The 115343-nt window shown below is 61.0% G+C and carries 94 protein-coding genes (2 of these 94 cut by a window edge); 40 read left to right on the forward strand and 54 right to left on the reverse strand.

Translation table 11 applies throughout. The features are described 5' to 3' along the window. Window positions 1-249, reverse strand: the 5' end (the start) of a protein-coding gene (locus tag EPZ47_RS25925; protein WP_135847309.1) for a DUF6515 family protein. 762 nt of this gene lie to the left of the window's left edge; 249 of the gene's 1011 nt are visible here — the first part of the coding sequence; its start codon is at window positions 247-249; its stop codon lies beyond the left edge, outside the window. Between the two features lie 335 nt (window positions 250-584). Between EPZ47_RS25925 and EPZ47_RS25930 the strand changes: the two genes are divergently transcribed. The 5 genes from EPZ47_RS25930 to EPZ47_RS25950 all read left to right on the forward strand — a co-directional run bounded on the left by EPZ47_RS25930 (window position 585) and on the right by EPZ47_RS25950 (window position 13996). Next, window positions 585-2276 (forward strand): ShlB/FhaC/HecB family hemolysin secretion/activation protein, encoded by a 1692-nt coding sequence (locus EPZ47_RS25930; protein ID WP_135847310.1) that lies wholly within the window; start codon window positions 585-587, stop codon window positions 2274-2276. Between the two features lie 35 nt (window positions 2277-2311). After that, on the forward strand, window positions 2312-11950 hold the full coding sequence (locus EPZ47_RS25935; RefSeq protein ID WP_135847311.1) for a hemagglutinin repeat-containing protein: 9639 nt from the start codon (window positions 2312-2314) through the stop codon (window positions 11948-11950). A 128-nt stretch (window positions 11951-12078) separates the two neighbouring features. Continuing rightward, entirely contained in the window at window positions 12079-12753 is a 675-nt protein-coding gene (locus EPZ47_RS25940) for a hypothetical protein (protein ID WP_238346682.1), read from the forward strand. 337 nt (window positions 12754-13090) lie between these two features. After that, the gene (locus tag EPZ47_RS25945) at window positions 13091-13570 is read left to right on the forward strand and encodes an Lrp/AsnC family transcriptional regulator (protein WP_135847313.1); all 480 of its coding nucleotides are present in this window, start codon (window positions 13091-13093) and stop codon (window positions 13568-13570) included. Between the two features lie 216 nt (window positions 13571-13786). Then, window positions 13787-13996, forward strand: coding sequence for a DUF2788 domain-containing protein (locus EPZ47_RS25950; RefSeq protein WP_046815823.1), 210 nt, complete (start codon window positions 13787-13789; stop codon window positions 13994-13996). Here the strand turns inward: EPZ47_RS25950 and EPZ47_RS25955 are convergent. The 4 genes from EPZ47_RS25955 to EPZ47_RS25975 all read right to left on the reverse strand — a co-directional run bounded on the left by EPZ47_RS25955 (window position 13991) and on the right by EPZ47_RS25975 (window position 20466). Further along, window positions 13991-14557, reverse strand: coding sequence for a pseudouridine synthase (locus EPZ47_RS25955; RefSeq protein ID WP_178084339.1), 567 nt, complete (start codon window positions 14555-14557; stop codon window positions 13991-13993). The genes EPZ47_RS25950 and EPZ47_RS25955 overlap by 6 nt on opposite strands. 139 nt (window positions 14558-14696) lie before the next feature. Next, window positions 14697-16196: an AMP nucleosidase gene (amn, locus tag EPZ47_RS25960; protein ID WP_178084283.1), complete on the reverse strand. Its 1500-nt coding sequence runs from the start codon at window positions 16194-16196 to the stop codon at window positions 14697-14699. Window positions 16197-16358: 162 nt separating this feature from the next. Continuing rightward, window positions 16359-18008 (reverse strand): acyl-CoA dehydrogenase family protein, encoded by a 1650-nt coding sequence (locus EPZ47_RS25970; RefSeq protein WP_135847316.1) that lies wholly within the window; start codon window positions 18006-18008, stop codon window positions 16359-16361. 73 nt (window positions 18009-18081) lie between these two features. Beyond that, entirely contained in the window at window positions 18082-20466 is a 2385-nt protein-coding gene (locus EPZ47_RS25975; RefSeq protein ID WP_135847317.1) for a hybrid sensor histidine kinase/response regulator, read from the reverse strand. A 348-nt stretch (window positions 20467-20814) separates the two neighbouring features. Here EPZ47_RS25975 and EPZ47_RS25980 point away from each other — a divergent pair, with 348 nt between their 5' ends. From EPZ47_RS25980 to EPZ47_RS25995, 4 genes are all read left to right on the forward strand, one after another. Beyond that, complete coding sequence (locus EPZ47_RS25980; RefSeq protein WP_135847318.1) at window positions 20815-21612, forward strand: hydroxymethylpyrimidine/phosphomethylpyrimidine kinase; 798 nt, start codon at window positions 20815-20817, stop codon at window positions 21610-21612. Between the two features lie 17 nt (window positions 21613-21629). Beyond that, on the forward strand, window positions 21630-22256 hold the full coding sequence (gene thiE / locus EPZ47_RS25985; RefSeq protein WP_135847319.1) for a thiamine phosphate synthase: 627 nt from the start codon (window positions 21630-21632) through the stop codon (window positions 22254-22256). A 23-nt stretch (window positions 22257-22279) separates the two neighbouring features. Continuing rightward, on the forward strand, window positions 22280-23563 hold the full coding sequence (gene hemL, locus EPZ47_RS25990; protein WP_135847320.1) for a glutamate-1-semialdehyde 2,1-aminomutase: 1284 nt from the start codon (window positions 22280-22282) through the stop codon (window positions 23561-23563). A gap of 217 nt (window positions 23564-23780) precedes the next feature. After that, window positions 23781-24335: a tetratricopeptide repeat protein gene (locus EPZ47_RS25995; RefSeq protein WP_135847321.1), complete on the forward strand. Its 555-nt coding sequence runs from the start codon at window positions 23781-23783 to the stop codon at window positions 24333-24335. Window positions 24336-24474: 139 nt separating this feature from the next. Here EPZ47_RS25995 and EPZ47_RS26000 read toward each other — a convergent pair whose 3' ends face one another. Beyond that, the gene (locus tag EPZ47_RS26000; protein WP_003185742.1) at window positions 24475-24804 is read right to left on the reverse strand and encodes a DUF1820 family protein; all 330 of its coding nucleotides are present in this window, start codon (window positions 24802-24804) and stop codon (window positions 24475-24477) included. A 133-nt stretch (window positions 24805-24937) separates the two neighbouring features. Between EPZ47_RS26000 and miaB the strand changes: the two genes are divergently transcribed. The 5 genes from miaB to lnt all read left to right on the forward strand — a co-directional run bounded on the left by miaB (window position 24938) and on the right by lnt (window position 30366). Continuing rightward, window positions 24938-26266 (forward strand): tRNA (N6-isopentenyl adenosine(37)-C2)-methylthiotransferase MiaB, encoded by a 1329-nt coding sequence (miaB, locus tag EPZ47_RS26005; protein WP_178084284.1) that lies wholly within the window; start codon window positions 24938-24940, stop codon window positions 26264-26266. Between the two features lie 207 nt (window positions 26267-26473). Next, window positions 26474-27484 (forward strand): PhoH family protein, encoded by a 1011-nt coding sequence (locus EPZ47_RS26015; protein ID WP_135847323.1) that lies wholly within the window; start codon window positions 26474-26476, stop codon window positions 27482-27484. Then, window positions 27477-27935 (forward strand): rRNA maturation RNase YbeY, encoded by a 459-nt coding sequence (gene ybeY, locus EPZ47_RS26020; protein WP_046065210.1) that lies wholly within the window; start codon window positions 27477-27479, stop codon window positions 27933-27935. Before EPZ47_RS26015 ends, ybeY begins: the two co-directional genes overlap by 8 nt. Window positions 27936-27975: 40 nt before the next feature. Beyond that, window positions 27976-28815 (forward strand): HlyC/CorC family transporter, encoded by an 840-nt coding sequence (locus tag EPZ47_RS26025; RefSeq protein ID WP_025215634.1) that lies wholly within the window; start codon window positions 27976-27978, stop codon window positions 28813-28815. A gap of 27 nt (window positions 28816-28842) precedes the next feature. Further along, entirely contained in the window at window positions 28843-30366 is a 1524-nt protein-coding gene (gene lnt, locus EPZ47_RS26030) for an apolipoprotein N-acyltransferase (protein WP_135847324.1), read from the forward strand. Between the two features lie 74 nt (window positions 30367-30440). On the opposite strand, the gene EPZ47_RS26035 is transcribed toward lnt, so the two are convergent. Continuing rightward, a complete protein-coding gene (locus tag EPZ47_RS26035; protein WP_135847325.1) occupies window positions 30441-31202 on the reverse strand; it encodes a YdcF family protein in 762 nt (253 codons plus the stop codon). A 103-nt stretch (window positions 31203-31305) separates the two neighbouring features. Further along, window positions 31306-31626: a hypothetical protein gene (locus EPZ47_RS26040; protein ID WP_135847326.1), complete on the reverse strand. Its 321-nt coding sequence runs from the start codon at window positions 31624-31626 to the stop codon at window positions 31306-31308. Window positions 31627-31929: 303 nt separating this feature from the next. Between EPZ47_RS26040 and leuS the strand changes: the two genes are divergently transcribed. The 5 genes from leuS to EPZ47_RS26065 all read left to right on the forward strand — a co-directional run bounded on the left by leuS (window position 31930) and on the right by EPZ47_RS26065 (window position 38059). Further along, window positions 31930-34536 carry a leucine--tRNA ligase gene (gene leuS / locus EPZ47_RS26045; RefSeq protein WP_135847327.1) on the forward strand — a complete coding sequence of 869 codons (2607 nt, stop codon included), beginning with the start codon at window positions 31930-31932 and terminating at the stop codon, window positions 34534-34536. 88 nt (window positions 34537-34624) lie between these two features. Further along, the gene (locus EPZ47_RS26050) at window positions 34625-35230 is read left to right on the forward strand and encodes an LPS-assembly lipoprotein LptE (protein ID WP_135847328.1); all 606 of its coding nucleotides are present in this window, start codon (window positions 34625-34627) and stop codon (window positions 35228-35230) included. Between the two features lie 53 nt (window positions 35231-35283). Beyond that, a complete protein-coding gene (gene holA / locus EPZ47_RS26055; RefSeq protein WP_135847329.1) occupies window positions 35284-36321 on the forward strand; it encodes a DNA polymerase III subunit delta in 1038 nt (345 codons plus the stop codon). A 178-nt stretch (window positions 36322-36499) separates the two neighbouring features. Next, on the forward strand, window positions 36500-36664 hold the full coding sequence (arfA, locus tag EPZ47_RS26060; protein WP_123343928.1) for an alternative ribosome rescue factor ArfA: 165 nt from the start codon (window positions 36500-36502) through the stop codon (window positions 36662-36664). 72 nt (window positions 36665-36736) lie between these two features. Continuing rightward, window positions 36737-38059 (forward strand): lytic murein transglycosylase, encoded by a 1323-nt coding sequence (locus EPZ47_RS26065; protein WP_135847330.1) that lies wholly within the window; start codon window positions 36737-36739, stop codon window positions 38057-38059. Between the two features lie 130 nt (window positions 38060-38189). On the opposite strand, the gene EPZ47_RS26070 is transcribed toward EPZ47_RS26065, so the two are convergent. The 13 genes from EPZ47_RS26070 to EPZ47_RS26135 form a co-directional block, all read right to left on the reverse strand. Next, window positions 38190-39131, reverse strand: a complete 942-nt coding sequence (locus tag EPZ47_RS26070) for a S66 peptidase family protein (protein WP_135847331.1) — start codon at window positions 39129-39131, stop codon at window positions 38190-38192. A gap of 792 nt (window positions 39132-39923) precedes the next feature. Beyond that, window positions 39924-40946: a lipoyl synthase gene (gene lipA / locus EPZ47_RS26080; protein WP_047229497.1), complete on the reverse strand. Its 1023-nt coding sequence runs from the start codon at window positions 40944-40946 to the stop codon at window positions 39924-39926. Between the two features lies 1 nt (window position 40947). Continuing rightward, window positions 40948-41595: a lipoyl(octanoyl) transferase LipB gene (gene lipB / locus EPZ47_RS26085; RefSeq protein ID WP_135847332.1), complete on the reverse strand. Its 648-nt coding sequence runs from the start codon at window positions 41593-41595 to the stop codon at window positions 40948-40950. Beyond that, window positions 41595-41870, reverse strand: a complete 276-nt coding sequence (locus tag EPZ47_RS26090) for a DUF493 domain-containing protein (protein WP_058543153.1) — start codon at window positions 41868-41870, stop codon at window positions 41595-41597. Before EPZ47_RS26090 ends, lipB begins: the two co-directional genes overlap by 1 nt. A gap of 81 nt (window positions 41871-41951) precedes the next feature. After that, window positions 41952-43109: a D-alanyl-D-alanine carboxypeptidase family protein gene (locus EPZ47_RS26095; RefSeq protein ID WP_135847333.1), complete on the reverse strand. Its 1158-nt coding sequence runs from the start codon at window positions 43107-43109 to the stop codon at window positions 41952-41954. A 169-nt stretch (window positions 43110-43278) separates the two neighbouring features. Beyond that, window positions 43279-44289: a septal ring lytic transglycosylase RlpA family protein gene (locus EPZ47_RS26100; RefSeq protein ID WP_135847334.1), complete on the reverse strand. Its 1011-nt coding sequence runs from the start codon at window positions 44287-44289 to the stop codon at window positions 43279-43281. Further along, window positions 44289-45299 (reverse strand): lytic murein transglycosylase B, encoded by a 1011-nt coding sequence (gene mltB, locus EPZ47_RS26105; RefSeq protein ID WP_135847335.1) that lies wholly within the window; start codon window positions 45297-45299, stop codon window positions 44289-44291. The genes EPZ47_RS26100 and mltB overlap by 1 nt, the downstream gene beginning before the upstream one ends. A gap of 17 nt (window positions 45300-45316) precedes the next feature. Further along, window positions 45317-46420, reverse strand: coding sequence for a rod shape-determining protein RodA (gene rodA, locus EPZ47_RS26110; protein ID WP_178084340.1), 1104 nt, complete (start codon window positions 46418-46420; stop codon window positions 45317-45319). A 31-nt stretch (window positions 46421-46451) separates the two neighbouring features. Beyond that, on the reverse strand, window positions 46452-48347 hold the full coding sequence (gene mrdA / locus EPZ47_RS26115; protein WP_135847337.1) for a penicillin-binding protein 2: 1896 nt from the start codon (window positions 48345-48347) through the stop codon (window positions 46452-46454). A gap of 10 nt (window positions 48348-48357) precedes the next feature. Next, complete coding sequence (gene rlmH / locus EPZ47_RS26120; protein ID WP_102679463.1) at window positions 48358-48825, reverse strand: 23S rRNA (pseudouridine(1915)-N(3))-methyltransferase RlmH; 468 nt, start codon at window positions 48823-48825, stop codon at window positions 48358-48360. A 9-nt stretch (window positions 48826-48834) separates the two neighbouring features. Next, window positions 48835-49329, reverse strand: coding sequence for a ribosome silencing factor (rsfS, locus tag EPZ47_RS26125; RefSeq protein WP_014340379.1), 495 nt, complete (start codon window positions 49327-49329; stop codon window positions 48835-48837). Between the two features lie 72 nt (window positions 49330-49401). Next, window positions 49402-50085: a nicotinate-nucleotide adenylyltransferase gene (gene nadD, locus EPZ47_RS26130; RefSeq protein ID WP_025215651.1), complete on the reverse strand. Its 684-nt coding sequence runs from the start codon at window positions 50083-50085 to the stop codon at window positions 49402-49404. Window position 50086: 1 nt separating this feature from the next. Continuing rightward, window positions 50087-51358, reverse strand: a complete 1272-nt coding sequence (locus EPZ47_RS26135; protein WP_135847338.1) for a glutamate-5-semialdehyde dehydrogenase — start codon at window positions 51356-51358, stop codon at window positions 50087-50089. 186 nt (window positions 51359-51544) lie between these two features. On the opposite strand from EPZ47_RS26135, the gene EPZ47_RS26140 reads away from it, so the two are divergent. Further along, complete coding sequence (locus EPZ47_RS26140; protein ID WP_135847339.1) at window positions 51545-52225, forward strand: DNA-3-methyladenine glycosylase; 681 nt, start codon at window positions 51545-51547, stop codon at window positions 52223-52225. 84 nt (window positions 52226-52309) lie between these two features. Further along, complete coding sequence (locus EPZ47_RS26145; RefSeq protein ID WP_135847340.1) at window positions 52310-53626, forward strand: bifunctional DedA family/phosphatase PAP2 family protein; 1317 nt, start codon at window positions 52310-52312, stop codon at window positions 53624-53626. Window positions 53627-53698: 72 nt separating this feature from the next. On the opposite strand, the gene EPZ47_RS26150 is transcribed toward EPZ47_RS26145, so the two are convergent. From EPZ47_RS26150 to EPZ47_RS26160, 3 genes are read right to left on the reverse strand one after another with little or no spacing between them, the layout of a single operon-like run. Further along, window positions 53699-54289, reverse strand: a complete 591-nt coding sequence (locus EPZ47_RS26150; protein WP_135847341.1) for an LON peptidase substrate-binding domain-containing protein — start codon at window positions 54287-54289, stop codon at window positions 53699-53701. 10 nt (window positions 54290-54299) lie between these two features. Continuing rightward, window positions 54300-55016 carry an LrgB family protein gene (locus tag EPZ47_RS26155; RefSeq protein ID WP_135847342.1) on the reverse strand — a complete coding sequence of 239 codons (717 nt, stop codon included), beginning with the start codon at window positions 55014-55016 and terminating at the stop codon, window positions 54300-54302. Then, window positions 55013-55378, reverse strand: coding sequence for a CidA/LrgA family protein (locus tag EPZ47_RS26160; protein WP_135847343.1), 366 nt, complete (start codon window positions 55376-55378; stop codon window positions 55013-55015). Before EPZ47_RS26160 ends, EPZ47_RS26155 begins: the two co-directional genes overlap by 4 nt. Window positions 55379-55568: 190 nt before the next feature. On the opposite strand from EPZ47_RS26160, the gene EPZ47_RS26165 reads away from it, so the two are divergent. From EPZ47_RS26165 to EPZ47_RS26175, 3 genes are all read left to right on the forward strand, one after another. Further along, window positions 55569-56024: a MaoC family dehydratase gene (locus EPZ47_RS26165; protein WP_135847344.1), complete on the forward strand. Its 456-nt coding sequence runs from the start codon at window positions 55569-55571 to the stop codon at window positions 56022-56024. A gap of 102 nt (window positions 56025-56126) precedes the next feature. Then, on the forward strand, window positions 56127-57845 hold the full coding sequence (locus EPZ47_RS26170; RefSeq protein ID WP_135847345.1) for a C13 family peptidase: 1719 nt from the start codon (window positions 56127-56129) through the stop codon (window positions 57843-57845). A 27-nt stretch (window positions 57846-57872) separates the two neighbouring features. Beyond that, on the forward strand, window positions 57873-58514 hold the full coding sequence (locus tag EPZ47_RS26175) for an oxidoreductase (protein WP_135847346.1): 642 nt from the start codon (window positions 57873-57875) through the stop codon (window positions 58512-58514). 156 nt (window positions 58515-58670) lie between these two features. On the opposite strand, the gene EPZ47_RS26185 is transcribed toward EPZ47_RS26175, so the two are convergent. The 4 genes from EPZ47_RS26185 to EPZ47_RS26200 form a co-directional block, all read right to left on the reverse strand. Then, window positions 58671-58955: a YceK/YidQ family lipoprotein gene (locus EPZ47_RS26185; RefSeq protein ID WP_135847348.1), complete on the reverse strand. Its 285-nt coding sequence runs from the start codon at window positions 58953-58955 to the stop codon at window positions 58671-58673. Then, a complete protein-coding gene (ubiX, locus tag EPZ47_RS26190) occupies window positions 58948-59580 on the reverse strand; it encodes a flavin prenyltransferase UbiX (protein WP_135847349.1) in 633 nt (210 codons plus the stop codon). The genes EPZ47_RS26185 and ubiX overlap by 8 nt, the downstream gene beginning before the upstream one ends. After that, window positions 59577-60926, reverse strand: coding sequence for a UDP-N-acetylmuramate:L-alanyl-gamma-D-glutamyl-meso-diaminopimelate ligase (mpl, locus tag EPZ47_RS26195; RefSeq protein ID WP_135847350.1), 1350 nt, complete (start codon window positions 60924-60926; stop codon window positions 59577-59579). Before mpl ends, ubiX begins: the two co-directional genes overlap by 4 nt. Window positions 60927-61044: 118 nt before the next feature. Then, complete coding sequence (locus tag EPZ47_RS26200; RefSeq protein WP_135847351.1) at window positions 61045-62949, reverse strand: sigma-54-dependent Fis family transcriptional regulator; 1905 nt, start codon at window positions 62947-62949, stop codon at window positions 61045-61047. A 290-nt stretch (window positions 62950-63239) separates the two neighbouring features. Between EPZ47_RS26200 and exaC the strand changes: the two genes are divergently transcribed. The 9 genes from exaC to EPZ47_RS26245 all read left to right on the forward strand — a co-directional run bounded on the left by exaC (window position 63240) and on the right by EPZ47_RS26245 (window position 72634). After that, window positions 63240-64760 carry an acetaldehyde dehydrogenase ExaC gene (gene exaC, locus EPZ47_RS26205; protein ID WP_135847352.1) on the forward strand — a complete coding sequence of 507 codons (1521 nt, stop codon included), beginning with the start codon at window positions 63240-63242 and terminating at the stop codon, window positions 64758-64760. Between the two features lie 238 nt (window positions 64761-64998). Further along, window positions 64999-66447: an ethanolamine permease gene (eat, locus tag EPZ47_RS26210; RefSeq protein ID WP_135847353.1), complete on the forward strand. Its 1449-nt coding sequence runs from the start codon at window positions 64999-65001 to the stop codon at window positions 66445-66447. 57 nt (window positions 66448-66504) lie between these two features. After that, the gene (locus EPZ47_RS26215; RefSeq protein WP_135847354.1) at window positions 66505-67899 is read left to right on the forward strand and encodes an ethanolamine ammonia-lyase subunit EutB; all 1395 of its coding nucleotides are present in this window, start codon (window positions 66505-66507) and stop codon (window positions 67897-67899) included. A gap of 11 nt (window positions 67900-67910) precedes the next feature. Then, window positions 67911-68735 carry an ethanolamine ammonia-lyase subunit EutC gene (gene eutC / locus EPZ47_RS26220; protein ID WP_135847355.1) on the forward strand — a complete coding sequence of 275 codons (825 nt, stop codon included), beginning with the start codon at window positions 67911-67913 and terminating at the stop codon, window positions 68733-68735. 105 nt (window positions 68736-68840) lie between these two features. Next, window positions 68841-69302, forward strand: a complete 462-nt coding sequence (locus EPZ47_RS26225) for a GNAT family N-acetyltransferase (RefSeq protein WP_025569618.1) — start codon at window positions 68841-68843, stop codon at window positions 69300-69302. Window positions 69303-69600: 298 nt separating this feature from the next. After that, window positions 69601-70248: a DedA family protein gene (locus EPZ47_RS26230; protein ID WP_135847356.1), complete on the forward strand. Its 648-nt coding sequence runs from the start codon at window positions 69601-69603 to the stop codon at window positions 70246-70248. 6 nt (window positions 70249-70254) lie between these two features. Continuing rightward, complete coding sequence (locus tag EPZ47_RS26235; RefSeq protein ID WP_135847357.1) at window positions 70255-71067, forward strand: M90 family metallopeptidase; 813 nt, start codon at window positions 70255-70257, stop codon at window positions 71065-71067. A gap of 111 nt (window positions 71068-71178) precedes the next feature. Further along, window positions 71179-71706: an inorganic diphosphatase gene (gene ppa / locus EPZ47_RS26240; RefSeq protein ID WP_003205933.1), complete on the forward strand. Its 528-nt coding sequence runs from the start codon at window positions 71179-71181 to the stop codon at window positions 71704-71706. A 196-nt stretch (window positions 71707-71902) separates the two neighbouring features. Then, the gene (locus EPZ47_RS26245; RefSeq protein WP_135847358.1) at window positions 71903-72634 is read left to right on the forward strand and encodes a LexA family transcriptional regulator; all 732 of its coding nucleotides are present in this window, start codon (window positions 71903-71905) and stop codon (window positions 72632-72634) included. A 436-nt stretch (window positions 72635-73070) separates the two neighbouring features. Here EPZ47_RS26245 and EPZ47_RS26250 read toward each other — a convergent pair whose 3' ends face one another. From EPZ47_RS26250 to EPZ47_RS26265, 4 genes are read right to left on the reverse strand one after another with little or no spacing between them, the layout of a single operon-like run. Further along, complete coding sequence (locus tag EPZ47_RS26250; RefSeq protein WP_135847359.1) at window positions 73071-74678, reverse strand: type I restriction-modification system subunit M; 1608 nt, start codon at window positions 74676-74678, stop codon at window positions 73071-73073. Between the two features lie 9 nt (window positions 74679-74687). Beyond that, window positions 74688-75878 carry an AAA family ATPase gene (locus tag EPZ47_RS26255; protein ID WP_135847360.1) on the reverse strand — a complete coding sequence of 397 codons (1191 nt, stop codon included), beginning with the start codon at window positions 75876-75878 and terminating at the stop codon, window positions 74688-74690. Further along, complete coding sequence (locus EPZ47_RS26260) at window positions 75875-77176, reverse strand: restriction endonuclease subunit S (RefSeq protein WP_135847361.1); 1302 nt, start codon at window positions 77174-77176, stop codon at window positions 75875-75877. Before EPZ47_RS26260 ends, EPZ47_RS26255 begins: the two co-directional genes overlap by 4 nt. Further along, window positions 77166-80174, reverse strand: coding sequence for a type I restriction endonuclease subunit R (locus tag EPZ47_RS26265; RefSeq protein ID WP_135847362.1), 3009 nt, complete (start codon window positions 80172-80174; stop codon window positions 77166-77168). Before EPZ47_RS26265 ends, EPZ47_RS26260 begins: the two co-directional genes overlap by 11 nt. A 642-nt stretch (window positions 80175-80816) precedes the next feature. Between EPZ47_RS26265 and EPZ47_RS26270 the strand changes: the two genes are divergently transcribed. Continuing rightward, window positions 80817-81728 carry a restriction endonuclease gene (locus EPZ47_RS26270; protein WP_135847363.1) on the forward strand — a complete coding sequence of 304 codons (912 nt, stop codon included), beginning with the start codon at window positions 80817-80819 and terminating at the stop codon, window positions 81726-81728. A 170-nt stretch (window positions 81729-81898) separates the two neighbouring features. Here the strand turns inward: EPZ47_RS26270 and EPZ47_RS26275 are convergent, their stop codons facing one another. The 10 genes from EPZ47_RS26275 to EPZ47_RS26320 all read right to left on the reverse strand — a co-directional run bounded on the left by EPZ47_RS26275 (window position 81899) and on the right by EPZ47_RS26320 (window position 93893). Continuing rightward, window positions 81899-82258, reverse strand: coding sequence for a DUF6124 family protein (locus tag EPZ47_RS26275; protein WP_135847364.1), 360 nt, complete (start codon window positions 82256-82258; stop codon window positions 81899-81901). Between the two features lie 592 nt (window positions 82259-82850). Continuing rightward, a complete protein-coding gene (locus EPZ47_RS26280) occupies window positions 82851-84125 on the reverse strand; it encodes a glycoside hydrolase family 68 protein (protein ID WP_135847365.1) in 1275 nt (424 codons plus the stop codon). Window positions 84126-84814: 689 nt separating this feature from the next. Then, entirely contained in the window at window positions 84815-86227 is a 1413-nt protein-coding gene (locus tag EPZ47_RS26285) for an aldehyde dehydrogenase family protein (RefSeq protein ID WP_135847366.1), read from the reverse strand. After that, window positions 86224-87282, reverse strand: coding sequence for a homoserine dehydrogenase (locus tag EPZ47_RS26290; RefSeq protein WP_135847367.1), 1059 nt, complete (start codon window positions 87280-87282; stop codon window positions 86224-86226). Before EPZ47_RS26290 ends, EPZ47_RS26285 begins: the two co-directional genes overlap by 4 nt. Window positions 87283-87568: 286 nt before the next feature. Continuing rightward, window positions 87569-88006 (reverse strand): Lrp/AsnC family transcriptional regulator, encoded by a 438-nt coding sequence (locus EPZ47_RS26295; RefSeq protein ID WP_109756321.1) that lies wholly within the window; start codon window positions 88004-88006, stop codon window positions 87569-87571. A gap of 12 nt (window positions 88007-88018) precedes the next feature. Then, entirely contained in the window at window positions 88019-89398 is a 1380-nt protein-coding gene (gene thrC / locus EPZ47_RS26300) for a threonine synthase (RefSeq protein ID WP_135847368.1), read from the reverse strand. 16 nt (window positions 89399-89414) lie between these two features. Beyond that, window positions 89415-90305: a LysR substrate-binding domain-containing protein gene (locus EPZ47_RS26305; RefSeq protein WP_135847369.1), complete on the reverse strand. Its 891-nt coding sequence runs from the start codon at window positions 90303-90305 to the stop codon at window positions 89415-89417. 57 nt (window positions 90306-90362) lie between these two features. Further along, a complete protein-coding gene (locus tag EPZ47_RS26310) occupies window positions 90363-91793 on the reverse strand; it encodes an amino acid permease (protein WP_135847370.1) in 1431 nt (476 codons plus the stop codon). 127 nt (window positions 91794-91920) lie between these two features. Next, window positions 91921-93180: a cystathionine gamma-synthase family protein gene (locus EPZ47_RS26315; RefSeq protein WP_135847371.1), complete on the reverse strand. Its 1260-nt coding sequence runs from the start codon at window positions 93178-93180 to the stop codon at window positions 91921-91923. Between the two features lie 254 nt (window positions 93181-93434). Beyond that, window positions 93435-93893, reverse strand: coding sequence for a GNAT family N-acetyltransferase (locus tag EPZ47_RS26320; protein WP_135847372.1), 459 nt, complete (start codon window positions 93891-93893; stop codon window positions 93435-93437). 417 nt (window positions 93894-94310) lie between these two features. On the opposite strand from EPZ47_RS26320, the gene EPZ47_RS26325 reads away from it, so the two are divergent. Genes EPZ47_RS26325 through EPZ47_RS26350 form a run of 6 tightly spaced genes read left to right on the forward strand, consistent with a single transcriptional unit; the run spans window position 94311 to window position 100055 of the window. Further along, entirely contained in the window at window positions 94311-94934 is a 624-nt protein-coding gene (locus EPZ47_RS26325) for a CDP-alcohol phosphatidyltransferase family protein (RefSeq protein WP_135847373.1), read from the forward strand. A gap of 11 nt (window positions 94935-94945) precedes the next feature. Next, window positions 94946-96703 carry a bifunctional alpha/beta hydrolase/class I SAM-dependent methyltransferase gene (locus EPZ47_RS26330; protein ID WP_135847374.1) on the forward strand — a complete coding sequence of 586 codons (1758 nt, stop codon included), beginning with the start codon at window positions 94946-94948 and terminating at the stop codon, window positions 96701-96703. Then, entirely contained in the window at window positions 96703-98046 is a 1344-nt protein-coding gene (locus tag EPZ47_RS26335) for a phosphatase PAP2/dual specificity phosphatase family protein (protein ID WP_135847375.1), read from the forward strand. Before EPZ47_RS26330 ends, EPZ47_RS26335 begins: the two co-directional genes overlap by 1 nt. Beyond that, window positions 98036-98491, forward strand: coding sequence for a hypothetical protein (locus EPZ47_RS26340; protein WP_135847376.1), 456 nt, complete (start codon window positions 98036-98038; stop codon window positions 98489-98491). The genes EPZ47_RS26335 and EPZ47_RS26340 overlap by 11 nt, the downstream gene beginning before the upstream one ends. Before the next feature lie 9 nt (window positions 98492-98500). Next, window positions 98501-99121, forward strand: coding sequence for a lysophospholipid acyltransferase family protein (locus tag EPZ47_RS26345; protein ID WP_135847377.1), 621 nt, complete (start codon window positions 98501-98503; stop codon window positions 99119-99121). 1 nt (window position 99122) lies between these two features. Beyond that, window positions 99123-100055 (forward strand): phosphatidate cytidylyltransferase, encoded by a 933-nt coding sequence (locus EPZ47_RS26350; RefSeq protein WP_135847378.1) that lies wholly within the window; start codon window positions 99123-99125, stop codon window positions 100053-100055. A gap of 87 nt (window positions 100056-100142) precedes the next feature. Here EPZ47_RS26350 and EPZ47_RS26355 read toward each other — a convergent pair whose 3' ends face one another. The 12 genes from EPZ47_RS26355 to EPZ47_RS26410 form a co-directional block, all read right to left on the reverse strand. After that, window positions 100143-101300 (reverse strand): glutathionylspermidine synthase family protein, encoded by a 1158-nt coding sequence (locus tag EPZ47_RS26355; protein ID WP_135847379.1) that lies wholly within the window; start codon window positions 101298-101300, stop codon window positions 100143-100145. Window positions 101301-101312: 12 nt separating this feature from the next. Continuing rightward, window positions 101313-102017 carry a DUF1190 domain-containing protein gene (locus EPZ47_RS26360; protein ID WP_135847380.1) on the reverse strand — a complete coding sequence of 235 codons (705 nt, stop codon included), beginning with the start codon at window positions 102015-102017 and terminating at the stop codon, window positions 101313-101315. A gap of 19 nt (window positions 102018-102036) precedes the next feature. After that, window positions 102037-102465 carry a DUF350 domain-containing protein gene (locus EPZ47_RS26365; protein ID WP_135847381.1) on the reverse strand — a complete coding sequence of 143 codons (429 nt, stop codon included), beginning with the start codon at window positions 102463-102465 and terminating at the stop codon, window positions 102037-102039. A gap of 15 nt (window positions 102466-102480) precedes the next feature. Further along, complete coding sequence (locus tag EPZ47_RS26370; protein ID WP_135847382.1) at window positions 102481-103149, reverse strand: DUF2491 family protein; 669 nt, start codon at window positions 103147-103149, stop codon at window positions 102481-102483. Further along, a complete protein-coding gene (locus tag EPZ47_RS26375; protein WP_135847383.1) occupies window positions 103136-104170 on the reverse strand; it encodes an ion channel in 1035 nt (344 codons plus the stop codon). Before EPZ47_RS26375 ends, EPZ47_RS26370 begins: the two co-directional genes overlap by 14 nt. 265 nt (window positions 104171-104435) lie before the next feature. Beyond that, complete coding sequence (locus tag EPZ47_RS26380) at window positions 104436-105134, reverse strand: PspA/IM30 family protein (RefSeq protein WP_003185899.1); 699 nt, start codon at window positions 105132-105134, stop codon at window positions 104436-104438. 22 nt (window positions 105135-105156) lie between these two features. Further along, entirely contained in the window at window positions 105157-105738 is a 582-nt protein-coding gene (locus tag EPZ47_RS26385; protein WP_092258175.1) for a YjfI family protein, read from the reverse strand. Between the two features lie 341 nt (window positions 105739-106079). Then, window positions 106080-106895 (reverse strand): YfaP family protein, encoded by an 816-nt coding sequence (locus tag EPZ47_RS26390; RefSeq protein WP_135847384.1) that lies wholly within the window; start codon window positions 106893-106895, stop codon window positions 106080-106082. 3 nt (window positions 106896-106898) lie between these two features. Then, window positions 106899-108518 carry a DUF2300 domain-containing protein gene (locus tag EPZ47_RS26395; RefSeq protein WP_135847385.1) on the reverse strand — a complete coding sequence of 540 codons (1620 nt, stop codon included), beginning with the start codon at window positions 108516-108518 and terminating at the stop codon, window positions 106899-106901. 1 nt (window position 108519) lies between these two features. Next, entirely contained in the window at window positions 108520-113088 is a 4569-nt protein-coding gene (locus EPZ47_RS26400; protein ID WP_135847386.1) for an alpha-2-macroglobulin family protein, read from the reverse strand. Further along, window positions 113085-113723, reverse strand: coding sequence for a DUF1175 domain-containing protein (locus tag EPZ47_RS26405; protein ID WP_420825054.1), 639 nt, complete (start codon window positions 113721-113723; stop codon window positions 113085-113087). Before EPZ47_RS26405 ends, EPZ47_RS26400 begins: the two co-directional genes overlap by 4 nt. A gap of 5 nt (window positions 113724-113728) precedes the next feature. Beyond that, window positions 113729-115343: the 3' portion of a DUF2138 domain-containing protein gene (locus EPZ47_RS26410; protein ID WP_135847388.1), read on the reverse strand. Its footprint extends 95 nt past the window's final position; the window shows 1615 of its 1710 coding nt (coding positions 96-1710); its start codon lies off the right edge, out of view; its stop codon occupies window positions 113729-113731.

Genomic DNA, 115343 nt, shown 5'->3' on the forward strand with positions numbered 1-115343 from the left:
ATACGACTGGCCGCCCTGATATTGCGGCAGTGGCTTGACCTCGAACTGACGACTGTTGTCGCCACGAATGATTTCGTTGTTCTGTGGCCGCGGCTGGCCCGAATAACCCTGGCCGTTGCCATCGCGCCCGTCCTGACCACGACCGCCGTCCGGTCCGCCACGGTTTTGCTGATCGTCGGCCATTCCCTGCGCACTGACACTTGCCCACAACAGACCAACACCTGCCAAACGCCAGATGCGCGACTTCATGAAATTCCTCACAACGGTTCAGGGCCTGATGATAAGACTGGAAAAGCCCAGGCCGGTTCTGCAACAGGTTATCAGTCACGGGGTTTATTTCGCAGGCATTTGCTGATCCCCCAACCAGGCCACCACCTTGCGCAGGGCCACGTCAGATAAAGCAAAGTGCCATCATCAAAAAATGACCTGACAACTACCGTTCGTCGGATTTACAAGTAATTCTTCAAGACAGGAAGCGTTACCACTTAAGATGCCCACCGTTTTCGCCAGGCGACAGGGACTTCTTATTCGCCTGAAACAACCGCCGGCATCCGCCGCAGTTAGCCATTCAAGGGAATGAAGGCATGTCACGTTTTGGCGTTACGCACGTTTTGGCTTGTTGTGCGGTGTTTACATCCCTGGTCCATGCCGCGCCCATCCAAACACCCGGTGACCGCGATCTGATTCGTGATCGTCAGCAGCAACTGCTGCAAGAACAACAAAAACGCCTCGACGAACTCCAACAACTGCCCGGCAAGACCTTGCCCGCGCCTGCCCCTGCCACCCCCGACGACAAACGTTGCTTCGACATCAAGACCATCGAGCTTGAGGGCGCGGCCCACCTTGACGCGGGCATGCGCGAGCAGTTGCTCAAGCCCTATCAGAACCAATGCCTGTCGGTCGGACAGATCAATACCCTGCTCAAGGCCTTGACCCATCACTATCTCGAGCGCGGTTTCGTCACAACGCGAGCCTACCTGCCGCAGCAGGATCTGTCGGGCGGCGTGTTGAAAATAGTGGTAGTCGAAGGGCGACTTGAAGGCTTCGACAGCTCCGCCCTGGCCACCCCTCGCGAATTGGCCATGACTTTTCCCGGTCAGACCGGCGAGCCACTGAACCTGCGGGAACTGGAACAATTGGTGGATCAGCTCAGTCGCTTGCCGTCCCGTCAGGCCCAGCTCGAACTGGCACCAGGCGAGCAGGTCGGTGGCAGCCGTATCGGCCTCAAGGGCGAGCGTGAAAAACCCTGGCGCGTATCGGCCACGCGTAACAACGACGGCGACCGCAGCACTGGCCAGCAGCAAATGGGTCTGGGCCTGGACTGGGACAGCCCATTGGGCCTGGCCGACCAATTGAGCCTGCGCGCCAATCAGGACGCGGTCAGCGATCACTGGCGTCACTCCGACAATCAGAGCCTGTATTACAGCGTGCCCTACGGCTGGTGGACCTTCAATTACGCCTACAGCCAGAGCTTCTACCGCGCCAGCGGCAACGCCCAAGGCTACACATTCGGTTATGACGGTACCAGCAAGAACCACGCATTGCGCGCCGAGCGCGTACTGCATCGCGACAACGTGAGCAAGACCGGCGTCAGTTTCGGCCTCAGCCAACTGCGCACACGCAACTACGTGGACGATAACTTCATCGACACCTCCAGCGTGACCATCACCGAGACCCAATTGAACCTCAACCATGGTCGGCGCGTCGGCTCGGCGTTCATCAACCTGGATGCCGGCTGGCAACAGGGGATTGGCATGCTGGATGCCCAACGGGACAGCTCCCACCATGGCCCCCAATCGCGCTACAACAAATACAGCCTGACCCTGAGCTACCTGCAGCCGTTCCGCTTATGGGGTGAAAACTTCAGCTTCGACAGCCTTGCAACGGGTCAGCGCAGCGAAGATGAACTCTACAGCCCGCAACGAATCAGCCTCGGTGGTGTCAGTTCGGTACGTGGCCTGCAAGACCAGACTTTGACCGGCGACAGCGGCGGTTACTGGCGTAACCAGTTGCGCTGGCGCCGAGCTGTGACCTGGCAGCCCCTGCAACCGCTGTTGCAGGAGTACGGCGTGGCGTTTGCCTACGATGTCGGGGTGATCGAGGGAAGATCCTCGAACCCCGACGAGCGCGGTCGCCTCACCGGTAACGCCCTGGAGTTCAACGCCAGGGGCAAGAACCTCGCAACTTCCGTGAGTTTTGCCCGCTCACTGGAACGCCCGGGGATTATCGAAAAACGTGAACGCCCGGTGTATTTCCGCGTCGATCTGTTTTTCTGACACCCGACTCGCTCTTGTAAATGGAAGACTTTCACATGGACGTTCGTAGCCCCCTGTCTCAGAGTATTGCCCTGTCTTTGGCCTCGATTGTGTTCCTCAATCCCATCGTCGCGGCGGCGGCAGGTCTTGCGGTCGACGCGGCAGCGGGGGGTAAGACGACCATTGGGGCGGCGGGTAACGGCGTGCCGGTGATCAACATCAACGGCACCAATGGCAGCGGGCTTTCCCACAACAAGTTCACCGACTACAACGTCGGCAAGAACGGCGTGATCCTCAACAACGCCACCGGCAAGACGCAGAGCACCCAACTGGGTGGCATCATCGTCGGCAACAGCAATCTCAAGGGCCAGGCCGCACAGGTCATCCTCAACGAAATCACCAGTGGCAATCGCAGCCACTTGGCCGGCTATACCGAAGTGGCCGGGCAAGCGGCACGCGTCATCGTCGCCAACCCCAACGGCATCACCTGCAGCGGTTGCGGCTTTATCAACACGCCACGCGCCACCCTGACCACCGGCAAGCCCATCATGGACGGCCAGCGCCTGGACAGCTTCCAGGTCGACGGTGGCGACATCAGCATCGAAGGTGCAGGCCTGGATGCCAGTGACGTCGACCAGTTCGACCTGATTACCCGCAGCGCCAAACTCAACGCCAATATCTATGCGAAGAACCTCAATGTGGTGACTGGCCGCAACGACGTCAGCGCCGACAATCTGAGCGCCACCGCCCGCGCCGAGGATGGTAGCAAAAAACCCGAGCTGGCCATCGATAGCTCGGCCCTGGGCGGCATGTACGCCGGTGCGATTCGTCTGGTGGGTACCGAAAAAGGTGTGGGCGTGCGCCTGGCGGGCGACATGGCGGCCAGCGTGGGCGACATCCAGATCGACGCCAGCGGCAAGGTCAGCATGAACAACGCCAGCGCCAACCAGGCCATCACCGTCAACGGACAAAGCCTGGACGTACAAGGCAAGGTCTACGCTGGCACCCAGGTCAGCGTAAACACCCGCGCCAATGTAACGGTGGGCAAGAGCATTGCCGCTCGCGACAAAGTCACCGTCACCAGCGCCGGCAAGGTCATCAACAACGGAATCGTCGAAGCCGGGGTGAACCCGGACAACACCCGCAACCAGGGCGGCGACGTCACCATCACCGCCAAACAACTGACCAACACCGGTAACGTCGTCGCCAGCCGCAACCTCGCAGTAGACGCCAGCGAGGTGATCGACAACCAGAACGGCATCATCCAGGGCGCCAACGTTGGCCTGACCAGTGCTCGCCTGGTCAACCAGGGCACCTCGGCGCGGGTGCTGGGTCTGAACACGCTGTCTCTGTTGACTCCGGCCATCGTCAACCTGGGCGCTCTGATCCGCTTCGGCGACGGCCAGTCCACCACCCTCAATCTCGACAGCCTGGACAACACCGACGGTCATCTCGAACTGGCCGGTGGCAACCTCGAACTCAACACTCGACAACTGACCAACCTGCGCGGTTCGGTGATCGCCGATCAACTACAACTGACCGCCGAGCGCCTGGACAACCAAGGTGGCCTGATCGCTTCCAGTGTCGGCCAGTCCAACCTCAAGGTCAGCGGCCAACTCGACAACACCGGCGGCGTGCTGCAAGCCCAGAGCCTGCTGGATGTCAGCGCCGCCAGGGTGCTGAATCAGGGCGGCAAAGTCGTCGCCGATCACCTGAAACTGACCGCCGAACGCCTGGACAACAGCGCCAATGGCCTGATCAGTGCCGAACTTGGCAACAACGCATTGACCGTGACTCAAGACCTGATCAACCAGGGCGGTCGGATCCAGGCGGCCTCCGTGCTGACCGTCAAGTCCGGGACTGTGGACAACCTGGGCGGCACACTGGTGGGCCAGCAGTTGACCCTGGTCAGCCAAGGTGCCCTGAACAACCAGCAAGGCAAGATCAGCGCCGATCAACTGGACCTTACCGCCCAGGACGTCAACAACACCGAAGGCCTGCTGCAGGGCACAAGTGTCGCCACTCTCTCTGCCCGGGATCTGAACAACCTCAAGGGCAACGTCAACGGCGGCCAGCTCAGCGTGGGTTTGGACAGTCTCAGCCAGAACACCCAAGGCGTGCTCAGCGCCGAGACCGGCAAGCTGACAATGGTCGTGGCCCAGCAACTGAACAACAGCGCCGGTCATCTTCAAGCCAAAGTCGGCGACCTCGACGTCAGCGCAGCCGCGTTGAACAACCAGCAAGGCGTGATCGTCGGCAAGCAACTGCTGTTGACTCAAAGCGGTTTGCTGGATAACCGCGGCGGCCGCGTGGTGGGCGATCAACTGACCGTTGGCGCAGGGCGCATCGACAACAGCGCCAACGGCTTGCTGCTGGCCGGGACCGGGGGTGCGCTGCTGACGCTCAAGGACCAGGGCATGACGCGGGGGCAATTGCTCAACAACCAGGGGCGTGTGCAGAGCGACGGCCATTTGCAGATCAATGGCAGCGACATCGACAACCACGGCGGCGTGCTGCTGGGCAGTAGTGTCGGGGCCAATGCCTCCAGCCTGGACAACAGCGCACAAGGTTCGGTGATTGCCTCCGGCGGTACGATTGAACTGGTGGTCTCAGGTGTATTGAACAACGCCCTGGGCCTGATCGACGGTGGCGAGTCGGCAGTTCGCGTGACCCAGGCCACACAGTTTGACAATCAGGGCGGTACCCTCGCTGGCAAACGCCTGGATGTGCAGGGTACGGTGGTGGATAACCGCAAGGGCCAACTGCTGTCCGGCACCGAGGGTTTGAAAATCACCGCCACCACCGTGAATAACAGCGAAGGCCTGGTGCTGGCGCGCGGCGGCCACGCCGATCTACAGCTTAATCAAGGCACACTGAACAACCAGGGCGGTGCTTTGCAAGGTGACAGCGCCGAAGTGGTGGCCGCCTCTGTGGACAACAGCGCACTGGCAGGCAAGGCCGGGCTCATCAACGCCCAGGTCGGCGACCTGAAACTGCTGGTCGACAACCTGACCAACCAGGCGGGCCGCCTCTATGCCCAAGGTCTTCTCAGCAGCCAGGGCCAGGTTCTGGACAACCGCGCGGGCGGTGAAATCAGCGCCAGGACCCTGAGCCTCAACGCTGTGAGCACCTACAACCAGACCGGCCTGATCGAATCGGGCGGCAACCTGTTGCTAACCGGCGACAACCTGAATAACAGTACTGGCCGCATCCGCGCCATTGGCGGCAACCTGAGTCAGATTCTGCTCACTGGCGACCTGAACAACCAGAGCGGCTCCATCGGCGTCACCAGCCAGGCCCTCAACCTCAAGGCTGGCGCACTGAACAACCTTGCCGGCAGCGTCGAACACACCGGAGCAGGCCTGCTCAAGATCGACCTCGCCAGCCTGAGCGGCAACCAGGGCAGCATCACGGGTCTGGGCCACGGCGATGTGGACATTAGCTCGATCAATGGCACCGGGCGCCTGCAGTTCAATGGCGCTCTGGATGTGGCCGTGGGCAACAACCTCAACCTGCTGGCCGGTGACCGCATCGCCAGTGCCAGCAACCTGATGTTAAGCGCCACAACCCTGAACAACAGCGGCGAAGTACTCAGCGACGGCGACCTGAGCCTGACGCTCACCGGCGACCTGAATAATGACGGCCTGCTGTCGGCGGCCAAGGCCGTCAGCCTCTCGGCGGGGAACCTGACCCAAAATGGCGGACGTATCGCCAGTGCCGGTGATACCACCCTCAACCTGCGCGGCAACCTGGACAACCTGGGGCGCCTGATCGCCAGCCAGAATCTCAAGATCCACGCGGCACAAGTCAGCAACCGCGGAACCCTCGGTGCCCTTGGCCAGGTGGACATCTTCGCGGGCAACGGCATCAGCACCTCAGCCGATACCCTGATCTACAGCGGCGCCGACATGAACCTGCGCGGTGCCAGCCTGAGCAACCTCTACGGCGACATCTACAGCAAGGGCAACCTGAGCTTCGCCGCCCTCGACGGTGGCCAGGCAAACAGCCTGAGCAACCGCTCGGCGAACATCGAAAGCGAAGGCGACATGAACCTCAATGTCGCCAACCTGGAAAACACCAAGGACACCTTCGAGATCGGCGAATCCCTTGTCAGCCGCCGCATCGACATCAACTGTACCGACTGCTCCGGCAAGCACCACACCGCGACTTTTATCGTCAACAGCACCTACCTGGGAAAAATCATCCAGGACTCTCCGGGCGCACGCCTGATTGCCGGACGTGACCTGCTGATCAATGCCGGTACGGTGGAAAACAAGCAAAGCCTGCTCGCCGCCAACCGCGACGCATTCGTCAACGCGACAAACTTCTACAACCGTGGGGCGACCCTCGACCAGCGTGTCGAAAGCACCACTTACTTCCTGCACGGGGTGAAACAGGGCGACTTCCGTTGGGCAGAGTCCAACGCCAATGCCTGGAACGCGGCCAACGCCGGCAGCGCCCCGGACCAGCAGCAACCGATTCCGACGGCGATCACCCAGTACCCGCTCATCGGCCAGAGCAGCGTCGTACACAACGGCACCCAGACGGGTTACGCCTCGACCTTGCAGTCCGGTCGCCAGTTGAACCTCACCGTCACCGGCAACCTGGAAAACGGCACCTTGACTCAGCAGGCCAGCGCCCAGTTGACCGGCCAGAGCCTGACTAACACCGTTGGCCTGGTCGGTGGCCAGACCATCACCGTCAATGCCCTGGGCAGTGGCGGCAGCACCCAGGTGGCGGCGGATGTACGGCGCGTCGAGCGTGTCGCTGCCGACGGCAGTACCCAGCTCAGCTTTGTACCGGTGGACTTTGCCGGCGTACCTTTCGCCGCCGTCGACCCCACAGCGCTCGCCACCTATCGACTGCCGGAAGGTGACTATGGCTTGTTCGTGCGTAGCCAGAACCCGGACAGCCGCTACCTGATCGAGACCAACCCCAACCTGACCAACCTCTCGCGCTTCATGAGCTCCGACTACATGCTGGGCCTGTTGGGCTACAACGACGACCGCAGCTGGCGTCGCCTGGGTGATGGCTTGTACGAAACCCGCCTGATCCGCGAAGCGGTGCTGGCTCAGACCGGGCAGCGCTTCCTCGCCGCCAGCCTGACCAGCGACTACGAGCAATACCAGTACCTGATGGATAACGCCATCGCCGCCAAGAACTCGTTGCAACTGAGCGTCGGCGTAGCCCTGAGCGCCCAGCAAGTGGCGGCGTTGACCCACGACATTGTCTGGATGGAGACCCGCCAGGTGCAGGGCCAGCAAGTCCTGGTGCCGGTGCTCTACCTGGCCCAGGCCGAGTCGCGCAACCTGCGCGGCGGCAGCCTGGTGCAGGCCCGGGATATTAACCTGATGGCCGGCAACGACCTGACCAACGTCGGCACCCTGCGGGCCAGCAGCAACCTGGTGGCAGAGGCGGGGAACAATCTCTATCAGGGCGGTCTGACGCAAGCCAGCGAGCGTGTGAGCCTGATGGCCCAGAACAGTATTCGCAACGCCCTGGGCGGCGAAGTACGTGGCAATCAGGTCGACCTCACCGCCGTCAAAGGCGACGTCGTCAACGAGCGCGCCGCCATGGAAGTGCTCTACGGTTCCGGCTCGCGGACCAACCTGGATCAGGGCAGCCTGATCAGTGCCCGCCAGCAATTGAATGTCAGCGCCGGACGCGACCTGACCAACAAAGGCCAGATCAACAGCGACGGCAATGCCACGCTCAATGCCGGCCGCGACGTGGAAATGCTCGCGGTGCAGGATCACACCTTCACCCAGAATGCGATCCGCCGTGGCCTGGTGACCAACAACACGGTTAAGACCCTCGGCTCCAGCGTGACCACTGGCGGCAACCTGGAAGTGAACGCCGGACGTGACATGGCGGTCGTGGCGAGCCAGGTCAAGGCCGGTCATGACCTGGCCCTCAATGCAGGCAATGACATAGCCATTGTCTCGGCCCAGGACGAACAGTCCTCGACCTTCTACCAGAAGAAAAAAGGTTCCTGGGGCAAAAGCAAAACCACCCAGAGCGCGGACTCGGCGACCAGCAACGTGGCTTCGCAGATCGAGGCCGGACACGACCTGACCGTCAACGTCACCCAGGACAAGGACGGACGCATCGGCCTCACGGGTGGCCGCGACGTAAGCGTGATCGGCAGCCAGCTCAAGGCCGGCAACGACTTGCTGGTGGGGGGTGCCGGCGACGTGAACCTGATGTCGGCGCAAGAGCAGACCGACAGCAGCTACAGCATGAAGAAAAAAGGCAGCTTCGGCCTGAGCAAAAGCGGCAATAGCCGCAGTTCCAGCAGCATCACCCAAGTGGGCAGCGAGCTGAGCGCCGGAAACGATGCCGTGGTGGTCGCTGGCGGTAACGTCAACCTGTCCGCCAGCCGTGTCGACGCCAAGCGCGATGCGCAATTGCGCGCCGGGATGGTCGACAAGAACGGCGACGTCAACCTGATGGACGCAGCCAACGAGTCCACCAGTCAAAGCGAGAAGTACAAAAGCAAGGTTGGCTTCAGCACCTCCGGCAACTTCATTTCCATCGCCTCGGCGAAGAAATCCGGGCAGGCAAACCTGCAGACCCAAAGTGTCGGCAGCCAAGTCACCGCTGGCCGCGATGTCACCGTACAGAGCATCCGTGACGTGAACATGATCGGCAGCACCGCCCAGGCCGGGCGTAACCTGCAAGTGGGCGCAGGGCGCGACGTCAACGTACTGGCCGGCAGCAACAGCCAGGACCAGAGCAACTGGAAATCCACGAAGCAGAGCGGCCTGTCCCTGGAAAGCGATCGCAACGGCTTCACTGCGTTTGCCGGGCGCGAAGCGACCAAGGAAAAATCCCGAGCCGCCCAGCAGACTGCCGCCGGCAGCCAACTGGTGGCCGGCCAGGACATGACCGTCCAGGCCGGGCGCGACCTGACCCTCGAAGGTGCGGGCCTGGACGCCGGGCGCGACATCAGCCTGCAGGCCACACGCGACATCAATGTCGATGCCGCCGATGAAACCTTCATCCAGGAGCGCAGCAAGACCCGCGACCGCAACGGCCTGACCGCCAACATCAGCCACAACTATGGCAACACCATGGACGCCATCAACGGCACCGGCAAAGGTGAAGACAACGTCAGCAAGGCCTCCAGCGTGCTCAGCACCGTGGATGCCATCAACTCCTTCACTTCCGGGCCGACCAGCGCCACTCACCTTGGCTCGGCCAGCCAGGGCACCAGCTCGCGTTCGGAAATTCGCGACAACGTCCCGTCCACTTTGAGCGCCGGGCGTGACATCAACGCCATGGCCGGTAACAACCTCAATGTGCGCGGCAGTCAGTTCGAGGCCGGGCGCGACATCACCCTGGTGGGCAAGAACGTCAACCTCGACGTGGCCCGTGGCGCAATCAACCAGGAGAGCCAGACCACCCGCAGCCAGGGCGGCATCAACGGCCAGAGCGGCGGCGGCAGTGCCCGCGCCGGGATCGGTGGCAGCAACGGCGTGGCCAGCGAAGAAATGACCCAGGGCACCAACAACCCGAGCGTACTGCTCTCCGGGCGTGATACCAACATCGAGGCCAGTGAGAACCTGACCATGATCGGTACCCAGGTAATTGCCGGCCACGATATCGATTTGCGTGCCGGCAAGGACCTGACCATCCGCGCCGCACAGAACGACTCCGACAGCGAATCCACCCGGCGCAGCGGTGGCGGAGAAGTCGGCATCGCCTTGGGTGGCAAGGACTTCATCGCTGTCTACGCCAGCGTCGACATGGGCAAGGGCAAGCTGGAGCGGGAAACCGAGAAACAACAGACCGCCTACCTGTACGCAGGCAACCAACTGCGCTTCAACAGCGGCAACGACACCACCATCGCCGGCGCCAACCTGCGCGCCGACGAAGTGGTTGGCCGCGTCGGCGGCGACCTGCTGGTGTCGTCGGTGCCAGACACCGGCAAAGTCAGCGGCAAGCAGTTCGATGCCAGCGTCACCGTCAGCATCGGCCTGGCCGGTGGCGGTGGCGTCAGCGGTTCAGTGGGGGCGGGCAAGACCACCGGCAAGACCAACTGGGTTGAACAGCAAACCAGCATCACCGGTAAAAACGGTGTGGATATCCGCACCGAGAAACACACCCAGATCGATGGCGCGCTGATCGCCGCCGACAACGGCAAGCTCAAGCTCGACACCAACACCCTGGGCTTCCGTGACATCAATGGCGTAGACAAGGAGCACAGCTACTACGTCAACGTTGGCGGTGCCTTTGGTTGGGGTGCGGAAGCAGGTAACGGCGCCAAGGCCACCGGCGGCAAGGACGTGGCCTTCACCGGCGACAAGAGCCTGAGCGGCGCGCCCAAGGAAGGCTTCAATGGCTGGAGCGTGAGCGGCTACGACTATCGCAAGGAGCGCGAGCAGGATGTGCGCGCCACCGTCGGCGCGGGCAACATCATCGTGCGCAACGACGCGATCACAGGCCAGCATTCAACCAGTGGCCTTAACCGTGATCCATCCAAGGCGTACGACATTACCCGGGACAAGGAAAAGCGCACCGACCTGTACATCAGCGAGTCGTCGCTCAACTCGGTGGGCAGCCCGATGCAGACCCTGGACAGGTGGAAAAAGGGCCTGCAGGACTATGGCAAGAACAGTTCCGATCTGTTCAAAATATACGGTGAGTTGACCGGGGCTACTGAGAAAGCACTGGTCGAAAATCCGAATCTGGCACCATTGGCGTGGGTTCCGGCCGTGCTGGAGCGCGCCATGGACACAACCAGCTTTTGGACGGGCGGTCTGATGCCGGGCGTAATCAGCCATGGTGGTGTGGCCACGCAATTGCCTGTGTTGCTCAGCGGCGACATGAGTTTCTACCGCACTACATTGGTCTACCAAATGGATACCAACAACAAAATCCTTATGGACCCAGAAACGGGTAAGCCGCTCCTCAAGAGCATCGACGCCCAAGTCATCCTGCGGCCCGACGGTTCGGGCCCGATAGCGACCAACGGCATTCAGAACGCATTTGGGGCCGCGATGGTCAACGGTGGCATGCAAACCGGCTCCGACAATTACATACAAGCCTACAATCCGGAGCACGGTTTCCTGGGCGATCTGCTGGAGTCGGCATGGGATGTGAACTTGGGTGACATCGTGCGCTCCGGTAACGCCCGGCAATTGAGCGACTTCTATCAAGCGGGGATCGATCAAGGCTACAAATTGGACTTGGTAGGCCACAGCCAGGGCGCGCTGCTGACCTATCGGGCAATTCAGGGCATGAACTTCGGCACAAGCGCCGGTAGCATTCAGCTTTCCGGGGCACCCGTCTACGCACAAAACTTCTACGACAGTGCCAAGGAAGCGGGTTTCAGTATTCGGAACGGGAATGCGGTATTCCAAGTGAACCGTCCCGACAGCCAAGTGTTCTTTGGCATGTTGCCCATGACCGACACGGTATCCGATCTGTTGGGGCGTAACTCCATGAACGCGAACGATACATTCACTCGCTTTCTCGGTGCCATCTTCACCGTGCCCTATCTAAAGGGTAATGCCAGTCCCCACTCAAATTACCTGTGCCAAGTGAAATCGATGTGCGCTACTGGGGCCAGTCAACTGCAGCAGGACTTTAAGAACGGCACGACCACCAACAAGGACGGGACCAAGAATCGGACCTACATCGTCCCGACCTTTATCGGCCCGGATGGCAGCTCCGGTAGCACTCCATTTTGAAGCCACAGCTAGTAGCTCTGGTACCGCTTCTCGCAGGCCTGTCGGCCTGCGGGCATGCACCGCTGGTGCAGGAAAACGACAGACGTCTAAGCCGTATGTTGTGTGAAGTAGGGGAGCAGCGGGTAACGTTGAGTCCGCGTTTTTCTTACGACCTGCCTGGACCGCTGCGCCATACGCCATGTGGCACCTTGGAAAGCGGTTTCGACTATGACAAGCGACGTGATGTGCAAACGGCAGGTACCACCGGCAGCTTTCGGGCCGGAGCGCTTGAAATACTGGCCTCATCATTGTCCATCGTCGTAGAGGGTTGGCTCGATGGGCGGGAAGAAGGCACCTTGTATACCCCGGAACAATTTCTCCAATACCAACTTGCCTTAATGGATGTGACTTCAAGCAAAGCACGGCCGCAGGACATCAACTGGGTCACTCACCGGAGCATGCAGTGCCTTCGCTTCCACAACGTCTGGCATGGCCCGTCGGGATCCTGGGAAGAGGACGTAAAATACTGGTGTTGGGAAAACCAGAGCGGTCTGAAACAACCGTTCTCGGTCAGCGCCGGCCAACGCTTACCCGAAGGCACCAAGGGCTACGACCTGGATCAGGCCTTTATCCTGCCCTTCTTCCAGAGCCTGAAAATCAATCGCCTGTCCGATACCGCCCTGGCCGAGGCTGACGCAAAAATCAAAGCCGCCTGCGCCCACGTCAAATCCCGCTATGACCAGCACCTGAACTGGGGCGACGACTACCCGGACAAACGCCTGACCCGCCAGCGCCTGCGCGCCTGCGGGTATGACGTGCCCTAGGCAAAACAGAACCTGCGCCCAATAAAAAAGGGAGACCCGTCGGCCTCCCCTTGAGAATTTCGTCCGTGCTCGACGCTTTTGACGTCGGCTCACCTCACGCCGTCTTCTGGACAGTGTGCAGCTCGGGGGTCTGCCAGCGCCGGTGGGCGCTGCGACCGCAGCCGGCCTGATTAGGCGGGCTGCACTGGACTGTTTGTCCGAGCAGTGATCTTGGTGATAAGAATAAGCCTGGGGCGCCGACAGATGATTGCGAAGATTGCGTAAATAAACAGCTCTTGCGCAATTTTTAACCCTAGATAGATAATCCACCGCAATTATCAAGATAAAGGCCCGACTGATGAGCAAACTCGACCGTTACGACCTGAGCATTCTGGCGGAATTGCAGCGCGATGCGCGCATCTCCAACCAGGAACTGGCCGAACGCATCGGCCTGTCACCCTCACCTTGCTCGCGACGAGTCAAGCAACTGGAGGACGACGGCTACATTTCCCGCCAGGTTGCCCTGCTCGACCGCAAGATGCTGGGCCTGAGCCTGACCGCCTATGTGCTGATCGGCATGGACCGCCACACTCCCGAGCGCTTCGAGAACTTCGAAGCCGCCATCCGCAACCTGCCGCAAGTGCTCGAATGCAGCCTGGTGACCGGCATGGATGCCGACTATCAGCTCAAGGTGGTGGTACCGGACATGGATCATTACCAGAAGCTGCTGCTGGGGCACCTGACCCGGATCGATGGCGTCACCAGCGTGCGTTCGAGCTTTGTGCTGAACCAGGTGCTCAACAGCACCGAACTGCCGTTGACTCATCTGCGTAGCTGAAGCCCCCATCGCGAGCAAGCTCGCTCCCACAAGGATTGGGTGTGAACGCGGATTGGTGATTACAAAAAAGTTCAAATGTGGGAGCGGGCTTGCTCACGATGGCGTCAGCCCAGCCGATGAATAGCTGCGACACACCGCCGCAGGCCAATCCCTCGCCCTCCCCCCATGCCGTATACTCGCCACGCCTTTTCAACCTCGACCACGCCGGAGTGCCCGATGGATCCTGCTGTTTTCGAAGAGTGGATGATGACCGGCCTGGTCAGCATCCTGATCATTTTCATGGGTTTCATCGTCTGGGACCTGGCGAAGAAGTCCAAGGCCGGGCGTTTCGGCTCGTTCATTCTGTTTTTCGTGCTGGGGCTCGGCGTGGCGGCGTTCGTTATCAAGAGCGTGGTGATCGGCCTGATCGAGACCGGGACGCTATAAGCGCGCCGGCACTTCTTTCCACTGGCCCTGATCGAGCCCTTCGATTGTCCAGTCGCCGATCCTGACCCGCACCAGGCGCAATGTCGGCAAGCCCACCGCAGCGGTCATGCGTCGCACCTGGCGGTTGCGCCCTTCGCGTATCACCAGTTCCAGCCAGCTGGTGGGCACGCTTTTACGAAAGCGTACCGGCGGGTTGCGTGGCCATAATTGCGGTTCATCCAATTGGCGCGCCTCGGCCGGCAAGGTCATGCCGTCGTTCAACTCCACGCCGTCACGCAGACGCTGCAATTGTTCGGCACTCGGCTCGCCCTCCACCTGTACCCAATAGGTCTTGGCCAGCTTGTGCTTGGGGTCGGCGATGCGTGCCTGCAATTGCCCATCGTTGGTCAGCAACAGTAACCCTTCGCTGTCGCGATCCAGCCGCCCGGCCGGGTAGATGCCCGGCACATCGATAAAATCCTTGAGCGTCGCCCGCCCCTCGCCGTCACTGAATTGCGTCAGCACATCGAAGGGCTTGTTGAACAGGATCAGCTTCGGCTCGGCTGGCGGGGCCTTGGCCACGCGGCGCGGGGCGGAGGCTGGGGGCTTCGCGCCAGGACGGCGGGAAACAGGGCGTGGGGGACGAGACATGGCGAACACAACATCTAACGGTCAGGACCGACCATGCTAGTGGCCCGACCGTTAAATGACCACCATCCGATCAGCGGAACGGTGGCTCGTCGAAGCTGCGCAGTTTGCGCGAATGCAGCGAGTTGAGCTCGGTACGCAGCAGGTCCAAGGCCGCGATACCGATCTTCAGGTGCTGGTTGACCGCCCGCTCATAGAAGGCGTTGGCCGAACCCGGCAACTTGATCTCGCTGTGCAACGGTTTGTCCGAGACGCACAGCAACGTGCCGTACGGCACCCGCAGGCGATACCCCTGGGCGGCGATGGTGCCGCTTTCCATGTCCACCGCCACGGCGCGGGACAAGTTGATCAGCGGACGTTCCTGGGCCCAGCGCAATTCCCAGTTGCGATCATCGTAGGTCAGCACGGTGCCGGTACGCAGGCGTTTCTTCAGCTCGTCGCCCTTTTCTCCGGTGACATTGGCCGCCGCTTGCTGCAAGGCCATCTGCACTTCGGCCAGGGCCGGAATCGGAATGTTCGGCGGCACCACCCGGTCGAGGATGCCATCGCGGCGCATGTAGGCGTGGGCCAACACGTAGTCGCCGATGGTCTGGGACTGCCGCAACCCGCCGCAGTGGCCGATCATCAGCCAGCAATGCGGCCGCAGCACGGCCAGGTGGTCGGTGATGTTCTTGGCGTTGGACGGACCGACGCCGATGTTCACCAGGGTCACGCCATGACCATCATTGGCTTGCAGGTGATAGGCCGGCATCTGGTAGCGGTGCCAGACCACGCCAGCAGCTATGGCCGAGGCTTCGCCGTGGTCCATGTCCTTGTCGATGATCACGTTGCCCGGCAGCACCATGCGTACAAAACGCGGATCGCTGCGCAACTGCTCCAGACCATGGACGATGAACTGGTCGACGTAGCGGTGATAGTTGGTCAGCAGGATCCACGGCTGCACATGACGCCAGTCGCTGCCGGTGTAATGCACCAGCCGGCGCAGGGAGAAATCCACCCGCGCGGCGTCGAACAGCGCCAGGGGCAGCGGGTCGGTGTTTTCCCAGTCATAGAGGCCGTCGGCGATGCCATCGGTGGCGGCCGACAGGTCAGTGCTGGGGAACACCCGCGCCAGCACCGCGGCGGTTACGCCGGAGCCGGCCAGTTCATCGCCCTGCTCCACCACGTACGGGTACGGAATGTTCTGCTCGCTGACACCCACTTCCACGGTGACGGTAAAGTCGTGCATCAGCGGGACCAGCTGTTCCAGCAGGTACTTACGAAACGCAGCAGGATGGGTGACGGTGACGCTGTAGGTGCCCGGCAGCTGGACCTTGGCGTAAGCGCGCGTGGTTTGCGGGACCTCGCCATGGCAGTGATAGGTCAGGCGCAAGGCCGGATAGCGAAACAACGCACGTTGCTCGGCATCCGGCTCGACGCGATCCTTGAGGTAACGCTTGAGCGCCTGGTTCAGCGCGGTGGTCGCACGCTCGTGCAGGGCGGCCAGCCGGTCCACGGCTTGCTCGGCGGTTTGAACGACAATAAACGCTTCGGTCACGATCAGCTTCCTGTGTTCTGACTTGCAGGCCTTCATCTTGCCTGCATCGCCGCCCGACGGGAACAGTGGCGTAGTGGACTCGATCGATTCCCTGTGGGAGCGAGCTTGCTCGCGATAGCTGAGTATCAGTCACCACAAATGTTGGATGTGCCGACGCCTTCGCGAGCAAGCTCGCTCCCACAGGGGTATGTGTCGTTTCTAAAAGCCGTGTGGGGTGGAGCGCGTCACGATGGCTTCGACCTGCAAGCCCCGAGGCAAGGCGCCATACGCCCGGCCAGCCGAGCCAAGGCGGCTGGCGATGAAGGCATCGCTGACATCGCTGTTGCCCGCTTCCAACAACAACTTGGCTTGCAAACCGACGGCGATGTCTTCAGTCAATTGCCGGGCGCGGTACTGGATGTCATCGGTGTCCTTGAACGCGGCGTGCAACTGATCGATGTGCCCGGCCAGACGCTTGTCGCCATGGCCGTCCCCCAGTTCGGTGAATAGCACTTCCAGCACACCGGGCTCCTTGGACAAGGCCCGCAGCACATCCAGGCACTGCACGTTGCCGGAGCCCTCCCACGTTGAATTGACCGGTGCTTCCCGGTACAAGCGTGGCAGGATGCTGTCTTCGACGTAACCGGCACCGCCCATGCATTCGGCGGCTTCGTTGATCATCGCGGGGGCACGCTTGCAGATCCAGTACTTGCCCACCGCCGTCACCAGCCGGGCGAATTTGGCCTCATGCTCGTCATTCAAGTGATCCAGCGCCTGGCCCATGCGCAGGCTCAAGGCCAGGGCGGCTTCGCTTTCCAACGCCAAATCAGCCAGGACGTTTTGCATCAATGGCTGCTCGCTCAGCAACTTGCCAGCGACCTTGCGGTGCGCGCAGTGGTGGCTGGCCTGGGTCAGGGCCTGGCGCATCAGGGCGCTGGAGCCGACCATGCAATCGAAGCGGGTCATGGCGACCATCTCGATGATCGTCGGCACACCGCGCCCTTCTTCACCGACCATCCAGGCCAAGGCGCCGCGAAACTCGACTTCGCTGGAGGCATTGGAGCAATTGCCCAGTTTGTTTTTCAACCGCTGGATGTAGAACTGATTGCGGGTGTCATCCGGGCGATGGCGCGGCAGCAGGAAACAGGTCAGGCCCTTGTCGGTCTGGGCCAGTGTAAGGAAGGCGTCGCACATCGGCGCCGAACAGAACCACTTGTGCCCCACCAATTCATAGGCCTGGCCCGGGCCGCTGGCGCCCACCGGATAGGCCTTGGTGGTGTTGGCCCGCACATCGGTGCCGCCCTGTTTTTCGGTCATTGCCATGCCAAGGGTAACCCCGGCCTTGTGGGCCATGCCGATGTTACGCGGGTCGTACTCGGTGGCGAGCACTTTTGGCACCCAGTGCTCGGCCAGGTCCGGTTGCAGGCGCAGCGCCGGAACGCTGGCGAAGGTCATGGTCAGCGGACAGCCGGTGCCAGCTTCCGCCTGGCTGTGCAAATAGGTCATCGAGGCACGGGCGACATGAGCACCGGGTTGCGGATCAGCCCACGGCAAGCTGGGCAAGCCATGCTCGACGGCGGTGCGCATCAACTGGTGATAGGCAGGATGGAACTCCACCAGGTCGATGCGATGGCCATACCGGTCGTGACTGGAAAATACCGGTTTGTTCTGATTGGCCAGGAACCCTGCTTCCATCAGCGGCCCACCGGCCAGCGCACCGTATTCATCGATCCGCGCCTGCGCCCAGCCAGCACCGAAACGCTGCGACCACTGCTGCAGCGGCAGGTCGATGCGATACAGGTTGGCGCCGTCCAGGGACGGCGGCTGATTGGTGACGTCGTGGGTTTCGGCGAACTGGTGCAGGTTCATGACGGGGCTCCTCGGTCGGCCAGCAGAGTTCAGTTAAGCACCGCCCCCCAACCGAACAAAGTGTCATACCCGCCTAAATGCCGGCGCTTTCACCCTGCTTCGGGCAAAGCACCCGGCGCTGCAGAGTCGCCTGCAATGCCTCGAATTTCACCGGCTTGCCCAGGTAATCAATCAAGGCGCCCGACGGACAATGCTCATGATCCAGGTTCGGGCTGACCACCAGCACCGGCAAATCCTCGCAGCCGGACAGCGTGCGGATCTGGCAACAGACCGACACACCGTCCAGCGGTGGCGACTGGCAGTCAAGCAACACTGCATCAAAGCTCTCGCCCTGCAACAAGTCCAAAGCCGCGCGCCCACTGTCAGCGGTGCGCACCCGGTAACCAAGCTTGAGCAACATGCCGCGCATCACCAGTCGATCGATACTGTTGTCATCCGCCAATAGCACCGTGCAATCCTGGGGCAGGCGCGAGCCTTGGCGCCCACCGAACGAAAACGCCGTGGGGACCGCCGCTGACAAGGCTATTTCAAACTCGACGTCCAGCTGAAAACGACTGCCGCGACCTGGCTCGGAGGTGTGGGTCAGGCGTCCGCCCAGCAGTTCCACCAATTGCCGGCAGATCGCCAGACCGACGCCGAGACCGCCATACTCACGGGTCATTGAACCGTCGAGCTGGAAAAAGCGCTGGTACAAGGACGCCTCTCCAAGGTCGGTAAAGCCGATACCAGTGTCGATCACGGCGAACGACAGCACCAGGTGATCGCGCCCCATCGGCCGGCCGCTGACCCGCAACGCCAGGCCGCCAACCCGGGTGAACTTGATGGCGTTGTCCAGCAGGCACTCCAGGCATTGGGCCAGTTTGCCGCTGTCACCGAGCAATCGATCCGCCAGGCCCGGGCTCACTTCGACCTTGAAATCCAGCCCCTTGGCCTCGGCATTGGCGGCGAACTGTACCTCCAAGGCATCGATCACACTGCGCAGGCTGAACGGCGCCGGATAGACCTTGAGCTTGCCGGCCTGCAACTCGGTAAGGGTGAGGATGCCGTTGACCATACGCATCATGTCCCGCGCCGAACCGGCGGCGGTTTGTTGGTACTGGGTCAGTTCCTCGTCCATTTCGACGGTTTCCATCAACTCCAGGGAACCGATCACACCATTCATTGGCGTCCGCAGCTCGTGGGTCAACGTGGCGAGGAATTCGTCCTTGAGCTTGTTGCCGTGGGCCAATTGCCGGTTGAGCACTTCGAGTTTCTGTCCGGCATCGAACAGGGTCTGGGCCTGCTGCTCGCGCAGGGCATTGATGCGGTCGGCCAGGGCCAGGGACAACAGCGCCACTTCGATGGCCGAGCCGATCTGGCTGGCATACATGGTCAAGAACACGTTCGGCAGATAGCCAAGCACCATCATCGTGTTGACGATGCCGCCCAACAGAAACGCCGACCAGGCGATGATGAAATAGCGCGCCACTCGCAGGCCGCGCCACCAGACCAACACCCCGGCGGAAAAAATCACCACGGTGAATACCAGCGCCAGCGCCGTTGCCAGGCGCAGCGCCAGAGCGTAGCTGGTCATCAGCGACAGCCCCACCACCACCGCGCTGTAGGCAATCAGCGCCAGCAGCAGGCGGTCAAGCCAGCGACTGTATTGCGCGGTTTGCAGGAAGCTGCGGGCGAACTGGCTGCCAAACAGGCCCGCGCAGCCGATGAAGAACGGCGTCGCGGCGTTAGCCCACCAGGGGTTGTCCGGCCAGAAGTACTCCACCGCCGCGCCGTTGACCGACAACTGATACAGGCCGAACGAGGCAATATAGACGATGTAATAAAGGTAGCTGGTGTCCCGCACGCTCAGGTAGATGAACAGGTTGTAGACCAGCATCCCCAGCAAAACGCCATAGATGATCCCCAGCACGTACAAACGCAACGGCTGTTGTTCGAGATAAGCAGTGCTCGACCACAGCGTCAGCGGTGCCTGGATCGACCCCTGGCTTTGCAGGCGCAGGTACACGGTCTGCTGTTGATCGGGTTTGAAAGCCAGGCTGAACAGGTAGTTGTTCTGGTGAATTTCACGACTGGCGAAGGGCAATGCATCACCCGTCTGGCGCACCAGGCGATAGGCCCCTGCGGCGTCTGGCAGATACAAGTCGAGGTGGTCCAGCGGCGGATACGCCAGTTCCAGCAGCCACGTGCGTTGGGCCTCCGGATTGCCGGGGCGGTAATGCAAATCGACTTTCAGCCAGAACGCCGACCGTGAATAGCCAGCGTTCAGCGTCTCTTTATCATGGGGTTTGAAGCCACCCGCCGCAGCCTGGGCGAGGACATCATCGAGGGTGGCCGTGCCTTCTGTGTCTTCGAATACTTGCAGGGCATGACCCAAAGGCAGGCTTTGAGTGAACTCATCGAATTCGAGGGCGCTCGCCAAGGGGGACAAGCACAGCAGCAATATCAGCAAATAGCGCATTTAAGCCCCAGCGTGGCCTGTCCGGTTGAGTCAGGAAGCCCCCCATTCCCTGAGTAGACGTAAAACCGGCATTACCTGTTATGAGTTGGATCCATCTCTAGCATAGCCGTTGATGGCCAATTTGCACCATTGAAATCTTTCCCGCAGAAGGCTCTAGAACGGGCGTTCCAGCGGCAAGCATTGAGATAGAGCTGTTGCTTTGGTCAACTTGCGAAACAAGCCTGGCGCCGGGCCCGACCCTGGCGAGGGGATTTATCCCTTCGTCACGGATAAACCCCTCCATCGCGTAAATTTCCCCCACCACAGGTGTGCGCCGCTTCAAGGGGTTTGGTGGTAAGCTCGCGCACCATGAATATCTACAGCTCTCGCCCCGTTGTCCTCTGCCTCTCCGGCCACGACCCCAGTGGTGGCGCCGGCTTGCAGGCAGATATCGAAGCCCTGCTCGCCCAGGGTTGCCATGCCGCCCCGGCAGTTACCGCGTTGACCGTGCAAGACACAGTCAACGTCAGCGATTTCCGCGTGCTCGATCGCGAGTGGGTGCTGGCACAAGCCAACGCCGTGCTCAACGATTCGCCAGTGGCGGCGGTCAAGCTGGGCATGCTCGGCTCACTGGAAATGGTCGACACCGTGGTCGAACTGCTCCAGGCACACCCGCATCTGCCAATGGTCTGCGACCCGGTGCTACGCGCCGGCGGTGGCGGGCGACTGGGCAAGGATGAAGTCGGCTACGCCATGCGCGAACGCCTGCTGCCCCTGGCCATCATCGCCACCCCCAACCTGCCGGAAGCACGCATCCTCGCCGAACTGCCCGAGGGCAGCGCCGACGAGTGCGCCGAAAAACTGCTGCCCTTCGTCAAACACCTGTTGATCACCGGTGGTCACGGCGACGAACATGAAGTCCATAATCGCCTGTACAGCCGCGACGGTCGCCGCGAAACCTATACCTGCCAGCGCTTGCCCGGCAGCTATCACGGCTCCGGCTGCACCCTGGCCAGCGCCCTGGCCGGTCGGCTGGCCCAGGGCGAACAGCTCGCCAGCGCCGTCAAGACCGCACTCGATTACACCTGGCGCACCCTGCGCGACGCCGAACAACTGGGCAAAGGCCAGTTCGTACCGCGTCGCCTGCCGCTGGATTTCTGCTCGTAGCACTGGAGGCCTGTGGAATGAAATTACGTGGCCTTTACGCCATCACCGACAGCCAGCTGCTGGCCGGAAAATTCCTCGCTTATGTCGAAGCGGCACTGGACGGCGGCGTCACCCTGTTGCAATACCGCGATAAAAGCAGCGACGAGGCCCGGCGCCTGCGCGAAGCCGAAGCGCTGCGCAACCTGTGCGAGCGCTACAAGACTCAACTGATCATCAACGACGACGCAGAGTTGGCCGCACGCCTGGGCGTCGGCGTGCACCTGGGCCAGACCGACGGCCCGTTGGCGCCGGTGCGGGCACTGCTGGGGCGCCAGGCGATCATCGGCTCCACTTGTCATTCGAGCCTGGAACTGGCCGAACAGGCCGCCGCCGAAGGTGCCAGCTACGTCGCGTTCGGGCGTTTCTTCAACTCCAACACCAAGCCCGGCGCGCCCAGCGCAAACCTTGAACTGCTGGAACAGGCCCGCCGCAAACTGCATGTTCCGATTTGCGCCATTGGCGGTATCACCCTGGAGAACGCCGCCCCACTGGTGGCCCACGGCGTCGATCTGCTGGCGGTGGTCCACGGCCTGTTCGGTGCCGACAGCAGCGGGGAAGTGACGCGCCGCGCCCGCGCTTTCAACGATCTGCTGCAGATCAAATAATTTCCGCTTTCGAGAGCCTAACCATGTCCCGTTCCGAAACCCTGTTTGCCAACGCCCAGAAACACATCCCCGGCGGCGTGAACTCGCCCGTTCGTGCGTTCAAGAGCGTCGGCGGCACCCCGCTGTTTTTCAAGCACGCCGAAGGCGCGTACGTGACCGACGAAGACGATAAGCGTTATGTCGATTACGTTGGCTCGTGGGGCCCGATGATCCTCGGCCACAGTCATCCGGACGTGCTCGACGCGGTGCGCAAGCAGTTGGTGCATGGCCTGTCCTACGGCGCTCCGACCGCGATGGAAACCGAAATGGCCGACCTGGTCTGCTCGATCGTGCCGTCGATGGAAATGGTGCGCATGGTCAGCTCCGGCACCGAGGCGACCATGAGCGCAATCCGCCTGGCGCGGGGCTTCACCGGGCGCGACAGCATCATCAAGTTCGAGGGCTGCTACCACGGCCACTCCGACAGCCTGCTGGTCAAGGCCGGTTCCGGCGCATTGACCCAAGGCGTGCCGAGCTCGGCTGGCGTACCGGCGGCGTTCGCCAAACACACGTTGACCCTGCCGTTCAACGACCTCGAAGCCGTCGAGACGATGCTGGGTGAAGTTGGCCAGGACGTGGCCTGCATCATCGTCGAGCCCGTGGCCGGCAACATGAACTGCGTACCGCCGGCACCGGGTTTCCTCGAAGGCCTGCGCAGCCTGTGCGACCAGCACGGCGTGGTGTTGATTTTCGACGAAGTGATGACCGGCTTCCGCGTGGCCCTCGGCGGCGCCCAGGCCCATTACGGCGTGACGCCGGACCTGAGCACCTTCGGCAAGATCATCGGCGGCGGCATGCCGGTGGGCTGCTTCGGCGGCAAGCGCGCCATCATGGAATGCATCGCACCGCTGGGCCCGGTCTACCAGGCCGGCACGTTGTCGGGCAACCCATTGGCCATGGCCGCCGGCCTGACCACCCTGCGTTTGATCAGCCGTCCGGGCTTCCACGCCGAACTGACCGACTACACCACCCGCCTGCTCGACGGCTTGCAGGTTCGCGCCGACGCGGCCGGCATCCCGTTTGTGACCACCCAGGCCGGCGGCATGTTCGGCCTGTATTTCAGTGGTGCCGATGACATCGTCACCTTCGAAGACGTGATGGCCAGCGACGCCGACCGCTTCAAGCGCTTCTTCCACCTGATGCTGGACGGCGGCGTGTACCTGGCACCGAGCGCGTTCGAAGCCGGATTCACCTCCATCGCCCATGGCGAGGCCGAGCTGAAAATCACCCTCGACGCCGCCGAGCGGGCTTTCGCTGCACTGAAATAAGCCTGTGGATAACTGACGCTGGCTGACACCGGCGTCAGTTATCACCGACAACCTTGCGCCCTTTTCCTACGTATTTACCCTCGAAGCGGCCGTTGACGTTCCCTCGCAGCAGAAAAACGAGTAAAGACTTTGTAAGGATGGCCCTGCTTATTTCATAATGCGCGCTTATTGGATCCCCCGGAGGGTCCGCGCGCCCCTCAGAGGTAAGTCGATTCCCATGAACCGCACCGGCCGCACCCTTGCCTTGGGCTGCCTGTTGCTCCTTCAGCCCCTGCTCGCGAATGCCCAGGCAGGCGGCAACTCGTTGTTGATCCCGGCGCTGGGCCGTTGCACGCTCAATACCCAGCCACAAGATCTCGCATCGGCACTCGACGCCTGTCAAAAAGCGGCGGACGCAGGTGATGCACAAGCGCAATACGAGCTGGGTGAGTTCTACTACGAAGGCAAAGCTGCGCCGCGCGACCTCAAGCTGGCCCTCAACTACTTCGAAAAAGCCTCGCTGCAAGGCCATGCCCAGGCGCAATTCAAGCTCGGCGGCATGTTCTTTCATGGTGAAGGTGTGCCAGCCAATAATGTCCAGGCCTACATCGTCTTGAAGATGGCGGCGGTCAACGGCGCCGAAGACGCCCTGGACACCGCCGACGAAGTCGCCGAGAAAATGCCCCGCGACGAGCTGGAAGTGGCCACCCAGGTGCTGGGACAGATCTTCCGCAAATACCTGATGGAATTGCAGAACGCCGACGGGCGCACGCCCTTCTCGCCGTTGCCCTGATTAATGCGATGGCCTTACCGGCCTTCGCGAGCAAGCCCGCTCCCACACATGATCTCCGGTGCCCACAAATAATGTGTTCACAGACAATCCAGTGTGGGAGCGGGCTTGCTCGCGAATGAGGGTAACTCGGTGTTAAGCCTTACTTCTCAGGCATCGGCATCGGAAACGGCATCACATTGCCGACCGCGCCCCGGGCCTCGCTGATTTTCGGGGTGCCCAGGCGTTCGACTTCGTCGATGCGCACGATCGAGTGCATCGGCACGAAACTGCGCACCACGCCTTCGAACTGCGCCTTGAGCTTTTCCTCGCTCGGATCGACGACCACTTGCGTGCGCTCGCCAAAGACGAACTCTTCCACTTCCAGGAAGCCCCACAGATCACTTTGATAGATCTGCTTGGCGTACATTTCGAACACCTGGCCCTGGTTGAGGAAAATCACCTTGTAGATTGGAGCTTCACGTTTGGTCATGGCTGGCGAAACACATCGGCGGGTAAAAATGAGGGCGCGAACTATAGCATAGCCACTGCTCGCACAGCGGTAGGAACCCAAGGACTTGTTCCCTATAATGCGCGGTTCTTTGAATCACGTGATGACCCCCTCCATGGCCAAGAAGCTTTACATCGAAACCCACGGTTGCCAGATGAACGAGTACGACAGCTCGCGCATGGTCGATCTGCTGGGTGAACACCAGGCCCTGGAAGTCACCGCCCGCGCCGAAGACGCGGACGTGATCCTGCTCAACACCTGTTCGATCCGCGAACGCGCCCAGGATCGGGTGTATTCCCAACTGGGCCGCTGGCGCGAACTGAAACTGGCCAACCCGGAAATGGTCATCGCCGTGGGCGGTTGCGTGGCCAGCCAGGAAGGCGCCGCCATCCGTGATCGCGCGCCGTACGTGGACGTGGTTTTCGGCCCACAGACCCTACACCGCCTGCCGGAGATGATCGACGCCGCCCGTAGCACCAAGCTGCCGCAGGTGGACGTCTCGTTCCCGGAGATCGAAAAATTCGACCACCTGCCCGAACCACGCATCGACGGCCCAAGTGCCTATGTGTCGGTGATGGAAGGTTGCAGCAAGTACTGCACGTTCTGCGTGGTGCCCTACACCCGGGGCGAGGAAGTCAGCCGACCGTTCGACGACGTGATTGCCGAGATCATCCACCTGGCGGAACACGGCGTGCGTGAAGTGACCCTGCTGGGGCAGAACGTCAACGGTTATCGCGGCCTGACCCACGACGGGCGCCTGGCCGACCTCGCCGAACTGATCCGCGTGGTGGCGGCGGTGGATGGCATCGACCGCATCCGCTACACCACCTCGCACCCGCTGGAGTTCTCCGACAGCCTGATCCAGGCCCACGCCGAGGTCCCCGAACTGGTCAAGCACCTGCACCTACCGGTGCAATCGGGTTCCGACCGGATCCTCGCGGCCATGAAGCGCAACCATACGGCGCTGGAATACAAATCCAAGCTGCGCAAGCTACGGGCGGCAGTGCCGGGGATCTGCATCAGTTCGGACTTTATCGTCGGTTTTCCCGGCGAAACCGAGAAAGACTTCCAGCAGACCATGAAACTGATCGAAGACGTGGGCTTCGACTTCTCCTATTCCTTCGTCTATAGCCAACGCCCCGGCACCCCGGCGGCCGACCTGGCGGACGAAACTCCCGAAGAAGTGAAAAAAGAACGGCTCAACGCCTTGCAACACCGCTTGAACCAGCAAGGTTTCGAGATCAGCCGACAAATGGTCGGCTCCGTCCAGCGGATCCTGGTGACCGATTACTCGAAAAAGGACCCGGGCGAGTTGCAAGGGCGGACCGAAAACAACCGCATCGTCAACTTCCGCTGCGACACCCCAGCCCTGATCGGCCAATTCGCCGACGTGCACATCGACGCCGCGCAACCGCACTCGTTGCGCGGTTCGTTGATCCAGTAACACCCCGATCCCCTGTGAAAGCAGAACCAGGGGGAGCAAGGCTTGCCCGCGATGCAGGCGCCTCAATTCTTGAGGGACCGAGTTGCATTCATCGCGGGCAAGCCTTGCTCCCACAAGATTGCTCGGTTTATTAAGAGCTTTCGCACCCAGCCTACTGGCGCTATCCTTGGTTTCATCTTAATTGCCCCTGGGCGGCTAAAAACGACCTTGAACGCACCCATCGAACCACATCGCTTTATTCTCGAGCCCTTTGAGGCTCGCCGCTTCGCCAATCTGTGCGGGCAATTCGACGAGCACCTGCGCTTGATCGAACAGCGCCTGGCCATCGAGATCCGCAATCGCGGAAACCAGTTCGAACTGATCGGCGAACCCAAGCACACCACCTCCGCGGAAAACCTGCTGCGCCGCCTCTACCGGGAAACCAAGGGGAACGAGCTGTCGCCGGACACCGTCCATCTGTTCCTGCAGGAGTCGGCTGTCGAAGAACTCGACAACCACGCCCCGTCGGAACCTGCCGTGGCCCTGCGCACGAAAAAAGGCATGATTCGCCCTCGCGGCTTGAATCAGCAGCGCTACGTGAAGGAAATCCTGGGCAACGACATCAACTTCGGCATCGGTCCGGCCGGTACCGGCAAGACCTACCTGGCGGTGGCCTGCGCGGTCGATGCGCTGGAGCGCGAGCAAGTGCGGCGCATCCTGCTGGTGCGTCCGGCGGTCGAAGCGGGGGAAAAACTCGGCTTCCTGCCTGGCGACCTGGCCCAGAAGATCGACCCGTACCTGCGCCCACTGTATGACGCACTGTATGAAATGCTCGGCTTCGAATACGTCGCCAAGCTGATCGAGCGCCAGGTCATCGAGGTCGCGCCACTGGCCTACATGCGCGGACGTACGCTGAACAACAGCTTCATCATCCTCGACGAAAGCCAGAACACCACGGTCGAGCAGATGAAAATGTTCCTGACCCGGATCGGCTTCGGCTCCACCGCCGTCATCACTGGCGACATTACCCAGGTCGACTTGCCCAAGGGCACCAAGTCCGGGCTGAACCATGTGATCCAGGTGCTCAAGGATGTACCGGGCATCAGCTTCACGCATTTCATGCCCAAGGACGTCGTACGCCATCCGCTGGTGCAACGCATTGTCGAAGCCTACGAGCGCTTCGAGAACCGCGAGGCTGACGACGCGCCCGAAGGCAAAGGCAATCGCCACAATGCTTGAACTCGACCTGCAAGTGGCCTGCGAACACGCCGCCCCCAGTGAAGCCCAATTTCGTCAATGGTGCGAACTGGCCTTGCGCCAGCGCAGCGCCGACTCGGAGTTGACCATCCGCCTGGTGGACGAACCCGAAGGCCGCGAACTGAACCACACCTGGCGGCAAAAAGATTACGCCACCAATGTGTTGTCGTTCCCCGCCGACGTGCCTGATGAACTGCTCGACATCCCACTGCTGGGGGACCTGGTGATCTGCGTCCCGGTGGTGGAGCGTGAAGCGGCTGAACAAGACAAGCTTCCTGAGGCCCACTGGGCCCACCTGGTCATTCACGGCTGCTTGCATCTGCTGGGTTACGACCACATAGAAGATGACGAAGCCGAAGAAATGGAAGCACTGGAACGAACGTTGCTTGCAGAGCTGGGTCATCCCGACCCCTACGCCGGCGACGAACACTGATACATCAACCTGTAACGATAAAGGATTCAGAGTAATCGCTATGAGCGAAGATCGATCGAGCAACGGGCAGAAGTCATGGCTGGGCAAGCTCACCCAGGCTTTTGCCCATGAGCCGAAAAACCGCCAGGAGCTGCTGGAGCTGCTGCGCGATGCACACCAGAACAAACTGTTGGACAGCGAAGCGCTGGCCATCGTCGAAGGCGCCATCCAGGTCGCTGACCTGCAAGTACGCGACATCATGGTCCCGCGCTCGCAGATGGTCAGCATCAAGGCGACCCAGACACCCCGTGAATTCCTGCCCGCCGTGGTCGATTCCGCTCACTCGCGCTACCCGGTGGTCGGCGAGAGCCATGACGACGTCATGGGCGTGCTGCTGGCCAAGGATCTGCTGCCGCTGATCCTTCAGGAAAACGGCGACAGCTTCAACATCAAGGACTTGCTGCGTCCGGCCACTTTCGTGCCCGAATCCAAGCGCCTGAACGTGCTGCTGCGTGAATTCCGCGCCAACCACAACCACATGGCCATCGTCATCGACGAGTACGGCGGCGTGGCCGGCCTGGTGACCATCGAAGACGTGCTCGAGCAGATCGTCGGCGACATCGAAGACGAGCACGACGTCGAGGAAGACAGCTACATCAAGCCCCTGCCCAGCGGCGATTTCCTGATCAAGGCGCTGACGCCGATCGAAAACTTCAACGAGTTCTTCGACAGCCAATTCTCCGACGATGAGTTCGACACCGTCGGCGGCCTGGTGATGAGTGCTTTCGGGCACCTGCCCAAGCGCAACGAAACCACGGAAATCGGCTCCTGGCGCTTCCGCATCCTGAATGCCGACAGCCGTCGGATTCATCTGCTGCGCCTGTCCCCCATTGCCCGATAACCCCTGCGAGACCCGCTAAGGACAAAAATGCGCTGGATAACCCGCCCCGGCTGGCCCGGTAACCTGCTGGCCGTGGCGGCCGGCGCGATCACCACCCTGGCCTTGGCGCCGTTCGATATCTGGCCGCTGGCACTGTTGGCGGTCGGGTTCTTCTATGCCGGGTTGCGTGAGCTTTCGCCGCGCCAGGCCTTGGGCCGTGGCTGGTGTTTCGGTTTTGGCCTGTTTGGCGCCGGCACCAGCTGGATCTACGTCAGCATTCACAACTTCGGCGGCGCCTCGGTACTGCTCGCCGGCCTGTTAATGCTGCTGTTCATCGCCGCCATCGCCTGGTTCTTCGCCCTGCCCGCCTGGCTCTGGGCGCGCTGGCTGCGGCGCAACGAAGCCCCACTGGCCGACGCCTTGGCCTTCGCCGCGCTGTGGCTGGGCCAGGAAGCCTTTCGCGGCTGGTTCCTCACCGGGTTCCCGTGGTTGTATTCCGGCTACAGCCAGCTCGACGGCCCGCTGGCCGGCCTCGCGCCGCTGGGCGGGATGTGGCTGATTTCCTTCACGTTGGCCCTCACTGCCGCGCTGCTGTACAACGCGTCCCGCCTGATCCGCGCCGGGCGCAAAGGTTTTATCGCCGCAGGTGTGCTGCTGTTGATCGGCCCGTGGGTGGCCGGCATGGCGCTCAAGGGCCACGCCTGGACCAGCCCGTCGGGCGACCCGCTGAGCGTCGCAGCGATTCAGGGCAACATCGAACAAAGCATGAAGTGGGACCCGGAGCAGCTCAACGCGCAGTTGGCGCTGTACCGCGACATGAGCTTTGCCTCCAAACGCGTCGACCTGCTGATCTGGCCGGAGACCGCAGTCCCGGTGCTCAAGGAATCAGCCCAGGGCTACCTGGACATGATGGGCAACTTCGCCGCCGAGCGGCATTCGGCGCTGATCACCGGCGTGCCGATTCGCCAACTGGTGCGCCACGAGAAGCGTTACTACAACGGCATCACCGTGACCGGCGAAGGCGACGGGACTTATCTGAAGCAGAAACTCGTGCCGTTCGGCGAGTACGTGCCGCTGCAGGACATCCTGCGGGGCCTGATCGCCTTCTTCGACCTGCCTATGTCCGACTTTGCCCGGGGCCCGGCCGACCAGCCATTGCTGCAAGCCAAGGGTTACCAGATCGCGCCGTTCATCTGCTATGAAGTGGTCTATCCGGAGTTCGCCGCCAGCCTCTCGGCCCGTAGCGACCTGTTGCTGACCATCAGCAACGACACTTGGTTCGGCACTTCCATCGGCCCGTTACAACACCTGCAAATGGCGCAGATGCGCGCCCTGGAAGCCGGTCGCTGGATGATTCGCGCCACCAACAACGGCGTGACCGGGCTGATCAACCCTTTCGGCCAGATCACCACACAGATCCCGCAATTCGAGCGTGGCATCCTCTACGGCGATGTGGTGCCGATGCACGACCTGACGCCGTACCTGCAATGGCGCTCGTGGCCGCTGATCATTTTGTGCGTGTTGCTGCTGGGCTGGGCGTTGATCGCGGGCCGGATGGCCAAAACCGTTTAAGGACTTTTGGCCCCCTGTGGCGAGGGCGCTTGCTCCCTCGCCACAATGAGGGCGCCCTCGCGACCTCATCATCTTCAGCGGTAGAACAACCGATACCCCACCAGCCCCACCGCCTCATTCATCAACTGCCCCGACTGCCAGATCGACTTGAACTCCGGCATCCAGCCGCCCAGCGGTCGGGCATTGTCCTGTCCCAGGAAGCCCACCGGTGCTGGCACCACTTCAAACCCCGACCGCTCGAAACTCCAGACCGCCCGCGGCATGTGCCATGCCTGGGTCACCACGACGACACGCTTGATGCCGGCCGGCAGAAGGATCTCGGCGCTCATCCGGGCGTTTTCCCAGGTCGTGCGGCTGCGCTCTTCCTGCCAGCGAACGCTCACGCCGAAATCGTCCAGCATCGAATCAGCCATCAGTTTGGCTTCACTGGGTGGGGTGCCGTAGTGCAAGCCGCCGGTCGTCAGCACCGGCAACCCCGACGCCTTGGCCAGGCGCGCGGCATAACGCTGGCGCTCCAGGCCGATGCCGGTGGGTTGGTCGGCGCCCCAGGCCAGGTCACCGCGCTCACGGCCAGAACCCAGCACCACAATGGCGTCGGCACGCTGGGCCAGGGTCGCCCATTCGCTGCGCGGCAGCGGCGGTTCGCGTTCCAGCGCCCTGGCGCTCCATTGCACTACCACGGGCAGGCTCATCAGCCAGAAGCCACCCAGTCCAACGAAAAAGCACAGGCGGGCCAGGCGCGGCCGGGAGTTGCGCCACCACCAGGCGAGCGCCAACAGCAGCAAAAGAAGGCCGGGCGGCAATAAAAGTGTTTTGATGAAATAACGAAACGGCATCGGGCATCTCCATAGATGCCCGAAGCCTAAGTGGGTTGACGCAAAGCGACAACAGATTCGAAAAAACCTTGAATCAAAAAAAGCGACACGCGTGAATCCGGCGTTACTTGAACTGCAGTGACCGGACTTTTACAGCATCCTTGTCAGGTGTCCGGTCCTTGAGCCATACAACTTTGGCCGAACGGGGCACATCGAGACGCTTGAGTACCTGGACCCCACTGGTGGGGGCTTGGTGTCCGGCCTGTTCGAGGTAAGCCTTGACCAGTTCGAACTCTGCGGGGCTCAAGCCGCGCAGCTCCAGCTCTGCCGGGCGTTCATCACGCAAATGACCGGCGGTTCTTGCAGCGTCAAGGGCTACCCCGAGACGATCGATCAGTTTTTCGTACAACTCAGGCGTCGTTACTTTTCGTTGTGATTCAACCATCCCTCACCTCATTGAAGATAAGACTCACTCCCCATTGAGAAGCTTAGCTTCGCTGGGCAAACCGGCAGGACGCCGCGACCAACGGCCCTGAGCGCGGGCCGGGGCCGATGGTCGGCAATGAATCGGCAATGGCTCGGCAGCAATCAGGGTTTCCCTCGGCAGAGTGCGGTCATGTATGCTACGGCGCTTCCTGTAACTCCACTTCCAGCTTGGCTGGGCATCGAAAACGCCGCATTCGGCGTCGTCTGCGTCCAGCATGGCCACGAAGAGGATTGGGCCACCCCATTCAGTACAAAAGTAGCCATGCACGAACACTACCAGCCCCGTGAAATCGAAGCCGCCGCCCAGTCGTTCTGGGACGAGCAAAAGTCCTTTGAAGTCAGTGAACAGCCAGGCAAGGAGACTTACTACTGCCTGTCGATGTTCCCTTACCCCAGCGGCAAGCTACACATGGGGCACGTGCGCAACTACACCATCGGCGACGTGATCTCCCGCTATCAGCGCATGCAAGGCAAGAACGTCCTGCAACCCATGGGTTGGGACGCCTTCGGCATGCCGGCGGAAAACGCCGCGATGAAGAACAACGTGGCCCCCGCCAAGTGGACCTACGAAAACATCGCCTACATGAAGACCCAGCTGCGCAGCCTGGGCCTGGCGGTGGACTGGTCCCGCGAGGTCACCACCTGCAAGCCCGACTACTACCGCTGGGAACAATGGCTGTTCACCCGCCTGTTCGAAAAAGGCGTGATCTACCGCAAGAACGGCACCGTGAACTGGGACCCGGTTGACCAGACCGTACTGGCCAACGAACAAGTGATCGACGGCCGCGGCTGGCGTTCCGGCGCGCTGATCGAAAAACGCGAAATCCCGATGTACTACTTCAAGATCACCGCCTACGCGGATGAACTGCTGGAGAGCCTCGACGAACTGACTGGCTGGCCTGAACAGGTCAAGACCATGCAACGCAACTGGATTGGCAAGTCCCGGGGCATGGAAGTGCAATTCCCGTACGACGTTGCCTCCATTGGCGAAGCCGGCAACCTGAAGGTCTTCACCACCCGTCCGGATACCTTGATGGGCGCCACTTATGTCGCCGTGGCCGCCGAGCACCCGTTGGCGACCCTGGCCGCCCGGAATAACCCCGCGCTGCAGGCGTTCATTGCCGAATGCAAGGGCGGCAGCGTCGCCGAAGCCGACGTCGCCACTCAAGAGAAGAAAGGCCTGCCGACCGCGCTGTTCGTCGAGCACCCGCTCACCGGTGAAAAACTCCCGGTGTGGGTCGCCAACTACGTACTGATGCATTACGGCGATGGTGCTGTCATGGCAGTGCCGGCCCACGACGAACGCGATTTCGAATTCGCCCACAAGTACAACCTGCCCGTCAAAGCCGTAGTGCGCACCAGCGCCGGTGATCAAACCCCGGCCCCTTGGCAGGACGCCTACGGCGAACACGGCGAGCTGATCAACTCCGGCGCGTTCGACGGCCTGGACTTCGCCGGCGCGTTCGATGCCATCGAAGTGGCGCTGATCAAGAAAAACCTCGGCGCCTCCCGCACCCAGTTCCGCCTGCGCGACTGGGGCATCAGCCGCCAGCGCTACTGGGGCTGCCCGATCCCGATCGTGCATTGCGATACCTGCGGCGACGTACCGGTACCGGAAGATCAACTGCCCGTGGTCCTGCCGGAAGACGTCGTACCCGACGGCGCCGGTTCGCCCCTGGCGCGCATGCCTGAGTTCTACGAGTGCAACTGCCCGAAATGCGGCGCACCGGCCAAGCGTGAAACCGACACCATGGACACCTTCGTCGAGTCCTCGTGGTACTACGCCCGCTACGCCTCGCCGCACTTTGAAGGCGGCCTGGTGGAAAAATCCGCGGCTGACCATTGGTTGCCGGTGGATCAATACATCGGCGGCATCGAACACGCCATTCTCCACCTGCTCTACGCGCGCTTCTTTCACAAGCTGATGCGCGACGAAGGCCTGGTGAGCTCCAACGAGCCGTTCAAGAATCTGCTGACCCAAGGCATGGTGATCGCCGAGACTTACTATCGTCGCGAAGCCAACGGTGCCTACACCTGGTTCAACCCGGCGGACGTCGAACTCGAGCGTGACAGCAAAGCCAAGGTCATCAGCGCCAAGCTGATCGCCGACGGCCTGCCGGTGGAAATCGGCGGCACCGAGAAGATGGCCAAGTCGAAGAACAATGGCGTTGACCCACAATCGATGATTGACCAGTTCGGCGCAGACACCTGCCGCCTGTTCATGATGTTCGCCTCGCCACCTGACATGAGCGCGGAATGGTCCGACTCGGGCGTCGAGGGCTCGCACCGTTTCCTCAAGCGCGTCTGGCGCCTGGCTCAAGCTCACGTCACTCAGGGCCTGCCGGGCAAACTGGAGGTCGCCGGCCTGAACGATGAGCAGAAAGCCATCCGTCGCTCGATTCACCTGGCCATCAAGCAGGCCAGCCATGACGTCGGCCAGAACCACAAATTCAACACTGCCATCGCCCAGGTGATGACGCTGATGAATGTCCTGGAAAAAGCCGCGCAAGGCACCGAACAGGATCGCGCACTGGTTCACGAAGGCCTGGAAGCCGTGACCTTGCTGCTGGCGCCGATCACGCCGCACATCAGCCACGAGCTGTGGAATCAACTGGGTCACGCCGACCCGGTGATCGACGCCAGCTGGCCGGTGGTGGACGAAACCGCGCTGGTGCAGGACAGCCTGACCCTGGTCATCCAGGTCAATGGCAAGCTGCGCGGCCAGATCGAAATGCCGGCCGCCGCCACTCGCGAAGAAGTCGAAGCCGCCGCACGGGCCAACGAAAACGTGCTGCGCTTCGTCGATGGCCTGACGATCCGCAAAGTGATCGTCGTGCCCGGCAAGCTGGTCAACATCGTCGCAAGCTAATTGGATCGGGCGCCAGGCTCAAGCCTGGCGCCGAATATAACCTGCGAGACCGCACTGTCGGCCCATAGGGTTCAAGGGGAGCAACAAGATGATCAAACGTAATCTGCTGGTAATGGGCCTGGCGGTCCTGTTGAGCGCCTGCGGCTTCCAGCTGCGCGGCACCGGCACCACCGAGCTGGCCATCACGGAGCTGGACCTCAGCGCACGGGACGCTTATGGCGAAACCGTTAAAATGCTGCGCGTAGCCTTGGAAAACAGCGGGGTCAAGGTTTACAACGGCGCGCCCTACAAGCTGATACTGACCCGTGAACAGCAAAGCCAGCGCAGCCTGAGCTATGCAGGTGCCGGTCGCTCGGCCGAGTACGAGCTGACCAACGTGCTGAACTACGAGATCCGTGGCCGGAACGATCTGTCGCTGCTGGACGACAAGCTGCAAGTGCAGAAGGTCTACCTGCACGATGGCAACAACATCACCGGTTCCGACCAGGAATCGACCGAGGTGCGCGGCGAAATGCGGCGTGAGCTCGTACAGCGCATGATGCTGCGCCTGCAACAACTGAGCCCGGCCCAGTTGGAAGAGCTGCAACAGACCGCCGATGCCCGCGCCAAGGCCGAAGCCGAAGCACTGGAAGCGGCACGCAAGGCTGAAGCGGAAACCCCGCAGCAGTCGCCGATGCAAATCCCGGCTGAATAAGCCTTGCGGGGCGCTCCGGCGCCCCGCTCGCCTTCTCTTATGAACCGCGCTTTATGAAACTGGCCCCCGCCCAACTTGGCAAACACCTGCAAGGCGCCCTCGCGCCGGTCTACATCATCAGCGGCGATGACCCGCTGTTGTGCCAGGAAGCCGCCGACGCCATCCGCGCAGCCGCCCGCCAGCAAGGCTTCGACGAACGCCAGGTGTTCGCCGCCGATGCCAGTTTCGACTGGGGAACGCTGCTGCAGGCTGGGGCAAGCATGTCGCTGTTCGCCGAAAAACGCCTGCTGGAGCTGCGCCTGCCGTCCGGCAAGCCCGGAGACAAGGGCGCAGCCGCGCTGATCGAATATTGCTCACGGCCGGCCGAGGACACAGTGCTGCTCATCAGCCTGCCGAAACTCGACGGCAGCGCGCAGAAGACCAAATGGGGCAAGGCCCTGGTCGAGGGTCAGCAGACGCAGTTCGTGCAGATCTGGCCGGTGGACGTCAGCCAGCTGCCGAGCTGGATCCGTCAGCGCCTGTCCCAGGCCGGTCTCTCGGCCAGCCAGGACGCGGTAGAGCTGATCGCCGCCCGGGTCGAAGGCAACCTGCTGGCCGCCGCCCAGGAGATCGAAAAGCTCAAGCTGATGGCCGAGGGTGGGCAGATCACCGTGGAAACGGTACAGGCCGCGGTGGCCGACAGCGCGCGCTTTGATGTCTTCGGGCTGACCGATGCGATCCTCAACGGTGAAGCCGCCCATGCCCTGCGCATGCTCGAAGGCCTGCGGGGTGAAGGCGTCGAGCCACCCGTGATCCTCTGGGCCCTGGCCCGGGAATTGCGCTTGCTGGCCAACTTGTCCCTGCAATACAGCCAGGGCATACCGCTGGACAAAGCCTTCAGCCAGGCCCGCCCGCCCGTGTGGGATAAACGCAAACCGCTGATGAGCAAGGCCCTGCAACGCTATTCGGCGTCGCGCTGGGCGCAACTGCTGCTCGAAGCCCAGCGCATCGACGCGCAGATCAAAGGCCAGGCCGCCGGCTCACCATGGATGAGCCTGAGCCGGTTGTCGCTGTTGATGGCCGGCCAGCGGCTGACGCTGCCTGCTGAATAAAAGATCGCAGCCGTCGGCAGCTCCTACATGGGAAATGCATACTTCTGTAGGCGCTGCCGAAGGCTGCGATCTTTTCCGCTCTTGATCCTACAAATATCGCCTCCATTTACCCTATAGACAGCTCCCCAACGCTGCCCCATTATTTGCACCGCAAAACCCACCCATGCGAGAACTCATCATGAGCAAAAAGCCATCCAAGCATGGCCCCAACAAGGCCAAATCCATCATCGCCCAACCGTTGTTCCGCAGCCGTCAGGAACGACCCACCAAGGGCAAAGGCAGCTACCGCCGCGAAGCCTTCCAGTCTGACAACTGGGAGGCTTCTTGCTTTGTGGCAGCTTGAAACACCCGGACAAGCCCTACGCCCCTTTCGCATGATAAGGTCAGCACCTGATTTGTATTTCTGGACCTGTGCATGCCCTTTTTTCTTTCCCGTCGTTGGCCACTGCGCCAAATGATTGTTGCCGCAAGCGTCGCCCTGCTTGTCGCCTGCGCCGAAAAACCTACCGCCGCCGACGCTCAACCACTCCAGACCGCCCCTGCCGTGACCGCTCCGGCCATCGTGCCACCTGTGGTGCCGACTGGCGATGACCTGGCCATTGCGCCCACCCAGACCTTCGCCGAGTGGCAGGCCGGGTTTCGCAAGGAAGCACTGGCCGCCGGAATTCGTGCCGACCTGTTCGACCGTGCCTTTATTGGCGTCAGCCCGGACATGAGCGTGATCAAGGCCGACCGCAGCCAACCGGAATTCACCCGGCCCGTGTGGGAATACCTCGATGGCGCACTCTCACCCTTGCGGGTCCGTAAAGGCCAGGCCCTGGTCGCCCAGCATGCCGAGATCCTGCAAAGCATCGAACAGCGTTATGGCGTCGATCGCCAGGCGCTGGTGGCGGTGTGGGGCATGGAGAGCAACTTCGGACAGTTCCAGGGCACCAAGTCGGTGATCAATTCCCTGGCGACCCTCGCCTACGAAGGACGCCGCCCGGGCTTTGCCCACGCGCAACTGATCGCCGCGCTGCAGATCCTGCAACAGGGCGATATCACACCGGAAAAAATGCTCGGTTCCTGGGCCGGCGCCATGGGCCAGACTCAGTTCATTCCCACCACGTACAACACCCACGCGGTGGATTTCGACGGCGACGGCCGCCGCGACATCTGGGGCAGCGCCACCGATGCCCTGGCTTCGACTGCGCACTACCTGCAAAGCTCCGGCTGGCAACGCGGCCAGCCATGGGGATTCGAAGTGCGACTCAAAGAGGGCTTCAACTACCCCCTCGCCGATGGTGCGATCCGCAAGCCCGTCTCCGAATGGCTGCAATTGGGCGTCAGCCTGCCCAACGGCGGCCAGGTTCCGGCCGGCGCCGAACACCTGTCGGCGGCCCTGCTGCTGCCGGCCGGCTATCGCGGCCCGGCGTTCCTGGTACTCGACAACTTCCGCGCGATTCTCAAGTACAACAACTCTTCGTCCTACGCATTGGCGGTAAGCCTGCTGTCCGAGCGCTTCACCGGTGCAGGGCTGATCGACGGCCAATGGCCAAAGGATGACCTGCCCCTGAGCCGTAGCGAACGCATCGAATTGCAGACTTTGCTTGGCAAGCATAACTACGACGCCGGCACCCCCGACGGCATCATCGGCGCCAACACCCGCAAGGCAATCCGCAGCGCCCAGCAGTCGTTTGGCTGGCCGGCGGACGGGTACCCGACGCATCAGTTGCTGGAAGGGTTGCGTAACCGCTGATTTGCCTTATGGCGGCTACCGCCATCGCGAGCAAGCTCGCTCCCACAGTTGACCGCGTTCTTTCAGAGAAACGCGGGGCCAATGTGGGAGCGAGCTTGCTCGCGATGACTGACCATCAGGCAACAAAAATCTAACCCCTGACCACCACGTCCTGCTCCAACACCAACACCTTCTCCCCCGCATCCAGCTTCACCAACGCCCCCATGGGCAAGGTCAGGTTCGGATCGCAATGCCCACTGCGCCAGCCGGACACCACCGGAATACGCAACGGTTCGAAGGTCTGCTTGAGCAAGCGGTTCAACGCCTCGACATCAACCCCCGCTACATCCCCCACCAACACGCCACGCAACTTGTGCAACGTGCCGGCCAGCCGTAGTTGGGTCAGCAGCCGGTCGATGCGATACAGCGGTTCGTTGACATCTTCAATGAACAGGATCACCCCGTCGGCATCGATCTGATAAGGCGTGCCCATGGTTGCGGCAATGATCGACAGGTTTCCCCCCAGCAAACGCCCGTGGGCAATGCCAGGTTCGACGGTGGTCAATGGATAAGCAGCGGGATGGCTCAGCACACTGCCCGCTTTCAACTGCCCACGCAGCAGGCTGAAAAACGAGGTGACGGTTGGTGGCTCCTTATCGCCCAGCAGATCGGCATTGAGCAGTGGTCCGTGGAAGGTGACGAAGCCGGCATAACGGCTGATGGCCAGGTGTAGGGCGGTGATGTCGCTGTAGCCCACGAATGGCTTGGCGTTGCGTCGTAGGAGGTCGAAGTCGATGCGATCCAGCAGGCGGGGCGTGCCGTAGCCACCGCGCAGGCAGATGATGGCTTTGACTTCTGGGTCGGCGAAGGCGGCGTGCAGGTCGTTGAGGCGTACTTCGTCGCTGCCGGCCAGGTAGTCGTTCTTTTCGTAGACGCCCGGGAATATCCGCAGTCCGTGACCCCGTGCGTGCATCCATTGGATGGCTTTGTCCGTGTCCAGGGGGGCGGGACCGGCGGGGGCGATCACTCCGATCAAGCCTTCTTGAGGGAGGGCTGGGACGGGGTGATGGGGGGTTAGCGGTTGAGCGGTCATCCAAGGGGCTCCCGGTTTTTTAGGTTTGCATATGTGTGTATATCCGTTGCTGCGGTAACGGCCACTTATGGTTCCGCTCTTACAGCGGGTCACTTTTGGAAGAGCGCCAAAAGTAACCAAAAACGCTTTGCCCCACCACTCGGCACCTCGCTTCGGCTCGGTGTGCCCTCACTCCGGCATTGCTCCGTGGGCCCGCCGCGAAGGGCCATCCATGGCCCAGCGCGGCTATCCCGGCATCCATGCCGGGATGCCCACTGCGCAATGCCTGCGTTCGGCCATCGTGGTTTAACGGGGCGCCCAGATCAAGATCAAGATCAAGATCCAAAGCAAAGCAAAGCAAAGCAAAGCAAGAGCCGGGAAAGTCCAGCATCTATACAGCTGAGCCACCGCTATCGCGAGCAAGCTCGCTCCCACAATTGGATCAAGGTACGGTCACAAGAAGCAGGCCGGCTATCAGGCCGCCTCGCGGTGGATGTTGATCTAGGGCGCCCCGTTAACCACGATGGCTGAACGCAGGCATTGGTTCGTGGGCAACCCGGCATGGATGCCGGGTTAGCCGCGCTGGGCCATGGATGGCCCTTCGCGGCGGCCCACGAACCAATGCCGGAGTGAAGGCATGCCGAGCACTAGCGAGGCACCGAGTGGTGGGGCAAAAGCGTTTTGGTTACTTTTGCGCTCTTCAAAAGTGACCCGCTGTAAGAGCGGAACCATAAGCCGCCGTTACCGCAGCAACGGATATACACACCGCCCTGGATACACCACCCCGCCCACCAAAAAAATCCCAACCTTAAATCAGGACCCCAGCAACTCTGCCTTAACCAGTTTCGCCTGCTCATCCGCATGATACGAAGACCGCACCAACGGCCCCGAAGCAACGTTCTTGAACCCCATCTTGTACCCTTCCTCAGCAAACCAGGCAAAGGTATCCGGATGCACAAAACGCTGCACCGGCAAGTGACTACGCGAAGGCTGCAAGTACTGCCCCAAGGTCAGCATATCGATGTCATGCTCACGCATGCGCTTCATAACCTCGATGACTTCCTCGTCAGTCTCCCCCAGGCCCAGCATCAACCCGGACTTGGTCGGAATGTGCGGCATCATCTGCTTGAAGCGCTGCAGCAAAGTCAGCGACCACTGATAATCCGACCCCGGACGCGCAGCCTTGTACAGGCGCGGCACGGTTTCCAGATTGTGGTTGAACACATCAGGCGGCTCGGCAGCGGTGATTTGCAGGGCGATGTCCATCCGGCCACGGTAATCGGGCACCAGGGTTTCCAATTGCACGTTCGGCGACAGTTTGCGGATCTCGCGGATGCAGTCGGCGAAATGCTGGGCACCGCCGTCACGCAGGTCGTCACGGTCCACCGAGGTGATGACCACGTACTTGAGCTTCAGGTCGGCGATGGCGATGGCCAGGCTTTCCGGCTCATTCACGTCCAAGGGTTTCGGACGACCGTGGCCGACGTCACAGAACGGGCAGCGACGGGTGCAGATGTCGCCCATGATCATGAACGTCGCGGTGCCGCCGGAGAAGCATTCGCCCAGGTTCGGGCAGGAGGCTTCTTCGCAGACGCTGTGCAGCTTGTGCTTGCGCAGCAGGGCCTTGATCCGGTCGACTTCCGGGGATACCGGGATCCGTACGCGAATCCAATCGGGTTTCTTCGGCAACTCGGTGGTCGGGATGATCTTGACCGGGATGCGTGCAACCTTTTCGGCGCCGCGCAGCTTGACGCCGGCCTCTACCTTGGCACGCGGGGCCGGGCGCTCGGTAACATCCAGCGTCGGGATCATGGTTTGCACTGCATCAGTAGTCATATCAGTCGATTCCGCCCGTAAGGGTCGTCTGCTCAGCATAGTCGAGGTGTTTGACGAGCTGCGCGCGCAGCCGGGCACTTACCTCGGCAAATTCAATCGATCCTGTGTGATCGCGCAGCTGGGTCATCGCCAGCCCCGCGTAGCCACAGGGATTAATCCGTCGAAACGGCGCCAGATCCATATCCACGTTCAACGCCAGGCCGTGAAACGAACAGCCGTGGCGGATCCGCAGGCCCAGGGAGGCGATTTTCGCCCCGTCGACGTAGACACCCGGCGCGTCTGGCTTGGCCGCGGCGGTCACGCCGTAGCTGGCCAGCAACTCGATCAGGCAGGTCTCCATTCGGGTGACCAGCTCGCGTACACCAAACCCCAGCTTGCGCACATCCAGCAATAGATAGGCAACCAGTTGGCCGGGGCCATGGTAGGTCACCTGCCCGCCGCGGTCGACCTTCACCACCGGAATATCCCCCGGCAGCAGCAGGTGCTCGGCCTTGCCGGCCTGGCCCTGGGTGAACACCGGAGGGTGTTCCACCAGCCAGACTTCATCATCGGCGGTGTTGCCGCGTTCGTTGGTGAAGCGTTGCATGGCATGCCAGACCGGCTCGTAAGCCATTCGGCCCAGCTCGCGAAAGCCCAGCGTGCCCGGCATCACAACACCATGTGCACGAAACCGGTCGCGCGCAACTCGCTGTTGATGTCGTACAGCTGTTCCTGGCCGGTGGCGATAATGTGCAACTGGATGGTCGTGTACTTGCCGTTGGTACTCTGGCGCTCGGCCAGGGTCTCGTGATCAACGGTGGCATGTTTTTCCAGGATCGCGATGATCCTGTCCTTGAAGCCCACACCGGTGTCGCCAATCACCTTGATCGGATAGTCCGCGCAAGGGAATTCGATTTTTGGCGCCTTTACTTCAGAGTCTGTCATGGCGTAACGGCCTCGTAAGCCGTGGTAACGAACATGGCCCCGCGCCGGATCGGAACGGGGCCATGGAGGTCAACACTAGAATCAGTTGAACAAGCCGTAGAAGAATAGACGGATGCTATCCCACATGCGGCGGAAGATACCACCTTCCTCGACCGCGTCCAGAGCGATCAGGTCAGCGCTGTGCACCACTTTGTCGTCCAGTTTGACTTCGACTTTACCGATCACGTCGCCCTTGGCGATGGGAGCGGTCAGTTGCGGGTTCATGGTCATGCTGGCAGCGAGCTTCTTGAGCTGGCCTTTAGGCAGGGTCATGGTCAGGTCCTGGGCCAGGCCGGCCTTCACCTGATTGGTGGTGCCTTTCCAGACTTGGGCCTGGGCCAGTTCGGTGCCCTTCTGGTAGAAGGTCTGGGTTTCGAAGAAACGGAAGCCGTAGGTCAGCAGCTTCTGGGTCTCGGCGGCACGGGCCACTTCGCTGTTGGTGCCGAACACCACGGCGATCAGGCGCATGCCGTCACGGACAGCCGAAGACACCATGCAATAGCCGGCTTCGTCGGTGTGGCCGGTCTTCAGACCATCGACGGTCTTGTCGCGCCACAGCAGCAGGTTGCGGTTAGGCTGCTTGATGCCGTTCCAGAAGAATTCTTTCTGGGAGTAGATGGCGTAGTGCGCCGGGTCTTCGTGGATGATTGCCCGCGCCAGGATCGCCATGTCGTGAGCCGACGAGTAGTGCTCCGGGTTCGGCAGGCCGGTGGGGTTCATGAAGTGGCTGTTGGTCATGCCCAGGTCGGCGACGGTTTTGTTCATCATGTCGGCGAACGCATCTTCGCTACCGGCGATGTGCTCGGCCAGGGCGACGCTGGCGTCGTTGCCAGACTGAATGATGATGCCGTGCAGCAGGTCGCTGACGGTCACTTGCGAGCCGACCTTGATGAACATCCGCGAACCGCCGGTGCGCCAGGCGTTTTCGCTGACAGTCACCGGATCGTTTTCACCGATCTGGCCGCGACGGATTTCCAGGGTCGCGATGTAGGCGGTCATCAGTTTGGTCAGGCTGGCCGGTGGCAGACGCTGGTCACCGTTGTTCTCAACCAGCACCTCGCCGCTGCTGGCGTCCATCAGCACAAAGGATTTGGCGGCCAGTTGAGGGGGCGCGGGCATCATCTCGACCGCGAACGCGGCCGGTGAGAGAAGCAGCGGGACTAGCAGGCAAAGGCGTTTGGCAAAGGTGGTGATGTTCATCCGTCTCTCGAAATAACTAATGGAAACTGCCCGCAGGCAAACTAAACAGGCAGCCTTCTAACGGGCTGCCGCGTATTTAAGTTGCTCACTCACATCCCTTGCCGGGCTTTTGTTATGCGTGGAGCCAACAACCTGACCCGCTCGAACCGCAAGCGGGCCCTCAATCAAATCATTCGGCGGTGACCAGGCTCGGCGAGCCGAGATTGGCCAGGCGTACGCTGTTCTGTACCTGCTGGACTTCACCCGGAGAACCGATCGGACCCATCCGCACCCGATGCAGTGTCTGCTGGTTGCGCACGATCGAGCTGATGAACACCGGGGCGCTCACCATCGAGCTCAGCTTGGACCTCAGCAGTTCTGCAGCGTCCGGGTTGGCGAACGCGCCCACTTGCAGATACTGGCCAGACGCTGTTGCAGAAGCGTTTTTTTTTGCCTCGATCTGCACAGGCACCACGGCCGCCGCGTGTTGCTGCGGCGGTGGCGTCCACTGCTCGACCGTACCGGTGGAAGCCGTCACGGTCGGCGCGGCATTTTGCGCCACTTTCGGCTCGTTGAGCATCAAAGGCGCCGGACGGCCGCGTTGGGCCCACCACTCCTGCGGGTCGATGCCTTCGACCTTGACCCGCGCGGTGCCGGTTTCAGCGTAACCGAGTTTTTTCGCCGCCGCATACGACAGATCGATGATGCGGTCGGAGTAGAACGGTCCACGGTCGTTGACCCGCAGGATCACCGTCTTGTTGTTGTCCAGGTTGGTCACCCGGACATAACTTGGCAGCGGCAAGGTCTTGTGGGCCGCGCTCATGCCGTACAAGTCATAGACCTCGCCATTGGCGGTGTTCTGGCCATGGAACTTGGTGCCATACCAGGACGCCGTGCCCGAGGCGACGTAGCGCTTGGATTCGGCCATCGGGAAATAGGTCTTGCCCAGCACCGTATACGGGTTGGCCTTGTAGGGGCCGGTGTGCAGGGTCGGCGTCGCGTCGGGAATGCGTGAAACGTCCACGTCCCACCACGGTGCGCCGTCCTTGTGGGCCCGGTTGATGTCCAGGCCCGGCGTGGCGCGCACGGCGGTGGAGGTTTTCTGGGCCGGCGCGCGGCTGGTCGAACAACTGACGACCAACAGCGATAACGCGGCCAACGCCACGAGCTTCAGGGGTTGATAGGTAGGCAATGCCTGCATTATTTGACGCCCCGTGCTTTGACCAGCTCTTCAGACAGCTGATGTACGGCCATGGCGTACATCACACTGCGGTTATAACGCGTAATCGCGTAGAAATTCTTCAGGCCCATCCAGTATTCGGGGCCCTGCTCGCCTTCAAGGCGGATCGCGGTGACCGGCATATCGTCACGCAGCGCATCATGACTCGACCAACCCAGCGCCCGCAACTCCCCGACGGTTTTCGTCGGCTCCAGGCCTTCGGTCAGGCCCTCGTCCACTCGGTCGCCACGCACCTCGGCGCGACTGACCACCGGCTCGCCAGCCTCCCAGCCGTGGCGCTTGAAATAGCTGGCCACACTGCCAATGGCATCGGTCGGGTTGGTCCAGATATTAATGTGGCCGTCGCCGTCGAAGTCCACCGCGTAGGCGCGGAAACTGCTGGGCATAAATTGTGGCAGGCCCATGGCCCCGGCGTAGGACCCCTTGAGCGTCAGCGGATCGACCTGTTCTTCGCGGGCCAGCAGGAGGAATTCACGCAGCTCCTTGCGGAAGAACTCGGCACGCGGCGGGTAATCGAAGCCCAGGGTCGACAGCGCGTCGATCACCCGGAAATTCCCGGTGTTGCGGCCAAAGAAGGTTTCCACGCCAATGATCGACACGATGACCTGAGCCGGTACACCGTATTCCTGCTCGGCACGGGCCAGCGCCGCCTCGTGCTGGCGCCAGAAGTCCACGCCCCGGGCAATGCGCGCCTCGGTGATGAACATTGGCCGGTACTCGCTCCACTGCTTGACCCGCTCGGCAGGCCGGGAGATCGCGTCGAGGATCGACTGCTTGCGTTCGGCCTCGCGCAATACCCCCATTAGCTGCTCACCGGCAAAACCGTAGTCGCGGGTCATTTCACCGACGAATTCGGCCACCTGCGGCGAGCCTTCGTATTCGCCGGCCGAGGCGTGCGGCGCACAGCCCAGGAAGCCGACCAGGCCGACCCACGGCGCATATCGCGTCGACCAGCCACGCATTGCTTGCATTGAACTCTTCACCTTATTCAAACCTGCGCGATCCACTTGCGATGCGTATGAATCGACATCAAAACTCCAAACGCTGACAGCAGCGTCACCAGCGAAGTTCCTCCGTAGCTAATGAATGGCAACGGCACCCCCACAACCGGCAACAGGCCACTGACCATACCGATGTTGACGAAAACATAAACAAAAAACGTCATGGTCAGGCTGCCCGCGAGCAACTTGCCGAACAATGTCTGGGCCTGGGCGGTGATCACCAAGCCGCGACCGATCAGCAGCAGGTAGATCAACAGCAGCACGCAGATGCCTACCAGGCCGAACTCCTCGCCCATCACCGCGATGATGAAGTCGGTGTGGCTTTCCGGCAAAAAGTCCAGGTGCGACTGGGTGCCCATCAGCCAGCCCTTGCCGAACACGCCGCCGGAGCCAATGGCCGCCTTGGACTGGATGATGTTCCAGCCGGTGCCCAGCGGATCGCTCTCCGGGTCGAGGAAGGTCAGTACGCGCTGCTTCTGGTAGTCGTGCATCACGAAGTACCACATGGCCACCGACACCGGCACGGCGGCGGCGATCACGCTGAGAATCCAGCGCCAGCGCAACCCACCCATGAACAGCACGAAAGCACCGCCGGCCAGGATCAGCAGCGAGGTGCCGAGGTCCGGCTGGCGTACGATCAGGGCGAACGGGATGCCGATCAACAACAGGCTGATGCACACGTGTTTGAGCTGCGGCGGCAAGGTGCGCTTGGACAGGTACCAGGCGATGGTCGCCGGCATGATGATCTTGAGGAATTCCGAAGGCTGGAAGCGAATCACGCCGGGGATGTTGATCCAGCGGGTGGCGCCCATGGCGTTGTGCCCCATCACGTCCACCACCACCAGCAGGCTCACGCCGATGACGTAGGCCAGCGGCACCCAACGCGCCATGAAGCGCGGTTCCAGTTGGGCAATGACGATCATCGACACCAGGCCGATGCCGAACGAGGTGGCCTGCTTGGCCAGCAAATCCCAGCTCTTGCCGCTGGCCGAATACAGCACGAACAGGCTGCCGGCGGCCAGGGTCAGCAGCAGGATCAGCAACGGGCCGTCGATGTGCATGCGCTGCAACAGCGTGGCACGACGACGCATCACGTCTTCGCTGGAGAGGATCCGGTCGAAATTATTCTTCACGGGCCGTAGCCTCCGCAGTGGTGGGGCTTGCGTACTCAGGCTTGAGCTGGCCGTGCTCATCCAGCAGCCAGGCGTCCATGATCTGGCGCACCACTGGCGCGGCGACGCCGGAGCCCGACTCACCGTTCTCGACCATCACCGACACAACGATTTTCGGGTTGTCGGCCGGCGCAAAACCGACGAACAAGGCGTGGTCGCGGTGGCGTTCCTGAACCTTGGAGCGGTCGTACTTCTCGCCCTGCTTGATGGCGACCACCTGGGCCGTACCACTCTTGCCGGCAATGCGGTATTGCGCGCCGATGGCCGCCTTGCGCGCGGTACCCCGGGCGCCGTGCATCACCTGCTGCATGCCGTTGTTGACCTTCTGCCAGTCCGACGGATTGTGCAGGATGATGTCCGGCATCGGGTTCGGGTCCACCGGCTTCTGGCCTTCGATGGTCTTGGCCAGGTGCGGGCGATACCACTTGCCCTTGCTCGCCACCAGCGCCGTGGCCTGGGCCAGTTGCAGGGGCGTTGCCTGCATGTAGCCCTGGCCGATCCCCAGGATCAGGGTTTCCCCCGGGTACCACGCCTGGCGACGGGTTGCCCGTTTCCACTCCCGGGACGGCATCAGGCCCGGCGACTCTTCGAACATGTCCAGGGAGACTTTCTGGCCGAGCCCGAACTTGTTCATATAGGCCGCCAGCCGATCGATCCCCAGCTTATGGGCCAGGTCATAGAAGTAGGTATCGTTGGAGCGCATGATCGCCGTTTCCAGGTCCACGTAGCCGTCGCCGGTGCGGTTCCAGTTACGGTACTTGTGGTCATAGTTGGGCAGCATGTAGTAACCCGGGTCGTAGACCCGGCTCGAAGCATTGACCACACCGGAATCCAGCCCGGCAATCGCCACGGCCGGCTTGATGGTCGAGCCCGGCGGATACAGGCCGCGCAGCACGCGGTTGAACAATGGCCGGTCGATGGAATCACGCAACTCGGAATAGGCCTTGAAGCTGATACCGGTGACGAACAGGTTCGGGTCGAAACTCGGCTGGCTGACCATCGCCAGGACCTCGCCGGTGTTCGGGTCCAGCGCGACCACGGCGCCCCGGCGCCCGCCCAGCGCGGCTTCGGCGGCTTCCTGCAGCTTGATGTCCAGGCTCAAGACGATGTCCTTGCCGGGGATCGGGTCGGTGCGCTTGAGCACCCGCAACACACGGCCGCGGGCATTGGTCTCGACTTCTTCGTAACCCACCTGGCCATGCAGCTCGGGCTCGTAGAAGCGCTCGATACCGGTCTTGCCGATGTGGTGGGTGCCGCTGTAATTGACCGGATCGAGGGTCTTGAGCTCTTTCTCGTTGATCCGCCCCATGTAGCCGACCGAGTGGGCAAAGTGCGCGCCCTGGGGATAATGCCGCACCAACTGCGCCACCACCTCGACGCCGGGCAGGCGGAACTGGTTCACGGCGATCAGGGCAATCTGCTCTTCGGTCAGCTCGAACAGAATCGGTACCGGCTCGAACGGACGCCGCCCCTGGCGCATGCGCTTCTCGAAGATCGCCCGGTCCTCGGGGGTCAGCTGCAGCACTTCGACGATCACGTCGAGCACGTGCTGCCAATCCCCGGAGCGCTCGCGGGTCATGCTCAGGCTGAAGCTGGGCCGGTTATCCGCCACCACCACGCCATTGCGGTCGAAAATCAGCCCGCGGGTCGGCGGAATCGGCTGCACATGCACACGGTTGTTTTCCGACAGGGTCGAGTGATACTCGTACTGGATCACCTGGAGAAAATACAGCCGGGCGATCAGCACACAGATCAGCGTCACCACCGTAATGGCACCGAACACGACGCGGCCCCGCACCAGGCGGGCGTCTTTTTCGTGGTCCTTGATGCGGATCGGCTGGGGCATGAGGGCAGGATTACTTGTGGTAAGGGTGCCCGGACAGGACTGTCCAGGCACGATACAACTGTTCGCCGATCAGAATCCGCACCAGCGGGTGCGGCAACGTCAACGGCGACAACGACCAGCGCTGATCAGCCCGGGCACAGACTTCCGGCGCCAGCCCTTCCGGGCCACCGACCATGAAATTGACCGTGCGCGAATCCAGCCGCCAGCGATCGAGCTCCACCGCCAATTGCTCGGTGCTCCAGGACTTGCCGTGGACTTCGAGGGTGACAATGCGCTCGTTCGGCCCGACCTTGGCCAGCATGGCTTCGCCTTCCTGGCGGATAAAGCGCGCCACGTCGGCGTTCTTGCCACGGGTATTGAGCGGAATTTCCACCAGTTCCAGGGCCAGCTCGGACGGAAGACGCTTGGCATATTCATGCCAGCCTTCTTCCACCCACTTGGGCATGCGAGAACCGACAGCGATCAGGCGCAGTCGCACAGCGGTCCCTTATTGCTGGTCTTTGTTGAGCTTGGTGAAGTGCTCATGGGTGTTTTCCGGGCTGTGGTGCGCAGCGCTGGCCGAACGGCTCTGCTCGGCACCGGCCCACAGGCGCTCCAGGTCATAGAACTGACGCGCCGAGGCGGTCATCATGTGCACGATGACGTCGTCCATGTCCAGCAGCACCCAGTCGCTGTCGCCCTTGCCTTCTTCACCCAACGGCTTGACACCCTGGGCCTTGACCGCTTCGCGGACCTTATCCAGCATCGCGCCGATCTGGCGGTTGGAGGTACCGGTGGCGATGATCATGTAGTCAGTGATGCTCTGCTTTTCACGAACGTCGATCACCTGGATGTCCTGGGCCTTGACGTCTTCCAGGGCCGCTACGGCTACCTTGACCAGTTCTTCACCGGCCAATACCACGCCGGTATGGGCTTCTACGGGCAGCGGGGCGCTTTTGAATGTGCCTTTGCGCTTTACTTTGTTTACGTCTTTGTCAGTCATATAAAACTCGTTTTGCTCGTGTGTTCGGGCGCTTCGCTACACGCATTCACGTGACTTGAAGCGCGCCCTTTTTCAGTTCGACGCACGGTACAGCCCGTGCGCATCGATGTAGGCCAGGACCGCGTCGGGCACCAGGAAACGTACCGACTTACCGCTGGCCAGCAGTTGACGGATCTGGGTGGCGGATACCGCGAGCGGCGTCTGCCAGACGAATGCAATCTGTCCGCTCGGCCCTTTCAGGGCCAGCGGGTCGCTCACCGAGCGGGCCGCCAGCAGGTTGCGCAAGGCATCCGGCGGCTCGCTGTCGGCATCCGGGCGTTGCAGCACCAGGATGTGGCAATGCTGGAGCAACTCTTCCCAGCGATGCCAAGTGGGCAGGCCGCAAAATGCGTCCCAGCCCAGAAGCAGAAAAACCTGGGCATCAGCGGCCAGTTCGGCGCGCATCAGCTCCAGGGTATCAATGGTGTAGGACGGTTTGTCCCGCTGCAATTCGCGGGCGTCCACCACCAACGGCGCCACACCGGCCACCGCGCACTCGACCATCGCCAGACGGTCCTGCGCCGACACCTGCGGCGTGTCCCGGTGAGGCGGCCTGGCGCTGGGCGTCAGGCGTAGCTCATCGAGGGCCAGGGCATCGGCGACTTCCAGCGCACCGCGCAAATGGCCGATGTGCACCGGGTCGAACGTGCCGCCCAGGATACCGATGCGCCGGGGCGGGGTTGTCGTCACTGCAGCTGACGGGTCGAGGTCGCCCAAGTCAGACCGGCTCCTGTCCGCGCAACTGGCCGTCACCGACCACGATGTACTTCTCGCAGGTCAAGCCTTCGAGGCCCACCGGGCCGCGGGCGTGCAGCTTATCAGTAGAAATGCCGATCTCGGCACCCAATCCGTATTCAAAGCCGTCGGCGAAGCAGGTCGGGGTGTTGATCATCACTGACGCCGAGTCCACTTCGGCCACGAAACGCCGGGTTTCCCCCAGGTTTTCACTGACGATGGAATCGGTGTGGTGCGAGCCGTGGCGATTGATATGGTCGATGGCTTGATCCAGCCCGTCGACCACGCGGATCGACAGGATCGGCGCCAGGTACTCGGTGTCCCAGTCTTCCTCGGTGGCCACCGCCGCCTCGATGATCGCCCGGGTGCGCTCGCAACCGCGCAGCTCGACGCCTTTTTCGCGGAACTGGGCCGCCATCGACGGCAGGAAGGCCTGGGCAACGGCCTGGTCCACCAGCAGGGTTTCCATCGCGCCGCAGATGCCATAACGGTAGGTCTTGGCGTTGAAGGCGATGCGCTGGGCTTTCGGCAGTTCGGCGTGGGCGCTGACGTAGACGTGGCAGATACCGTCCAGGTGTTTGATCACTGGCACGCGGGCGTCACGGCTGACCCGTTCGATCAGGCCCTTGCCGCCACGCGGGACGATGACGTCGACGAACTCGGGCATGCTGATCAGCGCGCCAACCGCGGCGCGATCGGTGGTTTCCACCACTTGCACCACGGCCGCCGGCAGATCGGCTTCGGCCAGGCCGCGCTGGATGCAGGCGGCAATGGCGCGGTTGGAATGAATCGCCTCGGAACCGCCACGCAGGATGGTCGCGTTACCCGACTTCAGGCACAGGCTCGCGGCGTCGATGGTCACGTTCGGCCGCGACTCGTAGATGATCCCGACCACGCCCAGGGGCACGCGCATCTTGCCGACCTGGATACCTGACGGCCGATAGCTCATGTCACGGATCGCCCCGACCGGGTCCGGCAGCGCCGCGACCTGCCGCAGACCGACGATCATGCCGTCGATGCGGGCCGGGGTCAGCGCCAGGCGCTCGAGCATGGCCGGCTCGAGGCCATTGGCCCGACCTGCGGCCAGGTCCAGCTCATTGGCGGCGGACAACTCGGCGCGAGCAGCGTCCAGCGCATTGGCGGCGGCCTGCAGGGCGCGGTTTTTCTGCGCAGTGCTGGCACGGCCGATGATGCGCGACGCTTGACGAGCGGCGCGACCCAGGCGGGTCATGTAGTCAAGAACGGACTCAGTCATGGTCTGTGTGGTCTTGGCAAAGAGGAAAGCGGCAGATTATAGCTGTCGTAACCCGCGACTAACAGCGTGGACTCGCAGTGGTGACCGGCGGAGGCGTAAAACCTGCGCAAATTGCCGGTGTTCAGCGGTGATTAAGCTTTCCATTGCTATCATCGCGCTTCCTTTGGCCTCACTTCGTTTATCGCCATGACCGATTTGCCTCAACCGCCAAACGCCCTTCCCCACGCTTTTTTTGATCGCGATGCCCAGGTACTGGCCCGGGATCTACTGGGTAAAGTCATTCGCCACAAGGTTGGCGAGCTGTGGCTCAGCGCGCGGATCATCGAGACCGAGGCGTATTACTTCGCCGAAAAGGGTAGCCACGCGTCGCTGGGTTACACGGAAAAACGTAAGGCTTTGTTTCTGGATGGCGGCCACATCTATATGTACTACGCCCGGGGTGGCGACTCGCTGAACTTCAGCGCCCAGGGCCCCGGCAATGCGGTGCTGATCAAATCGGCGTACCCATGGGTCGACGCCGTTTCCGGCCCGGCGAGCCTGGCGCAGATGCTGCTGAACAACCCCGACGCCCAGGGCCGCCCGCGCGCCTCACAAAAACTCTGTGCCGGCCAGACCTTGCTGTGCAAGGCTTTGGGCCTGAAAGTGCCGCAGTGGGACGCCAAGCGCTTCGACCCCGAACGCCTGCTGGTGGAAGACGTGGCCGTGCCGACGGTCAATGTGATCCAGACCACTCGCCTGGGCATCCCACAGGGACGGGACGAACACCTGCCCTATCGCTTCGTCGATGCCGCCTACGCGCCGTGGTGCACCAGGAACCCGTTGCGGCGCGGGCAGGTCGAAGGGCGGGATTATTTTTTGCTTTCATGATCGACACATTTCACTGTGGGAGCGAGCTTGCTCGCTCCCACAGTGAAAATTGCATGCCGCTTTATATTCAATGGAGTTGTATTTATGGGCCCATGGCTCGATAGCATCACCGGCTGGCTGACCCTCAACCCGCAATGGCTGGCGGTGGCGGTGTTCATTGTCGCTTGCGTGGAGTGCCTGGCCATCGCCGGGTTGATCGTGCCGGGGACCGTGCTGTTGTTTGCCATAGCGGTACTGGCCGGCAGCGGCGCGTTGTCCCTCGGTGAGACGCTGCTGCTGGGCCTGCTCGGTGGTTTGCTCGGGGATCTGGTGTCGTACTTCCTGGGCCGGCACTTCCACCAGAACATCCGGCGCCTGCCGGGGCTGCGCCATCATCCGGAATGGATGGCTGCGGCAGAAAGCTATTTCCAGCGCTACGGCATCGCCAGCCTGCTGGTGGGCCGCTTCATCGGCCCGCTAAGGCCCATGTTGCCGATGGTGGCCGGGATGTGCGACATGCCGTTTCCGCGCTTCGCGGCTGTCAGCCTGTTGGCCGCGGCAGGCTGGACCGTGGCGTACCTGCTGCCGGGCTGGGCCACCGGAGCGGCATTCCGCCTGCCATTGCCCGAGGGCTTCTGGCCACAGGCCGGCGTGGTGATCGGCAGCATCGCGGTGATGATCGGGCTGAGTGTCAACAGCAGCCTGCGTCGCCATCGGCACGCCTCGGCGCTGATCGCAGGCCTTGGCCTGCTGATCCTGATCGGGTTGTTCATCGGCTTTCGCTACCTGACAGCCTTCGACCAGGGCCTGGTGGCGCTGGTCCAGGAACATCGCAGCGCGACAATGGACGAAATCGCCGTGACCTTCACGCTGCTCGGCGAATTCCGCAACATGCTGATTTTCAGCGCCCTGCTCACCGGTTTGCTGCTGTTGGCACGCCAATGGCGCCAGGCAATCTTTGCCGGGGGCACGATGCTGCTCACCTCCCTGGCCAATACCGGCAGCAAACACTTCTTCGCCCGTGTACGCCCGGAAATCCTCACCGACCCGCTGACCAGCTACAGCATGCCCAGCGGCCATGCCTCTGGCGCCTTCGCACTGTTCCTGAGCCTCGCCATCCTCGCCGGTCGCGGACAACCACCGCGCATGCGCCTGACCTGGCTGCTGCTCGGCTGCCTGCCGGCACTGGCCATTGCCCTGTCGCGGGTATACCTGGGGGCTCACTGGCCGAGCGATGTCGTCGCCGGCGCCATGCTCGCGGCCTGTGTCTGCGCCGCGGTCCTGTGGCTGAGCCAGCGCCAGACACCGCTGCCGGCCATGCCGCCGAAAATCTGGTGGCTGATATTGCCGGCACTGGTGGCGGCGTTCAGCTTCTTCGCGTTGCGGCATCTGCCCCATGCGATGTTGCGGTATGCCTATTGAAACCAGGAGCAGCTACCGCGAGCAGGCTCGCTCCCACAGGGGATCAGCGCTGTTTGGTGGATATGAGTGGTGTCAGGCGAACAGTTCGCCCTGCAACTCATCGAGCAACGCCTGGATCGCATCCAGCCGCTGCTGGGGATCATCGAGCTGCAGCAGGTCGATCTTGTCCAGTTCATTGAACGGCAGCAGGTAGGCCAGTTGATTGGCCAGGGACTGCTGGCCGGTGGCTTCGGTGCCCATGTTCAGCGCCTCGACCATCGGGTGTTCGGCCAGGGCCTTGAGCAGCGCCACCAGGTCGGCATCCTCATCCTGTAGCGGTTGTTCCGGCTCGTCTTCCAGCCACTCGACCTCGGCGACCGTCAATTGATCCGGCTGGACGCTGCTGCCATGCACGATAAAGCGGCGCCCACCCTGCACGCGAATGCCCAACAGGCCGTTGTCCTGCTGGGAAAAGTCAGTGATCCGTGCCTCACAGCCGACCCGCGCATAGCCATCAGGGGCAATGCCGACTTCCTCGCCATCAAGAATACAAACCACGCCGAAGCCTTCACCCTTCTTCATGCAGCGACCGATCATATCGAGGTAACGCGCCTCGAAAATCTGCAAATCAAGGATGCAACCGGGGAACAGTACGGTTTTCAACGGGAAAAGCGGCAAGCTCATAACCAGTTCCTTAAACCGTCATCGACACCACCAACGGCAGCAACACCGCCGTGGCCACGCCCATCAGACTCATCGCCAGCGCCGCAAAGGCACCGGACTCCTCGCTTTCCTGCAACGCCACGGACGTGCCCACCGCATGGGCCGTCAATCCCAGGGCCATGCCCCGGGCCTCCGGACTATGGACACCCAACCGGGTCAGAATGCTCGGACCCAGAATCGCCCCGAGCACGCCGGTGATCAAGACGAACACCGCCGCCATCGCCGCGACACCGCCGATCTGCTCGGCCACCAGCATGGCAATCGGCGACGTCACCGACTTGGGCGCCATGGTCATCAGAATCATGTGCTCGGCGCCGAACGCCCAGCCCAACACCACCGCAGAGCCGGTGGCGAACACCCCGCCAATCACCAGCGTAGTAAAAATTGGCCAGAACAACTGCCGGATCCGACGCAGATTCAAATACAACGGCACGGCCAGGGCCACGGTGGCCGGGCCCAGCAGAATACTGAGGATCTCGGTGCTCTTGCGGTATTCGGCGTAGCTGATGCCACAACCGACCAGCACAGCGATCAGCAGCACCATCGACATCAGCACCGGTTGCAGGAACACCCAGCGGGTCTTTTCGAACGCCGCCAACACCAATTGATAGGCGCCCAGGGTAATACCGATGCCGAACAATGGATGGTGGATCACCGAGCCCCAGGCTCCCTGCCAGTCGAGCATCATTGAGCGTCCTCCGCAGCGGGGGCGTGACGCCGGGCCAGGCGCTGCATCAGCACGCCGGTAAACGCCATGGACAGGACCAGAGACAACACCAGCGCACCGACGATGGCCCAGAAATCGGCGGCAATGGCCCGGGCGTAGACCATCACCCCCACCGCTGGCGGCACCAGCAGCAACGGCAGGTAACGCAGCAGGCTGCTGGCGGCCAGGTTCAATGGCTCGCCGACTTCGCCGCGAACGATCAGATAACCCAGCAACAGCAGCAGGCCAATGATTGGCCCCGGCAACACTGGCAGGAACAAATGATTGATGGCGGTGCCCAGCAATTGGAACAGCACCAGCCAGGTCAGGCCCCGTAGCAACATCCGCTCTCTCCCCTGCAACACTTACTCAAAGAATGCGCCGGCATTATAAGCACGCCCGCGCTATGGTTCGGCATTCGTAAAAAGCATGGTCAGTGACCTTACCCGCGCCTCATGTTGATCTACAGTGGTTCTCCGGGGACACAGATCCCCGTGACAAAAGACAAAACAGATGAACCCAAGGAGAGTCTCAATGCCCTACGTTCCCGTTGCAGCGCTCAAAGATTATGTCGGCAAGGAGCTTGGACGTTCCGAATGGCTGACCATCGATCAGGACCGTATCAACCTGTTCGCCGAAGCCACTGGCGACTTTCAGTTCATCCACGTCGATCCGGTCAAGGCCGCGCAGACCCCGTTCGGCAGCACCATTGCCCACGGTTTCCTGTCGCTGTCGCTGATACCCAAGCTGATGGAAGATATCCTGATCCTGCCCGAGGGCGTGAAAATGGTCGTCAACTATGGGTTGGACAGTGTGCGTTTCATTCAGCCGGTCAAGGTTGATTCCAAGGTCCGGCTCAAGGTCGACCTGGTGGACGCTACCGAGAAAAAACCCGGCCAATGGCTGCTCAAGGCCACCGCCACCCTGGAAATCGAAGGTTCGGACAAACCGGCCTACATCGCTGAGCCACTATCACTCTGCTTCGTGTAAACCTGCGCGGTCGCGAAACCGCTCAGGCAGTTTCGCATCGCTTCTCTATATCTAGGGGACATAGCTGCGGCATACTCGTGGCCTGATGACCTGGATCCCGTTATGCGCTTACTTGTTCCCCTGACCCTGATCTTGTTGCTCACTGCCTGCGGCGACGGCGAATCGCTGTTGCCTCCAGACGCGCGCCTGCCCGACGGCGGACGCTATCGCGGCGACCTGGTGGACGGCTTGCTGCAAGGCCAGGGGCGCGTCGACTACCCCAACGGCAGCTGGTACGCCGGGCAGTTCGACAAAGGCCAATGGCATGGCACCGGGGAATGGCATGGCAGCAATGGCGAGGTTTATCGCGGCCAGTTCGAGCAGGGTCTGTTCAACGGCCAGGGCAGCCTGACCACGCCCACCACCAGCTACACCGGCGGCTTCAAGCAGGGCCGGCGAGACGGCGAAGGGACCCTCAAAGAAAACGGCATGACCTACCGTGGCGAGTTCAAGGCCGATCGCTATTCCGGCCTCGGACGCCTGGAGCTCGCCGACGGCAGCCAGTATCAAGGCCCGTTTGCCAACGGCAAGCCCAACGGTGAAGGCCAGCGTTTTGATGTCAGCGGCAACCAATTCACCGGAAAATTCGTCGATGGTCAGCTCCAGGGCAAGGGCACCTTCAACAGCGCTGACGGCGATGTCTACATCGGCGGGTTCAAGAACAACCAGCTCAATGGCCGTGGTCGCTACGAAAACGCCGATGGCGATGTCTGGATCGGCCAGTTCAAGGACGGCGCCCTCACCGGCAAGGGTGAACTGATCGGCGCCGATGGCAGCCATTACCTCGGTCAATTCAATGAATGGCGTTTTACCGGTCAGGGCCGCCTGAACCTGCCCGACGGTAGTTTTTACATCGGCCAGTTCGAAAGCGACACTTATCACGGGCGCGGCACCCTGGTGCTGACCGACGGCACCGTGCAAAGCGGCGCTTGGGCCAACGGCCAACGGGTGCGCGACGCCGACGGCAGGTTGCTGCCGGACGTGCTCGAACTCGGCCTGCTGGCCCAGGGTCGTTTGCTGGAAGACGCCTTGGCCAACATCCCGGCCTCGACGCCGGCGGTGGAGCTGTACAGCCTGACCCTGGGCGGCGACGGCAAGCAAAGCGTGTTCCTGCGCGAGTCCGACTATGTCGCCAACATGCTCGCCAGCCGTTTCGGCGCATTCGGGCAGATCCGCCTGGTGAACCACCGCGACCACCTCGGCGACCGGCCCATGGCCAGCCGCGAAAGCCTGCGCCGCGCCGCCGCCACCCTGGCCGAGCGCAGCGGCCCGGAAGACCTGATCTTCATCTACCTGACCAGCCACGGCACCGGCGAGCATGAACTGGTGCTCGACCAGCCGCGCATGGAATTGGCCGACCTGCCCGCCGACGAACTGGCAGTGGTGCTGGAGCCGCTGAAAAACCGCGACAAGATCGTGGTGATCTCGGCGTGCTACTCCGGCGGCTTCATCCCGGCACTCAAGGATGAACGCACACTGATCATGACCGCGTCCCGGGCCGACCGGGTGTCCTTCGGCTGCTCCGAGGAGGCCAACTTCACCTACTTCGGCGATGCGCTGTTCGCCCAGGCACTGAACCAGACCGACGACTTGGAGCAGGCCTTCAAACGGGCCAAGGCCACGGTCGCCGAACGCGAACAGGCGGACAATTTCGAAGCCTCCGAACCGCAGATCTGGGCGCCCAGGACCGTTATTTCCCATTGGCAGTTGCTGCGCAAACAGCAGGCACGAAAAGCATTGCAAAGTGCTGCATTGAACGACGAGGCCACAAAGAGCAACTAAGCTGAATCGTATCAAGGGGGAAACACTATGTACTTGACGCCTCAGCATGTTTTGCTCGCCGGAGCCACCGGGTTGACCGGTGAACACCTGCTGGATCGGCTGCTCAGCGAGCCGACCATCACCCGCGTATTAGCGCCTTCACGCCGGCCATTGGCCGAGCACCCGCACCTGGAAAACCCGGTTGGGGAACCGGCCCAGGTGTTGCCACAACTCAGCGGCCGGGTGGACATCGCGTTTTGCTGCCTGGGCACGACCATCAAGAAAGCCGGCTCTGAACAGGCCTTTCGCGCGGTGGACCTGGACCTGGTCGTGGCGTTTGCCAAACGCGCCCGGGAACTGGGCGCACGGCACTTGATCGTGGTCAGCGCGTTGGGGGCTGACGCGAAGTCATCGATTTTCTACAACCGGGTCAAGGGCGAAATGGAAGCCGCACTCAAGGCCCAGGACTGGCCACAACTGACCATCTGCCGCCCTTCCCTGCTGCTGGGTGACCGCACCGAACCGCGCCTGGCCGAGCAACTGGCCGGGCCGCTGTCGAAGCTGATTCCGGGCAAATACCACGGCATCGAAGCCTGCCAACTGGCCCGTGCCATGTGGCGATTGGCGCTGGAAGAGCAGGATGGGGTGCGGGTGGTGGAGTCGGATGAGTTGCGTAAGCTCGGCAAATAGTCATGTGGCGCCTGATCGGACGCCTTCGCGAGCAAGCTCGCTCCCACAGGGATCGCATTCTTTCTGGAGAAACTCGGTCAACTGTGGGAGCGGGCTTGCTCGCGAAGGGCGCACCACCGATCCAAAGCCAAGCGTTTATTGTGGCGAGGGAGCTTGCTACAACCCGCCAGTGGCTTGAAACCCCACGCCCAGCGCCGTGAACAACGACAACGGCAACAACAAGGTGTCGAGCAACGCACTGCCCGGCAAATCGAGGCCCGGGTAGCTCGGGGCCTCGGCGCCGAAGCGGTCCTTGGCGCAGCAGCCGCCATTGAGGGCGTAGAGGTCCAGGCGCGTTCCCGCATACACCACCGGCGCGCCGGGCTTGGCGGCGTCGAGGGTGCGGGCGGTGGCGCAGCCAGTCAGTTGCAGCGCCAGCAGTACGATCAGCAGCTTATTCATCGCTGCTCAAATGGTGCTCGCCCCAGCGTGGCAGCATGTCCTGGGGGATGTTCAGCAGGTTGAGAATCCGCGCGACCACGAAATCGATCAGGTCGTCGATGGTCTGTGGCTGGTGATAAAACCCTGGCGAGGCCGGCAGGATGGTCACGCCCATATTCGACAGCTTGAGCATGTGTTCCAGGTGAATGCTCGAGTACGGCGCTTCCCGTGGCACCAGGATCAACTCGCGGCGCTCCTTGAGCGTGACGTCCGCAGCCCGTTCGATCAGGTTGTTGCAAGCGCCGGTAGCGATCGCCGACAGCGTCCCGGTGGAACACGGCACCACCACCATCGCCGCCGGGGCGCCGGAGCCCGAGGCCACCGGCGACATCCAGTCTTCCTTGCCATACACACGAATCTGCCCCGCCGCCGCACCGGTGTATTCGGTGAGAAAGGCCTGCATCATCTGGGTCTTGGCCGGCAAGGTCACGTCGGTTTCGGTGGCCATCACCAGTTGCGCGGCCTTGGAGATGAGGAAATGCACCTCGCGGTCTTCGCGCACCAGGCAATCGAGCAGGCGCAAGCCGTACTGGGCGCCGGAGGCACCGGTCATCGCCAGCGTGATGCGTTCAGGGCCATTGCTCATTTCAGCGCCTCGGCCAGTTTACCGTGCAGGCCGCCGAAGCCGCCGTTGCTCATGATCACCACGTGAGTGCCGGGTTGGGCCTGGCTCTTCACGCGCGCAATGATACCTTCCAGGGAATCGCTGACGATCGACGGCACCGTGCACAACGCGGCAGTGGCCCCCAAGTCCCAACCGAGGTTGGCCGGCGCGTACCAGATCACCTGGTCGGCATCGACCACGCTTTCCGGCAGACCGTCACGGTGCGCGCCGAGCTTCATGGAGTTGGAGCGCGGCTCGATGATCGCGATCAGCGGCGCATCGCCGATGCGCTTGCGCAAACCGTCCAACGTGGTGGCGATGGCGGTCGGATGGTGGGCGAAGTCGTCATAGATGGTGATGCCGTTCACCTCGGCGACTTTTTCCATCCGCCGTTTCACGCTCTTGAACGCGCTCAAGGCGGCAATGCCCATGGACGGCACCACGCCGACATGCCGGGCCGCCGCGAGGGTGGCCAAGGCATTGGCGACGTTGTGCTGGCCGGTCATGTCCCACTCGACCACGCCTTGGGACTGGCCCTCGAACATCACTTCGAACTGCGAACCGTCGTCCTTGAGCAACTTCACCTGCCACTGCCCACCCGCGCCGGTGGTTTGCACCGGGGTCCAGCAGCCCATTTCAATGACGCGCTGCAAGGCCGGTTCGGTGGTCGGATGGATGACTAGGCCTTCGCTCGGAATAGTGCGCACCAAATGGTGGAATTGCCGCTCGATGGCCGGTAGATCGGGGAAGATGTCCGCATGATCGAACTCAAGGTTGTTGAGAATCGCCGTGCGCGGACGGTAATGGACGAATTTCGAGCGTTTGTCGAAAAACGCGCTGTCGTATTCGTCGGCCTCGATCACGAAGAACGGCGTGCCGCCCAAGCGCGCCGACACCGCGAAATTCTGTGGTACGCCGCCAATCAAAAAGCCCGGGCTCATGCCCGCGTGCTCCAGCACCCAGGCAAGCATGCTGCTGGTGGTGGTCTTGCCGTGGGTACCGGCCACGGCCAGGACCCAACGGCCCTGCAACACGTGATCGGCCAGCCATTGCGGGCCCGAGACGTACGGCAGGCCTTTGTTGAGCACGTACTCCACCGCCGGGTTGCCACGGGACATGACGTTGCCAATGACCACCAGGTCTGGCGCCGGGTCCAGTTGCGCCGGGTCATAGCCTTGGGTCAGCTCAATGCCCTGGGCCTCCAGCTGCGTGCTCATCGGCGGATAGACGTTGGCGTCGGAACCGGTCACATGATGGCCCAGCTCCTTGGCCAAAACGGCCATCGAACCCATGAAAGTGCCGCAGATACCGAGAATATGAATGTGCATAGTCGACCTCGTAAAACATGGCCGCAGGTTAGCGTAGGGAGGGGGAAATCGCACCTTGTGTTTAAACCCCGGTGCACAGGCGGGCTTCTGTGGGAGCAAGGCTTGCCCGCGACGCGGTTCAGCGGGCAATGGCGTGCTTGCGCAGCTTCCGGTAAAGGGTATTGCGGCTGATCCCCAGTTGTTCAGCCGTATGGGTCATGTGCCAGCGCTGGCGCTCCAGCACATCGAGCAACGCCACACGCTCGGCATCCTCCAGTGGCCGTTCTGCCACCGCATCAACCACTGCAACCGGACGCTGGCGGATCATCGCTGGCAAATCCTCCAGCCCAATCCGCCCGCCGTCGCACAACGCCGCCAGGGTGCGCAGCACATTACGCAGTTGCCGCACGTTGCCCGGCCAATCGAAGCCCAGCAACGCCTGGCGCGCCGCTTCGTCGATGATCACCGTTTCGGCACCCGCCTCTTCGGCCAGCAGGAAATCCAGCAACTGCGACTTGTCACTGCGCTCGCGCAACGCCGGCAGCGGAATTTCCAGGCCGTTGAGCCGGTAGTACAAATCCTCGCGAAAACTGCCGTCCTGCACCCGCTCCAGCAATTGCCGGTGGGTGGCGCTGATGATGCGCACGTTGACCGCTTCGGGCTCGCCGCCGATGGGCACCACCTGGCGATCTTCCAGCACCCGCAGCAAACGGGTCTGCAAGGCCAGGGGCATGTCGCCGATTTCATCGAGGAACAGCGTGCCGCCGTCGGCCTGTTGCAGCTTGCCGCGCATGCCTTCCTTGCGCGCGCCGGTGAAGCTGCCGCCGCGATAGCCGAACAGCTCGCTTTCGATCAGGCTTTCCGGGATGGCCGCGCAATTGAGGGCGACAAATTGCTTGCTAGCGCGTTGGCTGGCCTGGTGCACGGCTTTGGCGAAGGCTTCTTTACCGGAGCCGGTTTCGCCGTGGATCAACAGCGGGACATCGCGCTCGAACACCCGCAGCGCTTTGCGAAAATGCTCCTGCAACGCCGCATCTCCCAGGCAGATGCCCGGCAGCCGTGCGGGCTCGATGGCCTTGAGCAGCGGCGCGACCGGCACCGGCACGCTGCGCGGCTGACCACGCAGCACGGCGAACAAATGCCGACCGTCACGGGTGCGCAACGGCCAGCTCGCACTGGCATTGATGCTCGCACGGCCGAGCAACTCGTCCAGCGAACAATCGAAAAAGTCTTCCACCCGCTGGCCCAGCAAGCTGCCGCGAATATGCCCCAAGAGGTTGAGCGCGCTCTGGTTGACCGCACTGATCCGCCCTTCGCCGTCGAACGCCAGCAACCCTTCACTGAACAGCCCCACGGACTCGGCTTGCAGGTGAAAGCGCAGCAGCCATTGATTGTCGAAGCAACGCAGGAAATAACAGCTCTCGATCATCTTCGCCGAGAGATTGACCAGGGCCATGGTGTGGAACTGGCTCTGGCGCGACACGTCCGGCCGGGCCGAGGACACGTCGAGCACCGCCAGCAGCTCGCCCTGGGGGTCGAACACCGGGCTGGCCGAGCAGGTCAGGCCGGTGTGGCGGCCGCGAAAGTGTTCTTCCTGGTGGATGGTCAGGGCCTGGCGTTCCACCAGGCAGGTGCCGATGCCGTTGGTGCCTTCGCAGGCTTCGCTCCAGTCGGCGCCGAGCCAGAGCCCGGCCCGTTCGAAAATCTTGCGTTCGCTGGGGGCGGTGACGCAGTTGAGGATCACGCCCCGGGCGTCGGTCAGCAGCACCGCGTGGCCGGCGCCGGAAAGTTGCTGATGGAGGCTGGTCATTTCGCTGCCGGCGATGTGCAGCACCTGTTGCAGGCGTTCGCGGCTTTCCAGCACCCGGCCATGTTCGAGCACCGTCGGTGCGAGGTTCTGGGCCGGGTCGAGGTGATAGTCCTCGAGACAGCGCAGCCAGGAACGGGCAATCGACGGATCGCTGCCGGGGCCCTGCAGGTGGGTCTTGCCCTGGGTGACCGTCAGGACTTGCTGGGCATGGCGACTCAAGTGGTTGCTGTGCATTTCTTATTGTTCTCCCCGAAGGTAGCGGCCCCCAGCATCCTCCAGCCCAACCACCTTTGCAATGCTGGCGCGACCTGTCAGTCACAGACTGTCTCGCTTATGGCACAAACTGTCACACCCGCTGTATCGCAAGCGTCACGCATGGCATCCGTTTGTCCGACGAACTCCTCCTAAAGTCTTGATTTACGGGCCCCGCAAGGCAATGGCCCAACCTTTGCTCTAGGCTTAATTACCGGCGCTCAATTTTGCGCGGCTCCCTTATAAGCACAAAAAGCCAAGGAGAACTCATCATGCGTTACGCTCACCCCGGTACTGAAGGCGCTATCGTTTCGTTCAAGAGCAAATACGGTAACTACATCGGCGGCGAGTTCGTCGCGCCTGTCAAAGGTCAGTACTTCACCAATACTTCCCCGGTCAATGGCCAGCCCATTGCCGAATTCCCGCGCTCCACGGCCGAAGACATCGAAAAAGCCCTGGACGCCGCCCACGCTGCCGCGGATGCCTGGGGCGCCACGTCGGCCCAGGCCCGTTCGCTGGTCCTGTTGAAAATCGCCGACCGCATCGAAGCCAACCTCGAAGTGCTGGCGATCACCGAGTCCTGGGACAACGGCAAGGCCGTGCGCGAAACCCTCAACGCCGACATCCCCCTGGCCGCCGACCACTTCCGCTACTTCGCCGGTTGCCTGCGGGCCCAGGAAGGCAGCGCCGCCGAGATCGACGGCAACACCGTGGCCTATCACATCCACGAACCGCTGGGCGTGGTCGGGCAGATCATCCCGTGGAACTTCCCGCTGCTGATGGCCGCCTGGAAACTCGCCCCGGCCCTGGCCGCCGGTAACTGTGTGGTGCTCAAGCCAGCCGAGCAGACCCCGCTGGGCATCTGCGTGCTCATGGAACTGATCGGCGACCTGTTGCCGCCCGGCGTGCTGAACGTGGTGCAAGGCTTCGGTAAAGAAGCCGGTGAAGCCCTGGCGACCAGCAAGCGCATCGCCAAGATCGCGTTTACCGGTTCCACCCCAGTCGGCTCGCACATCATGAAATGCGCCGCCGAGAACATCATTCCGTCCACCGTGGAACTGGGCGGCAAGTCGCCGAATATCTTCTTCGAAGACATCATGCAGGCCGAGCCGAGCTTCATCGAAAAAGCCGCCGAAGGCCTGGTGCTGGCGTTCTTCAACCAAGGCGAAGTCTGCACCTGCCCATCCCGCGCCCTGGTGCAAGAATCGATCTACGACGAGTTCATGAAAGTGGTGATGAACAAAGTCCTGCAGATCAAACGCGGCGACCCGCTGGACACCGACACCATGGTCGGCGCCCAGGCGTCCGAGCAGCAATTCGACAAGATTCTTTCGTACCTGGAAATCGCCAAGGGCGAAGGCGCCGAGCTGCTGACCGGTGGCAAGGTGGAAAAACTCGAAGGCAACCTGGCCAGCGGTTATTACATCCAGCCGACCCTGCTCAAGGGCACCAACAAAATGCGCGTGTTCCAGGAAGAAATCTTCGGCCCAGTGGTGAGCATCACCACCTTCAAGGACGAAGCCGAAGCCCTGGCGATCGCCAACGACACCGAGTTCGGCCTCGGCGCCGGTCTGTGGACCCGCGACATCAACCGCGCCTACCGCATGGGCCGGGCGATCAAGGCCGGTCGCGTCTGGACCAACTGCTACCACCTCTACCCGGCGCACGCCGCGTTTGGTGGCTACAAGAAGTCCGGTGTGGGTCGTGAGACGCACAAGATGATGCTCGATCATTACCAGCAGACCAAAAACCTGTTGGTGAGCTACGACATCAATCCGTTGGGGTTCTTCTAACCCCTGGGGCCAGGCACAGGTATCTTGCCTGGCCCTTTAGATAGCTATCGCGAGCAAGCTCGCTCCCACAGGGATCTGTGGATAACTCGTTTCCAGGGTTGAAACAGATCCACTGTGGGAGCGAGCTTGCTCGCGATGGCGGCGGTCCAGCTTGCATCCCTGCTGTATGCAACACACCGGTTCCAAGATCAGCCCCGCTCCAACAGGGCCAAAAAACAATAAAAACAGGTAAACCCTTATGCCAAGCGATCATGCAAACCCGCAACCGGCAACGTCCTCGGTCGACTTCGAAAAAGTCGGCTCCGAATATTTCCAACAACGCGAACTGAAAAAAGGCGCGGCAGGCTGGGTCCTGCTGGTGGGCCTCGGGGTGGCGTATGTCATTTCCGGGGACTACGCCGGCTGGAACTTCGGCTTGGCCCAAGGCGGCTGGGGCGGCATGTTCCTCGCAACCCTGCTGATGGCCGCGATGTACCTGTGCATGTGCTTTTCCCTGGCGGAACTGTCCTCGATGATCCCCACCGCCGGTGGCGGCTACGGCTTTGCCCGCAGCGCATTCGGGCCCTGGGGCGGGTTTCTCACGGGCACGGCGATCCTCATCGAATACGCCATCGCCCCGGCGGCGATTGCCGTGTTCATCGGCGCGTATTGCCAATCGCTGTTCGGCATTGGCGGCTGGATGATCTACCTGGCGTTCTACATCATCTTCATCGCCATCCATATTTTCGGCGTGGGTGAAGCCCTCAAGCTGATGTTCATCATCACCGCCGTTGCCGCCCTGGCACTGGGGGTTTTCCTGGTGGCCATGGTGCCGCACTTCAACGTCGCCAACCTGCTGGACATCCCTGTCACCGCGGCCACAGGCGCCAGCCCATTCCTGCCCTTCGGCTACGTCGGCGTGTGGGCGGCGATTCCTTATGCGATCTGGTTTTTCCTGGCCGTGGAAGGCGTACCGTTGGCGGCTGAAGAAACCAAGAACCCCAAGCGCGACCTGCCGCGCGGTTTGATCGGTGCCATGCTGGTGCTGGTGGCCTTCGCCCTGCTGATACTGGTGATCGGCCCAGGCGGCGCGGGCTCCAATGCGTTGATGGCCTCGGGCAACCCACTGGTAGAGGCGCTGGCCAAAGCCTATGGCGGCTCCACCTGGATGGGCAGCTTCGTCAACCTCGTGGGTCTGGCGGGCCTGATCGCCAGCTTCTTCTCGATCATCTACGCCTACTCGCGGCAGATCTTTGCCTTGTCCCGCGCCGGCTACCTGCCGCGCAAACTCTCCGAAACCAATAAAAGCAAAGCACCGGTATTGGCGCTGGTCATTCCCGGCATCATTGGTTTCGGCCTGTCCTTGACCGGCCAGGGCGACCTGCTGATTCTGGTGGCGGTGTTCGGCGCCACCATCTCCTACGTGCTGATGATGGCCGCGCACATCACCTTGCGCATCCGTCGCCCCAAAATGGACCGGCCATACCGCACACCGGGCGGCATCTTCACCTCGGGCGTGGCCCTGGTGCTGGCGTGCATCGCCGTAGTTGCGGGCTTTCTGGTGGATCCGCGCGTGGTCATCGGCGCGGCGATCATCTATGGAGTGTTAATTGCTTACTTCGCGCTCTACAGTCGGCATCACTTGGTAGCAGGCACGCCCGAAGAAGAATTCGCGGCTATTCAGAAAGCTGAAGAAGCCTTGCACTGAGTTGTAAAACGCCGAAAACCACGGCGCCGCCCAGCGGCGCCGTCACGGAGAACCTGTATGGCCAGTTTTGCACACACGGTCGGCGCCCAGACCTACCGCTTCGACAGCCTCAAAGACCTGATGGCCAAGGCCAGCCCGGCGCGTTCCGGGGATTTCCTGGCCGGTGTCGCCGCGCTCAACGATGGTGAGCGGGTGGCCGCGCAAATGGCCCTGGCCGATTTGCCCCTCAGCCATTTCCTGCAAGAAATGCTGATTCCTTACGAGGTCGACGAAGTCACCCGACTGATCGTCGACACTCACGATAAACAAGCCTTCGCCGCCGTCAGCCAGCTCACCGTCGGCGGTTTTCGCGACTGGCTGCTCAGCGACGCCGCCGATGAACAAAGCCTGCGGGCGCTGGCTCCGGGGCTGACGCCGGAAATGGTCGCCGCCGTTTCCAAGATCATGCGCGTGCAGGATCTGGTGCTGGTGGCGCAGAAGATCCGCGTGGTCACCAAGTTCCGCGGCACCCTCGGCCTGCGCGGGCGGCTGTCCACGCGCCTGCAACCCAACCACCCTACCGATGAACCGGCCGGGATCGCCGCGAGCATTCTCGACGGCCTGCTCTTCGGCAACGGCGACGCCATGATCGGCATCAACCCGGCCACCGACAGCACCGCCTCGATCTGCGCCATGCTGGAAATGCTCGACGCCATCATCCAGCGTTACGACATCCCCACCCAAGGCTGCGTGCTGACCCACGTCACCACCTCCATCGAAGCGGCCAACCGTGGCGTGCCCCTGGACCTGGTGTTCCAGTCCATCGCCGGCACCGAAGCGGCCAACGCCAGTTTCGGCATCAACCTCAACGTGTTGAAGGAAGGCTACGACGCCGGGCTGAGCCTGAATCGCGGCACCCTCGGCAACAACCTGATGTATTTCGAAACCGGCCAGGGCAGCGCGCTGTCGGCCAACGCCCACCACGGCGTTGATCAACAGACCTGCGAAACCCGGGCCTACGCCGTGGCACGACATTTCAAGCCATTCTTGGTGAACACGGTAGTAGGCTTCATCGGCCCGGAATACCTGTACAACGGCAAACAGATCATCCGCGCCGGCCTCGAAGACCACTTCTGCGGCAAGCTCTTGGGCGTGCCGATGGGCTGCGACATCTGCTACACCAACCACGCCGAAGCCGACCAGGACGACATGGACACCCTGCTGACCCTGCTGGGCGTGGCCGGGATCAACTTCATCATGGGCATCCCCGGCTCCGACGACATCATGCTCAACTATCAGACCACCTCGTTCCACGACGCCCTCTACGCCCGCCAGACCCTGGGCCTGAAACCGGCGCCGGAATTCGAAACCTGGCTGGCGAACATGGGCATCTTCACCCAGGCCGATGGCCGGGTGCGGTTTGGCGACAACCTGCCACCGGCGTTCCGTCACGCCCTGGCGCATTTGGGATAAGTGAGCTGCCCATGGACAAAACCCCTGTCGACCCACAAAACCCTTGGCTGAATCTACGCAACCTCACGCCGGCGCGCATCGCCCTGGGCCGCACCGGCACCAGCCTGCCGACCCAGGCGCAACTGGACTTCCAATACGCCCACGCCCAGGCCCGCGATGCGGTGCACCTGGCGTTCGATCATCAAGGCATTCGCGCACAACTGACTGAGCGCGGCCGCGAAAGCCTGTTGCTCCACAGTGCGGCGGCTGACCGACATAGCTATTTGCAACGCCCGGACCTGGGCCGACGGCTCGACGAGGCTTCCGCACAAATCCTGGAGGACTACGCAACGGCCCATCCCGGCGGCGTGGACCTGGCCATCGTCGTCGCTGATGGCCTGTCGGCGCTGGCGGTGCATCGCCATACCCTGCCGTTCCTGGCGCGGCTGGAAGAACAGACTGCCGCTGACGGCTGGTCGGTGTCGCCTGTGATCCTGGTGGAACAAGGCCGGGTGGCGGTGGCCGATGAAGTGGCGCAGCGGCTTGGCGCGAAAATGTCGGTGATCCTGATCGGCGAACGCCCCGGCCTCAGCTCTCCCGACAGCCTGGGGCTGTATTTCACCTACAACCCCAAGGTCGGCCTGACCGATGCCTATCGCAACTGCATCTCCAATGTCCGCCTCGAAGGCCTGAGCTACGGCATGGCCGCCCACCGCCTGATTTACCTGATGCGCGAGGCCTGTCGCCGACAACTCTCGGGGGTCAATCTGAAGGACGAAGCCCAGGTACAAACTCTAGACTCGGAAAATACTGCCGATATGAAAGGTAACTTCCTACTCATGCTGCCCCAAAGCTGATCCGTTTATCCGTTGCGTTTTTGATCCGCTTTCAGGCAGCATCGAAGCACGGCAGAACGCCGTTGTAGTCAGAGTATCTGTCGACCTTTGCAGACGAGACCTACCATGCGGATTATCCAAGCGACCCTGGAACACCTGGACCTGCTGACCCCATTGTTCGTCAAGTACCGGGAATTCTACGGCTCACTGCCCTACCCGGATTCGTCGCGAGCCTTCCTCGAAAAACGCCTGCGCCGCAAGGAGTCGGTGATCTACCTGGCCTTGCCGGATGACGACGACAACAAGCTGCTGGGCTTCTGCCAGCTCTACCCAAGCTTCTCGTCGCTGTCGCTCAAGCGCGTGTGGATCCTCAACGACATCTACGTCGCCGAAGACGCCCGCCGCCAACTGGTGGCCGACAACCTGATCCGCACCGCAAAAAAAATGGCCAAGGAAACCAACGCCGTGCGCATGCGCGTCTCCACCAGCAGCAACAACGAAGTCGCGCAGAAAACTTACGAATCGATTGGCTTCAAGGAAGACACCGAGTTCAAGAACTACGTGCTGCCGATCAGCGAGGGGATCTGAGCCGCTTACCGCGGCCTGATCGTTCTGTGGAAGCAAAGCTTGCTCGCGATAGCGGTCCGTCAGGCAACATCAATGCTGACTACCCCGCCGCCATCGCGAGCAAGCTTTGCTCCCACAGGTGTTTCACCCCAAGACAACATCTCGAAATCCCCAGCTACAAACTCCCCCCGCACTTCCCCCGCCCCACCGTATAATGCCGCTCTTCCCGGCTTGTAAGAAAAAGCTACACACTCCGTAGCCATACTCAAAGCCAGACCCACCAGCCTGCCGAGTCGGGCCGCCACCACAGGTGCTATGCATGGATTTCAACCCCCTCGACCTCATTCTGCATCTCGACGTCTACCTCGACATGCTGGTGACCAACTACGGCACCTGGGTCTACGCCATCCTGTTCCTGGTGATCTTCTGTGAAACCGGCCTGGTGGTGATGCCCTTCCTGCCGGGCGATTCCCTGCTGTTCATCGCCGGCGCCGTAGCCGCCGGTGGCGCCATGGACCCAGTCCTGCTGGGCGGCCTGCTGATGCTCGCGGCCATTCTCGGCGACAGCACCAACTACCTGATCGGCCGCACCGCCGGCGAAAGACTGTTCCGCAACCCGAACTCGAAAATCTTCCGCCGCGACTACCTGCAGCAAACCCACGACTTCTACGACAAACACGGCGGCAAAACCGTAACCCTGGCGCGCTTCCTGCCGATCATCCGCACCTTCGCCCCCTTCGTCGCCGGCGTCGGCAAAATGAACTACCTGCGATTCCTCGGCTTCAGCGTCCTGGGCACCGTCCTCTGGGTCGGCGGCCTGGTCACCCTCGGCTACTTCTTCGGCAACGTGCCGTTCATCAAGCAGAACCTGTCGCTGCTGGTGGTGGGCATCATCCTGCTGTCGCTGTTGCCGATGATCATCAGCCTGGTGCGCAGCAAAATGAGCCAGCGCGCCTCGAAAGCCTGATCGCCCATGTGGTCCCTGAGCAACTGGCGCCGCCAACGCACCCTCGCCAAACACCCCGTCACCGAGGAAACCTGGCAGCGCGTGCGTCATCAATTGAGCTTCCTCGACGGCATCAGCGCCGCCGAGGACCAGTGGCTACGGGAAGCCTGCGTACTGTTCCTGCACGACAAACACCTCACCGCCCTGCCCGGCGTCGAACTGCACCAGGAACAACGCCTGCTGCTCGCCGCCCAAGCGCAACTGCCCCTGATGCACCTCGGCGAGCTGAACTGGTACCAGGGCTTCCACGAAATCGTCCTCTACCCCGACGACTTCCTCAGCCCTCAGCGCTACCGCGACGCCAGCGGCATCGAGCACGAATGGGACGGCGAACACAGCGGCGAAGCCTGGCCCCAGGGCCCGATCATCCTGGCCTGGGACGGCGTGCTCGCCAGCGGCGGCTGGGACGGCTACAACCTGGTGATCCACGAACTGGCGCACAAACTCGACATGCTCAACGGCGACGCCAACGGCCTGCCACCGCTGCACGCCGACATGCGCGTCCAGGATTGGGCCGACGCCATGCAACAGGCCTTCGACGACCTTAACCGGCAACTGGACCACAACCCCGACGCACAAACCGTCATCGACCCCTACGCCGCCGAAAACCCGGCGGAATTCTTCGCCGTCACCAGCGAATACTTCTTCAGCGCCCCAGACCTGCTGCACCAGGCCTATCCCAAGGTCTATGAACAGCTCAAGGCGTTCTACCGTCAGGATCCTTTGGCCCGGCTGCGGCAACTTCAGGCCGAAGATCCGGTCTATCAGGCGTCATACTAAGGTCTCTAAGACCCTGCTAACGTGGCAACAGCGGCTGAATATGCCTATAATCGCCGCCACTTTTTGGTCAATCCGACCAGTCATTTGGTCAACTAACGGGGGCACCGCCCAATGAGCTACAGCAAGATTCCGGCTGGCAAAGACCTGCCGAACGACATCTACGTCGCGATCGAAATCCCGGCCAACCACGCCCCGATCAAATACGAAATCGACAAAGACAGCGACTGCCTGTTCGTTGACCGTTTCATGGCCACCCCGATGTTCTACCCGGCCAACTACGGTTACATCCCCAACACCCTGGCCGACGACGGCGACCCCCTCGACGTGCTGGTCGTGACCCCATACCCAGTGGCCCCAGGCTCGGTCATCCGCGCCCGTCCAGTCGGCATCCTGAACATGACCGACGACGGCGGCGGCGATGCCAAAGTCATCGCAGTGCCACACGACAAACTGTCGCAACTGTACGTCGACGTGAAGGAATACACCGATCTGCCACCGCTGCTGATCCAGCAGATCGAGCACTTCTTCGCGAACTACAAAGATCTCGAAAAAGGCAAGTGGGTCAAGATCGAAGGCTGGGCCGGTGCAGACGCCGCCCGCGAAGCGATCACCAAATCGGTTGCCGCCTACAAAGGCTGAAACTGAATTTGAAGAAGAACCCCGGTTTGCACCGGGGTTTTTTTATGCCTTAATGATGCTTAATACCAACTTGTATTAATACTGTTTAACAGCGTTTAGCCCGCCCCTTGCAGATCCTGCAAACGGAAAGATCGTCTTATATATTTGAACGACATGTTTATTGCCGAAAACAGCTTCGTCTCTAAACTTTCCGTTTATGAAAAAGATCTCCAGTGGCGACCGCTTCAGAGCCCTTCTTAAAGAAGCCCATATTCGTTCCGCCGACTTCGCGAAGTTATACGGCGTGAAATCCCAACACGTGAACAACTGGTTCAACCGTGGCATCCCGCCCGGGCGCATCCACTCCATCGCCAGCCTGCTGACCGTCAGCCCGGAGTGGCTCGCCCACGGCGAAGGCCCGCAAACCCCATTGGGTCTTGGCCCCGGCACCACCTATGAAGCCGCCGAAAACGACGGCGTCTACAGCGTGCTGGAACCCACGGACATCGAACTGCCTTTCTACAAGGAAGCCCCCATCGCCCCCGGCGAAACCAAAACCCACATCATCGAAGTCCCCGACCAATCCATCCGCCTGCCCCGCAGCCACCTCGAATCCCTGGAAATCGACCCCGGCGACGCCATCTGCATCACCATGGTCGGCGACAGCATGGCCGAACGCATCGAAGACGGCTCCACCCTCGCCATCGACCGCGGCCTGACCCAAATCGTCGACGGCCATATCTATGCGCTTGAACACGACGGGATGCTGCGCATCAAATACCTGCATCGCGTTCCTGGTAATCGGCTGCGGCTGCGTAGTCATAACTGTGCTGCGTATCCGGACGAGGTCTTCAGTGCGGAACAGATCGATGCGCAGAACATACGGGTGATTGGCTGGGTGTTCTGGTGGTCAACCCTCAACAAACGGAGACCGCCGGTGTTCGACTAACTCACCCAAGACCAGAAACCGTGGCAGGAACTGCAGTAAGAGCTGTGGCAGGAGCTTTTGTGGCGAGGGGATTTATCCCCGCTGGGTTGCGCAGCAGCCCCCTGCTTTCCCCCTGAATCACCGATAACCCAATGATTCCACACCACTTACCATTGGGATTCTGAAGCAAACCCGCGTATCCTCCGCCCCACATTTGCGAGCCCACGCCTCGCACCGACAAGGCAGATCATTTTCTGACCAAGTCCCACAGCCGGCCGCAAGAGCCGGATGTACGTTTTGAAGGCTGGTGAGGTTTGTCAAAAACGAACTGAGTTAGTCAACGAGAAGCCGGCCATAAGCCGGCTTTTTAATGTCCGTTATACCCCCAGTTTCTCTCATCAAACTCCCGGATAGCCTAGCTAAGTCAGGGTTTCAGCTATCCCGTTGTTCGAGCCGCTCACACTAAGAATGGCAGACCAAGCTCTTTCAGGAATGTATTGTGTTTGTCCCGTGCCGCCACGACGTTTTTTTCCACTGCAACCAGCTCAGTATTTACGTCATGTAAGTCAATATCTACCTCTGCGCTCGCCGTGCTGATGTAGCGAGAAATATTCAGGTTGTAGCCGTTCTTCTCGATTTCTTCCATAGTCACCCGACAAGCATAGCGAGCCTCTGGTTCACGGGTCTGGTAGGTCTTGATTATCTTGGCGATATGCTCGTCTGTTAGTTGGTTCTGGCGCTTACCTTTGATGAAATGCTCCGCTGCGTTGATAAACAGAACGTCGTCCGGCTGCTTACACTTCTTGAGTACAAGAATGCACACCGGAATGCCGGTAGAGTAAAAAAGATTGGATGGTAAGCCTATGACGGTGTCGATGTGGCCGTCTTTTAGCAGCTTGGTACGGATGCGCTCCTCGGCACCGCCACGGAACAGCACGCCATGGGGCAGGATGATGGCCATCACACCTTCGTCTTTCAGGAAGTGAAAGCCGTGCAGCAGAAAAGCAAAATCGGCAGCCGATTTAGGGGCCAAGCCGTGGTTTTTGAAACGCACGTCATCCGCCATGGCTTCTGTGGGATCCCAACGGTAGCTGAAGGGCGGGTTGGCAACAATGGCATCAAACACAGGCTTTTTAGCGGGGTTTAGCTCGCGCAGTATGTCCCAATCGTTGCTCAAGGTGTCACCGTGGTAAATCTCGAACTCGGTGTCCTTTACCCCGTGCAGTAGCATGTTCATGCGGGCCAAGTTGTAGGTGGTGATATTCTTTTCCTGGCCGTAGATCTTGCCGATACCATGCGGCCCCATGCGCTTGCGCACGTTAAGCAGCAGCGAGCCAGAGCCGCAGGCGAAATCCAGCACGCTTTCCAGGCGTTTTTTGGGGCCGGTGTTTGGGTCCTGGCTATCTAGGGTGACGATGGCGGAAAGGATGTCGGAAATTTGTTGGGGCGTGTAGAACTCGCCCGCCTTCTTGCCTGAGCCAGCGGCAAACTGGCCAATCAGATATTCATAGGCATCGCCTAACGCATCAATATCTGTGGAGAAGTCCGCTAGGCCCTCTGCGATCTTCTGGATGATGGCGCAAAGCTTAGTGTTGCGGTCGACATAGGTTCTGCCCAGTTTGTCTGAGCCAAGATTTATCTCGGAAAAGAGCCCCTGGAAAGTACTCTCAAACGATTCGGTTTCAATGTATTTGAAACCTGCCTGCAACGTGTTTAGCAGCTCACCGTTCTGGGTGCGGGCCATATTGGCAATGCTGTTCCAGAGGTGCGGCGGCTGAATGACGTAATGCACCTTGCGCCGCATCTGCTTTTCAAATTCGGTTACGTCATCCAGGTTATGGGCATACCAGAGCGCCAGCGGCACGCGGCGATCTTCATCTTCAATTTTGGGGTAATCTTTGCCCAACTCTTTTTTGGCCGCCGCCTCATAGTTGTCTGACAAATAGCGCAGGAAAAGAAAGGACAGCATGTAGTCGCGGAAATCGTCTGCGTTCATCGCTCCGCGCAATTGATCAGCAATGGCCCAAAGGGTTTGGCCAAGTTGTTTTCTGTTGGTGTCGTTCATGTAGTGGCTTCAGTTGGGGGCTGAGAGTGGTGCAGCAGCAGCAGCCGCTGCGGCTGGCTTCGCGTCTAATAAGTCAGGCAGGGCAAATTTAAATGTGCTGATGAAGTCTCTAAGAATACGGCGAAACAGTTCCTTGTTGTCATCACCCATTTCTGCCGGCTCATGGATAGCGTATTGGCCATGGCTCAATAGGTTGAGGGCCCGATTATAGAGCGCGGTGTCTTCCTCATTCGCGAGAGTTTTGAGGCAGAAGGAAATATCCCCATGCCCAAAGAACGAGGCCGTTTTCTCCATGATGCTGCGCAACGCATTGAAATGAAATGTGTATAGCTTGCCAGTGGCAGGGTTGGCGGCCGCTTGTAGTTCTGCGAGAGTCGCGACATGGTGGAAAAACGGCGTGTCCTCGGTGGCTCGCAGAGTAAAGGTACCTTCACCATTTGGACGATGGAGGAAGTAGCGCTTGTGAGACACCTTCGGCTCCCCTTCCTTCGTCCTGCCGATCTCATTGCACATCACGTTGAAAAAAAGGGCGTGATGGGAAGAGAAAATCACCTTGATGGAAGCGGGGGCGCCATTCTGGCCTGTCCGGGTGGCGGCCCGGCGTAAGAGTTTGGCGAGGTCGCAGGCAACAGCGATGGCGTTGTTGTCATCAAGCGAGGATATGGGGTCATCAATGTAAAGATATTTGTTCGATTGATAAGAGATATGTCCATCGAGCATGCGCTCACAAATGGCCATGAAGAGGCACCAAATGAAAATATTCTGCTCACCTCGGGAAATCTTGATGTTCTCCGCTTCACCTTTCCGGAAAGTAACCTTCCATGTCCCATAATCAATGTCGAAGTCAAAGTCGGCATAACGGCTAAGGTAGCCAGCAATCGTTTCATCGAGCGCAAGATCTTTCAGGCCGTTGAAGAAAGCGGAGCCAGAATTGAGCTGCAGGTGGCGGGCGGTGTCACCGACAAAGTCATTCTCCCAAGTGAACAGGTCTTCTGTGTAGGCATTAAAGTAGAGGGTGTCAGCAATGCCCTTGTTCTTGCGCTTACCCGCATCCTTAAACTCCATGGAGAGTCGGGTTTTGCCGGTGCGGTTGTAGGCATACAGAAGGACAAGCGCAGTGGGCTTTGTCGGGTTATTTAAGTCGTCGCGCAGCCTCGTTACCAGCGTGCGCAAATTCTGGTAAGTGCGGATACCGCTCATACCTCTACCTCCACTGGAGCAGGGAAAATCTGCTGCATTAGCCCCTTTTTGTGGGCCTTAAGGGCTTCGAGCTTTTGGGTTTGCGTGGCAATAAGATCGTCAAGGCTGGTAAGGCAGTCGGCGATGCGTTGTTGTTCGTCTATATTTTTCGGATAGCAAAAGCTGAGTCTCACAAACACTGACGACTTGATACCCTTAGCCGTTGATCCGGTGCTGTGAAAATCGATATCTTCCTGCATCGTAGGGCTAAGCAAAGAGTGGAAAAGGAACTCCGGAAGACATCTTTCAGTTTTGGAACGGAGAGTCAGAAGACGTTGTCCCAAGGCAAATTTCCCGCTACAAGGAAACAGCGCCACATTACCTAGTGGTGCCTCAGTTGTGAAAAGGATATCTCCCGCTTGCGGAATGCCTCTAGTCATCCACTCTTCGTATTTACTTTCTTCGATATATTCGTCATTTGTCATATCGAGCCAGCCGAACCTCACGTTTTTCGCGGTGATCAGCGGGACACCTGAGTCCGATTTTGGCGGAGCTTTCCCTCTGTAATCGATCACTTTTTTAAGGCAGTTAGATAACTCTTCGCGCTCCCACTCTCCTGTGTTTTGGAATTCGGGGAAGCGAAAGTCGGGTTGACTTTCACCTCCACGAGGAAAAAGCCGCTGCATAAGCCCTTTTTTATGGACTTTGAGAATTTCTACTTTGCGACCTTGAGCGGAGATTAGCTCGTCCATCGAGCTCAAGCATTCGGCGATTTTTTGTTGTTCAGCTTGTTCCATGGGAAGCGGCAGCCGCCCTGATAGAAAAGTCGTGTTCGTGATTTGAAGCGTGTTTTTCGCCCCCTTTTGACAGAGCGGAGAAAGAAACTCCTTTGACCGGTTTGGAGCCTCAAAATAGGCCTCAATCATCAACCCCACGTATGGATTGGGCGGCGTAAAGACGCCGTAAAGTGGCGAAAGTGCGACTTCTCCATCGAACTTGCATTGCTTTACTATGCCGAACGGAAAGGCCTTCAAAGGGCTTTTCGTGTAAACCACATCAAAACGTCTTCCTATTGTGTAGTGCGAAGTGTCCGAGGCTGCGAAACTGCGGCCCAAGAGTTCGATTTGGTTCACGATGCCGTATTCCATCGACACCGAGAAAACATCACGGCCAGCGGTGTTCTTGATTTTGTGTTCCTTGAGGATCTTCGATAGCGGGTCATATGACCATGGCTTGTCGAAGCCCGGAAAACGCAGTTTTGGCACCAGTGCGGGCTTAATCTCTTCCAGCGCGCTGGTTGTTTTTGTCTTACTGCTCATACGCGCTAAGTCCTGAGATGTCGCGGCCCAAGGCGCGCTTGGTAAGGAGGGGGTGCAAGTCTTCCATAAGGGCAAGTTCAGCCTGTGTGCGGGCCTTCCAGCCAAGATCGAGCGAGGCCATTAGGTCGCTGAGCTGTTCGCCATCGAAAATCATGCGCTGGAGGATGCCATCTACAAAACCTTGTAGGGCAGCAGGATCTAGGTGGTGTTTGCTAGCAATATCCACTAGCTCTATGGCGTCTTTTTGTTGTTTGAAACGTGTATAGCCGTCGCGAATAGCGGCTTCGCTAAGACCTTCACCAGCTTTGAGGGTACCAATGTATGCGGCAATTTCCTCGCGCTCGTTCATAAACTTGGCGTCGGCTTGGATCAGGCCAATGAGCTGATCACGGCTCATCTTCTGTTTGCTGGGCTCTTGCTGTGAGAAACGCGACATCAGCCCCACGATGTAATCGTAGTCGATTACCGCAGATGCGAAGAGCACAAACTCGAAATCGAGCTGGTCCACTGCATCGGCTTTGCTATCTGCGTCTTTGTCGTTCTTATCTTGCTGGGCCTTAAGGCGTTGAGCCGTTTCCAGATAAGCGCCACGAAAACCAAGCAGATTTTCTCTGGGCAGGATGTGCTCGATTGCAACAGCATTGTCTTCATTGAGGTCAGTGTATTGGTCAAGTTGTGTTTTGAGGCGCTGTACTTCCTTAAAGTGGCTTATAAAAGCGGCCCGAGCCTCGTCGCCCTTCAGGTTATGCACGGACTCCGGTGCACAGGCCAAACCTTGCGAACGCATAAAGTCATCTAAGCTTTGTACTGCAGCCTGCAGTTTTTCAATAACCACGGGAGCCTTGTCCACCAGCCAAATTTCGCGGGCTTGTTTGCCGGACTGTTCGCCGGAGAAACGGGTAATGGCGATATCTACAGCTTCTTGCTGCTGGCGAAAGTCTAGAATATTGCCGTAGGGTTTGGTGCTGTTAAGTACACGATTGGTACGCGAGAATGCCTGAATCAGGCCGTGGTACTTGAGGTTTTTATCCACGTATAACGTATTCAAGTATTTGGAGTCGAAGCCGGTTAGCAGCATGTCGACCACGATGGTAATGTCGATTTTCTGCGTATGCGGATAGTCGGCATTGGGCCACTGTTGATCTTTGATACGCTTCTGCACATCTTGGTAGTAGAGATCGAACTCGCTAAGACTGTGGTTGCTACCGTAGCGTACGTTGTAGTCGGCCAGGATGGCTTTGAGCGCTGCTTTCTTGCCTTCTGGGTCTTCTTCGTTGTCCTGCTTTTCTTGCGGCAAATCCTCCTGAATCTGCTTTACGTCCGCATTTCCTTCGGCCGGCGGCGAAAATACGCAGGCGATATTCAGCGGCTGGTAGTCAGGGTCCGCCTGTTGTTTAGCGTGTTGCAATTCGGCAAACAGGCGGTGGTATTCGATGGCGTCGTTGATGCTGGCTGTAGCCAAAATGGCATTAAATCGACGCTGGGCTGTGGCCATGTCGTGCTTACCAAGGATGGCTTCGATTACTGCCCGCTTAGCCAAGCCTTGCCCAGGCTTGGGTGTTTTCTTGCCTTCCGGTTTGAAGTAGTCGATATGGAAGCGCAGCACGTTGGCGTCGTCAATAGCGTGAGTGATAGTGTAGGCGTGCAGTTGTTTCTGGAAAAGTTCCTCAGTTGTTTGGTACGACGCCTGCTGGTCTTCAACCTTAACGCGGGAGGCATTGTCTTCAAAGATAGGGGTGCCCGTGAAGCCGAACAATTGGGCCTTGGGAAAGAACGCTTTGATAGCTTTGTGATTCTCGCCAAACTGGGAGCGGTGGCACTCATCAAAAATGAACACAATGCGTTTGTCGCGTAGCGGGGCCAACTGCTCTTTATAGGTGAGCTGGTCGTTGCGTTTGCGTTGCTTATTTCGTTTGCTGTTTTCATCCAAGGCAAGGCCGAGCTTCTGGATAGTGCTGACGATAACTTTGTCGGCGTAGTCATCGGACAGCAGCCGACGTACCAGCGCAGCAGTGTTGGTGTTTTCTTCGACACAACCTTCCTGGAATTTATTGAACTCCTCACGGGTCTGGCGATCCAGATCTTTGCGGTCCACGACAAAGAGACATTTCTCAATATCAGGGTTGTCCTTGAGCAAGGTAGAAGTCTTGAAGGACGTAAGCGTTTTACCGCTGCCTGTAGTGTGCCAGATATAACCGTTACCGCAGTTTTGCTGGATGCAGTCAACAATTGCTTTAACGGCATAAACTTGGTATGGGCGCATCATGATGAGTTTCTGCTCGCTGGCTACCAACACCATGTAGCGACTGAGTGTTTGGCCAAGCGTGCACTTAACTAAAAAACTCTCTGCGAAGCTGTCGAGAAAGGTAATTTTTTTGTTCGCTTCATCAGCGAACTGATAGATGGGTAGAAAGCGCTCATCGGCGTTGAATGAGAAATGACGGGCATTATTGTTGGCGAAGTAGTAGGTATTGTCGCGGTTGCTAATGATGAACAACTGCAGGAAACATAGTAGGGTTTTGGAGTAGCCATTGCCGGGGTCGTTTTTGTATTCGACGATCTGTTCCATGGCGCGACGCGGATTGACGCCCAACGTTTTCAGCTCCACTTGAACGCATGGCACACCGTTGATGAGGATGAGCACATCGAAACGGTGGTGGCTATTGTCAGTGTTAATACGCAGCTGGTTGACCACCTCAAAGGTGTTTTTGCACCAGTCTTTGATATTGACCAGCGTGTAGTTCAGCGGAGTGCCGTCTTCGCGGGTGAAAGCATTACGCTCGCGCAGGGTGCGAGCAGCCGCAAACACATCAGGGGTAACAATTTCGTCGAGTAGGCGGGCGAATTCGCCATCGGTGAGGCGAACGCTGTTGAGGGCCTCGAACTTCTCGCGAAAGTTGTGCTCCAGTGAGACGCGATCTGTGATATCTGGGCGGTAGGTGTATTTGAGCTCAATCAGCTTGTCGATAAAGCCTTGCTCGATTCTTTGCTCACTCATTGAAGGTGCTCTGCGATCTTCATATGGCCGTAGTAAAACATGACTATCGTGAATCGCCACGTGTTAGCTGGAAAAGGGCCTGCGTTCGTGGTCTTTTGTGATTAGCTGCGCGACACATCCTACGGCGCACACCTAGCCCAAGCCATTAGAGCGGGACTCTAGGGACCGATAGCACAACGATTGCCCATGCGCAGCCATCTCTGACGAGATTACAGATTTGGGCGATCTGCTTTCGAGATCGACGTTGCGCGTCTAAGAATCCGGGCCGAGAATCCCGATCACTAGCTAGCGATGACGAACCAAATTCCCGACGGCCTCCAAAGACGCACAAGCCGGCGATTTTGGCGTAGTTGTAGGTGAAGGTGCAAGGCGACGTCGGCCGAACTTTGGGGCTGTGTCCGGGTTGTTGAGTGATCAGCAGGCTGCTGACCCGTTTCGCCGGATGTGCCGCTTCACAAGCCGGCTCGCTCCACAAAGGAACTGGTGTGCACTGTCGCCCCTGCCCCCATCAAAGGTGATCACGCCAATAGCTGCGGATACAAATAAAGAGATAAACGCCGTCGCAAGGCATCAGTCTGAGCACACGACATCACGATCCGAATCTGATTTAATGCGCACCGGCAGTTGGACAGGAAGTTATCTATGCCCATCCCAGATTTCCAGAGCGTCATGCGGCCAACACTGGCTAGTGTTGCCGACGGTACTCCGCTTACGCTGAGCCAGCTTCGCGAACACATCGCCAACCAGTTTCAGCTTACCGACGAGGAGCGTAGCGAACGCCTCCCTTCCGGCAAGCAAACAGTGATCAATAACCGAGTTGGCTGGGCGCGGACATACTTGAACAAAGCGGGACTGCTGAGCATCCCGGCTAAAGGATTGGTACAAATTACCGATCGCGGTCGAGAGGCGCTGAACAGCGGGCCGGCACGTATTACCGTTAGGTGGCTCAAGCAATACCCTGAATTCGCCGCGTTCCATACGACCAGTCCCGCCGATGACCCAGCGTTAGCCTTGCAGAACGAACCGGTCGAACAAGCTACTCCCGACGAGCAACTGGCCGCAGCACACCAGGCGCTGACGCAATCATTGGCGGATGAACTGCTGGCCCTGGTGCGTGCAGCTTCACCAACTTTTTTCGAGCAACTGGTAGTCGATCTGATGATCGCCATGGGCTACGGTGGTTCACGTAAGGAAGCAGGTCGAGCGACGCAACAAACCAACGACGACGGCATCGACGGAATCATCAAAGAAGACAAGCTCGGCCTGGACGTCATCTACTTACAAGCCAAGCGTTGGACCAATACCGTACACCGCCCGGAAATCGATAAGTTCATCGGCGCCCTCACCCGCCAACGCGCCCGTAAGGGTGTGTTCATTACCACTTCGGACTTTTCCAATGGAGCCCGCGAGGCCGCCATGAGCCTGGATATCAAAGTGGTTTTGATCGATGGACTGGAGCTAGCGCGGCTGATGGTCGAAAACAATCTGGGTTGCAACGTCAAACAGGTTTACGAAGTGAAGCACTTGGATAGCGATTACTTTGTGGAAGATTGACCCAGCTGGCTTGCCGCTCACCGCCCCCACTAATGTCTGCTGACGTGGACAATTGTCCAATAGGTTGTTGGACAATTTTGGCGCTCGTCGTTTCGGGACTCTCGGGATATGAAAAAAGGCCTTGCCATGCAAGACCTCTTTTCACAATCCGGGGTAAGCGCGGCCCCTTGCTACCTCACCTCAACAATATCCAAAGCCCGATTCGCCAACAGCTCACTCACCTCAATCACCTGCAAAATCCCCAGCGCAAAATGCCGTCGTGATCCCTCAAGACCAAACGCCAAATCACTGATCATGGCATTGGCCGAAGCCAGGTTTTCACTGAGGTTGGCAAGCAGACATTCCGAATCAACATCAGGTGCGATACGAAAAATAGTGTTGGGCTTATCAGACGTTCCGCTCTTCGGCGTAGGCTTCAGGTAGTAATCCAAAGCCCGGTTCGCAGCATCATCAAGCTTATTATTACGAGCAGACTGAGCGCGAGACACATGCTCATCTGCAGTCGGAGGGTTCGGTGTAATTTTGACCATAGCCTTAACTCTCTTTGGTGAGGCCACGACCCTCTCGCTGCTAAACGAGTGGGTGGCAGCTGTACGCGGGTTAGCAGACCGACGAGTTAAGAAATCGGCGCGCCCGGGGGCGCCCCACGCACAGCCACCATCAAGTGCAGGGATGGGGATACCTGACTGATGAAGCTTGATACGACTCAACTCGACGGGCTGCTAAACCCGATCACTGATGGGCAGTGACAGGATCAAAACTACCGACGCGGCCAAGGACGCACAAGCCGGCGGATTCTGGCGTAGTTGTAGGCAATGGCGCAAGGCGATGTCGGTCGTGGCTAGTCTCGTGGAGTCACGATAAACAGCTGGCCGAAATGTGGCTGATGCACCGCTATCGCGAGCAAGCTCGCTCCCACAGAGGAGCTTGTGTACGTATGTCGCTGGGAAATGCATTCGCGACCGGCTGCATCCTTGCAGCCAGTCGCGAAGAGGGTTACGACGCGTTGTTCAATGGGGCTTGCGAGCAACGTCGCAATGAATCAGGCGGGATATCTCGATCATATCCACGACGGTTTTGTCATCGACCGCAAACCCGCTGCCTGAAACCCCGGTGTTGCTGTTACTTGAGTGTGACGTCGAGCATCGGCGGGATGTAACCGTAGTCGTACTCGGCCACCACGAAGGTCTGCTGCCCTTTTATTTTCATGCCCACCGTGGGTGCCTCGGTGCCGCCAACACGAATCTGCGTGCCGGTTTCGTCGGTCGGTACGCTGTCGATGAAGGAGGTCACCAGGCCGTTTGGCATTACATAGTGCGAGTAGGTCTGGAATGGCTGGGAGGACGGGTTGCCCAGCACCAGGCCGGATCCGTTCAGCGGCACGTAAGGGCCGAACAGCGAGTCCGCGACGAAACCGTACACGCCGTCCGGCCCGGTCACGCCGTCGGCGTAGGTGAAGGTATGGCTGATCGTGAACAGGTAGTACTTGCCATCCTGGAACACGAAGTGCGGGCGCTCGGTCTGGTCGTTTACGCCCACGGCGGTCAGCAGTGGCGGCAACATTTCCCAGTCGTCACCGTCCGCGTCGCGGGCTACGGCGATGCCGACACAGGCGGTCTGGTAGCGCGAGTTGCCGACATCTTCATAACCCGGCGGCACATCGCCGATTTCTGCCTCTCCTACTTTGTGCGAGCCGCGCTCACCGGCCACGTTGCCCTCGAACAGCATGTAGAGCTTGCCGTCTTTCGGGTCGCGGAAAGGCCATGGGTCGCGGAAACCCCAGAACGCGTTTTGTGCTTCGGTCTGGTACATGTTGCCATCGGCCTCGAACAGCGGCTTGACCTTCTCGAAGCCGACCATGCTGACACCGTGTTCAGTGGTCACCACCCGACCACGCACCTTGACGATGGTCGCGCCTGGGGTGACGGCGGTGTAATACAGGTCCACTTCACCGCGGTCGTTCAGCAGGATCGGCGTACCGGCCCATTCGCGAGCGGTCGGCGAAACGCCTTCGGCCATCACACGGCCGCCGAACTCCCAGTTCTTGCCGGTACGCGAGAACCAGTAGTACATCTTTGCCCGACCGTGGCGATCGTTCCAATCGCGGAGGATGTCGTAGTTGCCGTCCTCGTCGAGGTACTGCGGGTCGTTTGGATGACGATCGGCAGTGAGGGTGAAGATCACCGACCAGCCATCGACGGACGTCACGTTACCGTCCAGGTCGCGCAGGGGCATGGTGTCCCAGATAAACACGTCGTTGTTCAGTACCGGGAAATCCGCGCGGACCAGCGGCTGAGTGGTGGTGGGATCATCCGCCCGGACTTTCAACGCGTCAGCACGGGTCCAAAGGCTGGGTTGATGGGGGGTTACACCGAATTTTTCAGGGTTGGTTTTCATGAGTTATTGCCTCGTCCATGAATGGATTCAAATAAATGATGCTTTAGAAATACTGTATGCGCATACAGTGAAGCCACCTTATAGAGGCTCATGCATGCGGGTCAAGCAAAAAAATGCATTTGTGCATAATTTGATTTTTTATTGTAGCTGATACGTTTCAGCTGCGGACGTTTGCAGAAGTTCAATCCTTGGGAGATCGGCGACGTTGGCTGCACGGTCGGTGCAGTGAACGTTACTCAGTGAAAAGCGCGCGTAACGGGGCAACGGGCGGAAGCAGTGCATAGAAGGATGGGGCAACTGAGCTTGTGCGTTTTGCGCAAAGGCCAATGCAAGGTGGGGAGCCGAAAAAAGCTTTGATTTGTCGCCGTCGGCGATATGAAAGGAAGCGGGTCGTCGTGAGCTATTCGTGAGGTGGAGAGTCAGCGGTAGTGATGTTGACTGGTGCGCCGCCATCGCGGGCAAGCCTTGCTCCCACAGGGGTTTGACTTGGTTGCGGGGTTGGGTTTACTGGCCTTTTCGTGAACAAGCCCGCTTCCACAGAGGGCTGACACAACGTGTCGCTGTTTTTTGATTTCTGCGACACGTTCTCTTCTCATGTCGCTGCCGGCGACATGAGAAGAGAACGTATCGTCAAAATGGTGTTTTAGCGACATGAAAGGTAAAGCGACTCCTTCGGACTGACTCGCCCCTCACCCCAGCGTATTCAAACAAACCACCTTCGGCTGGGTCATTTCCTCATAGGCAAACCGCACCCCTTCCCTGCCCAAACTCCCGTATTTGGAACCACCGAACGGCATCGCATCAAAGCGAAAATCCGACGAGTCATTGATCATCACGCCCCCCGCTTCGATCCGTCGTGCAGCGCTCATCGCCGTACTGAGGTCGTTGGTGAAAATCCCGGCGTGAAGCGCGTATTCCGGTTCGTTAGCCAACGCGATGGCTTCATCAAACGTCTCGAAGGGCTGCAACACCACCACCGGCGCGAAGGCTTCATTGCGCCAGAGTCGGCTGGAATGATCGACATTTTCCAGCACCGTGGCGGCGTAGCAGTTGCCTTGTCGACGATGACCACAGAGCAAGGTCGCGCCTTGTTGCAGGGCTTCGTTGACGACCTGTTCAGCGTTCTGCGCGGCCTGTTGGGTGATCATCGGGCCGATGTCGGTGCCTGCGAGCAGTGGGTTGCCGACGACGAGGGCTTGAGCCTGGTTGACGAAGCGTTCGCGAAAGGCTGCGTAGATCGGGGCGTGGATGAGCAGGCGTTGGGTGCCGATGCAGTTTTGCCCGGCGGCCCAGAAGGCGCCGGAGACGCAGCTGTCGACGGCGGCGTCGAGGTTGCAGTCGCCCATGACGATGACCGGGGCGTTACCGCCGAGGTCCATGGCGAGTTTTTTCAGGCCGGCGCTGCGGGCGATTTGTTCGCCGGTGACGAAGCCGCCAGTGAAGGAGATCATCCGCACGTCGCGGGCGCTGACCAGGGCTTTGCCCAGTTCGGCGCCGCCGGTGGCGACGGTGACCACGGTTTCAGGCAGGCCGGCGGCGACCAGGTAGGAGACCAGTTTAAGGGCCGACAACGGCGCCAGTTCGGACGGTTTGAGGATCACCGCGTTGCCGCCGGCGATGGCCGGGCCGAGTTTGTGCGCCACCAGGTTCAGCGGGTCGTTGTAGGGGGTGATGGCGACGATCAGGCCCAGGGGTTCGCGGGTGAACCAGCCCTGGCGCGATTCGGCGCCTTCGTAGGCGTCGAACGGCACGATTTCGCCGGCGTTGCGCTTGGCTTCTTCGGCGGAGAGCTTGAGGGTGTTGACGCAGCGTTTGACTTCTTTTTCCGCCTGCTTGAGGGTCTTGCCGGCTTCGTCGACGATCAGCCGGGCGAAGGCTTTGGCGTCGCGTTCGATGTTCAGCGCGGCGTGTTCGAGGATGCTGGCGCGGCGATGACGTGGCAGTGCGGCGCAGGCTTGTACGCCGCTGCGTCCGGTCTCCAGCAGGTGTGGGACTTCTGATGCGCAAACGTCCACGACGGTGCCGACGACGCTGCCGTCAAATGGGTTGAGGACTTCGATGTGCGGTTCGACAACCGCCAGGGCCAGGCGCGATACGTTCACAGGTTGTGCTCCTGTTTGCGGGTTGCCGATTGGTGGATGTGGATGATGTCCGAGAGCAATGCGAAGGCGGTTTCGGTGCGGCCTGCACCCGGACCGGAGACGGTGACGGCGCCGAGCAGTTCACTGGTGAAAGACACGGCGTTGGTGGCGCCGCTGATGCTCGCCAGTGGGTGATCGTTGCTCAGCAGGCGCGGTTCGACGCTGGCGCTGATGGAGCCGTCGGCATTGCGGGTGGCGGCGCCGATGAGTTTCCAGCGTGCGCCGTTTTGCCGGGCTTTTTCGATGTCGTCGAGGCTGAGGGCGGAGATGCCGCGGCAGGTGACGTCGTTGACCGTGAGTTTGGCGTCGAGCAGTTCGTTGGCCAGGATCACCACTTTCAGGCGCACGTCGTGGCCTTCGACATCTGCCGTTGGGTCGGCTTCGGCGTAGCCCAGGGCTTGGGCCTGGCTGACGGCTTCGGCGAACCCGAGGCCGCCTTCCATGCAAGTGAGGACGAAGTTGGAGGTGCCGTTGAGGATGCCTTCGAAACCGCTGATCGAACTGCCGGCCAGGGATTGTTTGGCCAGGCGAATGACCGGGGTGCCGCTCATCACTGAGCCTTCGTATTCGAAGGCGACGTTGTTGCGCTGGGCCAGGGCCTTGAGCTCGGCGCCGTGCAGGGCGATGGGGCCTTTGTTGGTGGTGACCACGTGTTTGCCGCGCTCCAGCGCCCAGCGGCAGAACGAAGTGGCGGGTTCGCCATCCACCGGGTTGGTGAAGGTGGCTTCGGCGATGATGTCGGCGCCGCAGTCTTTGATCACCGATTCGTTGAGGGCGTCGACGGTGCCGCCGGGCAGTTGTGACATGGCGCCTTTGACGGCGGGTAGTTTGGCCAGTGAGGCGGCGTCGAGGCCGTGGCGGTCCATCACCGAACCGAGGAACAGATCAGTCACGCCGACGATTTTCAGGGTGAAGCCGAGTTCGGTTTTCCAGCTTTCGTTACGCTCGGCGATGAGCTGAGCCAACGCCCGATTCACACCGCCGAAGCCGACCAGCGCCAGTTTGTATTCAGTCATTTTTGTTATGCCCTTGATCCGAGGAGTGGGTTGTTGGGATCTAGGTTAGGGGGGTGGGCTGGGCAGTGAAATATGCCAATTTGCTCTATTTTCTGGGCGTTTTGACCAGGAGGTGGGCGAAGCGGCAGGCATGAAAAAAGCCAACAGGGTTGGCTTTTTAGTTCAGGTTGGCGCGGTCCATTTCTGGTGAGGGGATATGTCTGTGGTGCAGGGGGTATCTGTGGCTGGCTGGGGGCTTCTTTTGAACGCATGCTTACCCCTCGCTCCCACAGGGGGGCACTGTTGCCTAAACCACCGACGACAACACAAACGACGTCACCGTGTTCTCCACCCCAGGCAACGCGGATATTTCCTTCCAAACCTTATGCACCCGCTCCGGATTCGCAGCCCCCACCCGCAGCATCAAATCAAACTCGCCACTCATCACATCGCACTGCTGCACTTCCGGCATCGCGCGCAGGGCTTGCAGCACTTCCGCGCCGCGCATGCGGTCGTAGCGGTAGACGAAGATCACCGCGTTGATGTTCGAAGACGCTTGCCCGCCCTCGCCGGTGCGTACGGTGTAGCCCTGGATCGCGCCGTCGCGTTCGAGGCGTTCGATGCGTTGGCGCACGGCGTTGCGTGACAGGTTGACCTTCGCCGCCAGTTCGGCGTGGGCGGCCCGGGCGTTGAGCCGCAGTTCGGCGATGATGCGTTCGTCGAGCGGGTCGAGAATTCGCTTCATGGGGGCCTCCTGTTATAGAGCAGCGAGCAGTTGTTGGAGGGCACCGAGGTCGTCCGGCTGGATGCGCTGGATCTGCGCCGGGCCATGCTCGGACATGGGACGCGGTTGCGGCGCAATGTTGATCCCCAACTCGCCGAGCAGCACCGCCGATTTGGCCGGTGAAATCTCGCCCAAGGTCACCATCGGCGCCACCAGGCTGCGGCGGTACAAGCGCGCCGCGAGCACGCCCGTGGCGGTATGCGGGTCGATGACATAGCCGGTGTCGCGATACAGCGAGGTGATCTCCTCCAGCGTCTGTTCATCCGTAACCGCATAGGAGTCGATGATCATCCGCGCCTGCAGCCAGAACTCGTTGGCGATGGTCATCTCGCCAGTGGTTTCGAAGGTTGTCATCAGCGCGCTCACGGCCTGGTCGTCGTGGCCGTAGAGCTCCCAGAGAAACCGCTCCAGGTTGGAAAAGATCGACAGGTCCATGGCCGGCGACAAAGTCTTGTTGGCGCGCAAGCGGGAGTAGTGGTTCTTCAGGAACAGCTGATGCAGCGCGTCATTCCGGTTGGTCGCGACGATCATCTGCGTGATCGGCAAGCCCATTTTCTGCGCGATGTAGCCGGCGTAGACCTCGGCAAAACTCGCCGCCGGCACGCTGAAACCGATGGGGCGCTGACCGCCGCCCAGTTGCAGCACGGCATGGAAGTAAAATACCAACTGCGCCATGACGCTGACCCAGTTGCTGGAGTTGAAACTGATCGTCTCGTGCCCGGTGCACGGCCACTGCCGGAACAAGCGGGTAACGAGGGTCTGGCACTCATCGAAGCTGCCATTGACGGCGAACTGATGAACCCGCGGATGGGCCACCGCTTGCAGCTGTTGAAGTTGTTCCTGCGGCACGCCAGCCTCCGGGTAAATCACCACCACGTCGGTTTCAGCGCAGTGCTTGAAGGCTTCGATGGCGGCCAACCCGGTGTCGCCGTTGGTGGCGCCGATCACCACGGCGCGGCGCTGGCGTTTGCGCAGGAAGTATTGCACCAGCCGCGCCTGCAACTGCGCGGCAAAATCCTTCGAGGAACGGGTCGGGCCATGGAACAATTCCAGGACCCATTCGTTGCGATCCACCTGATGCAACGGCGCCAGGGAGCGATGGCTGAACTGGCTGCCGGCGTCCTTGAGCACGCGCTTGAAATCGGCCTCGGGAATCGCCTCGCCCACGAACGGACGCATCACTCGATAGGCCAGTTCGTCATAGGCCAGGGTCGACCAGTTGGCGATGTCCTGGGGTTCGAACTGCGGCAACTCAAGCGGGACGAACAGCCCGCCGTCTTCAGCGATGCCCGACAACACGACCTTTTCGAAATCGACCTGTACCGCCGCATTCCGGGTACTCACATAGCGCATGGTTGGCTCCGGCCAATTATTTAAAACGATGTGCCTGCTCGACCAGCCAGGTGGAAAACATCACCGCGTCGGGGTGCTGGTCGGCCCCGGAACCGCGTACCAGGTAGAACGATTCGCTGGCTTCGATGCGCTGGGTGAAGGGCTCGACCAGCCGCCCTTCTTCAAGCAGCTCAGCCACCATCGACGAGCGAGCCAGGGCAATGCCCTGCCCCAGTTCGGCCATGCGCAAGGTACACACCAGCGTGTCGAACTGCATGCCGGTCGAAGAATCAACGCCGTCCGCGCCGACCATGTTCAGCCAATAGCCCCAGCCCTCTTCGTAACCCAACACGTGCAGCAGCGGATGCTTCGCCACGTCCGCCGGCACCTGCAGTGGCGAACGCGCCATCAGCGCTGGCGAGCACACCGGAAACAAGGTGTCCCAGGTCAGGCGCTGCGACACCAGGCCTGGCCATTGACCGTGGCCCCAGCGGATTTCCATGTCGTCTTCACCGTCCAGTTCCTTGACCCAGATGTTGCTGATGTAGCGGATATCGACCTGGGGATGGGCCTGGCGAAAACTCACCAACTTGGGCGCCAGCCAGTGCACGAAAAACGCCAGGCTGCCGCGCACCTTGATCGGTCGGCGTTTGTGCTGACCGAAAATCTCATTGGTGCCGACTGCCAGCCGGGTGATCGCATCCTGCACCACCGGCAGGTAGGCCTGGCCTTCCTCAGTCAAGCCCAGGCCACGGGGCAAGCGCTTGAACAGCGCCACGCCCAGATGACTTTCCAATTGGCGGATCTGCTGGCTAACCGCGCCTTGGGTCAAGCACAACTCTTCGGCCGCGTGGGTGAAGTTCAGGCAACGGGCAGACACCTCGAATGCCCGCAGCCAGTTCAATGGGGGTAACGGCTTTTGCTTCATGATCGGACCTCGCTGACACCCCTTCCACCGAGCGCACCGGCCACGCCTCAGCGCTGGCTAGAACGCATCGGACGGCTGTGCCAAGGGGGCAACCGACAAGCGTTGCTCGCGGCTTTTGCGGGTAATGAAATACACGAAATAGCACCAGGCAATGAAGGGCAAGCCGAAGTACAGGGCCACCCGCTGTTCCGGATCGAACGCGATCCCGACACACGCCAGGCTGCAGCATACCAGCGCCCCCAGCGGCACCCACGGATAACCACGAACGCGGAACTTGAGGTTGCGAATGTCACCGCCGTTGGCCACATAGTGGCGGCGGAAGGCAATCTGGCTGGCAGCAATGCTCATCCACACCACCACCACGGCCAGGCCGGAGATCGACACCAGCGCCAGGTAGATGGTGTCGGCGGCAAACACGCTGCTGAGCAACGAAGCGGCGCCACCGGCCATGCTCACAATGATCGCGTTGAGCGGCGTGCCCATGCGGGTCAGGGCCGAGAACTGCTTGGGCAGGTGGCCTTGGTCACTGAGGGTCCAGAGCATCCGCGAAGCGGCGTACAAACCGGAGTTGGCCGCCGAGAGCAAGGCGCTGATGATCACGAAGTTCATGATGTCGGCCGAGTACGGAATGCCGATGTAGGTGAAGACGGTGACGAAGGGGCTTTCAACCAGACCGGCCTGATCGCGGGGCAACAAGGTCGCCAGGACAAAAATGGTCCCGACAAAGAAGATCGCCAGGCGCAGCACGGTGGTGCGAATGGCGCGCGGCACATTGCGTTGCGGATCCTTGGTTTCACCAGCGGCGATGCCGATCAGTTCCGTGCCGGAGAAGGCAAAGGAGACCGCCAGCAGCGTCATCGCAATCGGCATGAAGCCGGTGGGAAACAACCCTTCGCGAGTGAAGTTGCTCAGCCCGATACTGTGCGCCTGGTCGATGTTCAACAGGCCAAGAATCGCGCCGCCGCCGATCAGCAGGAACACCACCACCGTGACCACTTTGATCAACGATAGCCAGAACTCGGTCTCGGCAAACAAACGCACCGAGATCACGTTGGTGAGGAACACCACGCCAGCGAACAGCGCGCTCCAGATCCACACGGGCGTGTCCGGAAACCAGCGTGTCATCAAGATACCGGCGGCGGTGAATTCAGAACCGATTGCCACGGTCCAGGTCAGCCAGTACAGCCAGGCCACGGTGTAGCCGGTGCCCGGGCCGAGAAAGCGTGTGGCGTAGGTGCTGAACGAACCGGTTTCGGGCATCTGCACCGCCAGTTCCCCCAGGCACATCATCACCATGTAGACCATGAGTGCGCCGATGATGTAGGCGATCACCGCGCCCATGGGCCCGGCCTGGTTGACGGTGTAGCCGGAGGTCAGGAACAGCCCGGTACCGATGACGCCACCCAAGGCCAGCATGACGATATGGCGCGTCTGCATTTCCTGCTTGAAGCCGGCCCGCGTATTCGTTTGTTGTTCTGTTATGGACATGGTTGTTCTCATGAAATGTCAGGGCACGCATCTACGTCTGCGCGAGTAAGACAAGCGCCACTGAGCTTTTATTATTATTCCTATTCATGAACGCCCCATTCACAGCCTTGTTATGGGGTACCAACTTTCAAACTTCAGTTTGCGTCTCGATGTGGACTTCATTGAGGTGCGGATTGAGGGTCTTTTTGACGAAGGCGAATGCCTGCTTCAGATCGTCCAGTAGATCATCGGTGTCTTCGATACCCACCGAGACCCGCACCAGCCCTTCGGAGATGCCCAGGGCCAGACGCTCCTCCAGGGTGTTTTCGACATGACTGGTGGTGCGGGCCGGACCGTAGATGGTTTCCACCGCACCAAGATTCCCGGCGCAATGGGCGAAGCGCAGGCGCGGCAAGAGCACCTTGACCGTGTCCATGCCACCGACCAGGACAAAGCTGACGATGGCGCCGAAGCCGGACATTTGCGCACACGCCACCGCGTGGTTCGGATGGCTGGGCAGGCCGGGATAATTCACCGACTCCACCAACGGTTCGGTGCAGAGAAACTCCGCCAGGGCCCGGGCGCTGCATTGCTGCTGACGCATGCGCAGCACCAGGGTTTTCATGCCGCGAATGATCATGTAGGCCGAGAACGGGTCGAGCGACGCGCCGTTGATTTCCCGATAATGCCGAACCTTGGCCATCAAGGCGGCGCTACCACAGACCAGGCCGCCGAGCACGTCGCCATGGCCACTGAGGAACTTGGTCGCGCTGTGGATCACCACGTCCACGCCCAAGGCCAGCGGGTTCTGATTGAGCGGCGTGGCGAAGGTATTGTCCGCCACCACCACGGCACCAACGCGCTTGGCCGCTGCCACCAAGCGTGGGATGTCGAGGATTTTCAGGGTCGGATTGGTCGGCGTTTCCAGGTACACCAACTGGCAGCCCTTGGCGATTTCCCGCTCGATTTCTTCGTGATCGAACGTCTCGCACAAGGTCACGCCCACGCCCATGCGTGGCAGGAATTCTTCGAAAATCTTGTTGGTGCCGCCGTAACTGTCCTTGGTCGACACCACTCGATCGCCATGGGCCAGGAAGGTATAAAGCACGCTGCTGATCGCCGCCATGCCGCTGCTGAACGCCACGGCGGACTCGGCCATTTCCAACTCGCAGATCTTGGCTTCGAGGGTCTCGACGGTGGGGTTGCTCATGCGGCTGTAGATAAAGCCTGGCGCCTTGCCCAGCGCAACGTCGTACCAGACGTCGATGTCGTCGTAACCGTAAGCGGCACTGACCACGATCGGGGTTTGCGTGGCGTTATAGGGATGCCTGACTTGTTCCCCGCCCCACACCGCCCGGGTCGCCGCTCCCGCATTCTCAAGCCCTGCGCTGTCAGGTTTATTGTTCATTAGGACTACTCGCACTCAAGGGGTGAACGTTGAGCCATTCACCGGATCTGGGGGCCAATATAGGGAAAAGCCGCACGCCCGAGAAACGATGTTATCGGTGCCAAAGGGCTGCTTTTTTTAATGGCTGAATGCGAAGTAGCGACCGGTAAATCACCGACAAACCTGTGGGAGCGGGCTTGCTCGCGAATGCGGTGGGTCAGCCACCCTTGATGCTGACTGACACACCGCACTCCCCTACCCAAACGACACCCGAACTATAAACACCGCGCCATAAGCCACTGCTCCTTCCCCCAAGCCTCAAACCGCTCCAACACTTCCCAACCCAGCCTGGCGTAATAATCACTCTGGTTATGGGTGTGCAAGAACAGGGTGATGATTCCCACCTCCCGCGCATGGCTGCAGATGCCTTCGATCAACTGCGCCGCAAGCCCTCTGCGTCGGGCACTGGGGGCGACGAGCACGCAAGCCAGCCACGGCCCCAGCTCTGGCCGGTCCGGCAGGTCGTGACTGGCCAGTGAAGCACCACCGAGCAACTGGCCGTGTTCCATGGCGATCAGGCACTTCCAGCGCCCATCGCGCTGCCCTGCGGCGAACTCCTGCTGCCAACTGGCGAGGGATTGCTGGGCAAATTCATAACTGAATTCGCGATGGAGCCACTCGGCCATCTGGTCGCATTTATCCATGTGGTTAGCGAGCCAATCCATTTGCGGCATTTGAAACACTCCTTATTTGTCCTGGAGAGGGTTGGCGGGTCAGCAGGCTGTCGGCCTGTTCTGGTGTGCCGCTATCGCGAGCAGGCTCACTTCCACAGGTTTTTCGTAGTTTGATCCTGAATGGACACACCACCAACCGCTCCTGTGGTATCGGCCAATGTGAATCAGTTGAAACACAGAACCTGTGGGAGCGGGCTTGCTCGCGAATGCGGTAGACCAGCCACCATGGATGTTGACTGAAACCCCGCATTCGCGAGCAAGCCCGCTCCCACATTGGTTGTTTTTTGCGCAGGTAATTTCGTTTTAGATGCCTACCCGCGCTCATTCTCAAGAAATACCCGCCAGCAAGCCCTCAACCTATCGTAATCTCGCACCTGTATAAGCCCCTGCCCCGCAACCGGCCGAGATCTCACCCCGATGCCCTCCATTTACCAACTCAAGCCCGCCTTCCAAAACCTGCTGCGCCCTATGGTTCAACGCCTTTACAACAACGGCGTCACCGCCAACCAAGTCACGGTGCTCGCAGGCATCGTTTCAGTCCTGGTCGGTGCGGTGATCGCGTGGTTCGCCAGCCATCCGTGGATCTTCGTCCTGGTGCCGATCTGGATGTTCCTGCGCATGGCGTTGAACGCCGTGGATGGCATGTTGGCGCGGGAGTTTGGTCAGCAATCGCATCTGGGCGCCTACCTCAATGAGCTATGCGATATCATCGCCGACGCTGCCCTGATCCTGCCTTTTGCCCTGATTCCCGATGCCAGTCTGTTGCTCGTGTTGTTGGTCACGCTGTTGGCGTTGTTCAGCGAATACGCAGGCGTGCTGGGGGCGATGGTCGGGGCGTCGCGGCGCTATGACGGGCCGATGGGCAAGAGTGATCGCGCCTTTGTGTTGGGCGTGTTGGCGACCGGTATTGCCCTGGGTTGGCTCGGGGCGCTGTGGGTTGATGGTGTGATGGCGGTGGTTGCCGCCCTGCTGGTTTATACCTTGGTCAATCGGGTCCGTCATGGCCTGAGCCAAGTGAAGGAAAACGCTCCCTCAGCATAAAGGAACTTGCAATGCGCGAAGCCCAGGAATTGACGTTCACCACCCACGATGGCGTGGAATTGTTCTACCGGCACTGGCCGGCTGTCGATGCGGCGGCGGGCGAACCCCGCCAAGCTGTGTTGTTGTTTCACCGTGGTCATGAACACTCCGGGCGCATTGCGCACCTGGTGGATGAGCTGAATTTGCCCGGCTTCGACTTTTTCGCCTGGGACGCACGAGGCCATGGCCAGTCGCCGGGTGCTCGTGGCGACAGCCCGAGTTTTGCCACCAGTGCACGGGATGTGCAGACCTTCTGCGACCACATCGGCGCGACGCATCAGATCGACGAGGCGAACATCGCCGTGGTCGCGCAAAGCGTCGGGGCGGTGATCGCGTCCACGTGGGTCCACGATTACGCGCCGCGCATTCGTTCGCTGGTGCTGGCGTCGCCGGCGTTCAAGGTCAAGCTCTACGTGCCGTTCGCTCGCTCCGGCCTGGCGCTGATGCGCAAGTTTCGCGGCAACTTTTTCGTCAACAGCTACGTCAAGGCGAAGTTCCTCAGCCATGACCCCGAGCGCGTGGCGTCCTACGACAGCGACCCGCTGATCACCAAGGCGATTTCGGTGAACGTGCTGCTGGGTCTGTACGAAGCCGCCGACCGCGTGGTGGCCGATGCCCAGGCGATCCAGGTGCCGACGCAGCTATTGATCTCCGGTTCGGACTTTGTCGTGCACCGCAAACCCCAGGAGCAGTTCTTCGAGCGGCTGGGCAGTGTGCACAAGGAGAAGCACATCCTGCCGGGGTTCTTCCACGACACCCTCGGCGAGAAGAACCGCGCGCCGGCCATCGCCAGTGCCCGTCGCTTCATCCTGCAAAACTTTGCCCGACCATTGAACCGCCCGTCCCTGCTGGACGCCGATCGCCTGGGCGTGACCTGCGCCGAAGCCGAAACCCTGGCGACACCGCTGCCGCACAATTCGCTGCGTGACCTTTACTGGCGCATGACCCGCGCCAGCATGCGCTTTGGCAGTAAATTGTCTGCGGGTGTGAAGTTGGGCTTCGACACCGGGTTCGACTCCGGCAGCACCCTGGATTACGTCTACCGCAATCGCCCCACCGGCACCTCGGCCGTGGGTAAAATGATTGACCAGAACTACCTGAACTCCATCGGCTGGCGCGGTATTCGCCAGCGCAAATTGAACGTCGAGGAGCTGCTGCGCCTGGCCATGGGCAAGTTGCGCGAACAGGACCGCGAGGTGCGCATCGTCGACATCGCCGCCGGCCATGGCCGCTACATTCTCGAAGCGCTGCAAGGCGTCAGCCCGTTGCCCGAGTCGATCCTGCTGCGCGACTACAGCGACATCAACGTGCGCGACGGCAGTGCGCTGATCGTTGAAAAAGGCTTGGGCGATATCGCCCGGTTCGTCAAAGGTGATGCCTTTGATCGCCAGGATCTGGCGGCGCTGCAGCCAAAACCGACCCTCGCCGTGGTGTCCGGTTTGTATGAGCTGTTTGCCGATAACCAGATGGTCGGCGGCTCCCTCGCCGGTTTGGCCGAAGCGGTGGAGCCGGGTGGTTTCCTGATCTACACCGGCCAGCCGTGGCACCCACAGTTGGAACTGATCGCCCGCGCCCTCACCAGCCACCGTGCTGGGCAGGCTTGGGTGATGCGTCGGCGCACGCAGGCGGAGATGGATCAACTGGTTGAGGCGGCGGGCTTCCGCAAGATCACCCTGCGGGTCGATGAATGGGGCATCTTCAGCGTTTCGCTGGCCCAGCGAGTGCAGTAATGAGCGCCGTCATCGCCCCGGCCCGCGAGACCGGTCTGCTGAAACCGGCGGTGCTCTGGTTACTGCTGTTGGCACCGCTGTTTTTCAGCACCTATGGCTTCGCCACCTGGGTCACCTCCCAGCGTGACGACGTCGGCACGCTGGTGTTCGCCTGGGAAAGCCACATGCCGTTCATGGCCTGGACCATCGTGCCGTATTGGTCGATCGATCTGCTGTACGGCCTGTCCCTGCTGTTGCCCACCAGCCGCGCCGAACTCAAGCGCCACGCCTTGCGCCTGCTCACGGCCCAGGTGATTGCGGTCAGTTGCTTTCTGCTCTGGCCGCTGCGCTTTACCTTCCCCCGCCCGGAAATGGACGGGGTGTTTGGTTGGTTGTTTGAAGTGCTGGCGGGCTTCGACAAGCCGTTCAACCAGGCACCGTCGCTGCACATCGCGTTGCTGGTGGTGCTTTGGGTTTGTTATCAGCGGCATCTGCAGGGGTTCTGGCGTTGGCTGATGCACGGTTGGTTCGCGCTGATTGGTGTGTCGGTGCTGACCACTTATCAACATCACTTTATTGACCTGCCGACGGGTGCGTTGGCCGGTTGGTTGTGTGTGTGGTTGTGGCCGTTGGATCGGCCGAGTCCGCTGAAAACTGCCCGTCTGACGTCGGACCGTACTCGCCTGCAATTAGCGTTGCGCTATGGTTTAGGGGCTGCGGCGTTTTTCACGTTGGCGTTTGCCTTTGGCGGCGCGTGGCTCTGGTTGATCTGGCCGGCGGTGGCGGTGCTGTTGGTGGCGCTGAATTACCTGGTGTTTGACGCGAGTGGGTTTCAGAAGCGTGAAGACGGTCGGCTGAGCCCGGCGGCGCGTTGGTTGCTGGCGCCTTATCTGGCGGCGGCGTGGATCAATTCCCGTTGGTGGACGCGCCAGCATCCGCAGCCGGATCAGGTGGCGGATGGCGTCTGGCTCGGGCGCATTCCCACGCCGATGGAGCTGAAGGACAGCGCGTTTCGCGGGGTGCTCGATCTCTGCGCCGAATTGTCCATCGACAGCACGGGTGTTGCTTATCGCTCGTTACCGGTGCTCGATTTGACGACGCCGACGCCCGAGCAGTGCCTGAGGGCTGCACAGCTTATTGAAAACCTGCGTCAGCAGGGCCCGGTGCTGGTCTGCTGCGCCTTGGGTTATTCGCGTAGTGCCACGGCGGTGGTCGCCTGGTTGTTGCACAGTGGTCGGGCGGCGAGTGTTGATGCGGCTATCGTACAAATCCAGCGCGCCCGCCCGCACATTGTCTTGCATGCAGCACATCGTCGGGCGTTGGAGCCGTTATCCACAAGCCGGGAGAATGTCCATGATCACTGATATGGAACTGCACACCGTGGCGAGCCTGTTGCGTCGCGGTCAATCGCTGGATCAGCTGTCCACCGGGTTGACGCTGCTGGCGGTGCTGCTCGGATTGGGGCAGTGGTTGGTGGGGGTTATCGATCCGTGGCTGCTGTTGTTGAGCGCCGTGCTGTTTGTTCTCGGTTTGCTGGAAAAATACTGGGCGTTGCGCGTGGCCTTTGATGCCGATCTGTTTCAGCGCATGGCTGACAGCAGCCAATCCCTGGCCGAGCGCACCTACACATTGGATCAAGCCCTCACTTCGCTTGGCCTGCAACCGGCCGAACGCGCCGGCCGCCTCTGGACTGAACGCCGGCATGGCGCGTTGTTGCTGCTGCGCCGGCAATCGCGGCTGCTGGCCGCACAAGTTGTCTTGACGCTGGGCTTCATCCTGGCCAGCCCCTGGCTAGCCTTTTCAGGATAAGGAATCCTCATGTTCGAACCCGTAGTCGCTAACCTCATCACCTCCGCCGCCCGCATGGTCACGGGCGCTCGCAGCCTGTGGCTCGGCTGCGCGCCGACGCAGGTGCAACGGATCTACTTCGCCAACCACAGCAGCCACGGTGACTTCGTGCTGCTCTGGGCTTCGCTGCCGCCGGCGCTGCGCAAGCTGACCCGGCCGGTCGCGGGCGCCGATTACTGGCAAACCAGCCCAGTGCGGCGCTACATCATCAACCGGGTGTTCAACGGCGTGCTGGTGGACCGCGAGCGCAAGGATCCAGGCTACAGCCCATTGCAACCGATGCTCGATGCCCTGGAGAACGGCGATTCGCTGATCATTTTTCCCGAGGGCACGCGCAATCCGGAGGAAGGCTTGCTGCCGTTCAAGAGCGGGATCTACCACTTGATGAAAGCTCATCCCGAGGTCGAGGTGATCCCGGTGTGGATCGCCAACCTCAACCGCGTCATGCCCAAAGGACGGGTCTTGCCTCTGCCGCTGTTATGCACCACCAGTTTCGGCGCGCCGCTGTGCATCGAAGAAGGTGAAAGCAAAGAGCAATTTCTTGAACGCAGCCGCGCTGCGCTGCTGGCACTGGCCCCGGAGCACGTCTGACATGGATCGATATACCCTGATGTTGTTTGGCGGGATCGGCGCGATTTTGCTGCTGGCTTCGCTGGTTGGTTTCATTCTCAAGCTGCGCACCAAAGGCGCGCCGAACTCGGTCATCGAAAACCTCAACGCCCGGATCAACGCCTGGTGGATCATGGTGCTGGTGATCGGCATTGCGTTCTGGCTCGGCAACGCGGCAGTGATCTTGTTGTTCTACGCCGTGTCGTTCTACGCCTTGCGCGAGTTCCTGACCCTGACACCGACCCGGCGCAGTGACTATCCGGCGTTGGTGGCGGCGTTCTACCTGGCGCTGCCGCTGCAATACCTGCTGATTTACTACGACTGGTACGGTCTGTTCTCGATCTTCATCCCGGTGTATGTGTTCCTGCTGCTGCCGATCCTGGCGTCCCTGGGCGGCGACAGTACGCACTTTTTGGAGCGAGCTTCCAAGGTCCAGTGGGGCTTGATGATCGCGGTGTTCTGCATCTCCTTCGTCCCGGCCTTGCTGACGCTGGATATCGCCGGTTTTGAAGGGCGCAACCTGTTGCTGATCGCTTACCTGGTGATCGTGGTGCAGCTGTCGGATGTGCTGCAGTACGTGTGCGGCAAGTTGTTCGGCAAACACAAAATCGCGCCGAACCTGTCGCCCTCAAAAACCGTGGAGGGCTTTGTCGGCGGCATTTTCCTGGCCTCGCTGATCGGTGGCGCGCTGTGGTGGATCACGCCGTTCAATCCGTGGCAGTCGTTCCTCATCGCCTTGCTGATCAACCTGCTGGGCTTTGCCGGTGGCATCGTCATGTCGGCGATCAAGCGCGACCGCGGTGTGAAGGACTGGGGCCACATGATCGAAGGCCACGGCGGCATGCTCGACCGATTGGACTCGGTGTGCTTCGCTGCGCCGATTTTCTTCCACCTGGTGCGGTACTGGTGGACCTGAGAAAGTCTGTGGCGAACACCTAAACCTGTGGGAGCAAGCTCGCTCCCACAGGGGGTCAGTGCTTAACCCACAGCTGTGTGCAGGCAATCAGTCAAGGATCAGATGCGGCAAGAACCGGCTCGAATCCTTGGTGATCAAGCTGTTGTCTTCCCGCACGCCAATGCCCGCCGCCTGGTCGCCGATGACCCAGGAACCGATCAGCGTGTAGCTGTCGTCAAACTTCGGCAACGGCGCGAATTCCTGGAGGATGAACGGCGCGTCGGTGTAGGGGCCATCTTCTTTGACGATCAGGCCATCCGCGGTTTGCAACTCGATGTTGGCACCTTCCCGGGAAAAGAACGGCTTGCGCACCCAGCCCTTGGGCACGGCTTCGCCCGGCTCAGTGTCCAGGTGGGCCGCTAGCAGGTTCGGGTGACCTTTGTTGAACTCCCACAGCAACGGCAGGATGCCTTTGTTGGAGATGATCGACTTCCAGGCTGGCTCGAAAAACTGCGTATCGCACTCGGCAATCGCTGCGCCGAAGGGCTCATGGAAGATGAACTCCCAGGCATGCAGCTTGAACAGGTGCGGAATCCAGCGCTCTTCCAGATCGACGAAACGTCCTTCACTGTTGAGACCGATGTCCTCGATATCGATGTGCCGCGATTCGATACCGACTTTCTCCGCGATCAACCGCAAGTAGTCCGTGGTGCCCTTGTCTTCCACCGAGCCTTTCATCGAGGCGAAATAAAACGGCTCCTTGAGCTGCAACTGGGCAAAGGCCTGGTGCAGCTTGGTGTCGATGCTGTTGAACTGGTCAGCATGCTTGGGCAACAAGCCGCGCTCGATGCACTGCTCCAGCCAACCCCACTGGAACGCCGCCGCCTCGTACAGGCTGGTCGGCGTGTCGTAGTTGAGCTCCAGCAGCTTGGCAGGGCCCATGCCGTTGTAGGAGAAATCCATGCGCCCATACAAGTGCGGGTGGCCTTCGAGCCATGAAGTGCGCACCAGGTCGAAGAACGGCGCGGGAATGCTCAGGCGCTCCAGCAATTCTTCGCTCTGCACCACCCGGGCCACCAGGTCCATGCACATGTCATGGATCTCAGTGGTCGGGTCTTCCAGGTCGTTCTCGATCTGCTTGAGCGTGAACTGGTAGTACGCGCGCTCGTCCCAATAGGGTTCGCCGTCGATGGTGTGGAACAGAAAGCCGAGATGCTCGGCCGTCTGTTTCCAGTCATGACGTTCGGCGCAATGGATTTTCTTCATGGCGCTGGTTCCTCAACCGCCGGAGCTGCTCGAACCGCCCCAACCGCTGCGGGCGCTGGACTTGCTGCCGAAGCCGCCACGGGAGGTGGATGAGGCAACGGACATCGGCTTGCTGCTGGACTTGATGGAGTCGGTGTAGCTGCCGTATCGCGCCTGGTTGGATTTGGTGAACGTCGAGCCTGTCGACACCCGCTGGCTGAGCGTGGAGGAGCCGAAGCTGCCACGATCATCGCGGTAACGGTAGACCGGCTCGGAGAAATAGCTGTTGCGGTTGCTGCTCAGCATGTTGCCGATCAGCAGTCCAGTCAGCAGGTTGCTGAAACCTCCACCGGAACTCATCGCTTCCGAGGCCGGCAATTGGGCCTTGGCCGCGTCCACTTCGGACTGCGTGACCTCGCCCTCGGCGCTCAGTTCGAAACCACCCAGCTTGGGGATGAACTTGCCGGCGGAGTCCTGCTGGCACCAATCGGGGACAAAATCGGCATCGCAATCGGCCTGGTTGTCATACACCGGCGCAATGCGACGATGCTCGGTCATGGCAGTCATGTAGGCGTCAGCACAAATGTCTACCGGCAGCTTTTCATCGACGCATTGCTGCACGGACTGGAAGTTGTACTTCTTTTTCAACTCGTAGGTTTTTTCCGTCGGCCCGCAGCCTGATATCGCCATGGCGACCGACGCGGCCAGCGAAAGCTGAACGTACTTGCTTCGTTTCATCGGGTTCTCCGTGGCGCAATCAGTTCGTGGTAGGCGTCATGCACGCGGCGTTCAACATGCCGACGCTGATGGCCACGGCGGCGATGTAGATACCGGCGGCGATTTCACCGTTCTTGATACGCGCGGAAGCGCCCTTGAGCACCAGGCTGGTGACCAGGAACGCCAGCAACTGGACGACAGCGGCGATCACCGCCCAGACGACGAAGTCCAGCATGCTGATCGAATAGGCAATCACGTTGCTGGCCGGAATGGCGAAACCGATAAGGGCACCGCTCAGGGCGATGGCCGCAGCCACGTTGCCCGAGCGGATCAGTTCGAACTCTTTGTGCGGCGTGACATGGATGTAGATGAACTGGAACAGGGCGAACAGCACGGCGGCGCCGAGGATGTACAAAACGAAGCCGAACACGGCGGCCTTGTTCAGGGAAATGGAGAGCGCTTCAAGCATGGACTTCTTCCTTATTCAAAGAGTGTTCAGGTCAGTGGTGTACAGCGAAATACCCAGCGAAGTGCTCAGGCTGACAGTGCCTTCGGCGTCCTCTTCAACGGAGAACAACAGGAACTCCCGGCGGTCCGTCAGGCCGGTGTCGCGGGCATACAGCATCGAACGGTGCTCGACGCTGTAGGACTCATCCGGATTGCTCACGCGTTCGCTCAACGCCACCAGTTCGGTCTGGCCCGCCTCGGTGCCCCATTCGCGGGTGTACTCGACACCGTTGTGGGTGTAGGTCGGCAGGCCGATCAGGCTTTCAGGGCCGGCCAGCCGGCGCAATTCCGCTTCACTGTTGAGGGTGACGTAGCTGAGGTAGTTGAACAGGATCACCGACTCGACCTGTCCGGCGACGTCGCCGCTGGTGTGCACTTGCAGCCAGTAGTCTTCGTCGTTCATGTAATAGCGCGACAACCAGCTCGACTGTCCGAGGTCGACGACGCCCATGCTCCAGATCTGCTGGGAACCGGGGATGACCACGGTGCTGTTGCCATCGAGCAACAACTTCAGCGTGGCGTCGAACATGACCCCTTTGCCGGATGCCAGGCCCAGCGGCCCACTGATGGGCAGGCTATTGCTGGCGGTCGAGTGCTTGTTCGAGTTCGGGGCCTCAAGCCCCATCAACTGTTTAAACCATCCCATGGGTGATTTCCTTGAGACGCGTGGCGGCGATGTAGAAGAGCTCACCGCCCTCGACGCGCGTGGTGCCGGGCGGGTTGATCGACGGGTGTCGGGCGCCTTTGGCGCGGTAGCCGATGAGTGTAGCGTTGTGCTGTTCTTTCATCCGCGCGTAGAGATCGCCAAATGTGGCTTCAAACGCCTCGGGCAGTTTCATCAGGTATTGAGTGGCGCCTTGGCCCACGCAGAGCAATTCATTGATGACCACTGACGAGCCGGGATCCTGGGAGGCGCGCACCAACATTTCGATGGCCATGCTGGAGGTGCACTCCAGGGTCGGCGCATAGGCGCTGGCAAGGGCGGCGATCTCACTGTCATTGAAGTGGGCGACCACATGCCCGGTTGGGCCCAGTTGATTGACCGCCAGCACGGTGGCCAGGGTCATGTCGTCGGAGTGGGTTCGCACCAGGACGCGCTCGGCGCCGGGTACGCCGGCACGCTGCAACAGTGCCACAGAGGACAGGCTTTCGCCTTTGATGAACGTCGCCTTGCCCGGCATCGGGTTTTCTTCAAGATCGCAATCGCAGATGACGATCAGGTTGTCATTGGAGGTTTCGTCCTGCAGCAGCAATTCGATGACCCGCTCGCTGGAGGCGCCCTCCCAGCCGATGAGAACGGTGTGGCCGACCTTGCCGGTGAAATCGCCTTTGCCCTTCATGCCTTTTCTCCATACATCGATGACGCTGCTGGTGGTTTTGCCGATGGCTGCCGTCAGCAGCGCAATGCCCCCGAGCATGACCCAGGTGGCCACGAAAACTCGTCCCGCCGCTGTCTGAGGCGCGAGATCGCCGTAGCCGACGGTGAGCGTGGTGGTGAGATAGAAGTAGGTAAATGTGGCGGCGGCAATCAAGTGTTGCTCGCCCAACAGCACCAGGCCGATCCAGGCCGTGGCCAGGTGCACGCCCAACGCAATGGCCAGGCCCGCCCAGCCGAAACGATGGAAGAAGGACGAAGCGTACGTGCGCAACAATAGGAAAATCGACATTTCGTCCCTGACTCCGTGGGGCTTTGTTCCTGGAGAGGTAATCGCGCTGATATCTGAGTGATCGCGTGCGGTTACCGGGCAGCATTAAACCTGCTGCGGGGCTTGGATAGAAGTGCTTTGGTGACAATAAATCCGGGTTTTTTCGGGAAAACAGGACTAAGGCACAAAACTTGAAGCCGAACACAAAACCTGTGAACACAAAACCTGTGGCGAGGGGGTTTATCCCCTCGTCACAAAGTCTGTGCCTGGCTTGCGCCCCGCCCGATTACTCAGCCGATTTTTTCTTCAGGCGTTCCAGAATCGCATTGGCGCTGCCTTCGTTCGGCGTGATGCCGGCGTCGCGCAGTTTGCGCTCCAGGTCCGAGCCGGTCGAAGCCTCGGCCAGCTCGTCCTGGGCTTGCAGTTCAGCCGCACGCTGCTGTTGCTTGGCTTGCAGACGGTTCAGCGTACCGACAGCGGTTTCCAGCTTGCCATTGGCGCCGCCGCTGGCGATCGAAGCACTGACCTGGGCCTTCTGCACGCTTTCGCGGGCCTTGGCCATGTCCACTTGCTGGCGCAGGCTCTTGATGCGGCTTTCGGCCTTGGTGATGTCTTTGCGCATGTTGTCCGCATAACCGCCGAATTCGGTCGCGTGCTTTTGCTCAGCGTCCAGTTCGTTGGTCAGGGTCGAAATGGCTTCGGCCACTTCCAGCGCCAGGTCTTCGCGGTTGGCCTGGATCGCGGCCAGGGCCTTGGCTTCCAGGTCCTTGATCTTGGCGTTGTATTCGCCGACGCGATCAGTCGCCAGCTTGTGCTTGGCCATGATGGTAACCAGCTCACGCTTGGCGTTGGCCAGCGCGCTGTCGGCGTCGCGAATTTCCTGGTCGAGGATGCGCAGGGCCTGTTGGTCGACGATCGATTCGCCGACTTCGTTGGCACCGCCACGCAAGGCGGTGAACAATTTGCTCCAGATGGACTGAGTCATTGGATAGTTCCTGTTCGGCGAATTAGATGAAGAAGCGTTCGAAGGCTTCGCTGGCGCGCTGGACGTTGTCGACGAGGGTTTTGACCTCAGTCACGACGTTGGTCAGGCTGGAATCGGAGCTCAATGCACCGAACATGTTGTAGACCACCTGCCCGTTGGGCATGGTCTCGATGCCGATGGACGACAGCGGGAACATTTCCCGGCTGCGCAGCACGGCGTCGTTGAATGCCGCGACGTCGCTGATCGACTCGACGTCCACCAGAACGGTGTCGACGATGATCTGGTCACCCACTACCGCGATGTAAATCGGCAAGCCACCGAAGTCGTTCATTTCCAGCTTGATGCTGGACTCCGAGCCTTGAACGAGGGAAAGGGTGATGTCGTTGGCAACCACTTCGTCCAGGGCCTGGAGGGCGCTGTAGAGGCGATCGATGTTCCAGTTGTTACCTGCGCTCATGTAATTCTCCGACATGAATGAGCCAGCCAGAATCGGTTGGCGTAGCTGTTTCTCCATCTGCTTGAGCAGGCTTCGGTTTTCAGGAAGCACCCAAGTTTCATGTTTCACATACCCGGCGGCACTCAGGCCGGCGCGCATCTGCTTCATGTAGAAGCTCGATGGTTTTTTCGCGGCGGGTTTGGAGCGCTCTCCCTTGCTGCTCGCTGAATCATCATCAGGCCCGCCTGGCGGATCCGATGGAGAGCTGGTTTGCATGGTGCTGACCCCACTGTGAAAAACTCACGCGTGAGAAACACTACAGGTACTTTCTAAACCCCACAATAGCTCACGCGTGAGATTTTTTCGGGGCAACTGATGACCTCTGGTGGGAGCGAGCTTGCTCGCGATAGCGGTGTATCAGGTACGTAGATGCTGAATGTGCCACCGCAATCGCGAGCAAGCTCGCTCCCACAGGATCTTCCCTAGGTTGAAGTATTTCCGATGGCGTCTTACGGGTAACTAAAACTCTTAACCAACATCAACTCCCCCGCCGTCCGCATCGGCACCACGAAGGTTTCCATCTTCTCGCTCGGCGTGCCTTCTTCGGTGATCACGCTGATTTGTGCCGTGGTCAGGGCTTGTTGCGCTTGTTCCTCGCCGTCTTCATCACTGCGATAACCGCCGCCGTAGTAGTTCACATACACCAGGTACTGGCCTTTGATCGGCGCGGGCATGGCGATGATTTCCGGGCCGTAGCCGGTGGTGACGTCGACGTCGAGGGCCGCACCGTTGGGGACGACGCGGTCGCCGTACCAGATGTGCGCGCCGTCCGGGGTGATGAGGTGCAAGTCCAGGTCGGTGCCGTCGCTGTCCCAGGTCAGCAGCACCCGCAGCTTGGCCGGGGTGGCACCGCCGCTGGTGTTGAGAAACTGCGTGCGATGGCGCTGCTGGCCGTCGGGGCTGCGCACTTCGACGCTGTTGCTGCCATTGGGGAACGAAAACGGCCGGTCGAAGCGGCCCTCCGAGTCAAGCTTCAATGGCAGGGTCACGCCGTTGATGATGAGTTTGCCTGGCTCGCTGCCTTCCTTGGGTGCGCCTTTGATCTGGCCGGTGATTCGGGCGGTGCTGGCCTGGCCTGGGGGCGTGTTGACCGACGAAGCCGGGTAGTTGACGGTCTGGCTGAAACTTTCGCCTTCACCGCCCGGCGCACCGCTGCGCCAGCCGCCGATCGGGGTGTCGAGCTTGATGTGGTCGGCGGCCATGGCCGGTGGCAACGCGGTCAAGGCGCAGAGCAACAGCAAGACCTGTGGATAACGGAGTGTCATGGTCTATTCCAGCAAGAGGTGACGGGCGAGCCCTTCGATATAGTTTTCGTCCTGGCCGTTGGGGTGAGCTTCGAAGGCCAGGTGCAAATATTCATGAGTCAGGTCAAGGCGGTCTTGCAGCGACAGCACGCCGCGCACATAGATGCGCTGGCGCTCGCGGTCGACATAAGGTCGGCCGAACGCCACACGGCACACTGCGAAAGCACTGATTTCGTTGTAGCCCACTTCGCTTTCCAGCCGCGAGCGCCAGCCGCGCCGCTGTTTCAGCAACCAGTCCTGGGCAGCCGGCAGTGCTTCGCAGGACGCCACCGGGTTGTCCCAGCGGCTGAGGCTGGCGCGCGGGTAGGCATGCAGCAGAATGGTGTCGTAGCGTTGGCCGGCGTTGGCTTGCTCCACGGCTTGGGCCCAGGACAATTTGTCCGGGCCGGCCTGGTCGGAGTGGTAGGTGACATCGGTGCCGGCCAGCACCAGATCGCTGGTCCAGGCGGCAATGGCGCGGGTTTCGGGCGCCGCCGGGCGCGGGGCGACGCGTTGGCGATGGCTGCTGTCGTCGATGCTCAGGCAGTCGCCGTTGCGTTGAGCGTTTTGCAGCAGGTAGGTGCGGGCCGCCACGGCCAAGGCCTTGGCGGCCTCGACGGGCTCAGCCTTGGCCTCCCGTTGCAGGACCCGGGCGACGTACTCTTCCCGGTCCAGTCGTGCCACCAGCTTGCCGGGCATCAGGAACAGCTCGCCGTCGCTGTGGATATCCAACTGGTTACCGTTGCTGAATTCAACGCGGTAGTCGCCGCGCAGTTGACCCGGCGTGGCTGGCCGGTCGCCCGCCATCACCCGTTGCCAGGGATAACGGGCAAACAGGCCGACTTCCACACAACGCCCGGTTTCCGCCGGCCAGCGCGATGGCAATGCCGTCGCCAAGCCATCGCCATACACCTTCAAGACCTGCTGGCTGGTGCCGCGCCCACCGGCCCACACCGGTGTGCCGTCAGCCAGCCAACCAGCGAAACCGCCCTGGCGCGACGAGGGCCCCTGGTCACCCAGCCAGCTCCAGGTCTTGACCCGCAGGCGGCTGCCCAACTCGCCGACCAGTCGCCCGTCCGCCGCGTTGAGCACCACGTCCAGCAGCACCCGACGGGCCTGGTCCTGGGCCGGCAACGTTGCCAGGGCCTTGAGCAATTGCGCGACAGGCACCTGCTGTTGAGGTTGCAAGGCGGGCAAGTCCGACAGCCACGCCGGCGCCTGGCGGGCTTGCCAGTAGTCGCGCCAGTCCGAGGCCGAAAGCCCGAGCCGCTGCGGTTCGAAGTACAAGCCGCAGGATTTCACCAGGGCCTGATCGCGACCGATGCTCTGCCCGGCATTGCAGCAATAGACCTCTTCCTTCGATTCGCCGCGACACTCGTAAACCGGCTCACGGGCGTTGGTGTCCACCAGCCAGGCGTAGACAAACAGCTTCCACAGGCTGCCCAGCGGCGCCTGCAAGGCATCAGGCAGTGGCTGACGATCCAGCACCTGGGTCTGGCTGACTCGCAGCAACTGACCGTCGAAAGCCAGGCGCAGCGGCTCGTCCTGCGCTGTTGCCAGCGCAGGGATCAAGCACAACAGCCAGCCAACCCACGGCCTGCGCATGTCAGTTGACCGTCACCTGACCGAGCGCCGGTTTCTGTTCCCGCGCCTGATTCTGCGGCGCGTAGACCTGAGTGAAACGCACCGGCGGCAAGCTGAACTGACCCTTCTGGGAGAAACGCACCAAATGCCGCAGGCGCAGTTCGCCACTGAGGGCATCCACCGGCACTGCATAAGCCATCTGGCCCGGCTCGAAGCGCGCTCTTTCCAGGGAAGTCGGTTCGCTGTCGGCCTTGCCCATCAACTGGATGCCCCAGGTGGTGCGCTCCACGTCGGCGCCCGGTGGCAGCGGCACTTCGAGCATGCCGTAGCGCAGCGGCGTCGGCGCCTTGCTGTTGATGATCACTTCATCCAGATAGAGGCTGTCGCTGGACAAGGGCTTGTTGCCCACGGCTTCGAGCTTGAAGGTGAACGCCTCATCGCCCGGCACCAGCCGCGACAGGCGACGGGTGATGGACACCGCCATCGGTGCTACTGGCGCTTGCTGGCTCTGGAAGCTCAGTGCCGCTTGCAGCGGACGCTCCTCGGCACCGGTCAGCGTCAGCATCGTCGGAAGCTGCGCGCCCTGCCATTGCCAATAGGTTTCACCGGTGGCGCCTTGCTTGGCTTTCCAGCCTTCGCCCGGAGCCAGTGCCACAGCCGGCGCGGTCTGCTCGATACTGCCTTGCAGCCAGGTCAGGGCCAAGGCCCGTTCCAGGGTGGACTGTTGCGGCAACACGCGTTCCAGCAAAGCCGTGGCGCGAGCCTGATCGAAGTTCTGCAGCGACAGCACCAGGGCCTCGACGAACGGCTGAGAGCTGAGTTCCAGTTGCTGTTGCGCGGCGTCTGCTTGACGGCTGAAAGCCGCCGGCAATGGCACCTTCGCCTGTTTCGCCAAGGACGCAGTCAGCACCCGGGCACTGGCCAGCCCCAGGGCCGAATCCGGAGCGTTCATCACCAGGCTGTCTTCGCCGCTGTCCAGCACGCTTTCGCTGCTGTCTTCACTGGCCTTCGCCAGGTCGTCCATCAGGCCGCTGAGCAAGGTATTCACCGGCAGTTGCATCTGCTTGGCGAACGACAGGATCAGCGCACGTTGCAGCAGTGGCGTGTCACCGGCCTGCTTGGCGTAGACCTCCAGCACCCGCTGCCAGTGTTCCGGCGGCAGGCTCAGGTCCAGGGCCTTGCTGGCGTGCCAGTCGGCGTAATAGGCGTAGGCGGTGAGGAACGCATCCGGCTCGCCGTCCTGGCCCCACCAGGTGAAGCTCGCCGAAGGCCCGGCCATCTGCACCAGGCGCAAGCGACTGTTTTGCATGATCAGGCGCAAGCGATCGCGGATCTGCGGGTTCGACGCCAGGGCCGGGTAGGCAATGCTCAACGGCAGCAGGCGGCTGGCGGTCTGCTCGACGCCGCCGTAGGGGTAGCTCAGCAGATCATCCAGGGCCGAACGGAACAGCGCTTGCGGGCTGTCATCCAGGCGCAGTCGGATGTCGCTGGCGTCAGCCGGCAGGGTCAGCGGAGTGTCACCGCTGGCCACGTCGAGGCGCTGGCTCTGGGTCACTTGCCAACCGTTGCCGCTGGCGTTCAGGTGTACAGCCAGGGCGTCCTGGGTTTCACCGTTCAACTGCAACTGCACGCTCAAGTCACCGTTGCTCAGTTCCAAGGCCGGCAGCGGTACGTAGTTGATGCCATTTTTCAGCTCTACCACCACGCGCTGTTCAGCACCGGCGTAACGGATCAACAGCTCAGCTTTCAGCGGCTTTTCCGCCTGACTGAAGGCAAACAGGCCCATCTGCGGTTTGTCGCCAGTGCGGAACCGGGTCGGGCCGCTCCACTTCAGGTACAGCGGTTTTTCCGAACCGATGAATTGTTTCTTCTGACCCACCTGGCCGTCATCGGAGATGGCCCGGGCGGTGATGCGCCAACGGGTCAGGGAGTCCGGCATCTTGAAGGTGAAACGAACCTTGCCGCTGGCGTCGGTGACCAGCTCCGGCTGCCAGGCGGCAGTGTCGATGTCTTCACGACGCGGCCGCTCCAGCACCTTGACCCCACGCTCGCTGCGGTTGGCCTTGCCCGGCGCGCCGGGGCTGCCCGGCAGTGCCACGTCGTAGCTGATGAACGACAGGCTGGCGCTGGTGCGCACGTTGTTGCGACGCGGGTGATAGAAGAACTGGTCGATGGTCGGCGCCACTTCCGGTTGCAGGGCGTAGACCATTTCATCGACGACGCTGACGGTCAGGTGCGCGGGGATCGCCTTGCCAGCGAACTGGGTGCTCAGGTCCACGGTCACCGTGTCGCCCGGCCGGTAGGTGGCTTTATCGGTGACGACGGCGACGTCGATCTGCGGCGCAACCACCTTGATGCCGGCGTTCTGGAAGCTGTACTGGCCGCCCTTGGTGTAGAGCACCGAGAAGGTCATGTTTGGCGCGAAGGCGTCCTTCACCGGAATCCGCGCGCGGTATTGGGTGTCACTGAGCTTTTCCATCTTCAGCCAGTCACTGCCCTTGGACAGCAGCGCCGTGGCCTCGACCTTGTCACGCTCAAGCGACAGCAACGCATCGCTGACCGGTTCCGGAAAGGTGATCAGCGCCAGGGCTTCATCACCCATTTTGTATTCGGTTTTATCGAGGACGATCTCTACGGTGCCCGGGACGGCCTTGATGCCTTCGCCGGTCACGGCATGGCCGGCGGCGCCAATGACTCGGCCGTGGTCATCCTTGAGTGTCAGGTTGTAGGTGCCGGGGCGGTCGAAGGTCAGGCTGAAACCCTTGTCCTTGGCCGCAAGCTTGCCTTCGCCGGTGCTCTGGTCTTCCAGCCGTACCCATCCATAACTGCCCGGGGTCACGGCTTTGGCCTGCTCGTTGCCGCCTTCGTTGGCGTAGCTGAACGAAACCTTCTGGCCGACGGCACTGAACCGCTGGGGTGCGCTCAGGCGGAAATTCGCCGCGCCACGGTCGATGAGGATTTCCTTGGTGGTCTTGACCCGATACGCCGCGCCGTCGCTGGCAAACACGGTCAACGTGTAGCGGCTCGGCTTGTCGGCGGCCGGCAGGTCGAGGATGGCGTTGCCCTTGGCATCGGTGGTCACTTCGCTGCTGGTCAGCTCCACCGGGAATTGCCCCAGGTATTGCAGCTCGTTATCCACCATCGACAATTGCTGGGCCCGCAGGCTCAGGCTGACCTTGGCGTTGGCCACCGGCTTGCCGTCCGGGTACAGCAGCACGAGATTGCCCTTGACCGGCTCGCCGGTGCGGTAATCCTGCTTGGCCAGGTTCAGGGCGATTTCGAAGTGCGGCTTGATGTATTCGGCCACGCGAAAGGCGCTGCTGTAGAGCTGGTCCTTGTAGCTGAAGCGCAGCTCATAGCCGCCGGCCACGGCGTTTTCCGGCAGTTGGAAACGGCCTTGGGTACCGGCCTTGGAATCCAGCTTCAGGGCCAGGGTTTGCAGGGCGGTGCCGGTGGCATCCAGCACGCTGACATTGACGTCGGCGGCGCTCGGTTGCACCGAATCACGGGCGTTCTTGAATTCACGGCCGACGATTTTCAGCGACACCCAATCCCCCGGCCGGTACAGCGGCCGGTCGGTGAAGGCATAGAGCTTGGTGTCGTAGATTTCGCTGTCGTAGTAGAAGTTTTCCGAGACGAATACCCCGCCCTCCTCGTCTTCGCCGATGACGAACGAACGCTCCGGGCTGACGTGCTTGAGGCGCAGCAAACCGTCTTCATCGGTGGCACCGCTGCTCATCACGCCCAGGCCGTCGGTCCAGAGCACGTTGACCTTGGGCACCGAACGACCTTCATGCTTGCGTGCGGCCCAGACCAGCAGCTCGTCACCGGCAATCTTGCTCACCGCCACGGTGTTGGAGACGAAGACCATGGTGGTCGCGCGGTACTTGCCGATCAGTGCTTCCACCAGGTACAGGCCCGGCTTCAACTGGCCCAGCGGCACGTAGACGTTGCCCGGCGCGACGCTGATGAAGTCACTGGACGAACCGGCCAGGTTGACGCCCGCAGGCGGCTGGATCGGCTTGGCCTGCCACAGCGGATAACGGAACTGGCTGACCACCGGCAAACCCGGGATCAAGGCGAACTGTGCCGGCGCGTCGTACGGAGTCGGTGCAACCAGGGCGTTGCCGACCTTCAATTCCGGCACTTCTTCAGTGACTTGCTGGCGCGACTCGTAGGAGAACGCCCGCTGCATGACCCGACGGGATTTGCGATACCAGTTGTCCCACAGGTACGCCAGGGTGTTCGACAGGCCTTCGCCCTTGAACTGGCCATCGCTGACTACGCGGTGCAGGTTTTTCTGGCGCTTGAGGAAATCCAGCGGCTTGTCGATGCGATAGACGCGGATATCGGCGCCGCCGTAAGGCTCCATGCGGAACCGACGATAGTCGCGGCCCGGCGCTTCGAGGCGAACCATGGCCTGCTCGTCGCTGGCAAAGCTGCTGTCGGCCAGCAGGAAGAAGCTTTCACCGGACACCGGCGTGTAGCCGCTGGGCTCCACGGTGTCTTCGGCATTCACCAGGGGTGCCAGCAACAGGGCAAACAACAAGGGCAGTTTTGAACACAAGCGCAGCATGCGGGCACCGGTCATTGGGAGAGAAAGTTGAGTCGATAGACGCCGATGAAGTTGGGGTTGGCTGCGTCGGGTATCCATCGGGTGTCCTTCCAGTTCATGAGTTGTTGCAGGCTTGCGGAGCGCATGCCGTTGTCGGTAGGGGTTGTGGTGCCGGTGTGATAGGCGATGTAGCGGCCCATCCAGATCATCAGGTGCTGGTCGTCGCCCTGATCGAAGAACATCAGGTCGCCAGGGCGGGCCTGGGCCACATCGCGGCCCACCAGGCGACTGTTGAACTGGATCAGCTTGATGGCGTTGACGTAGGGCCCGACCTTGCCGCCGCCCTGCTGCCATTGCTGGGCGAGGCGTCGTTGCGCATCGCTCAGGGGCAACTCCGGTGGCAGGTAGCGATTGGACAGGCCATTGCTACGCAGCCATTTGTCATCGTGGACCTTCAGCGCTTCGTTGGCGGCAAAGCGCACCAGCCCGGCACAGTCCTGCTGATACCAGCGCGGGCTCGGGCCTCTGGTCAGTTGTTCCTGGGCAATGCGCACGAACCAGGCACGAAAGACCTGGGACTGCTGCACATCCAGCGCCGGCGTCTCGACGGCAAACGCCTGCCCACCGAGCAGCAACGCCAGCAGCAAGGTCAATCCGGAGGTGCGGATCATTCCGGTCACAGCGCTTTCCATTCCAATGGCAGCCACTGCCAGTGACCGTCCGGCTCGCTGCCCTCAGGCAACGTCAGGGCGTATTTGCCGTAGCCGCCGAGGGTGCGCAGTTTCGGGATCAGGTAGGTTTGCGCGGCGTTGTAGAACACCGGTTCCATGTCCTGGGGCAAGCTGTCGAGGGTTTCGCGCTGCATCAGTTGCGCCATGGCGTCCGGGCCGAAGTAGATCGGCATCAGTACATCCTTGGGCACCACGTCAGCCATGGGCGGGAAGCGTTTGGCGAGGGTGCCGAGGGCCTTGTCCACCAATTTGTCGTCGAGGGAAAACAGCAAGGTTGAACCGTGACGCGCCAGGCTCACGCGCATGAACGCCTTGCCGGTGATCGCATCGGGCTGCTCTGCGTCCTTGGCCAGGTAGGGGCCGAAATTGGAGCTGACCTGACGCTGCCACTGGTGCGTCGAGCCTTCTTGCTTCTCGACCACGGGGAACGCATGTTCGGCGACGTTGTTTTCATAGGCGCCCACCATCGAACCGAACAGCTTGCCCATGTCGGCGTCGAGCTTGCCGTCGTCTTCGTTCAGGCTCGCCACCAGCAGCGGCGTGTACAGCCGCGAATCGGCGTACCAGCACAAGCCTGCCGCGCCGGCCATGTGGTCGATCATGGACTGGGCGGCCTTGTCGTCGGCACCGAGTCTCACCAGCAAGGGTTTCTGTTGCTCGGCGGCCAGGGGCAAAGCGACGCAAGCACTGGCGCCCATGGGCATGGCCTGCCAGATCGGCTTGAAGTCGAAGTCCGGCTGGTTTTCCTGTTCGTCCAGGGCCAGGAAGCTGTGCCAGCCCTTGTCGTCCATGTCGAAACGCAAACCCGCGAAGTTCGGGATGAAACGCTGGTAGCCCATGGCAAGAACGCTGGCGTTGACCGAAAGACGTTGCTTCACTTCCGGCGCCTTGGGCGGCAGGCCGAAGGCTTCGGGGAAGAGTTTTTCACCGGCCAGCAGCGCTTCGAGGGCCTGGGTCGAGACCATGCCGGGCTCATCGACAGGGCCATTAGCGTTGTCGTAAAGCTTGGTCGGATTCGACAGCACGACCATCTTGTCGCCATGGGAGGCGAAGGCCAGGGATTTGCTGGCGTTATAGCTCAGTTGGTAAAGCGCGACCTCATCGCCGCCCACCTTCAGGTCGCCGAGCTTGCTCAACTGGGTGTCGTCCAAGGCGACTTTCGCCAACGGCTCCAGCACCTTCGCCAAGCCGCCGCGGTCCATCACCAACAGGAAGTCCTTGAGCCGCCCGTCGGCGCCCCGCCACAGCGCCACATCGGCCGGCTGGTCGAACAACTGCTCGATCAGGCTGTCCTGCAGCTTGAGGTCATGCTCGTAGATGATCCGGCGCAGACTGCCGATCAGCCCGAGGCGGTCGGCATGGGCCTCGTAATAGAAGACAAAGTCTTCGGTGAGCGTGGCCTTGAGAAACGGCACCGCCAACAGGTCCTTGGGCAACTGGCTCAGGGAATGCGCCTCAAGCAAGCCGTCGGGGCGGCTCACGCCGAGCTTTTCCAGGGCAAGCTCCATGGGTGGCGCCTTGGGCTTGGTGATGAACCAGCCCAACCCGGCAGCGACACCG

The sequence above is a fragment of the Pseudomonas viciae genome, from assembly GCF_004786035.1.
GTDB lineage: Bacteria > Pseudomonadota > Gammaproteobacteria > Pseudomonadales > Pseudomonadaceae > Aquipseudomonas > Aquipseudomonas viciae.

What these genes read in the sequence shown, in the direction of transcription:
- EPZ47_RS26255 (WP_135847360.1), bottom strand. Translation starts at nt 75,878, where the DNA reads ATGAGCGGTATCCGCACTTACCAGAATTTGCGCACGCTGGTAACGAGG.
- EPZ47_RS26290 (WP_135847367.1), bottom strand. Translation starts at nt 87,282, where the DNA reads ATGACTGAATACAAACTGGCGCTGGTCGGCTTCGGCGGTGTGAATCGG.
- EPZ47_RS26260 (WP_135847361.1), bottom strand. Translation starts at nt 77,176, where the DNA reads ATGAGCAGTAAGACAAAAACAACCAGCGCGCTGGAAGAGATTAAGCCC.
- EPZ47_RS26350 (WP_135847378.1), top strand. Translation starts at nt 99,123, where the DNA reads ATGGATCGATATACCCTGATGTTGTTTGGCGGGATCGGCGCGATTTTG.
- holA (WP_135847329.1), top strand. Translation starts at nt 35,284, where the DNA reads ATGAAACTGGCCCCCGCCCAACTTGGCAAACACCTGCAAGGCGCCCTC.
- EPZ47_RS26355 (WP_135847379.1), bottom strand. Translation starts at nt 101,300, where the DNA reads ATGAAGAAAATCCATTGCGCCGAACGTCATGACTGGAAACAGACGGCC.
- EPZ47_RS26400 (WP_135847386.1), bottom strand. Translation starts at nt 113,088, where the DNA reads ATGACCGGTGCCCGCATGCTGCGCTTGTGTTCAAAACTGCCCTTGTTG.
- rsfS (WP_014340379.1), bottom strand. Translation starts at nt 49,329, where the DNA reads ATGACTGACAAAGACGTAAACAAAGTAAAGCGCAAAGGCACATTCAAA.
- EPZ47_RS26185 (WP_135847348.1), bottom strand. Translation starts at nt 58,955, where the DNA reads ATGAATAAGCTGCTGATCGTACTGCTGGCGCTGCAACTGACTGGCTGC.
- EPZ47_RS26155 (WP_135847342.1), bottom strand. Translation starts at nt 55,016, where the DNA reads ATGATGCTCGACTGGCAGGGAGCCTGGGGCTCGGTGATCCACCATCCA.
- EPZ47_RS26250 (WP_135847359.1), bottom strand. Translation starts at nt 74,678, where the DNA reads ATGAACGACACCAACAGAAAACAACTTGGCCAAACCCTTTGGGCCATT.
- EPZ47_RS26145 (WP_135847340.1), top strand. Translation starts at nt 52,310, where the DNA reads ATGGGCCCATGGCTCGATAGCATCACCGGCTGGCTGACCCTCAACCCG.
- EPZ47_RS25945 (WP_135847313.1), top strand. Translation starts at nt 13,091, where the DNA reads ATGAGCAAACTCGACCGTTACGACCTGAGCATTCTGGCGGAATTGCAG.
- EPZ47_RS26245 (WP_135847358.1), top strand. Translation starts at nt 71,903, where the DNA reads ATGAAAAAGATCTCCAGTGGCGACCGCTTCAGAGCCCTTCTTAAAGAA.
- amn (WP_178084283.1), bottom strand. Translation starts at nt 16,196, where the DNA reads ATGAAGGCCTGCAAGTCAGAACACAGGAAGCTGATCGTGACCGAAGCG.
- EPZ47_RS26340 (WP_135847376.1), top strand. Translation starts at nt 98,036, where the DNA reads ATGATCACTGATATGGAACTGCACACCGTGGCGAGCCTGTTGCGTCGC.
- eat (WP_135847353.1), top strand. Translation starts at nt 64,999, where the DNA reads ATGCCAAGCGATCATGCAAACCCGCAACCGGCAACGTCCTCGGTCGAC.
- EPZ47_RS26310 (WP_135847370.1), bottom strand. Translation starts at nt 91,793, where the DNA reads ATGTCCATAACAGAACAACAAACGAATACGCGGGCCGGCTTCAAGCAG.
- EPZ47_RS26315 (WP_135847371.1), bottom strand. Translation starts at nt 93,180, where the DNA reads ATGAACAATAAACCTGACAGCGCAGGGCTTGAGAATGCGGGAGCGGCG.
- lipA (WP_047229497.1), bottom strand. Translation starts at nt 40,946, where the DNA reads ATGACTACTGATGCAGTGCAAACCATGATCCCGACGCTGGATGTTACC.
- EPZ47_RS25975 (WP_135847317.1), bottom strand. Translation starts at nt 20,466, where the DNA reads ATGCGCTATTTGCTGATATTGCTGCTGTGCTTGTCCCCCTTGGCGAGC.
- EPZ47_RS26385 (WP_092258175.1), bottom strand. Translation starts at nt 105,738, where the DNA reads ATGAAGCAGATGCGCGCCGGCCTGAGTGCCGCCGGGTATGTGAAACAT.
- EPZ47_RS26065 (WP_135847330.1), top strand. Translation starts at nt 36,737, where the DNA reads ATGCCCTTTTTTCTTTCCCGTCGTTGGCCACTGCGCCAAATGATTGTT.
- EPZ47_RS26040 (WP_135847326.1), bottom strand. Translation starts at nt 31,626, where the DNA reads ATGGTTGAATCACAACGAAAAGTAACGACGCCTGAGTTGTACGAAAAA.
- EPZ47_RS26230 (WP_135847356.1), top strand. Translation starts at nt 69,601, where the DNA reads ATGGATTTCAACCCCCTCGACCTCATTCTGCATCTCGACGTCTACCTC.
- EPZ47_RS26170 (WP_135847345.1), top strand. Translation starts at nt 56,127, where the DNA reads ATGCGCTTACTTGTTCCCCTGACCCTGATCTTGTTGCTCACTGCCTGC.
- EPZ47_RS26150 (WP_135847341.1), bottom strand. Translation starts at nt 54,289, where the DNA reads ATGAGCTTGCCGCTTTTCCCGTTGAAAACCGTACTGTTCCCCGGTTGC.
- thiE (WP_135847319.1), top strand. Translation starts at nt 21,630, where the DNA reads ATGAAATTACGTGGCCTTTACGCCATCACCGACAGCCAGCTGCTGGCC.
- EPZ47_RS26360 (WP_135847380.1), bottom strand. Translation starts at nt 102,017, where the DNA reads ATGAAACGAAGCAAGTACGTTCAGCTTTCGCTGGCCGCGTCGGTCGCC.
- mltB (WP_135847335.1), bottom strand. Translation starts at nt 45,299, where the DNA reads ATGCAAGCAATGCGTGGCTGGTCGACGCGATATGCGCCGTGGGTCGGC.
- EPZ47_RS26000 (WP_003185742.1), bottom strand. Translation starts at nt 24,804, where the DNA reads ATGACCAAACGTGAAGCTCCAATCTACAAGGTGATTTTCCTCAACCAG.
- EPZ47_RS25980 (WP_135847318.1), top strand. Translation starts at nt 20,815, where the DNA reads ATGAATATCTACAGCTCTCGCCCCGTTGTCCTCTGCCTCTCCGGCCAC.
- EPZ47_RS26275 (WP_135847364.1), bottom strand. Translation starts at nt 82,258, where the DNA reads ATGGTCAAAATTACACCGAACCCTCCGACTGCAGATGAGCATGTGTCT.
- EPZ47_RS26295 (WP_109756321.1), bottom strand. Translation starts at nt 88,006, where the DNA reads ATGAAGCGAATTCTCGACCCGCTCGACGAACGCATCATCGCCGAACTG.
- mrdA (WP_135847337.1), bottom strand. Translation starts at nt 48,347, where the DNA reads ATGCCCCAGCCGATCCGCATCAAGGACCACGAAAAAGACGCCCGCCTG.
- leuS (WP_135847327.1), top strand. Translation starts at nt 31,930, where the DNA reads ATGCACGAACACTACCAGCCCCGTGAAATCGAAGCCGCCGCCCAGTCG.
- EPZ47_RS26365 (WP_135847381.1), bottom strand. Translation starts at nt 102,465, where the DNA reads ATGCTTGAAGCGCTCTCCATTTCCCTGAACAAGGCCGCCGTGTTCGGC.
- EPZ47_RS26345 (WP_135847377.1), top strand. Translation starts at nt 98,501, where the DNA reads ATGTTCGAACCCGTAGTCGCTAACCTCATCACCTCCGCCGCCCGCATG.
- EPZ47_RS26370 (WP_135847382.1), bottom strand. Translation starts at nt 103,149, where the DNA reads ATGGGATGGTTTAAACAGTTGATGGGGCTTGAGGCCCCGAACTCGAAC.
- EPZ47_RS25930 (WP_135847310.1), top strand. Translation starts at nt 585, where the DNA reads ATGTCACGTTTTGGCGTTACGCACGTTTTGGCTTGTTGTGCGGTGTTT.
- EPZ47_RS26025 (WP_025215634.1), top strand. Translation starts at nt 27,976, where the DNA reads ATGAGCGAAGATCGATCGAGCAACGGGCAGAAGTCATGGCTGGGCAAG.
- ubiX (WP_135847349.1), bottom strand. Translation starts at nt 59,580, where the DNA reads ATGAGCAATGGCCCTGAACGCATCACGCTGGCGATGACCGGTGCCTCC.
- EPZ47_RS26320 (WP_135847372.1), bottom strand. Translation starts at nt 93,893, where the DNA reads ATGCCGCAAATGGATTGGCTCGCTAACCACATGGATAAATGCGACCAG.
- EPZ47_RS25995 (WP_135847321.1), top strand. Translation starts at nt 23,781, where the DNA reads ATGAACCGCACCGGCCGCACCCTTGCCTTGGGCTGCCTGTTGCTCCTT.
- EPZ47_RS26140 (WP_135847339.1), top strand. Translation starts at nt 51,545, where the DNA reads ATGACCGATTTGCCTCAACCGCCAAACGCCCTTCCCCACGCTTTTTTT.
- EPZ47_RS26375 (WP_135847383.1), bottom strand. Translation starts at nt 104,170, where the DNA reads ATGTCGATTTTCCTATTGTTGCGCACGTACGCTTCGTCCTTCTTCCAT.
- EPZ47_RS26280 (WP_135847365.1), bottom strand. Translation starts at nt 84,125, where the DNA reads ATGAAAACCAACCCTGAAAAATTCGGTGTAACCCCCCATCAACCCAGC.
- mpl (WP_135847350.1), bottom strand. Translation starts at nt 60,926, where the DNA reads ATGCACATTCATATTCTCGGTATCTGCGGCACTTTCATGGGTTCGATG.
- EPZ47_RS26390 (WP_135847384.1), bottom strand. Translation starts at nt 106,895, where the DNA reads ATGACACTCCGTTATCCACAGGTCTTGCTGTTGCTCTGCGCCTTGACC.
- EPZ47_RS25970 (WP_135847316.1), bottom strand. Translation starts at nt 18,008, where the DNA reads ATGAACCTGCACCAGTTCGCCGAAACCCACGACGTCACCAATCAGCCG.
- eutC (WP_135847355.1), top strand. Translation starts at nt 67,911, where the DNA reads ATGGACAAAACCCCTGTCGACCCACAAAACCCTTGGCTGAATCTACGC.
- rodA (WP_178084340.1), bottom strand. Translation starts at nt 46,420, where the DNA reads ATGCGTCGTCGTGCCACGCTGTTGCAGCGCATGCACATCGACGGCCCG.
- EPZ47_RS26160 (WP_135847343.1), bottom strand. Translation starts at nt 55,378, where the DNA reads ATGTTGCTACGGGGCCTGACCTGGCTGGTGCTGTTCCAATTGCTGGGC.
- EPZ47_RS25950 (WP_046815823.1), top strand. Translation starts at nt 13,787, where the DNA reads ATGGATCCTGCTGTTTTCGAAGAGTGGATGATGACCGGCCTGGTCAGC.
- EPZ47_RS26305 (WP_135847369.1), bottom strand. Translation starts at nt 90,305, where the DNA reads ATGAAGCAAAAGCCGTTACCCCCATTGAACTGGCTGCGGGCATTCGAG.
- thrC (WP_135847368.1), bottom strand. Translation starts at nt 89,398, where the DNA reads ATGCGCTATGTGAGTACCCGGAATGCGGCGGTACAGGTCGATTTCGAA.
- ppa (WP_003205933.1), top strand. Translation starts at nt 71,179, where the DNA reads ATGAGCTACAGCAAGATTCCGGCTGGCAAAGACCTGCCGAACGACATC.
- EPZ47_RS26135 (WP_135847338.1), bottom strand. Translation starts at nt 51,358, where the DNA reads ATGACTGAGTCCGTTCTTGACTACATGACCCGCCTGGGTCGCGCCGCT.
- EPZ47_RS26050 (WP_135847328.1), top strand. Translation starts at nt 34,625, where the DNA reads ATGATCAAACGTAATCTGCTGGTAATGGGCCTGGCGGTCCTGTTGAGC.
- exaC (WP_135847352.1), top strand. Translation starts at nt 63,240, where the DNA reads ATGCGTTACGCTCACCCCGGTACTGAAGGCGCTATCGTTTCGTTCAAG.
- EPZ47_RS26200 (WP_135847351.1), bottom strand. Translation starts at nt 62,949, where the DNA reads ATGCACAGCAACCACTTGAGTCGCCATGCCCAGCAAGTCCTGACGGTC.
- EPZ47_RS26335 (WP_135847375.1), top strand. Translation starts at nt 96,703, where the DNA reads ATGAGCGCCGTCATCGCCCCGGCCCGCGAGACCGGTCTGCTGAAACCG.
- EPZ47_RS26330 (WP_135847374.1), top strand. Translation starts at nt 94,946, where the DNA reads ATGCGCGAAGCCCAGGAATTGACGTTCACCACCCACGATGGCGTGGAA.
- EPZ47_RS26380 (WP_003185899.1), bottom strand. Translation starts at nt 105,134, where the DNA reads ATGACTCAGTCCATCTGGAGCAAATTGTTCACCGCCTTGCGTGGCGGT.
- hemL (WP_135847320.1), top strand. Translation starts at nt 22,280, where the DNA reads ATGTCCCGTTCCGAAACCCTGTTTGCCAACGCCCAGAAACACATCCCC.
- EPZ47_RS26035 (WP_135847325.1), bottom strand. Translation starts at nt 31,202, where the DNA reads ATGCCGTTTCGTTATTTCATCAAAACACTTTTATTGCCGCCCGGCCTT.
- EPZ47_RS26090 (WP_058543153.1), bottom strand. Translation starts at nt 41,870, where the DNA reads ATGACAGACTCTGAAGTAAAGGCGCCAAAAATCGAATTCCCTTGCGCG.
- EPZ47_RS26235 (WP_135847357.1), top strand. Translation starts at nt 70,255, where the DNA reads ATGTGGTCCCTGAGCAACTGGCGCCGCCAACGCACCCTCGCCAAACAC.
- EPZ47_RS26395 (WP_135847385.1), bottom strand. Translation starts at nt 108,518, where the DNA reads ATGCGCAGGCCGTGGGTTGGCTGGCTGTTGTGCTTGATCCCTGCGCTG.
- miaB (WP_178084284.1), top strand. Translation starts at nt 24,938, where the DNA reads ATGGCCAAGAAGCTTTACATCGAAACCCACGGTTGCCAGATGAACGAG.
- EPZ47_RS26070 (WP_135847331.1), bottom strand. Translation starts at nt 39,131, where the DNA reads ATGACCGCTCAACCGCTAACCCCCCATCACCCCGTCCCAGCCCTCCCT.
- ybeY (WP_046065210.1), top strand. Translation starts at nt 27,477, where the DNA reads ATGCTTGAACTCGACCTGCAAGTGGCCTGCGAACACGCCGCCCCCAGT.
- EPZ47_RS25935 (WP_135847311.1), top strand. Translation starts at nt 2,312, where the DNA reads ATGGACGTTCGTAGCCCCCTGTCTCAGAGTATTGCCCTGTCTTTGGCC.
- EPZ47_RS26270 (WP_135847363.1), top strand. Translation starts at nt 80,817, where the DNA reads ATGCCCATCCCAGATTTCCAGAGCGTCATGCGGCCAACACTGGCTAGT.
- EPZ47_RS26215 (WP_135847354.1), top strand. Translation starts at nt 66,505, where the DNA reads ATGGCCAGTTTTGCACACACGGTCGGCGCCCAGACCTACCGCTTCGAC.
- EPZ47_RS26095 (WP_135847333.1), bottom strand. Translation starts at nt 43,109, where the DNA reads ATGAACATCACCACCTTTGCCAAACGCCTTTGCCTGCTAGTCCCGCTG.
- EPZ47_RS26165 (WP_135847344.1), top strand. Translation starts at nt 55,569, where the DNA reads ATGCCCTACGTTCCCGTTGCAGCGCTCAAAGATTATGTCGGCAAGGAG.
- EPZ47_RS26265 (WP_135847362.1), bottom strand. Translation starts at nt 80,174, where the DNA reads ATGAGTGAGCAAAGAATCGAGCAAGGCTTTATCGACAAGCTGATTGAG.
- EPZ47_RS26100 (WP_135847334.1), bottom strand. Translation starts at nt 44,289, where the DNA reads ATGCAGGCATTGCCTACCTATCAACCCCTGAAGCTCGTGGCGTTGGCC.
- EPZ47_RS26405 (WP_420825054.1), bottom strand. Translation starts at nt 113,723, where the DNA reads ATGATCCGCACCTCCGGATTGACCTTGCTGCTGGCGTTGCTGCTCGGT.
- EPZ47_RS26175 (WP_135847346.1), top strand. Translation starts at nt 57,873, where the DNA reads ATGTACTTGACGCCTCAGCATGTTTTGCTCGCCGGAGCCACCGGGTTG.
- EPZ47_RS26325 (WP_135847373.1), top strand. Translation starts at nt 94,311, where the DNA reads ATGCCCTCCATTTACCAACTCAAGCCCGCCTTCCAAAACCTGCTGCGC.
- EPZ47_RS26225 (WP_025569618.1), top strand. Translation starts at nt 68,841, where the DNA reads ATGCGGATTATCCAAGCGACCCTGGAACACCTGGACCTGCTGACCCCA.
- lnt (WP_135847324.1), top strand. Translation starts at nt 28,843, where the DNA reads ATGCGCTGGATAACCCGCCCCGGCTGGCCCGGTAACCTGCTGGCCGTG.
- lipB (WP_135847332.1), bottom strand. Translation starts at nt 41,595, where the DNA reads ATGCCGGGCACGCTGGGCTTTCGCGAGCTGGGCCGAATGGCTTACGAG.
- arfA (WP_123343928.1), top strand. Translation starts at nt 36,500, where the DNA reads ATGAGCAAAAAGCCATCCAAGCATGGCCCCAACAAGGCCAAATCCATC.